This is a genomic window from Peribacillus sp. YIM B13477, from assembly GCF_042787955.1.
Taxonomy (GTDB): domain Bacteria; phylum Bacillota; class Bacilli; order Bacillales; family DSM-1321; genus Peribacillus; species Peribacillus frigoritolerans.
Map to the genome: position 1 here is coordinate 57,672 of NZ_JBHZPD010000005.1, position 115,343 is coordinate 173,014.

Sequence of the window (115,343 nt, forward strand, 5' to 3'; positions counted from 1 at the left end):
TTTGATGGCCCGTCCGGCCCAGCCGACGACGGGGATGAATCCAGCGGCGGCCATGGCGCCGGCGGCGATTCGTTCGGCATCGGACAGCTTGCGGCCCGTTACTGGATCGACTCCGGTCGAGGCCCTGATAGAATCATAATATCCCGTGAATTCCCCTGTAAAGGTTTTTGTCGTATCCCAGGCTTTTTCGTACCATGGGCGGTTTTCGAGTTCTTCCATTTCCTGTTCGATTTTCCGGGCTTCGGCTTGCTGCTTTTTGAAGGTTTGATAGTCTTTCATCTGACCGGCGACTTCATCCTTCACTTGATAGACGTCACTGCTCTTGAATGCCGATTGATCGAACGTCATCGGCGATACATTGCCGTCCTGTTTGGTGGCATCAAGCAAGGCACGGAAGAGCCCAACTGCCACGTTTTCCTGCCCGACGGACACATCATATTCCTCGACCAATTGCCGGTCGATATTCTCGACCTTTGTCACGGTGTCATCCAGCCTGTGCCCGGCCAGTGTGATTTTTTCATTAAAGTCCTTTTGATCGAACATATCAAGTGGCAAAATATCGTCAATGCTGTTCAGGATTTTTTGGAGATCATTCGCTTGTTCATCGACAAGCGATTTCGCTTGGTTGATGCCGTTAGACACTTCGCCATCTAAAAAGGGAACCTCGACCACCGTATTTCCCGAGAGGTCCGCCTCTTCCAGACTGCCCGGTATGCCTTCCAAAAAACTGATTTGGGTCGTGAATAATTCCATCCAGGCGTCCGCCACCTCGATTTGCGCTTCATAGAAGCTTTTGATGGCGGTAGCACCGGCTCCCTGAAACTCGTTATCAAGGCCGACAATGCCCTGAAATTCCTTTTTCAGGGCTGCGACTTCCTTCTTTAGATCTTCATATTGCTTGGCACGCGACTTGGTTGCGGCCGTCAATGTCTCGGCTTCATATATTTTCATCTCACAGGATACCCATGTGAAGACGTATGAGAGATGGCTTCATCCTGTTCTTTTAATAAGTCAATGTTGGCACGGGTATCTTCCACATTTTTCTGGACGATTTTGATATATTGCTCGAAAACCTTCTCCAAGTTCGTTTCCCGGTCGAGCCATTTCGAAGTGAATTCCAATTTATTGTTGCCAAGCTCGCCTGCCGGCAAATTTCCAAGCGTGACTGTACCAAGTGCCGTCTTCACCTGATCGACTTGCTTCGTTACGGCAGGATGATTCAGTTTGATTGTCGTCATTAAAACAACCGCCTTTTTAAATCGGATATTTTACTTTCCAGCTGCTCAAATGCCTCTTCACCTTTGCTCAAAAGGGAGTCGGCTTCTTGGGCTATATTCCCCGCTATGCTAAGAAGCGTATTCTCGGCATTCAGCTTTGTAATCATCGCCTCGATTTTCCATTGGTAATCATCATAATCGTCATGAATGATACTAAACATCACATTATAGGCATCATGACGGGCATCCTGAAAGTGATCCGAACGGTTCCCTGTCCAGCTGCCACCAAGCTCAGGCTCTTTTATTTTCCTAATCTCGTTAAGACACATGCTTTGTTCTTTTATAATATCGTTTTTTGCATTTTCTAATCGTTCAATTTTCACATTTAAATCAGCTTTTTTACTGGAGATAGCAGAGTGTATATTACTCAAAATATCTGCATATACCATGAAACTCACCTCAGAAACAGTATAATCCTACACTAAATGTCATATTTTCCTATTTAATATTATAAGGATTATAGTCCGAGAGTTAAATAGGGAGAAATATGCTATTTTGTCAGTTGAAAGAGAAGATTGGCATAAAAAAGTTCCTACATACCATATTCTTTATACCCGGCATTTTACCAATTTTAAACAAGTTAACAGAATATCATTTTATTAGATTCTCTATAAGTATTTTCGGCACTTCATTCAAATTGTCCTTGACTGTATCTATGCAGCAGGTCATGCCGAACAAATTCCCTGCAAGAGGAAGATAAATGTGACCGCTCGGGATGTATCAAATCGCCAAAAGGCAAATCACCGACAAATTTAACTTCACCTTCAAAATCCTGTCCGGATTCAGCATCAAAACCGATGACCTTCACAAAGCATGTTTTGTGTCCGGTTTTCATAAAATCAATTACCGTTAACACATGATTATGTACATCATTCATTCTTTTTCCTCCAACCATGAAAGCATTAAGTAAAGATAAGATCACACTAATATTTTTTACTAACCTTATAAAAAAAGAAACCGATCAAAACAATCATGGCTAAGATCGCTAAAGGCATTATAATATTGGAAATCAGGTACACCTACTTTCAATGAAATCTCTTATTTTTTATTTTTCTATGTATTTTGTTGATCTATTTCACCATTTATTAACTATAACCTGTTTAACTGACGATGCATGTCTGACTTCTCATTCATTTACTTATGCTTTTTACTATGATTTCACATTACCTCCATCGAAGGTCAGTCTGGCAACCCCGAGGACCTCTCCTCTTTTATATAGATTTATAACCTGCTATAATCTAAGGATTGGAGGTGTAAAAAAATGAAAGAAATCATCCAGATATTAGCTGAAATCGTCAATAATCTTCACGATTTCATCTTATTCTTTGTGAGTGACACATTAAATTCAAATGCAACGGACAAAGATTTGCATTTTTGGATAATGGGAATCATCGGTATCATCATATTTTTGTTCGTGTTATTTTTATCCAATTTAATTTCCCGGATGCGTTTTGGTATAACGATACTATCTTTCCTTTATACCTTTACAGTCATGGTTGTTTTAGTATTTGCCATTGAAATACAGCAAGCCCTTACCAGCAGGGGGAATATGGAGTTTCAAGATGCGGCGGTAGGCCTTTGGGGGTTCATCGTATTTTTCATGGTATTTGCTGTACTATCATCCCTATTCCTATTGGTGAAGAATTTTTTCAAGCAATCAAAATAAAGGAAACGATAGGTCACCTTGCTTAAAACATTCCTAATGCCTTTCAATGACTGGAAATTCGGATTTTGTATTGGCGGAATGATAAATTCTCTGCAGCATCATCTTATTAAATCGAAAGCAAGGTTACAGAGAAGCAAATATGATTCGGGGAATTACTTCGATTCATTTTCATTGAATAAATCAATGCTGAACAGATTAAATGAATCGTCGTCAGTAATACGTTCCTGATCATTTCCTGTTATATCAGGACTATTTTCCCTGCGGCGGCGATTTACTTCCCTTAATTCCGCTTCCAGAAATTCCGCTTGTTCGTGGGAAAGCTTGATCGTGATTTCATTATTTTGATCATCTGCAGCTTTCAAGAGGACATAGCTATCCGCAGCATTACGTAAAGTCACATTGCTTACTGTTAAGTTCATGTTCGCTAGTTCATATCTTGCCTTCATAATGTAAAAAGAACCTCCATCGGAAAATACCGGATAAAATAAAGTATATTAAATATACTCTACTTCAAGATATTTAAATATACAAATTCTTTGTTTGGAAAAGCCTTGAAACCTAAAGAAAGCTACCTCCTTAAAGATTTCCGACAATAAATGAAAAATTGGTGTGCCACATCATCATTAAAGATTCGTTCTTGAATAAGGGTACAGAAGGGGTTCTTCCCTTGAAACTCCAGAAGTTCTGGAACCAATTTAGCAATTGAATGCGAATTCGTCCCTTTCTTAAAAAAATACTTGAATGAATTCATATTGACTATAAACATTGGAACCCTCCATTAGTGGAAAGGTTCCATTTTTTTTATAATTCTTTCTCGATCGCCCTAGTAATATGGTGTGGACCCATACCTTTATTTGAAGTAATGACGGTTCTCAATCGCTTTGCCGGATATACCGCAGAATTGAAACTTACCCCCGGGTCATACCCCATAAGGTGGTATTTGAAAATCGCGTCATTTTTTTTACGGATCCATATACCATAGCCATAGTATTCCCCTTCATCTTCTGTAGCAATATGGGTTTCCAATAAGAGATTGGTATATTCTTGATTCAGTAGCAGATTGGAAAATAACCCCTCCCAAAACCTGAACATATCTGATGTGGTAATATACGCCCCTCCATCCGCACTGCCTTTGATGGGAAGGGAATAAACGTTGGTTCTCCATGCTCCATTTTCTTCGTCTATGTACCCTAATGCAGTATTTTTAGGTAGCTGATCCATGGAAAAATAACCGGAATTTTTCATTTCACAAGGCAGAAAGATGTTCTTGTCGATGTATTCGGTAAATTCAAGTCCGGTTAGTTCCTCAACAATCAATCCTAATAAAATATAGCCTGAATTATTGTAATGAAATCTTTCCCCCGGTTGAAACATCATCACCTCACCTTGAAACATTGGCAGGAAATCTTTTAATCCTTTTACATGGTACATCGGATTATTCTGCCATAGCTCCTCAAAATCATCCATCACTTCTTCATCAAAGTAATCAGGAATACCCGAAGTGTGTGTTAAGAGGTGATGTATGGTCACATTTTGATTGAAATTAGGAAACACGATCCGAACACAGTCTTTAAGCTTAGAATCGAACCTAAGTTTTCCTTTTTGTACTAACTGGCAAATGGCTATCGCGGTAAACAGTTTACAACCGGAAGCAATACCGAACCTTGTTTCAGTCGTATTCATGATTTCATCCGCTCGATTGGAATAGCCATGTGCTGAGCTATGGATCAGATCATCTCCTGCTTTCACACTGATTACACCTGAGAATTCAATTTCCTAGCTCGTTGCTTCAATATTCTTGGATATATCCATATGTAGAGTCCCCCTTGCCGGTAAAATTTTCATTACTGATGTGTTGGCCAAGGAGCTTGTTAGGTTTTGCAAAAAAACCCGCATCTTATGTGATGCGGGATAATGTATCTTAGATTTCACTCGTTATTTCCACCAAGTATCATAAACATTAATGGCTTCATTGCGTTTATGTTCGGTTTTAGTATACCATCCTTCGATGATATCAGCTGCTTCCGTTCTGATTTCCTTGCCTTCTAGGTAATCATCGATTTCATCATAGCTAACGCCTAAAGCCACTTCATCAGGAAGTAACGGTTTGTCATCTTCTAAATCGGCCGTTGGTATTTTCGTATAAAGGCGCTCAGGAGCACCGACGAATTTCAGGATTTCTTTTCCTTGCCTTTTATTTAAGCGGTATAAAGGAATGATATCCGCTGCACCGTCACCATGTTTCGTAAAGAAACCTGTGATCGCTTCAGCTGCATGGTCCGTACCAAGCACAACGCCTTTATACAGCCCGGCTAAATCATATTGCACCTTCATTCGCTCTCGTGCTTTGACATTACCCCTTAAGAAATTCGATAGCTTTTCAGAAACTGCTTCTTCCACAGCTTTGACAGATGCATCCACCGCTTCCTTGATGTTGACTGTAACCGATTGGCTTGGCTTAATGAATTTTAAAGCCAGCTGCCTATCATCTTCATCTGCCTGTACTCCATATGGCAAGCTTACAGCAACAAACTTATAGTCGCTGCCATTCGTTTCTTCATTTAATTCATTGACAGCGGTTTGGGCAATATAGCCCGCCAGTGTTGAATCTTGGCCTCCGGAAATTCCAAGTACAAAGCTTTTCAGAAACGTATTTTTCTTCATATACCCTTTTAATAGATCAACACTTTTCCTGAATTCGATTTCAGGATCGATCGTTGGCTGGACAAGTAATTTTTTTACGATTTCTTTTTGTAATGGACGCATTGGCATTTCCCCGCTTTCTAATAAAATAGATTGGTCATTTCGTTAGCATTCTTTCAACTTTGGCTTTAACTTCATCTATATTCCTCATTTTATTATCCCAACAATCCTGGCTTAGATCTACCGGATATTCTTCAGGATTAAGTGCACGAAGGTACTCCGGCCATAATACTTGGAGATTTTTTTGCGTGAAGGCCTTGATTTCATCTATGGTCGGCAATTCATAAATCAAACTTCCATCCTTGAAAATATCCACATGCAGATCAACCGCATCGAAATCCGTGACGAATTTACTTAGGAATGTATGGACAGGATGAAACATTTTTAATTTTTCCTGTTCCTGCGGCTTCTCATATTCCATCGCCAAATAATCACCTTCAGCATGATGGTTCACTTTATTGATGATTCGATATACTCGTTTTAAGCCAGGTGTCGTAACCTTTTCAGGGTTAGAAGAAATTTTGATGGTATCTCTCATATTCCCATCTTCGCCCTCTATTGAAACCATTTTATAAACAGCACCTAGCGCTGGCTGGTCATAAGCCGTAATCAATTTGGTTCCGATGCCCCAAATGTCAATTCTTGCTCCTTGTTGTTTCAGATTGATGATTGTATATTCATCAAGGTCATTGGAAGCGACAATCTTCGCATCATGGAATCCTGCAGCATCAAGCATACGTCTTGCTTCTTTTGATAAGTAAGCTAAATCACCACTGTCAAGACGGACGCCAATGAAATTGATTTTATCACCCAATTCCTTGGCAACACGGATTGCATTCGGGATGCCAGAACGCAATGTATCATACGTATCAACCAAGAATACACAGTCTTTATGGGAAACGGCATATTTATGAAAAGCCGTATATTCATCTTTATAAGCTTGAATCATGGAATGTGCATGCGTCCCTGAAACCGGAATGCCGAACAACTTTCCAGCACGTACATTACTAGTGGAATCAAAGCCAGCAATATAGGCCGCTCTCGCTCCCCAAATTGCGGCATCCATTTCTTGCGCCCGCCTTGAACCGAATTCCAGGGCAGATTCTTCACCGATGACCTGCTTTATGCGTGATGCCTTTGTTGCCACAAGTGTGTGATAATTCACAATGTTAAGCAACGCAGTTTCTATGAGTTGAGCCTCACCAAGCGGTGCTTCAACACGTAATATCGGTTCATTGCCGAAGACGAGCTCCCCCTCTTTCATGCAGCGGATCTCTCCCGTGAAACGGATGTTCTTCAAATATTTCAAAAATTCTTCATCATAGTGCAGATCATTTTTTAAATAGTCGATATCACTTTCCGAGAAGGAAAAGTTTTGAAGGTAATGGACAATTTTTTCAAGTCCTGCAAAGATCGCATATCCGCTATTAAATGGAAGCTTTCTGAAAAATATCTCGAAAACTGCCTTGCGGTTATGTGTTTTGTCCTGCCAATAAGTTTGGGCCATATTGATTTGGTATAGGTCAGTGTGTAATGCGTAACTGTCATCGTTGTATTTTTTTTCCATGGATAGTTCCTCCCAAAAGAGAAGCATTCGCTTCCCTTCTATTCTGTTGCTTGAATCGATATTATAGAATGGTTGCTCCAAGAGATCCTTTAAAATGTCCAAGCGCCCAATGGTGACCGGCATCATTGAACGAGGCCACTGCATGTTCATATACAAAAATTTTATAGCCTAAATTATAAGCGTCGATTGCCGTATGCAAAATGCAAATATCTGTACAAACTCCGACTAAATATACATCGGTAATGTGACGTTCCCGCAGGCGGATATCAAGGTCCGTTCCTGCAAAGGCCGAATAACGTGTTTTATCTATATAATGAACATTCTTTTGATTTTTATTTGTTTCATATTCCTCTTTTAACGCCCCGTATAGGTCTCTACCCATTGTACCGCTAATATTATGCGGTGGAAACAAATTCGATTCGGGATGTAAGCGGTCTCCTTCTTCATGTAAATCAATAGCGAATACCGTATATTCGCCTTGTTTGATAAATTCCTTGGTTATACTGACAAGTTCCTTCTCGATATCCTGACCTGGCTTCCCGCAGGTCAATGAACCCCCGTCTGCCACGAAGTCATACGTATAATCTATATTGATCAATGCCTTTTTTCCCATTTCACCAATTCCCCCTTAATAGTAAATAGAGTCCATGACAACCTCTGCATTAAACCGGTAAAGCTGTGAAGGCCGATACGAATTACGTTTCGTTTTCTTTTGCATTCCCTTTTCATCCAATACTTTCTCCAAAAACGGAAGCTTCGGGGCCTTTGCATAAAAAAGGGAGTCTGCACTGATTTTTGCATCATCTCTGGCTGTCAGCAAAACCCGTTGCAGTTCAGAAAGTGTAAATTCATCCGGCAGGAATTTTTGGGCTATCGTCGTTTGCACCATTTCTTTTTTCAATACATTCATCGCATCGTTAATAATTGTATAATGATCAAATGCAAGATCTAATTGTAAGGCTTCCTGGATCGTGAACAATTCAACCTCAGCTGCGTCATCATTCGCTTTTCTTTGATGAAGAAACTCTTCCTGGACAATTGCATAAAAAGCATTGGATATGATCCATCCCCTGGGATCGCGCCCTGGGCGGTCATAAACCCCGAAATGCTTGACATGGAATCCAGCTACGCCCGTTTCTTCTTTCAATTCTCGTTTGGCTGCTTCATAGGCAGTCTCGGAAGCATTGACAAAGCCTCCGGGTAAAGCCCATTTATCTCCTTCAACATTGGGGCTTCCTTCCTTATCTTTTGAGGCACGTTTGATCAATAATAGCTTCAAAAACATTTCAGGAGGGGCTTTCTCTGCCGTTTTCTTTGTAGTAATAGTAAAAATTGCAATATCTGCTGTGTATCCATCTGGAGTAATATATTTCTTTTTTTCCTGCTGAGCCATGGCAACTCTCACTTTCTTTCACTAAGTATGGAATTAAGTAATTAGTAAATCTTTAATTACTAATTATAGTACTCTTCCTTGTGTGATTTAGCAACTCTAAATCAGAAAAATTTTCTAATTATTTAAATAACCTTTCATTTTATTCCATGAAAAAAAAACCCGGTCATGATGAACCGGGCTTTTTTATTGAATACTTTATACGGGATAGACCCCATGCTTACGATCGGTAAATGTCAATTGCTTACTGCTATACGCTTCAAAGCGCGCGCTCAATTCATCACGCAGGTCATTCGGCTGGATGATGCCATCAACGATCATTTCAGAGGCTAAGCGGTAAATATCGATATCTTCATTATATTCATTGCGCTTCTGTTCGATGAATTTAGGGCGGTCTTCTGGTTCCATCGCATTGATTTTATTGGCATAGACTGCATTGACCGCAGCTTCAGCTCCCATGACCGCTATCAATGCCGTCGGTAAGGCAAGAACGCAGTCCGGTTCAAAAGCGGGACCGGCCATCGCGTATAGTCCGGCACCATAAGCTTTACGGACGATGACAGAAATCTTGGGAACAGTGGCTTCACTCATGGCCGAGATCATTTTCGCACCATGGCGAATGATTCCTGCCCGTTCGACCTTCGTCCCAATCATGAATCCTGGAATATCCACCAGGAATAACAACGGTATATGGAAAGCATCACATAAGTTGATGAACTTGGCAGCCTTATCAGCTGAATCATGGAACAGGACGCCGCCCTTGACTCGCGGCTGATTGGCTATGATCCCTATCGTTTGTCCATTTAGCCTTGCAAGCCCGGTGATTAATTCAGGGGCAAATAGCTTCTTGATTTCACAAAATGATTGCCTGTCTATGACCCTATCGATCAGGTCGTACATATTGAAGGCTGCATTCTGATTTTTAGGAATCAGTTCTTCCAAAGTTTTTTCGAAATCCGCAGGCAGCTCAGGTTTTACGCTTTTAGGTCTTTCTTGATAATTTCCTGGAAAATAGCTTAAGTACCTGCGCGCAAACGCGATCGATTCTTCTTCCGACTTGACAAGTACATCGCCGCATCCTGAAACGGAACAATGCATTTTCGCCCCGCCCATTTCCTCTTCGCTCACCTTTTCGCCAATGACCATTTCTGCCATTCTCGGTGAACCTAAATACATGGATGCATTGCCATCAACCATTACGACAATATCACAAAAAGCTGGAATATATGCCCCGCCGGCGGCAGACGGACCGAACAATAGACAAATTTGCGGGACTTTTCCTGATAGCTTCACTTGGTTGTAAAAGATGCGGCCAGCTCCGCGGCGGCCCGGAAACATTTCTACTTGATCCGTAATTCGTGCCCCGGCAGAATCGACTAAATAAAGAAGGGGCAGCTGTAACTTTTCGGCTGTTTCCTGAATGCGAATGATTTTCTCGACGGTCCTTGCTCCCCAGGATCCAGCTTTCACAGTCGAATCATTGGCCATGACACAGACCCTTTGACCATTGATTTTTCCGATGCCCGTAACCACACCATCAGCAGGCAGACCAACACTTGCACAATTGGCAAAGAAAGCATCCTCTATTTCTACCCCTTCATCGAAAAGCAGCTCTAGACGTTCACGTACGAAAAGCTTTCCTTTTTCAGCGTTTTTTTGATGATACTTTTCTAAACCGCCTTTTTTAATCGTTTCAACCGTTTCGGTTAGTTTATCCGTCGTTACCATCCCTGTTCCTCCTTCAATAGAAATCATTGGCCCCTATATACCGGTTTGCGTTTTTCCTTGAATGCTGACAGACCCTCCAGTCGGTCAAGGGTTTTTAAAGTTGTCTGATAGCAGTCATTTTCAATTCGCAATCCTGTTTTCAAGTCGGTCTCAGCCCCTTGATTGATCGCCGCTTTTGCAGCCCTGAGTGCTAATGGGGCATTGACCGCAATCTCCTTAGCCAAATTTTTCGCTTCCTCAAGTAAATGTTGGGGTGAATATACATGACTGATGATTTTCAAGGCATGTGCCGTTTTTGCATCCAATCTCCTTGCCGTAAAAATCAGTTCTTTCGCTGTCGGCATTCCGACTATCCGGGGCAGTCGCTGTGTACCGCCTGCACCAGGGATGATGCCTAATGACGTTTCAGTCAGCCCCACCTTTGCAATTTCCGATGCGATGCGTATGTCACAAGCGAGTGCCAATTCCAGCCCACCGCCAAAAGCCGAACCGTTGATCGCAGCGATGACCGGTACTGGAAGGTTTTCTACAGCCGTAATCGTGTCTCCGATCAACTTGACTGTCTCCTTGACTTTATCATCATTCATACCCGCTCTTTCCTTAAGATCCGCACCTGCACAAAACGCCTTTTCACCTGCTCCTGTTATAATGACTGTTCGTAAATTGGAATCTCTCTTCAATTCATCCAGCCCTTCGACTAAGCAATGAAGCAATTCTGTGGATAAAGCATTAGCAGCATCCGGCCGATTCAAGGTCACGAGGGCAATTCCCTTTTCTTCATACCTTATATCAACTAATGAAGTCATACATTCACCTCGATTTCACTTATTGTGCGTTATTTACAGCCATCTGATGGCTGGGCAATGGTTTTTCCAAAAAGCTTTGCACCATGGCCGCAGCCTTCAATAGCTTTTCGGGATTGATTCCTGTGTGAATCCCCATTTTATGTAGCATATGAACCAGGTCATCCGTAGCCACATTTCCGCTCGCTCCTGGTGCATACGGGCATCCCCCTAAACCTCCGAGCGAAGAGTCGAAAGTGTCAATACCATAATTCAGTGATTCAAGGATATTCGCGAGTGCCATTCCCCTTGTATCATGAAAATGGAGGGCAATTTGGCTCATATCATATCTTTTTACAGCCTGTTCAAGGAACAGTGCAACCTGTCTTGGAGACGCGACCCCAATGGTATCACCCAACGAGACTTCATTGATGCCATATTCAAAAAGTTGATCACAAACACGGAAAACCTGATCAGTCGAAACCTCCCCTTCATACGGACAGCCGAAAACGGTTGAAACATAGCCCCTGACCGTTTTCCCGCTATTTGCTGCTGTCCTGATGACATCCTTCAATATTGGAAAGGTATCGGAAATCGACTTATTGATATTTTTAAGATTATGCGTTTCACTGGATGACATGAACACGGAAATATCATCGATATTGGCGTCAAGGGCCGACTCCAGTCCCCTTTGATTCGGTACAAGGGCCCCATAAGTGATACCAGGCTTGCGCTTTATTCCCTTAGCCACCAGGACGGCATCACTCAATTGGGGAATCCACTTTGGGTGTACGAATGAAGTCACTTCTATATAAGATAATCCTGTATCAGAGAGCTGATCGATCCACTCCATTTTGCTTTGTGCAGGTATTATGACCTTTTCATTTTGCAGCCCGTCACGGGGTCCAACTTCCTTAATTGTCACTTTTTCAGGCCAATTCATCATACCCCTCCGTCCCTTTATTCAATGACGGCCAAAACGTCGCCTTCATTTACGAAATCCCCTTCATTCACTTTTAGTTCTTTAATGGTGCCAGCTTCCTCGGCTGCAATGGGGATTTCCATTTTCATCGATTCCAAGATAATGATATCCTGTCCGTCGGTTACACTTTGCCCCTCATTTGCTACGATTTTCCAAACGCTTCCTGCCATGCTTGCCTTTAATTCTGCCATTTTATTTTCCTCCCGAACATTGTGTTTTAAGTTATACAGTCAATTTTTGAATATATTTCGCAATGAAATCCGTAGTCGTATCTCCTTGGGAAAAAGCTTCATGAGAAATTATTTCCATCAGCAAAGGAAGGTTTGTTTTAATTCCTTCTATTTTATAGCTTGCCAGCGCTTCGCTTAATCTCTCAATCGCTTTATCCCTTGAGTCGCCGCTCACCACCAATTTGGCGATCATCGGATCATAGAAGTGGGATACGACCGATGTTCCATGAACGGCCAATTCATGACGGATCCCTTCACCTTCCGGAAGCTTCATGGTGGTGATCCTCCCCGGTGCTGGATAAAAGGTTTTCGGATCTTCAGCATAAATGCGCACTTCAATGGAATGTCCGTCCTGTTTAATCTCACTTTGGGTGAAATCCAATTTGCTGCCCGATGCAATTTTAATTTGCTGTTCGACTAAGTCCAGTCCCGTAATTTCTTCAGTGACAGGATGCTCTACCTGAAGGCGTGTATTCATTTCCAGGAAATAAAAGTTTTTATCTGCATCAACTAAAAATTCGAGGGTGCCCGCATTGCTATAACCGATGGATTTTACCGCTTTCACTGCAGCCATACCCATCCTGTTTCTTGTTTCTTCGTCAAGGAAGGAAGATGGAGCCTCTTCCACGACCTTCTGGTGGCGCCTTTGAACGGAGCATTCCCTTTCCCATAAGTAAACAGCATTCCCAAGGGAATCCGCCAATACCTGAATTTCGATATGGCGAGGCTTCTCAATCAATTTTTCTATGAACATATCTCCATTGCCAAAAAATAATTGGGCACGTTTTTGATTCCCTTCGAAGGCTTTGATTAGTTCATCTTCATTAGCAACGGCCTGCATGCCGATTCCCCCGCCGCCTGCTGCTGCTTTTAACATGACTGGATAGCCAATCTTTTCGGCAACGGCTGCCGCTTCTGCACTATCAATTAACGGACGTGAAAATCCAGGCACCAATGGAAGTCCGGCTTGCTCCATCTTTTTCCTCGCCTCGACTTTATTGCCCATTTGCTGGATGATCTCTGGTTTGGGACCAATGAATATCAAGCCGGCTTCTTCGCAGGAACGTGCGAAATCTGCATTTTCACTAAGAAAACCATATCCAGGATGAATGGCCTCCGCTCCGGTTTCCTTTGCTATTTCCAAAATCTTATTGACGTTTAAATAGCTTTCCTGTACTCTCGGACCACCCAATAAATATGCCTCATCCGCCAATCCCACAAAAGGCGAATCCGAATCTGCTTCCGAATGGACAGCGACAGTAAGTATTCCCAGCCTCTTGCATGTACGAATAATGCGTGATGCTATTTCTCCCCTGTTTGCGATAAGAATTTTTCGAATCATTCGATATCCTCCTTATTTAGTGCGTTCCGTTAGTAGGTCAAGAGTTTGTTGCCGAAGCTTATACTTTTGGATTTTTCCGGATGCAGTCATTGGATAAGCATCGGTAAATTGAATGTAACGCGGAATTTTATGAAACGATATTTTTCCTTTGCAATACTCTATCAATTCTTTCTCCGTAAGGGTTTCTCCTGCTTTCAAAATGATCCATGCAGCTACCTCTTCCCCATACTTCTGATCTGGAACGCCGAGTACCTGGACATCGACAATTGCAGGGTGTTGATAGAGGAATTCTTCAATCTCACGGGGATAAATATTTTCCCCTCCGCGAATGATCATATCTTTCAGCCGGCCAGTAATCTTGCAATAACCCCTCTCATCCATCACCGCCAAATCTCCCGTATGAAGCCAGCCTTCCTTGTCAATCGCCTGCTCAGTGGCTTCCGGGTTATTATAATAACCCTTCATTACATGGTATCCCCTCGAACAGAGTTCCCCCTGCATGCCCCGCGGGACTTCCTCCCCTGTAGCCGGATCGACAATTTTCACTTCCACTTTCGGCAAAGCCCTTCCCACTGAAGAAACACGAAGTTCGATCGGATCGTCCGTTCTTGTCATCGTAATTCCTGGAGAAGATTCCGTTTGACCATAAGTAATCGTGATTTCCGTGATGCCCATCTTATTCACCACGCTTTTCATGACTTCAATCGGACATGTCGAGCCTGCCATGATACCAGTCCGTAACGAGCTTAAATCATACTGGTCAAAGTCATCGAGATTAAGTTCAGCAATGAACATCGTCGGTACACCATGGAGCCCAGTACATTTTTCGGCTTCAACTGTCTGAAGGACAACGCGTGGATTAAATTCCACAATCGGCACCATTGTTGCCCCAACTGAAACAGATGCCATCGTACCAAGGGAACAGCCGAAACAATGAAAAAACGGAACCGGGATGCATAGCCGGTCGGCTTCGGTCAGCTTCATGCACTCTGCGACATTCAATCCGTTATTGACCAAGTTGGAATGCGTCAGCATCACTCCTTTTGGAAATCCTGTCGTCCCTGATGTATATTGCATGTTAATCACATCACCTGGAGCCAATTCCTCCATCCTCAAGTCGAGCGATTCCTCCGAAACGGATTCGCCTCCGCTAATGACTTCATCCCATGAAAACGTTCCGGGATAACGTTTTTCACCTAAAACGATGATATTTTTTAATTTTGGCAGTTTCTCAGATTGTAATTTTCCTGGTTCTGCATTTTTCAATTCAGGTACGATTTCGTACAGCGTATCTATATATGAATGATCCTTATATTGTTCCATCAGGATGATCGTTGTCGAATCGGATTGCTTAAGCAGGTATTCCAGTTCACTTGTGCGGTAATTAGTATTGACCGTCACCAGCACCCCGCCCATTTTCGCGGTGGAAAATTGGGATATAAGCCATTCCGGTTTATTGGATGCCCAAATGGCGATATGTTCCCCTTTTTTAATATCCAGTGACATGAACCCCCTGGCAGCCTTTCGGCAAATCTTTTCAAATTCGCGATAAGAATGGCGCAAGCCTAGTTCATGGTACACAACCGCTTCATTACCACCGTATTGTTCAGCTGTCCTTTCAAGCAATTTCCCGATCGTAACATCTAGCAAATCAGACATCAAACTCCTCCTAATCAAATAAAGGTAAGAATGAACGCTTTTTGCTGTATAGATAACATCTGCTTTTCACCCAAATGAACCCCAAGCATCCAGTTCATTTTACGTTCCGTAAAGATTAACAGCCTAATTGCCTGGCGATAACGAGTCTTTGAATTTCGGATGTGCCTTCACCAATTTCCAATAACTTAGCATCTCTTAAATAGCGTTCCACTTCATATTCACGCATGTAACCAGAGCCGCCGTGTATTTGAATCGCTTGATTGCTGGCGCGGAACGAGGTCTCACTAGCAAAGAGCTTGGCGTATGCCGCTTCCTTTGCAAAAGGTTTTTTATTGTCTTTTAACCATGCAGCCTTATATACCATATTCCTCGCCAATTCGATCTCCATCGCCATGTCTGCAAGCTTGAATTGAATGGCCTGGAAATTTGATATGGTTTTACCGAATTGGATGCGCTCTTTTGAAAAAGCTAAAGCTCTGTCAAAGGCAGCCTGAGCGATACCGACGGCCAAAGCTGCAATGGAAATCCGTCCTCCATCAAGCGTGAATAGGAATTGTTTGAACCCTTTGTCCGGATCTCCCAATAAATTTTCCTTTGGCACCCGAACATTATCCAAAATGATTTCACAAGTATTGGAAGCCCGGACTCCCATTTTTTCATAATTGCTATTGATCGTCAGCCCTTGGGTATCGGTTGGCACGATGAATGCCGAGATGATGTTTTTGCCCTTTGAATCTTTTCCCGATACAGCAGTGACAGTAACCGTTCTTGAATAGCTGGCATTTGTTATCCATGTTTTTTCGCCATTAATCACATATTCATCACCATCCAACACGGCAGTCGTTCTCGTACCGCCAGCATCGGAACCAGCATTAGGCTCTGTCAACCCGAAAGCTGCCAGGGTTTCACCGGTCGTGATTGGAACCAGATATTTTTGCTTCTGTTCTTCGGTTCCAAAATAATAAATTGGACTTGCCCCGAGCGAAACGGCTGCGGCATAACTTAAGCCGGTTCCCCCGCACGCCTTGCCAATCTCTTCAACGGCAATGGCATACGAAATCGTATCTCCGCCCGAACCGCCATATTCTTCAGGAAACGGAATTCCAAGCAACCCGAGTTTCCCCATTTTTTTGAATACATCCTCCGCAAACATGGACTTTGCGTCCAACTCTATCGCAATCGGTTTAATTTCCTTTTCAGCAAATTCCCTTACCATTTCCTTAATCATCTGCTGTTCTTTTGTAAGTGAAAAATCCATATGTTCATTCCCCTTTCTAATGAGACCGACTAGTTGGTCTGTACAAATCAAGTTGATTATTCAATCCACAACGACTTGGTTCTTCAGTAAAAATGGCTGGGTGATTTCCGCTTCTTTTTGTTTATCTATCAATAAGGCATTCAGAATTAAATCCACGTAAATATCACCGATTTCGTCGATCGTTTTTCCGCCGTCCCTTTTGTACCATTTGTAGGACCAGTTCACCATGCCCAGAATTGACATTCCGGTAATTTCCACTGGCAATTCGCTGCGGAATACTCCCTTGTCAATACCTTCTTTGATAACGGAAAAAATGATTTCTTTATACGTTTGACGCTTTTTTTTGATTGCTTCAACATAAGGTGGTTTTAAGTAAATGCTTTCTTGATAGAAAACTGAGATGTGTGGTTTATAGAGGTCAAAAACTTTAACAAATGATTGAATGATCTTTTGCATTTTTTCTGTTGGATGGGTACTTTCTGAAATGGCTTCCTGTGCTTTTATTAAAACATATGAAATAAAGTAATCATGGATGACAAATAAGAGTTCATCTTTGGAAGAGAAATGGTGATAAAAACCACCTTTGCTAGTTCCGCATGCCTTAACGATTTCGTTGACGGAGACACCATGAAAACCATGCTGATCGAAGAGCGTCAACGATGTTTCAATTATTTTTTCTTTTAACTCCGTAAGACTGCACCCCCTTTGTATCCGCTTACATTCCATCCAGAATTAAGAGCTTGATTATGTATAAACTGGATTTATTTAGATTTTACCAAATAATTAAAAATTGTCAATTTTTAATTATCAACAAAAAACAGCCCTCAAAACCAAGAGCTGTCAATCCACTTTATTTAAGAAGCAGTCGATACCATGTCATTTACTACCCTTGACCGGTTTAACTTGGGCTTTTACAAGCTGCCATCCATTATTATATTTCCATACTGATTTGATCTCCAATATCGGATCACGCTCATCGGACCCTTTTACATTTTGGATTCCGATAAGCGCTTTTCCTTTTCCAAAAACAGTCTTGAAATCCAGTGAAGAGTATGGATCAACCAAAAGCTCTGTCGGTTCATTTAGTTTTCCATTTTGATAAATGCCCAATTTATCATAAGCTTGTTTTCTGGAACTGACATCCATCACCACAGGTTTTTGACCTTCAATAATGATTTCCGCTTTGTATCCGTCAAGAAATTGTGCCATTACAGGAACGGATGGCGGTACTTCCAGCTCCTTCACTTTTCCACCCTTGAATGTATAGGCGTAACTGGATATCAATCGCTCTCTACCATCCATCAAAACCGTAACCAATACATCCTGGACCCCATCATCATTCAAGTCGGCAACCTTTAGATCTGGATTATACCCAGCTTCAAGCGGGACGTCGATTGTACGGCGATTGCTTTCCACACTTAACTCAATTTTTTTCAGAAACTTACTACCTTCCTCATAAGGCAGTCCCTGAACCTGGATGATGTCTATTTTCTGGTCACCTGTTACATCTCTTTTAGTTGATATATATGTGCCATCCACCTGAAAATTTTTATCATGCGCTTCAACCGCTTGATAGCTCAAAAATAGTGAGATGACTAAAACCGCATATTTTAGCAGATCTAACTTTTTCATAGTGATAACCTCTCTTTTCAAAGATGAACTAATTTGACATTTGTCGCCGTTTGAACTTTCGACGCTGATCTTTCATGAAGATGGACCAGAAATAATAGAACCCTGGGACTAATATCGCAAAGCCCACGATATACGTGGCAAACACGGCCCGGAATGAGGTTGGATCGGTAAATCCTGATAGAATCGTGACATTTGGATAGATGATATAAGGTAAATGAGCGATACCATAAACATAACTGCCGATTAAATACTGTATGATAATCGCAATGACAGCGAGGCGTGGCATCCCTTTAACCTCCTGCTTAGAAAAATAGGGTAGGTACAGTGCTATCCCGCTAATGATGAAAAAAATGAGCGAGATGAATAACAATGCAGAGTTTTTCATCATTTCTTGGTAAATCCAATTCGCTTCGTTTCTTAACGTGAGCATGACCAACAGAGCCATGACCAACATAAGCGGTCCCGTTATCATCGCATCCCTGCGATATATTTTGTATGCTTTCATTTCGTCGGCCTGTTTTGAGTAATCGGACAGGAGCAAAGAAGATAAAAAAAGCGTGCTCATAATTCCGAATCCCACAAATGCATACTCATTCGGACTCGTGAAAAGTTTAGATAAATTCAATTCTTCATTTCCTCTAACGCCTTCGACAAATCCAAGATGAGTGATTGGCAATACGCTGATTAATAGCCCCGGTATGATCAATCCCGTCAATCCTGAGATATACGTTAACGCTTTTTCATATTTGTCAACGCTATGCGAGAAAACCAAGAAAGCACTCCTAATACATAGCAGAACCAATATCAGGCTCGCGGGAACGATTAAGGCTACCCCAATCGGGAATACCGCACCTGGGAATAAACTGTAAATCGCAATGACAAGACCAACCACAAAAGTATTCGTCACTTCCCAAGTTGGTGATAAATAGCTATTCGCTATCTTGGTAGCATTCGTCTCTTCCTTTTTAATGTAAGTCATTGCCCAGAAGCCCGCGCCAAAATCCATAGAGGCCATGATGGCATAAAGAAAAATAAAGCCCCAGACCAGTGTTATTGCAAGAAGAGCATCACTCATTCGCCTTCCCCCCTTTTATGAATTCGAATCGAAAAGTCTTACACCTTTCTGTTCGGCTTTATATATATCATCCATTACGGAATGACGTTTGAAATAATACAAAAGTGTAAACACGACAGAAACGCATAAAATGATATATACAATAATGAACATCGTGAATAAGAATCCAAGGTTTTCGTACGAAGTGACTGAATCCTCAGTTGTCAGCATCCTGTATATCGTCCATGGCTGTCTGCCGGTACAGGCAAAAATCCAACCGCATTCTATCGAAATCACCGAAAGCGGCCCTGACGCAACAAACAACCAAAGAATCCATTTCGGATATGTCTCCTTTTTCAGCCATTTATTCCATACCAATGCAAACAGTGCCAACGCGATTAAGCCTGAACCAATCATGACCATGGCGTTGAATAAGATATGGACATAAAGCGGTGGCCAATACTCTTCCGGAAAATCGTTCAAACCGGTCACAACCGTATCGAAGCTATTACCAGATAGAAAGCTTAATAACCATGGAAATTCAATCCCATACTTCACTTCCTGAGCTTCCCTATCGGTATAACCGAACAAGGTAAGTCCGGCATGGTCCTGTGTTTCAAACAACCCTTCTGCCGCTGCCAGTTTTTCCGGCTGTTCCCTATATAAATGCTGCGTAGTCGCATGACCGTTCAATGCCGTCAAAAACGAAAAAACCAAGCCTAAGACAATACTGAGCCTCAGTGCTTTTTGGTGAAAATTAAATTCAGCAGTGCCATATTTATTTTTCAGCATCTTATAGGCTGCGACGGACGCCACGACAAAAGCGCCTGTAGTATAAGCAGTCAGAGCCGTATGTCCTGCCGTCACCAAGAAACTTGGGTTAAAAAATGCCGCCCAAGGATCGACATCGACGATTTCCCCATTTTCAAACCGGAACCCAGCAGGTGTCCCTTCAAAAGCATGGACATTCGAAATCAAAACAGCCGAAGCCAATGCTCCGAATGCAACAAAGTATAAACTCACGATTCGGGCCCATGGCTTGATTTTTTCAGCAGCATACACATAGATTGACATGAACAGCGCTTCAACCATGAATGCATAAATCTCGATTTGGAATGGAAGCGCCATGACACGTCCTATCACTTCCATGAACCCAGGCCATAATAGTGACAGCTGCACACCCGCAATCGTACCAGTCGGAATCCCGACCCCAAGTAATACCCCTAATGTTTTGGTCCAGCGTTTAGCCATGACGACATACTGTAAATCCTTAGTCCTTTGATACATCAATTCCGCTGCCAACATCATCATCGGCAACCCGACGCCGATCGTTGCAAATATGATATGTACAGCCATATTCGTCCCGAACATCGCGCGGGCCATTTGTATATGATCCATACTGTCTTCCTTTCTACCCTTTGTCTCTTGGTAGTATCTCCTCTGTAAAGGAAAATATTTATTAATATTCCACAAACTAATTTTTCATAGGTTTTGCAGAAGCTCGGTATTTACTTAATGATGTTTAAAGTTCATTGTTTAATAAATATTCTATCGAGGTTATTTTTGATATATATATTTTTTAAAGTGGATTTTTCCAATGCCCTAATAAAATATCGCTAAGCACTTGGATGACAAATTATTAAAGAATCTTCATAAATGGTGACCCAATCGGAATAAGATAGCTTAAATCCCATATAGAAAGTGTAACAAGAGAGGAGAAAAACATTTTGTCCTTTTCCAAAGATCCGCTATCACCTGAACAAATGCTGGCTGTGATCAGAAATGGCCTGGGGCCGACCCCAATCCCCAAAAAAATCATTATCATTGGTGCCGGCATGTCTGGGTTGGTTGCAGCATCCCTTTTAAAACAAGCGGGGCACGATGTTACGATATTGGAAGCAACCGGGAGGGTCGGAGGGCGTGTTTTGACGATACGGGAGCCGTTTTCTGAGGGTTCCTACCTTGAAGCCGGTGCCATGCGCATTCCGAATTATCATTACTTAGTTGCTGAATACATCAAGAAGTATGGTTTACGAGTCAACACTTTTGTGAATACGACTCCTAATGATCCCATTTATGCCAATGGAATCAAGACGACTGCTGCGATATATCAACGGAACCCGGATATACTGAGGTATCCTGTAGCTCCCCATGAAAGAGGTAAAACAGCTGAAGAATTACTCAACATGGCAATTAAGCCTGTGACTGACTTCATCATTCAAAACCCACGTAGAAATTGGGAAATTGTCATTAAAGAGTTTGATAAATACTCCATGAGCTTCTTTTTGCAGTATAATCCAGTCGGAATCAGTCTATCTACAGGAGCGATTGAAAGTATCAAAGTCCTAATGGGTTTAGAAGGATTCCCGGAACTTTCTTTTCCGGCCATACTTCGGGAGCTTATGCCGCTCTTTAATCCAGACGTGAATTTTTTTGCAATCGAAGGTGGAAACGACCGGCTTCCTTATGCTTTTCTACCGGAATTGAAGGATAATTTAAACTTCAGATATGAAGTGACAAAGATCGTTCAACATGATAATCAGGTCACCATCCATTCCAAACATACTCAAAGTCAAAACCCCTTAACGGTTACCGGTGACCTTGCCATCGTGACGATCCCTCTTCAATTACTGCAATTTATAGATATTGAACCCCGGAATTCCTTTTCCCATAATAAGTGGAAGGCAATAAGGGAACTCCATTATGCCGCTTCCACAAAAATCGGACTTCAGTTCACGCATAGGTTTTGGGAAAAGGAAGGAATCTTCGGCGGTAAATTGACGACCGATTTACCAATTAGATTTTCTTATTACCCCAGCCAAACGGGCAACCAGCGTGAATCGGGTCTCATCTTAGCAAGTTATACATGGGAAGATGACGCCACTTTATGGGATATCCTTCCAGAAAATGATCGTATACAACACGCATTGAAAAATTTGGCAGTGATCCATGGAAAACAAGTATATGATCATTTTTTATCAGGAGCTTCTTATAGCTGGACATTGAATCAGTATTCCTACGGCGCTTTCTCCATGTTTAAGCCTGGTCAGGAAACGGACTTGTTTCCATACATCCCAACTCCTGAAGGAAGGGTCCACTTCGCTGGGGAGCATACATCAACCGTACCAGCATGGATTGAAGGAGCCATTCAATCCGGAATCAGGGTTGCACATGAAGTGACGAATCTGCCTAGAACTTTCGGTGGGCCTTGACTGGTCCTTTTCTTTGACTATTAATAACGATAACTTAAGTGCATTGGACAAAAAAACCTTCCATTCGGAAGGTTCTTCTTATGATCATTCACTTTATCCCTCCTTTTGAACCAAAGTCTACGATCCTTATGTCCACTTCATAATTTATATCAGCTTTACTGAAAACTTCGTCCCATTTCTGCTTATTTTTCTCCCAAAACTTTGGATGCTGATTTTGCACATAACGATACAATCCTGCTACCCCTGTTTTATAATCATGCTGTAATTTGTATACGATTTTCTTGACATCCTTTTTCACTTCATCCTCGGCAATACGCTCAACATCTTTTAAATAGCCTTCCTTAAATGAGTTTTCCTTACCATACCAATCTTCCGAAAGTCTTGCTGTGTACCCGACCTTTATATTGATCGTCAAATGATCACCGTTCAATTCCGTCGTGATTTTCCTCCTTTTCCTATCGATTACTTCAACACTTAAAGGCTCACCGTGTTGGACCGCTTCGATTATTCCGCCCTTTACCTCTCCATTCAGCCAATTTAATGCAGCTATATCCTCATCATTCATGACCCCGACCAACTTTGAATTGTTGATCACCCCTGCCCCCTCCAAAATTAATTTCCCACCCCTAATATCAACGGCCTGAATGGCAAAGCTTCCATCTGACTGCAAATTTGAGGATGCTTTGCCCAGTGTTAAAGGCGGAAGTATTTTATTCGTTCTGTGCTCATTATCTTTCAATTCATAGATTACATTCGAAGGAATCTCCCCTTCTACGGATCGTCCCAAAATTTCTTTCGTCGGTCTCTTCGTTAAATAAACATGGCAGCTTCTCCTTGTATTGTTATCGCGTATCGACTGATTAATGATGGCTTCCATCGGGAATTTCCTTAATACATCTTCATTAATGAGGATGACACGCTGGTGATTGGTTAATACCGTATTGGTTATGAGTAAAGAATCCCTTATTGCTTCATGCAGCGTTTTAGCACTGACCGTAACATTCTTATATTTTAGTTGGGCCTGATTATCCTGAACACTATTTCCTGGAGGAACCAGAATTTGCTGTGTTAACATGATTTCGTCTTTCTTTTTGCTTTTATCGATTCCCATTCCCACCACAAGGGATAATTCTTCAATATTTTGACTGTCCCAACAGCCAGCAAGTAAAGGAATAAGCAAGAACAACCATAATCTTTTCATACGCTTCTTCTACTCCTTTTCACTTGAACGATTGCGTATGTAATAATGGGCAATCCAAATAATACAAAGGGAAATATATATCCCAGCAAATCGCTCATTTTAAACAACTCGATTGTATTTTCAGGAATTTTGGCCAGAAAAAAAACGACAGGAACCAAAACAATGAGGTTCGTTGTATATGAATTGTTAAAAATTTTCGTCAGTCCTTCTGCTGCGAAGTAATAGTAAATCGCATGTGTTAAAAAAAACTGAAGAATCCAGGTGATTAAGAGAAATAGCTCCATACGCTCTAAAAATATCCCTGTTACTTCATAGGACTGAATAAAAGAAATGGTTGGCCAAGTAACTGCTTTGACTTCCGGGACAGTCAGTGTAGCCACTACCAATACATATGTAATCACATATAAAATCAGCGGTATGAAAAAACCGATTAAAACGCCACTTTTTACTTTGTTTTGATTTTTAACGACACCAAATAAAAAGATGAAAAGTTCAATTCCAAAAAAAGACAAAGTTCCGGAGCCCATTCCTTTTATGACGGGGAGAAATCCTTTCGCAAGAACAGGCTGCAGGTTTTTTATCTCGACTACCCTGAGACTGAACAAATAAATGAGCAAGACGATGACTATTGTCAAAGGAAGAAAGAAGACACAAGCCTTTGCTATGGCTTTAATTTTGCCTGTCAAAAGGTGCACACTCGCTAAAATCATGGTAAGTATCACAATCTCAACCGGGGTTTCCTCCAACAAATAAAACCAGACCATTTCACTCATCGCAAGAACTTCAAAGCTGGCCACGCCTATAAAGTATACCACCACGACCAACCCAATAAGTTTGGAGAGCCACTTTCCATATGCCTCCTCCATGTATGTGTAATAGTTAGCGACCTTATGTTTTTTTAACAGAACAACCAATAAGCATATCAAAAGGGCAATAGCGATCCCATTAAAAATCAAGACGATCCATCCATCGGTCGAATTGATTTTTTCCGTTATCGTCCTTGGAAGCGTCAGCATTCCAATTCCTAGCATGCTACATGAAATGATCGCTGCCAATTCGCCACTAAGAATTTTGCCGTCGGATTGGCTCAAAAGAATCCCCCCCCTTTTTCCGCTTCGGTAACCGTAGGAACGCATCCTTCCAGGTCTTTTTACCGATAAAATCCATTGGTTGAAAATAAGGTTCTTTGAAGCTGGTCAATTTTGACAAATGGCTGATAACGATGATAAAGAATAGTGTGGTTCCGTATAAACCTAAAACGGCGGCAAAAATCATCGCCCCGAACCTTAATGCCCTGAACGCCAGTCCAAAGCTATATTGTGGTACCGTAAAAGAGGTAATCGTCGTGATCGAAACGATTATGACCATCAGGGAACTTACAATATTGGCTTGAACTGCTGCTTGGCCAATAATGACTCCGCCAACCAATCCAACCGTTTGACCAATGGGCGATGGGAGCCGAATCCCTGCTTCGCGAAGCAGTTCAATCGTTACTTCCATGATGATAGCTTCAACAAACGGCGGAAATGGCACGTTCTCCCTTGTACCCGCGATCGTCATCGCTAATTCCGATGGCAGCAATCCAGGGTTGAACGAAACCAGGGATATATATATCCCTGATAGAAAAACGGTAACAAATAAAGATAAATAGCGGAGGACACGTAAAAAAGATCCTGCAACCCACCTTTCATAATAATCATCCGGTGACTGAAGCAGCATCGTGATTGTCGTTGGTGCCATCAATGCAAATGGCGAGCCGTCAACCATGATGACCACCCTTCCCTCCTGCAATGCAGCCAATACTTTATCCGGACGCTCCGTATTCTGGATCTGCGGGAAAGGGGTAAACGATGTATCTTCAATTAATTCCTCAAGCATCCCCGAGTCTTGGAGATCGGTAGCTTTCACTTCATTTATCCGTTTATTCACTTCTTTTAGCAAAGAATCGCTAGCTTTTCCTTCATAATAGATTAATGCAACTTCCCGTTTTTCCATTGTCCCCAACTTCTGTTGTTTGACGATAAGGTTGGGATGGTTTGAATATTGCCTTATCAAGCCGATATTTTCCTGAAGACTTTCGATAAAACCAAGCTTCGGTCCCCTGACAACCCTCTCTGTCGAAGGTTCACCCAGTGTACGGATTTTTTCCTTTTCCAGATTCAAGACATAACCATTTACTATTCCATCTATAAATAAAAGCGTTTTCCCGTCAAAAATATACTCCTTGGCTTTTTCATATGTTTCAACATCCTGTTCCCTGACTGAACAGATTTTGGAAATGACCAGCTGTTCGATCGAAACCGGTTTTCTGGTTTCAACCTGGGCAGATGATAAATCCAGGACTATATCATTGAATGCAGGGTAATCCATCGTTCCATTAACAAATACAAATAATCCCAAAACTTCATAACCAGGAATGATTATCTGTTTAAAAACTACATCATCCTGCATATCCAATTCAGATTTCAATGCTTCCTGCTTTTGATCCAATTTAATATGCAAGGGTTTACTTTTCATGGTGAACTCCTTTGAATAAATAGGTTTTTATATTCTCAGTTTCCTCTATTTACATTTTTTTTATGCGAACAGGAAATGAAGGCAGCTTTTACACCAATTTATTTAATGAATTTCCTTTCTGAAGCGAGCGACATTAGCATCCAAAATGGTTAATTTGTAATTAAATTGCAAATGCTAGGATTATAAGCTTTAGTGCAGAGGTGACAACATTGTTTAACCGCAGAACGTTCAAAAAAAAGCCAAATCAACCAAACGAAAAAAATGAAGAATTAAATAACGTTTCGGAAGTAAGGGACCTATTCAATACCCTATCTTCATCCAATGATTTCATTAACCATCAAGGAACATATAATGGCGTAGGCTATTGGGTCTCTTTTTATCGCTCGTTGATCGATGCACAGGTACTTCATGAAAGTGTTCTTTCGGTCATACCGACTCTGGAAACGATAAATTTGGAGCAAATAAAAGAAAACGTTCCTATTGAGAATACACTTATCACCAGTACCAAGGTTGTAATTGAAGACAGGATCATGAGAGGCGAAATTGCACTTCGTTTAGATGGAAATCTTGATGAATGCCTATTAATCAATGTTGCGGCCCAACAGGGGAGACAAGTTGAGAAACCTGAACTTGAATTTGGCATCATAAGTGCTCAAGAAGCATTTGTCGAGGATCTTGATATCAATCTGAATTTAGTCAGAAAAAGGCTTCCTGTCCCTGGATTGCAAGTAAGTGAAAAGACTGTGGGATCTCTGTCTAAAACGAAAGTGGCCGTTTTATCGATAGAAGGGATCGTTGATCAGGAAAATGTTGATAATGTTATACAAAGGATCAATGACGTAGAGTTTGATGAAATATTGGACGGGTCCTATCTCGCGCAAATGCTATATGATAATTCAAATACCTTGTTTCCCCTTTTTCTAAATACGGAAAGGCCTGATCGCATCGCAAGTGCATTGGCTGAAGGCAAGGTAGCCTTGTTAATCGATAGGTCGTCCTCTGCACTTATTACTCCAACCATTTTGTTGGAATACTTCATCACCATGGAAGATTATAATATGCCGTGGATTCCGGCATCTGCTTTCCGTTTATTAAGGATATTCGCGGTCGCTTTTTCGATTTTTGCCACTCCCATTTATGTAGCCGTGCTGACCTATCATTATGAACTGATTCCTAAAGATCTTTTGGAAACGATCGTCACGTCCAGGAACTTAATACCTTTTCAGCCATTGATCGAAGCATTATTCCTGGAGATTTCCATTGAGTTATTACGGGAAGCGGCTGCCAGGCTGCCAACAAAGGTAGGTCAGACATTAGGTATCGTCGGCGGTATCGTTATCGGTCAAGCAGCCGTTGTTGCTGGTTTGACCAGTAATATCTTATTGATCATCGTTGCCCTCTCGGCATTGGCATCATTTGTTACTCCCATTTATAAAATGGGTAATGCCATTCGGCTGCTGCGGTTCCCCTTCTTAATCGGGGCCCAAATTTGGGGGCTACTGGGCATTACCATAGCAGCCGTGTTTTTGATGACCCACCTTATCAAATTAACTTCTATGGGACACCCGTACCTCGAACCGATATACCCATTTCGCATGCAAGATTGGAAAGACAGCTTTGTTCGGCTTCCTTTTAATCTTTTCAAATCGCGGCCTGTAAATTTACGTCCAGATGATATAGCCAGACAGCCACAGCCCAAAAAAGCAAGAATCAAAAAAAATGATTTTAATGAATGATCTAAATGAGGGTCCCATATGAACCAAGCTGGTGTTAATGAAAAATATAAAGTCTCACCGTTCTATGTGTTTTTTTTAGTGCATTCCATGCAAACGGGAGTAGGCGTTTTAAGTTTTCAAAGGCTTCTAGCGAAGTCGGCAGGAACGGATGGCTGGATTTCGATACTCCTAGCGGGCCTGATCGTTCATATATTGATTTGGGTCATATATAAAATCTTCAGTATCGTTCCTGGTGATATCATTTCTGCCAATAATCAAGCATTCGGAAAAAGGATCGGGAATTTCTTCAGTCTATTATTCATTCTTTACTTTTTGATCCTTGGGATGGATATCATGATCAGCTATATTAATGTCATACATGTATGGATGTTTGAAGAGGTAGCTTCGTGGGCTTTTACGGTGATTTTCCTGATTCTGATTTATTACATAAATACGGGAGGATTCCGTACAATTACAGGTGTTGCCTTTTTAAGCGTCATTTTGACATACTGGCTTTTATTTGTCCTATTCTATGCCATGAAATACTCTGATTTCACCAATTTGCTCCCTTTATTTCACCACACTCTATTGGATATATTGAAAGGAACCAGAAGTACTTCATTATCGATGCTTGGTTTTGAAATGATCCTGATGTTTTACCCGTTCATCAAAGACGCTAAAACTTCACAAAAATATGCACATGGAGGGGCCTTGACAACAACCTTACTAACCGTATTCATTTATTTGGTTTCAGTGGTTTTTTATTCACAAAAACAGTTGGAACTGACTATATGGCCGACACTGACCTTGACCAGCATTGTTGAATTGCCCTTTATTCAGCGATTTGAATATATAGATGTTTCTTGGTATGCGATCGTTATCATTCCCAATATGACAATCGCCTTATGGGCAGCGAGCAGGGGTTTCAAGCGTTTATTCAATGTTCAGCAAAAGTATCCACTATGGGGGATGTCCATTATTATTCTGCTCACCAATATATTTGTTTTTGATATCGATTCCCTCTATATATTGAATAAAATAATCGATCCATACGGTGTGCTCTTCATTGCTTTATACTTGCCTCTTCTTTTAGTCATCATCTATATAAAGAAAATGAGGAAACGTAAATGAAAAAATTATTTCTTATTATCTTGACTTTCCCCCTTCTTTGCAGCTGTGCCCAGCCTAGGGTGGTTGACGAAGTCAATATGTCCCAAGCCATTGGCTACGATATACTCAAGAATGATAATGTCGAAGGAACATTCGTCATCCCTATCTTCGAACAGGACAAGATGGGTAAATATCAAATCTTAACTGGAACATCGACGACGACGAGTGATGTCCAGGCTGTCGTTTCCAAAAAAGCGGATAAGCCGGTGTTGCTTGGACAGACCCGCATCTTTTTATTTAGCGAGAAAATTGTACGTGAAATCGGAATGACAGAACTGACCGATTATCTTTACCGTGAGCCTCAACTTGGAAACAGGGTCATTTTGGCCATTGTTGAAGGAAAGGCCAAGGATGTCATAAATACGAAACCACCAAATACGAATGTGAATATTGGAATCTTTTTATCAGATTTAATCACTCATCAAAATGAAACAGGGAACGGACCGGATACAAACCTTCATCTCTTTTTAGGCAACTCTCTGGAAGATGGCGGCGATTCGTATCTTCCTTTACTTAAATTAAACAATAATGAAGTTGCGGTTTCTGGAGTGGCCTTGTTTCATGAAAATAAAATGGTCAGTAAAGTCCCCACGGATGATATGTTCATCTTCAAAACATTAGTTCAACATCATAGGCGGGGAATATACAAATTCAAATTAAAAGACAAGCAAGAAAGCGATATCGTAGTGGAAAGTATCCGAAGCGGTTCAAGTTATGAGGTATCCGGCTCAGAGAGAAATCCCTCGATCACGATCAAGATCAAAATTAAAGGACAAATCAAGGAATCCATGCGCAGTGAAAACCTTACCAATAGAAAGATGATAAAAAAAATTGAAAAGGAAATGGAAGCTGATATAACCAAGCAAGCAAACCGACTTATGAAAGATTTTCAGAAAAAATCCCTTGATCCGATTGGGCTGAAGGAAAAATATCACGCCAAAAATAAAAAATTGACCTATGAACATTGGAAAAAGATTTATCCGACAATGGACATTAATATAGAAACCAAAGTTAACATCATCCAAACCGGAGTCTCAGAATGATGAATTGTCGATAGCCCATTTAGAAATCTTCATCTGATCGGAAAAAAACTACTTTCATATTTAATTGCTGGTGAACAGCCCATTTATTTAACTGCATGGCTGGCAGATGATTTTGAAACAGCAAGACTTGTGGTTAGCCGGAAAAATGAAACTGATTATCTACCTATCGTCGTTATATTAATAACAGGAGCTGAATATATGAATACACCTATGAAATCGCTCATCGCTTTCTCAGTATTAAGTATATATTTAATCGCAGGATACTCATTTGCTTCCGCAGGTAACGAACAAGATGAATTGAAATCGGATAAAGTGACCTTTTTTGGGTCCCCAACTTCTGCGATTTCCAGTTCAGTTGCTGTGCCTCAAAGTTATAACCGGTTATTGTTTAGCGGAACAGTAGCTCCTCTTTTAAACAAGGATGGAAAAACCACTTATGAGAGATATGGCAATACAGAAAAGCAGGCAATCGGAATCTTAGAGAAATTAAAAGCAGATTTGAAAACAAAAGGACTTTCCCTCGCTGATGTAACCTATCTGCGTGTGTATGTCGCGCCAGATCCAAACAAGGGAAATACACCAGACTATCAAGGTTGGTTCGATGCTTACGCTCTTTTCTTTAATACAAAGGAAAATCCAGTGAAAACAGCCCGTTCCACTGTAGGGGTGCAAAGTCTGGTTTCTCCGGATTATCTCATTGAGATTGAAGCAGAAGTAGCCTATAAAAATAACAGCAAGGCAAATAAATAGACGATAGATGAGTATGGTCATGATTCAACATATCGATGTTCCAGCCACTCTGGAAAGCCTTTGAATACCAAAAGAGACAGGAAATTATTCCTGTCTCACAGACTGTACAATTCGAACGTTGATTGGAACGTAGGGCACTCGCTTTCCTCAAGCGGGTCCGCCCTCGGCGCCCTTGCGCCTGCGGGGTTTCCCCTGGACTCGCTTTTCCAGCAGGAGTCCCGTACCTCCCGTTCCATCAACTTTGTTTTAAAATACAGATAGAACCCCTTTTGTCTACAAACTGAGACAGGAAACTTTCCTGTCTCTCATTTGTTTTAATCAATCATGAAAATTCGTTCCATCCGTCACTTCTTTCACAATCCCTGCATTGATGACGAAGTCGCCGAAATGCTCTCCTTGCTGACGTTCTTTTGCATAACGGGAAAGAAGTACACGCAACTCTCTTAATATTTCTTCTTCACCGATGTTTTCACGGTACATTTTACTTAATCGGCTTCCGTCGAATGCAGCACCGAGATACATATTATATTTTCCAGGTGCCTTACCGATAAAACCAATTTCACCGAGTGCATGCCGGGCACAGCCATTCGGGCAACCAGTCATGCGTATCGTGATTTCTTCATTCCTCAAGCCGTTTTCATCAACGATGGCCTCGATTTTATCAATCAGAACCGGCAAATAACGCTCTGCTTCGGCCATTGCCAACCCGCATGTCGGAAGCGCCACGCATGCAATCGAGCTGCGTCTGAGCGCCGAATGATGTGCACCATCCGTCAAACCGTATGTTTCAAGCAATTCTATGATTTTTTCCTTTTCCTGGCTTGACACATCTGCAATGATCAGGTTTTGATTGGCAGTCAATCGGAAATCACCCGTATGGATCTTTGCGATTTCGCGCAAACCGGTCATCAGCTTGTAATCATTGATATCGGCAATTCGGCCACCCTCGACAAATAGTGTAAAATGCCATTTACCCTGCATGCCTTTTACCCATCCATAGCGGTCGCCATTATTATCAAAATGGTAAGTTCTCGCTTCCCCTAGCTTCCATCCTAGACGATTTTCCAGTTCAGCTTTTACCGGTTCGAGCCCAAGCCTGTCGACCGTATACTTGAACCGGGCATTTTTCCGTACGGACCGGTTTCCGTAATCACGCTGAATCGTAATGATTTTTTCAGCCACATCCAGTATTTTGTCTGGCTGGCAAAAACCGATTACCTTGGCTAGTTGAGGGTATGTCGCCTTGTCACCGTGGGTCATTCCCATACCGCCGCCGATCGCCACATTAAAACCAACAAGTTTTTCATTTTCAACAATTGCTATGAAGCCAAGATCCTGGGAGTAGACATCAATGTCATTGGATGGCGGGACCGCAATGCCTATTTTAAACTTCCTAGGCAAATAAAGCTTTCCGTACATTGGTTCGACTTCCTCCAATTCCGGAGTAGCGACAACTTTTTCTTCATCCAGCCAGATTTCATGGTACGCCCTTGTACGCGGCAATAGATAATCACTCAATTTTTTCGACCATTCATATACTTCGGAATGGATTTCGGATTGAAATGGAATCGAATTGCACATTACGTTTCGGTTTACATCTCCGCATGCAGCGATTGTATCCAACATGGAAGCATGGATTTCCTGAATGGTTTTTTTCATATTCCATTTTAAAATACCATGCATTTGAAACGTCTGCCTTGTTGTCAATTTCAAGGTTCCGTTACCGTATTTCTGGGCAAGGTCATCCATAACAAGCCATTGAGAAGGCTGTGCAACCCCGCCGGCCATGCGGACACGCAACATAAATTGATAGGCAGGCTCCAGTTTTTGTTTTTGACGCTCATTACGCAGATCCCGATCGTCCTGCAAATAGCTGCCGTGATGTTTCATCAGTCGATTGTCATCATCCGGAATACCGGCGCTAATCCGATCCTGCATCACTTTTCCAAGTGTACCTCGCAAATAATCGCTTCTTTCTTTAATTTGCTCAACATCACTGGGCGGGCCTGCTGGTGCTTTCAATAGTGGGTTCACCATGTTGTAATCTCCTTTTCTTCCAAATTTCAATACACATCACGTTGATAGCGTTTATTCTGTTGCATATCTTCAAGATAGGCTTGCGCATCAGCATGGCTCATATTGCCTTCTTTTTCAATGATCTCAATAAGCGTATTATGGACATCATGGGCCATGTTTTTCTCGTCACCGCAAATGTATACAGCTGCCCCTTTTTGAAGCCATTCGTATAATTCCCCGCTTTGCTCGCGCATCCGGTCTTGAACATACACTTTTTCATCCGTATCGCGGGAAAAGGCCACATCCATTTTCGTAAGTACACCTGTTTTCAACCACTTTTGCCATTCAGTTTGATAAAGGAAATCCGTCACGAAATGCTGATCTCCGAAAAAGAGCCACGTTTTCCCTTTCGCTTCCGATTCTTCGCGATCCTGGATAAAGGATCTAAACGGGGCAATGCCCGTTCCCGGTCCAACCATGATAATTGGCGTATCTGGGTTCTTTGGCTGCTTAAAGTTTTGGTTATGCTGAATATAAATGGGCAGCAAGTCCCCTGGCTGTAATCTGTCCGCACATAAAATCGAGCAGACCCCTTTTCTTTCCCGGCCATGACTTTCATACCTGACAGCTCCGATTGTCAAATGCACTTCATCCGGATAGGCGGACAAACTACTCGCAATCGAATATAGACGGGCTGGCATTTTCCGAAGTATCGATACAAACTCTTGCGCCGATTCACCCCATGAACCAAAATCACGGATAAAATCAAGCAAATCACGGCCTTCTCGATATTCTTTTAACTTTTCTTCATTACCAGGCTTTAAAAGCTCCTTTAAATCCTCATTACCAGAAAGCTGTGCCGCTTGTTCAATGAGCGATTTGGTCAATACCGTTATTTCAAAGTCGGAGATAAGCGATTCCCTAAGCTGACGACTTTCCCCCTGCTTATTGACCTTCACGGTTTCTTCAGGATCCCAATCCAGTTCCATAAGAAGCATATCCACTAAATCCGAATCGTTTTTCGGATAAATGCCAAGGCTGTCACCAGGTTCGAATGTAAGGCCTGAGCCCTCAAGAGATAACTCAAGATGATGAGTTTCTTTATTGGAGCCACGTCCGTTCAAATTTATGTTTTCCAACACTTCCGCTTTAAACGGATTTGTTCTCGAATAAGAAGTTTGTTCACCTACAGAAGCTTTTGCTTCGGGAACTGCAGCAGCAGAACTGACTTGCCCTTCACTTAAACTGGAAATGACGCCTTCCAGCCATTCGGAAGCAGGCTCATCATAATCAAGGTCACAGTCCATTCGCGGAAATAATCGTGTCCCCCCAAGTTCCTCCAAGCGTTTATCGAATTGTTTTCCCGTTTCACAGAAAAACTCATATGAGCTGTCCCCAAGCGCCAATACCGAATAGCGGAGACCCTCAAGGCTTGGTGCCCTCCTACCATGAAGATACTCATGGAAAGACAATGTATTATCCGGCGGATCACCTTCTCCATGCGTGCTAACGGCAATCAGAAGATTTTCGATTTTCTTCAAATTGTTGACTTTAAAGTCACTCATGGATGAAATTGTAACCTGAAAGCCATTACCCTCAAGCTTACTCGCCGCATTTTCCGCCAGCCCTTGAGCATTGCCCGTCTGTGAACCATACAGGATGGTCACTTCTTTTGATATTGTCTTCCCGCCGCTTTGAGCTTCCAATACCGGGGCGTCGGCTGAACTTGTGTTCGAAACTGACAAAGATGCAGTCAGATAACCGCTCAACCAAATTTTTTGTGTTTCGGTCAAGCTTGGCAGCAGGCTGTTAAGGAGCTCTGCTTGCTCTTGATTAAAGGGACTGTTACTTACCTGAAGTTGCACGATTTCCACCTCACAAAGGGATATTAACTTATCTTAGTTGATTATTATGTATAACGAGTGGGTTTAAATATTTTATTTCGATCCATAAATCAATTAACTCGTTTACTCCTATAGACCAAGTCGGTTTTAACTGCAAAAAAATAAAAAATACAGTTATATAGGTTCATAGCACGCAACAAAGGAAAATAGCTTTCCCAGCCTATACTCTTCCTAAAATAAGTTTCTCATTAAAACTTTACTGGAAGGTACATCATTAGTAAAATATATATAATTTATTATAACTATTAAGAATATTAATAATAAGGAGAAATTTCTATGTACTATGATGCTCTAAAAACATTTGTGACCCTTGTGGAAGTCAAGAACTTTACAAAAACAGCAGAAATTCTTCTTATGTCGCAACCAAGTGTTAGTTTGCATATTAAAAAATTAGAAGAAGAGTTCCAAACCAAATTATTCCTCCGTTCTCCCAAATTTTTAAAAGTCACCTTAACGGGAGAAATTCTTTACGACCGGGCCAAGCAAATGATCACAATCTATGAACAGACCAGACAAGACATACAGGAACACGATAAGTCCATCAAGGGCGAATTAAAAATAGGTGCGAGTTTTACAATAGGAGAGTATATCCTTCCCTCTTTACTCATCGACCTTCAAGAGGAATATCCTGAACTTGAACTTCAAGTGATAATTGGGAACACGGAAGAAATCGTTCAAGCCGTTCGGCTATACAAAGTGGATATTGGTTTAATCGAGGGTCAAACTAATGAAAAAGAACTTTCTGTTCACCCATTCATGCAAGATGAGCTATTCATTGTATCTTCTAACAATCATGAACTTGCTAATAAAGACGTTGTGGAGATTACTGATTTACATGACCAAGCATGGGTAACGAGGGAAGTTGGATCTGGTACACGAGAATACCTGAACCATGTCATACGTTCAAATGGTTTGAAAATTAAATCGATACTCACGATAAGCAGCAATCAAGGAATTAAAGAAACACTTATAAAAAACGGCTCAGGGCTGGCCCTGCTTTCCCGAAGTGTCATCGAAAGAGATGTACAAAATAAAATCATTTCTATCATTCAGGTAAAAGATGAATCCTTTAACAGGACACTTTCTTACGTCTATTCCCCAATTATGAAAGATAAAAAAAATGTTAAGACTTTTATAACTGAATTAAACAAAAAGTGGCCCATGAAAACAAAGCCGATAGGATGATGATTGCAAAGAAAGCTATTCCAAAGATGGAGTTACAGACACATGGTGTTTGAACTTATTTGTAATTTTATTAAACAACATAAGCCTGATGAACGGGAATATCGGCTTTATTATATCTTATGCACATTAACTTATAAACAATTGGGTATACGAATGAATAGAGGATTGTATAGATAAAAAATAATATGGGAGCGGGTTTTATGGATATTGAGATTAAAGAAGCAGCGATTGAACAACTATTAAAAGTGAATTATAAAGAGAATGAAGGGGTTCGTATCGAAGCCATTTATGTTGGGAGCTGTTCAATTTATGTGGAACATGAATTGAAAATTGATAATAAGAACGAAGATGATGAGAGATTCATAATTGCTGGAGTCCCCATATTAATTTCAAGTGAGTCTAAAAAGCATCTTCCGGATAAAGTCTTCCTCAATTACAGTGACGGACTTGGATACAAATTATATTCAGACGATGAAACATTGAGGTATAATCTCCAATTGAAGAGAGTGAATTAAAAAAATGAACATAGTAAAAAGCCCATGTGTTTCAGTTGGGCTTTTTTTCTTGTTATACTCAGAGAATATTTTATCGGCATGATAACTAGAGGGATTTTATTTCCCATAGGATAGCACTGCACTAACTGCTCCATTACCAGGAAAATGCTTTAATAAGTACTTTTATCTATTCTATTAATTGTTTCAATGTTATTTTACAAATTAATAATGACCGAAAGTTTAAAGAATGATTGTTATTATTCTTCCACTCTTCTGGACTCGAGGTGCCGCTCCAGCTTCCTTTTTACCCGCTGAAGTGCATTATCGATCGTCTTTTTTTGAACATTCAGTTCCTTTGATATTTCTAAATAAGTTTTTCCTTCCAGGTACAAGTCCACAACACTGCTTTCCAACTCACTAAGGACTTCGGTTAAAATTAACTCAATATCACAAATTTCTTCTGATTTTATTAAGATCGTGACTGGGTCATTTTGTCTCTGTTCAGGGATTAGATCAATTAGACCCTGTTCCGACTCCCCTTGATGGATAGGCATATACAATGAAACATAATTATTTAAGGGAGAATGCTTTTGACGAATCGCCGCTTTAACGGCCGTTATGATTTGTCTTGTAATGCACAGTTCCGCAAATGATCTGAAAGACGCCTTTTTGCAATTTTTATAGTCTCGAATGGCCTTATATAGCCCAATCATCCCTTCCTGAAAGACGTCTTCCTTATCTCCACCCGTTAAAAAATACTTCAATGCATTTGATTGAACGACACATCTGTATTTATTGATTAAAAAGTCCAGTGCATCCTCATCACCATTATGGATTTTCCCTACCAACATTGCATCTTCCATATGAGTATAGTTTTCCATACGTTTCTTCTCGATGATTACACTCATTTATTTTCCTCCACTCACTTAATTGAGCCCCGATATAAAGAATTCATTATTACTTCAATGTATTAAAGTGCATTCAATATTATAATATCTCAGAAATGACGATAATGATATTCGCAAATAACGACATTTTTCAACAAAATCCAGATATTTATAACTAGAAACTTTCAGTCAGCTTTAATTGATTTGGTAAAGATTTTTTCATTATAGTCGTTTTGTTTAACTCCTGATCATTGACGGATATAGTTGTGCCGGTGGTTGTGGTAATTATGGCGGGGGTTCAGCATATGGCGGCTTACAAATAGCATGCTTATAATAATAATCTTAAAGAACTATTCTGCACTAATGATTTAATAGAGAGGAAAAGACCGAATCTCCCCTACCTTCATTAGCTTTAGATGGAAAAATAAGGGTTGCATTTAAAACATCATCTCTAATAAATTAGCTGATTTCATTTAAACCCTTCTTTCGCAAAATAAAAAAGCACCCTTCAAAGGATGCTAAAACATATTATTAACTCAGTCATAAAATGGAGTAGTGGATTTAATTATTCGCCAATGTCCCCGTATCTAGAAGGTCCTGACTGAAGTATACATAAGTCCTTAAAGCGGTGGATTTTCCACACCTAAATGAATCCAATCTTCTTTTGGCGGTCCATAAACCCCAGAAGGTTTAATTCCTGCTTGACGCATCAGAACCGTAACTTGTCCGCGATGATGAACAATATGCTTGATTAGCCCCATAAGGATGGAAGCATTTGTTTCCTGTCTTCCGAACGCTTCTTGTATTTGTCCCAGGGATTCGTCTGTCCATTGTTGTTCAATAATTTTGGCTGCATGAGAACTTACATTTTTAAAAGTGATGGCAATTTCCCGGGCTGAAGATGGAACGTTTTCCGAACTTTCTATCCGGTCTATCTTTAACCCGAAATGAGCTAGATAATCTGGAATACTCGTGGTGAAATGCCACACAATTCTTCCTAAAGTGCGACCTTCAGGATAAACTTGTTGTTCTAAGGATTCATCAGTCAAACCATCCAAGACATTTTGAGTGAGTATAGCTTCTTTATTCCATTCTTTAATAAAATCTGAAATTGAAATATACATATAATACCTCCCCTATTTCGATTGATAATTACATAAAATACATTATAAAACATATGTTCCCTCATTACAAATTCCTCATTAAACATGCAATAAATAATATCCATTCTAATTAGAAAACCATTGCATTTGCTTTGTACTGGACGCCTGGAAGTTTCGGTTACAAGTTTTCAAGAAAAACTGTTGAACCTCTTCTGCATTTTGATCCTTTAAGTCCAAAAAAGTATACTCATTTCAAGAGCTGAAATGGTTAACCCTGATTAAATCGAATACTGGACGTGTAAGTTTGTGACTGCAATTTTATGAATGCGGTGCTCTACAAATATTCCTGCCACTAGCTATACACAACAGGAATCGCTACTTTATAATAGGGGGAAATCATGTTATTAATATATATAAATTCAGTATTGGTTAGGAGAAAAGCCATGCAAAATAAGCTTAGTATAGGAGAAATGGCGAAGTTGCGAGGTGTAACCGTAGATACGTTGCGCCATTACGATAAAATTGGATTGCTAAAGCCTTTTCATATTGACCCCGAAACTGGCTATCGTTATTACTCCATTTCCCAGTATGAGGTTCTCGGAACGATCAAAGAGTTAAGGAGCATCGGGTTTTCCTTAGAAGAAATCAAGCAGTTTCTTACGGATCGCAATGTCAAAAAGTCGGTTCAATCACTTCAAAAATCAATGGCTAATATACAGGAAGAAATTAAGAAATTGCAAGGTATCCATAATATTTTGATGACACGATTATACAATATTGAACATTTCACAAACAGTTACAGGAATTCGGATATCGTGATAAAGCAATTTGAAGAACGGGAATACATCCAGCTAGACAGATCGGTAGCTTGGACGGATACAGAAAATCTTTATTTTGGATATTTGGAGCTCGAAAACAAGATTGGTGGGATCATCCCTGCTTTGGCCAGCAATAAATTTGGAGATTTCATCAAGAAAGAGTATTTTGATGAAATTCGTCAATCATCTGACTTTTCCGCTAATCTAAGTGACTATCAATCTCAATCATTCATTCTTGTTCAGGGTGAGGAGTCAGAGCAACCTACCAAAAAAATTGAAAAAGGGCTATTTTTATGTTCCTATTATGGAGGACTTACAAGCGAGAAAATGCTAACCCAGCTAAAAAAGCTACTCCATCATTGTGATACTCATGACTATATTATTACCGGTGACGCCTTTCGAATTATGCAGGTTGACGTTTCTCTGACCGATCAATATGATGAAGCTTATTATGAAATACAAATTCCGATTCAAGAAAAAGTAATAAGTGAACAGCCTTCGAAATGAAAGCATTATCATTTCGAAGGCTGTTTTTTTGTATCCCAACTGTTTACTCTCGTGTTAGACGAGACTTTATAATGGATTTATACATAATGAATGGAGTGATGCATTCCTAAATGAAAACAGCAAACCATTATTTTGAAAAATCATTTTGTTCTAAGGAGTGATACCTTTTATTAAAAAGTGTGACTTCAAAAAAGACAAGGCCATTACGATGTTGTTCCTTGCATTATGCTACTCTTCTTAACTAACTCCTCGAATATACGGAATTTTAAATTAAATAACCCGAATAATCCGCTTATTCACGATGTGCACATTAATGAATGTGTACGATCGTTAGTAAAAAAATTCACAAGGAGGATTGATTAATGGAAAATACGAATTCACCAACTCTTAAACGTACTCTTACTTTGAAGTATGTCGTCTTTTTCGGATTGGCTTTCATGGCTCCAAAAACGTTTTTCTCAACTTATGGGGTTGCTGTAGACAGCACCAGCGGGATGATGCCAACGGCTTATGCCATTGCTTTAGTTGTCATGTTATTTACAGCTTATAGCTATGCCCAATTAGTGAAAGCGTTCCCAAAAGCAGGAGCAGCATATACGTTTACGCAAAAATCTATAAGTCCACATATAGGGTTTATCGTGGGTTGGACAATCACCATTGATTATATATTTAGCCCGATGATCAGCGCCCTAATCGTCGGAATTTCATTGAAAGCTTATTTTCCATCCATTCCGATGTATGTTTGGATCATTTTATTTATTGTGATTATTACTGCTGTCAACATCCTTGGCATTAAATTAGCAGCGAAAATTAATACGTATATGCTTTTCTTGCAATTTTTATTGTTTGCACTATTTTTTATTATTTCCATTAAAGGTCTTCTTGAAGGAAAAGGATCAGGGACATTATTTTCCACCGTTCCCTTTTATGATCCTGAAATTAGCGCACCGGCTCTCCTATCTGTTATCCCAATTCTTTGTTTTAGCTTTTTAGGCTTTGATGCAGTAACTACTCTGTCAGAGGAGACGAAGGATCCTACGAGAACGTTGCCAAAAGCGATCTATTTCATAACGATGATTGGCGGATTTTTATTTATCACAAGTTCTTATTTTGCACAACTAATTTTTCCGGAGTTCCATTCTTTCACTAACCCTGAATCCGCCTATTTAGAGATCGCGATGTATATCGGCGGAAACATTTTTGTGAGCTTCTTTGTGGCAGTGGGGCTAACCTCCACCACAGCTTCAGCCGTGGCATCGGGACACTAGCGCCTCTCGTATTTTGTATGCGATGGGAAGGGAAAATGTATTGCCGAAAAAAATCTTCGGCTATCTATCACCGAAATACCGGACACCTGTGTTCAATATTTTACTCATTGGCGGGATTGCATTAAGCGCCCTTTTCTTAAATCTAACAACAGCTGTATCTCTTATTAGTTTTGGTGCGTTATTTGCCTTTTTCTTTGTGAATCTTTCGGTTGTTTCTTACTATTTTTTCCAAAAGAAACAGAGCTCTTTTAAAGGAACGATTCAATATTTGATTATCCCGCTTACTGGTGCAGCACTAATTGGATTGTTTTTCATAAATCTAGATAAACATTCACTAATACTAGGTGGAACTTGGCTTCTTATCGGATTTATTTATCTATTAAACTTAACGAAAATGTTTAGGCAGCCGCCTCCTGAGCTTGCCTTTGAGGAAGCTTGATAATAGAGCTATAAAAGAAGGGAATGATTGATGATGAGTCAACAAGTAGCTGACGTAATTATATCAAGTAATACTGTATTTACAGGTCTTTCCGACCAACCTGAACCTGCCTCCATTGCAATTAAGGACAACAAAATTGTTGCGATTGGTACTGAGGAAGAAATTAAACACTGCGCAGGTGAGCACACGAAAAGCTATCAGTTTAAAGACCAATTAATTATGCCGGGATTCCATGATTTCCACCTTCATATCATGCAAGGTGCCGTTGCCCTCAATAGTGTCAATCTGTTCGCCGCTCGCTCAGAAGATGAAGCGCTGGAAATGATTGGTGAATTCGCCGAATCAATACCGGAAAATCAATGGGTAATCGGATTTACTTGGGATGCAGGTTATTGGGATACACAACAATTACCGACTCGCCATTCATTGGATCATATTCTTCCTGACCGTCCGGCACTCATGTTTCACGCTGAAGGCCATTATGCATGGGTGAATACGAAAGCTTTGGAGATTGCTAATATTACTCGTCATTCGGAAAATCCTTTCTATGGCATTATAGGAAAAGATGAAAATGGCGAACCCAATGGTATTTTATATGAAAAAGCAATGGATGCGGTTATCCGCCATGCCTTTAATTTTTCAAATTCACAAAAAAATGAAATCTTCTCCAATTTCTTGGCACACGCAGCAAGCTTAGGGGTGACTTCTGTCAATGACTTACATGGTTTAAAAACAATAGAATCACTAGATGTTTTCAAAGAATTCGAAGACAACGGTAAATTAACAACGCGGATTCATTTATGGCCTGCATTAAATGGCGATCTTGGGCACTCCAAACAATTGCGAGAGACATATCAATCGGATAAACTCCGTGTGTCGGGACTGAAACAATTTATCGATGGTGTCATTACCGCCCGTACAGCTTATTTACTTGAGCCTTATGCGGATCAACCAGAAACACGCGGTGAGACGTCTTTCCCTCCTGAAACGATCAAAAAATGGGTCGTTGCTGCAGATAAAGAGGGCTTCAGCATTCGTTTTCATGCGATTGGAGATGGAGCAATCCGTCTTGCCTTAGATGCCTATGAGGAAGCGCAAAAGACAAATGGTAAACGAGATTCACGACATTCCGTCGAACACATTGAAGTTATTCATCCAGATGATATTCATCGTTTTAGTGAGCTGGGTGTTACGGCCTCAATGCAGCCAGATCACTTAGCGATGTCTGAAAGAGGTGTTTACACCGAACAAGTTGGTGCTGAACGAGAAAAGTATGTCTTCTCGATTAATACTTTGCTAAAAACCGGTGCGAAACTGGCTTTTGGAACGGACTTCCCAATTGATATTTTGAATCCGCTCCTCCAAATTTATCGTGCGGTAACGAGAATCGACAGCAGCGGAAAAACGGTATGGCATCCACATGAGTGCATCACACTTGCCGAAGCATTGAAAGCCTATACCAGTGGCCCAGCCTACGGTACATTTAGAGAGCAGGAATTAGGGACATTGGAAGCAGGTAAACTTGCTGATATTATCGTCTTGGAACGAAATCTCTTTGAAGTGCTTGTGGAAGAAATACCAGATATAAAGGTACTGTTAACAATGGTTGACGGTCAAGTAGTTTATGATTATGCCGGTTCTTTAGTAAGATAAGTAAACGATTCGGAAAAAGATGATCAAACAGCGGATGTACATCTTTGTCATCAAACGTTTACTTAATATGCAACTTATTATTTTTAGAAATTCAATACGAAAATAGACCATTCTATGGAAAATAAAAACTATAGAAAAGTTGGGCATGGAGATCGGTCTGCTTTGCAGAATCAGTATGGTATTGGAATAAAGAATGACTATGATGCAGCCATTTAAATAGGGGGACTGATATATGAATAATTCAAACTCACCAACTCTTAAACGTTCACTTCCATTAAAATATGTTGTGTTTTTTGGTTTGGCTTTTATGGCCCCAACTACTTTGTTTTAAACATATGGAGTTGCTGTTCATAGCACGAACGGGATGATCACTACTGCTTATATCGTTGCCTTTATCGTTATGCTATTTACAGCCTACAGCTATGCGCAAATGGTCAAAGCCTTTCCAAATGCGGGTGCAGCCTATACGTTTACGCAAAAATCCCTAAGTCCTCACATTGGTTTTCTCGTAGGTTGGACCATTATTCTGGATTATATGTTCAGTCCAATGATCAGTGCTCTATTGTTAGGAATTGCAATGAAAGCCTATTTCCCTATAATTCCTATGTACGTCTGGATTATTCTTTTTATCGTCACGGTTACGATTATAAATATTCTCGGTATTAAGGTAGCGGCTAAGCTTAATATGGGGCTTCTATTCTTGCAATTCGGAACACTTGCGTTGTTCATCATTTTTTCAATAAAGGGGCTTTTAAATGGTCAAGGTGCAGGAACGCTCTTTTCGATCCTCCCGTTTATTGATTCAAATATAAATATGCCGGGCTTCATGTCCATAATCCCTATTTTATGCTTTTCCTTTTTAGGGTTTGATGCAGTAACAACTCTTTCTGAAGAAACGAAAAACCCGCGAAAATCCATACCTAGGGCCATTTATCTTGTAACAATCATTGGTGGATTATATTATTTTATCGGTTCGTACTTTTTACAGCTTGTCTGGCCTGACTACCAATCATTTAAAGCCCCGGAAGCAGCCTATATGGAAATTGCAATGTATATCGGGGGTAACTTTTTGATAAGTTATATGCTTGCTGAAGGAATCATGTCAAGTTTTTCATCAGCTATTGCGTCAGGGACAAGTGCTTCACGTATTTTATTTGCAATGGGACGTGAACGTGTACTTCCTGCCAAAATATTTGGATATCTTTCTCCTAAATATCGTACACCTGTCTTCAACATATTAATTATAGGAGGCGTTGCTCTAAGCGCACTTTTCTTAAGCCTTACAACTGCCGTATCTCTTATAAATTTTGGTGCATTATTCGCTTTTACTTTCGTTAATCTTTCGGTTATCGCTCACTATTATTTCCGAAAAAAGCAGCGTTCCTTAATGGGGACCATTCGGTACCTTATCATTCCGTTAATTGGTGCTTCTCTTACAGGTTTCTTTTGGATAAAGTTAGACATCTATTCGTTAATACTGGGAGGAACTTGGTTTGCGATCGGATTTGTGTACCTTCTTAACCTTACAAAAATGTTTAGACAGCCGCCTCCTGAGCTTGCCATTGAACAAGCTTAATAATAGAAGCTATTCTATAGAATTGAAAGGAATGATAGATAATGAATCAACAACTAGCTGATGTAATTATTTCAAGTAATGCTGTATTTACAGGACTTTCTGATCAACCGGAGCCCGCCTCAATTGCGATTAAGGACAATAAAATCATTGCGGTTGGTTCTGAAGAGGAGGTTAAACCTTATTCAGGCGAGAATACCAAAATCCATCAATTTGATGACCAATTAATTCTACCGGGTTTTCATGATTTCCATCTTCACATGATGGATGGGGCTGTTTCGATGAATAGTGCCAATTTATTCCCAGCCCGTTCAGAAGAAGAAGCGTTGGAAATGATTCGTGAATTTGCCGAATCGCACCCGCAAGATCCTTGGATAATCGGCGCTTCATGGGATGCAGGATATTGGGATACGCAGCAATTACCGAATCGGTCTTCATTGGACCGCATTCTCCCCGACCGTCCGGTGCTTATGTTTCACGCCGAAGGTCATTACGCATGGGTAAATTCAAAGGCACTTGAAATCGCTAATATTACCCGTCATACGGAAAACCCTTCGTATGGAATGATTGGAAAAGACGAAAATGGGGAACCTAATGGTCTTTTATACGAAAAAGCAATGGACGCGGTTATCCTCCATGCCTATGATTTTACAAAAGAACAAAAGAGAGAACTTTTCACGAATTTCCTCACTCATGCGGCTGGTTTAGGAGTAACATCCGTCCACGACTTATTCGCAATAGAAGCATTGGAAATGCTTAATGATTATGATGTTTTCAAAGAATTTGAAGACAATGGAGATTTAACTGCCCGTATTCATTTATGGCCAGCTTTAAATGGCAATCTTGAACGTGTCAAAAAATTACGAGATACGTATCAATCGGACAAACTTCGTGTGTCAGGACTTAAACAATTTATCGATGGCGTCATTACAGCCCGTACCGCTTATTTACTTGAACCTTATGCTGATCAACCGAATACACGAGGTGAATCATCGTTCCCTCCTGAAACAATCAAAAGATGGGTCGTTGATGCTGATAAAGAAGGCTTCAGCATTCGTTTTCATGCAATTGGCGACGGAGCGATTCGCCTTGCTTTAGATGCCTATGAGGAAGCGCAAAAGACAAACGGTAAACGAGATTCGCGTCATTCTGTTGAACACATTGAAGTGATCCACCCTGATGATATTCATCGTTTCAAAGAGCTAGGAGTGACCGCTTCAATGCAGCCGGATCACTTTGCGATGTCTGAAAGAGGTGTTTATACCAAGCGGATTGGTACAGAACGAGAAAAGTATGTTTTCTCGATTAATACACTGCAAGAAGCCGGAGCGAAATTGGCATTCGGAACGGACTTCCCAATCGATACCCTTGATCCACTTCTTCAAATCTATCGGGCAGTAACGAGAATCGACAGCAGCGGAAAAACGGTATGGCATCCACATGAGCGCATCACACTTGCCGAAGCATTGAAAGCTTATACAGCCGGATCAGCTTATGGTTCCTTTAGGGAGAAGGAATTGGGAACATTAGAAGTAGGAAAACTTGCTGATATCGTAGTATTAGAACGAAATCTCTTTGAAATACCAGAAGAAGAAATTCCCAATACAAAGGTAATTCTAACGATCGTGGATGGTAAAGTTGTTTTTGAACATACGAAGTCTTTAATCGAAAAGTAACATTAAAGGAGGATTCTACAACTGTAGAATCCTCTCAGACTGTAGACAAACTCAAAATCGAGTTTGTCCTTTTTTATGGCTTGTGTACAATTTGGACGTTGATTGGAACGTTGGGCACTCGCTTTCCGCGGGCGGTCCGCCCTCGGCTTTCGCCTGTGGGGCGCACTTTTCCCCCAGGAGTCTCGTACACCCGCTCCAATCAACTTTGACTTACCTTTTAGATAGAACACTTTTCCCTAGAGTCATTTTTTGTTTTAGGCTGTTTTCACATACTTTGTTGCTATTTTACCAGGTAGTGAGTTGTGGTTGATTTCCCCTCCAGATGCTCGCTTTCCGCGGGGCGGGCGGTGAGCCTCCTCGGCATAAACGCCTGTGAGATCTCACCTGTCCCGCTGCTCCCGCAGGAGTCTCGCACTTCCGCTCCAATCAACCTTAAATAGTTTCATTTTAAAAACATCAATCTTTACGAAAAGAGCCTTATTTTAAAATAGATCTATTAAAAACTTGGGGTGATGAGGATGCTTCCGAAACATCATTCTATTCAACGAGATCAACTTGAAATGATTACTTTAGACCAACCAACTGGTGCAGGCGAACCAGTTGGTTCGTAAAATCTCAATTAAAGAGAGACGTATTTGCGTATAGCGATGAAGCACCGCCAGAGTGAACAAATAGAATGTTATCCTCCGGCTTAAAGGTGCCTTTTTGTATTAAATCGATGAGTCCCGCTGCCGCTTTCCCCGTATATACCGGATCCAGCAGTATCCCTTCCGTTCTTGCCATTAGCTTGACTGCTTCCACCATTTCAGGTGTAGGCAAAGCATAACCCGGGCCGACATACTCATCAAAACACGTAACAGCCTCACGAGGAAGTGAATTCGGAATGCCGATATGTGTTAAAGTTTCCTTAACAAGCTGAAAAACTTTCTCTTCTTGTTCAGCTTTCCCTTTGCTTACGTTTATTCCAATTACCGATACTCCACTGTGATTTCCATGAAATCCTGCCACCAAACCAGCATGCATTCCTCCACTGCCGCTTACACAAATAACTGCTTTCAAATCAATTCCTTGCTCAAAGGACTGGGCCAAGATCTCCTGAGCACATGCAACGTATCCCGTCGCACCAATGACATTGGATCCCCCAACCGGGATGATGTAAGGTTGATGTCCTTTCTCTGTCACCTCTTTAGCCACTTTTTGCATTTCTTGCATTAAGTCAGCTCCATTAGGCACTACTTTGATTTGTTCAGCGCCTAATAAATGGTAGAGAAAATAGTTACCGTTAAAATCCGGTTCAGAATTTGAAAGGCCCTCTTCCAACACAAGTATGCATTTCATTTTCTCTTTAACCGCAGCAGCTAGTGTCAAGCGGCAATGATTTGATTGAATGCCTCCACATGTAATCAATGTATCCGCGCCTTTGTCCAATGCATCGGCAACAAGGAATTCCAGTTTCCTTGTTTTATTTCCGCCTGCCGTCAGACCAAGCATATCGTCTCGTTTAACGTAAATGGATGGGCCCCCAAGAACTTCAGACAAATGATCCAGCCTCTCAACTGGTGTATATGTCGGTGTATATCGTTTCCTGGGAAATTGTGCTAAGTTCATTAATAACTCCTCCTGCTTCCTCTATGTATATTAAAAGCAAAGAAAATATCAATCTGATATTCTCTTTCGTTTAAAATAAGCTTCGAATTCAATCATAGCATCTTTATGTAATCGAGCAACATGAATCTCCCTTCTAGCATGGTTATCGTAAAAAAGAATTTTCATATACATCATTCGTCAGGGCAAAATGATATCAAAACCTACTATTAGTGCTTCCGCTTATTCTATGACCACCTTTTTTCCCAAAAAGTAACAGGCAGTTTCCCAGTTACAGCATATATAAGGGCTACCTGGAATTTTTCATCTTGCCAATAAGGTCCGATTGCCTTGTGAGCGTCTTTAGTAGTAATAGTGTCATCCATCCCATTGAATTGTATTAATAAAAAGTATGAAGCATTGAAATGGACTTCACTCATTTTTAAAATAAATATACTTGTATATAATTGGATTTTAGAAAGGTGCACCATGGAAACCAATCATTATCTATATATATTCAGATTAAATAGAACATTATTATTCTAAGCCCTTAAGGGAAGCTATATTTTTGTTATTAAAAATGCAATCATCGAAGCGTATTATTGCCCGGAGACCGTTTAACGGAAGATGATATCGCCCAGCAATTCAATTGTAGCCGTACACCGGTTTGTAAAGCTTTTGGGAAATTGGAATAGGAAAATTTGCTACAGGTTAAACCTGTCCATAGGGATGGTCATATCCAATGTGGATATTGAACTTTAGCAGCAAGAATTGGAAATCAGTAATGCTCGAAAACCATTCTATACAAAAAGCTTGTGAAGGAATTACGGAAGAGGAGTTAAAAAACTGGTATGGGCAACAGATAAACTGCAACAAGAAATAAATAAAAATGACCGAATAGCGGCAAGTCGTACAAACATCGAATTTCACCACTTATTATATTCCAACTCGAGAAATAACTTTCTCCAAAAAACTACAGATTCATCATGGTTTCTTTTCGAATCCTTTTTATCGGCCTGTAATGAGGAATTACATTGGTGGATAAATCTTGGTATGAGGAACGAAACAACGAGCACTTACAGTTAATCCAGGCATTCGTGACAAAATTGTAGAAAAAGCAATAAAGGTCAATACGATCCATATTGATGTTAAATTTTTCACTTTTATTCGAACCGTACAAGGCCATGGTTGAAGTCCCCTTCCCGACCATTGCCTTGTATGCTTTTTACGGTTACGCTTCTAGGTAGTTATTCAGCTGATTAGGTGGGAAAATGGCTAGGTTTTCGATTGAATGACCCCTGGGGTTCTTATTCCTAATTATGTAAGCTCCAATTGCCCGGACAATCATCCATACACCTTTTGATGATCAATGGTTACTTGTTTACTCATCGTAACGTTCCAGCAATTCAATAATCACTTTAAAGGTCGCTTTTGTATCCATATAGGCATACCGGCCTTTTCCGTTAAAAAAGTTTCCTGTCTGTATGACCGGATAGCCCATTTCTTCCAGCATCTTCATTTTAGCCTCCATGTCTTTAACGACAAAAGAGATATGGTGAACACCCTCACCATATGTTTCTAGATGATCTTTCCACGTACTGGGTGATTCGCCCGGCTCGATCAATTCAATTTGAATTAACGGAGTATTGATGAACATATATTTTGATTTGCCTTCAGTGGGCTTCCCTTTGTAAATCACGTTTGTAATATCGGATGAACCAGAATGGATGATGGGAGGTTTTTCAACACCCAACAACTTACTATATGCATCTGCAGCCGCATCAAGGTCTTTGACAACAAACGCAAGCTGTTCCACTTTGTTAGTCCCTAGTAGCGGCTGAATGCTGTCATCTTCCGGTCTTTCCCATGCCGTTACTCTTGGCTCCGCACTTTCAAGCAGTTCAACTAACGTTTTGTGATCATCTAGTGTATCCACATATACATATCGGCCGTCACTTGAAGTGAAATCACCCGTTTGCAAAGCTGGGTAACCATTTTTCTCCATGATTGGCAGCCTCTTTTGGATAGAGTCCACATCAAAAGCTATATGGTGGATCCCTTCACCTACTTCATCCAGGAACTCACGCATCGTTCCTGGATTTTTATCGGGTTCTATTAGTTCAAATTGGACGGTCGGTGTATTCAGGAAAGCCAGTTTGGATTGCGATTCCGTTGGTACACCTCTAAAAGTGACTTTCGAAACAGAACTGTCACCAGTTAGAAATGGTTCTGCCTTCTTAATGCCCAGCAGTCTTGTGAAAGCTAGATTAGCAGCTTCAATATCTTTTACAACAAATGCGAGTTGATTAATATTCCTATTGCCCAATAGTGATTCAGCCATACTAATAAACCTACTTCCCATAGTTTATTTTAATATGAACTCAACCCAGTCCGCGAACGGACAATCCGCCATCACTGGAGATGACTTCACCTGTAATAGCACGCGCTGCGTCTGATGCCAATAGGACATATGCAGCTACATGATCTTCGGGCAGCTGTGCAAGCTGAAGAGGGTTTCTTTTTTTTATGCTATTTGCCTTCGTTTCATTATCCACCATTTTAACGAATGGACGTAGGGGAGGAATGACCGATAATGCGGTCAGAGTGCCACCAGGCGCTACAGCATTCACCCTGATGTTAGGAGCGAGTTCAAAGGCAAGTTGGCGCATCAGCCCTATTTGGGCATGCTTGCTTGCTGTGTACCAAACCCCGCCGCCATCCGGATAAAAACTGGCACCGGATACGGTGAAAATAATATTTCCATTCGATTTTTGCAGTTCTTCAAGAGCGGCTTTAGCACCGAAGAATGATCCTTTAACGTTAATATCAATCAGAAAATCATATGCATCGGAAAGTGCATCGGGAGTTACGTCGGCAAATTTAGCAAATCCATCAAAGACTCCTGCATTGGCAACGAAAACATCCAGCTTTCCAAATTGCTCGACAGTGGCCTGAACAGCCCTTTCATTGTCTTCATATTTGCTTACATCGCCTTGGTTAATGAGAATCTCTTCACCAAATTCCGCTTTCATTTTCTTTAGCGTTGCTATCGAGCGGCCGATGATGCTGACTTTTGCCCCTTCTTGTATGAAACGTCTAGTGACAGCCTCCCCGATACCTGAATTGCCACCGGTAATCAGCACTACTTTATCCTTTAACGCCATTGCCATTGTAACCAGCCTCCTCTTTTTAACCAAGTCAATATTATACGAAGATAGCAAGATTTCTGGTATTTATCGTTGATTGATCAACAATGAATATTCGTTTGGAAAGTTTCCATTTACCTTCTTCGAAAATAAATTCATCATTTCGTTCCCCCGAAATCAGATCATGCTGAATATCCGTGCTGCGGCTGCGATAGATGAGCAGGTAGCTCTTGACGACTGCCTTTTCACCTTCAACATAGTCTTTAACGCGTACATTTGAGACAAAACGCCGTGTTCTTGATGGCGGTATTTCCGCCCATGCATAATCCGTTTTCAAACGATCCACTCGCAGTTTCAGCAACTCAATATCATCATTAAATGTAAACATTTCCGTTGAATAATCCGGGCGTTCCACCCCTTCTTTATTAACACGTACAGGCATTTGATAGCGTAAGCTCGAGTGCATTAAATCGAACCAATCATCAAATTCAATATCATCCAGTAATTGAGCTTCATCATACAGCCATTGTTCAAATTGACATTTGAGCAACATTTTCTCCACATTCATTTCCGTTCCTCCTCCCGTTTATCATTTCGTCATCAATTCAAGCCAGTACTTGTAAAAATTCCTTTGGCTCGCTTCAGTGAATTTATCATCGTAAGCAACACCAGGACCTATAAAATCAACTGGTTCACGATGAAGACCCATTGTATAATTGTAGGTTAGGTTCTTTAGGAAAGGCATTGGTCCTTGGGCTGCTTCAGTGATATCAGTAAAAACTTCCGTATCATCCTGTTCGAAAATACCGGATGGGCTAAAGGTCAAGATAAATGAATCTCTTGATCTATCTTTCCAATCTTGGGAGGCGTTCTTTTCCACGAGCATCCAAGCAATCACTTCCATTTTATTGTGACCGATTGGCCGCCACATCCTTATTGAAGTGTTGGAGATGAATTGGTCTTTGATTTTTGTATGGGATATTAAAAATGATAAGTTAGGGAAGACATTCCCAATCATATTCTTTAAGTTTGATAACACTCCATATTGTTCTTCAGACAAATTAGTTTTAAATTCATCTTTCAATTCTTCCGGGAAAGCGAAGTCAGGATTAGGAGTCCCTAAGTTTAGTCCATGCCCGTTATCCGTATGGATTTGAAAACCGCGCTTTGAATAGGTAGCATTGGGCACCATGCCCAGTTTGGCAATGGATCCGTGTGTGACCATCGTGTGATAGGAATCACCAACAAAGTTATCGGAACCAACTTTCCAGTTTGAATTAACAACGAATCTTTGCGGAACTCCGATTACTTCCATTTCTGCTCGTCCTACAAGGATATCCAAATACCATTTAATGTCTCCAAGAAACTCTTCAAGCGGCTCTGCATCTTCATTCCAGGTTCCAAATAAAAGACCTTTATAGGATTCAAGCTTTACTTTGTGAAGGCCCATTTCCGAACGGTCAAGGTTACCCCCATATATATCCTTTTGTAATGGCACTCCTACGAGTTCACCAGTGTTTTTAAAATTAAACCCATGGTAGGGGCAAGTAAATAATGACTTGTTCCCTTTATCTGCACGGCATAATTTCATTCCGCGATGGGTGCACATATTATAAAACGCCCTGATTTCCCCTTCAGCATCACGAGTAATGATGAGCGAGTAGCCAGCAAGTTCACGGGTCATGAAGTCTCCTTTGTTCGGTACTTCAGAATCATGGCCGATAAAAACCCATGTTTTCAAAAACACTTTTTCATGTTCTATATCATAAACCTTTGGGTCTCCAAGGAGGTATGCAGGTATAACGCCTTCCTCTGGTTTAACCGTTTCGTTCAAATAGTCAACAACTTGCTGTTTCGACATTTCTTCTAAGGATTTTTCAGTTTTAAGCATACTTTTTCTCTCCCTTCCAAGCTTTACATCATTATGCATTACCCGATCTGAACGCTTTTTTCCTTGTTTTGCAGAGTCGCCAAAACGCTTAATGCCGCTAGATAACTCGTTTTCGGATTATTTGGCATCGGATCATTTTCCACTTCCAGTTTCAGTTTCCCGAACGAACCTGACGCTTCTATCAGGTGATTGTTTTTTAACACATTTGGATCGGCAATGATTTTCACTTTCGTCTTTTCTGATCCAAGACCAGCCATAGACAGCACAATCGCAACATTGATGTTTCTCGGAAACTGCTTGATCGCTTCTGCAGCAGTTCCTTCAAATAATACCGTTTCTTCTGTAACTGAAGACCCTGCCGGCAATGCGTTTGGCGGTTTTCTTGTGGTGATGCAAACAGATTCAAGGCCATTCACCGCTTTTGCCGATTTAAGTACATCTAGACCTCCAATAGCACCAGACGGAAGGAGAATATTCACGTTATTCAATTTACAAATCTGGTTTGATTGTTCTTCAAAGGCGGAATTCGCCATCACGCCAATGCTGCTTAGCAAGAGATCCTTCCCGCTTTTAAGCACTTTCAATGCATACTCTTCAGCTGCTTCTATCGTTGCAGCCTCTATGACTAAATCTATATCGGATTTAAGAAGTTCGTCGACATCACGATATGGCTGTGTCTTGAATTCTTCAGCTAATTGTGCCGAAACTTCTTCACGGCGGGCATAAATCGCAACGATTCTTCCACCTGGAAGAAGCCCGTCGTTATTAATGGCCTGTAGCAGAAATTTTCCGATATTACCGCACCCGATTAAACCTAACTTCATGTAGTTTCATCCTTCCTCAATCAGCAAACCCGTATGAGTCCGCAAAGAATTCCAACCCGCAATGTCTTGTTTCCCGCGAAACACCGCTTTCTTTTAAGCCAGGGAAGTCCAGGGCCAAGTCACTGAAAACGGTATGATTATTATGGAATACCGCACCAGCTTCAAGGCGATCTGCCATTTCGACAGCGATATCTTCATTCTCGGTCCAAACAGATGCACGCAGCGCAAACTCACTATCATTCGCTAATTTTACAGCTTCATCGATATCATTGAAAGGTAAAATTGGAATGATCGGTCCGAATTGTTCCACTCGAACCAATTCGCTCTGCTGATCGACGCCAGTAATAATGGAAGGAAGCATATAATAACCTTTATCCCAAGTTTCCGGATTCAGCTGGATGCCGGTTGTGATTATATTTCCCCCTGACTTAGCGGTGCGTTCGATCAAGCCATTCACAAAGTCATATTGTGCTTTATTATTCAATGGACCCATGGTTACATCAGGCTGAATTCCATCACCGATCACCATCCGGCTGAACTCTTTGGTCAGCTTCTCCACAACTTCATCATATCGTGATTCTTGGACGTACACTCTTTTTACAGCAGAACAAACCTGACCCGCCGCTCGTAAAATCCCCATCCTCAAACGTTTGATAGCCGCTTCATCCATATTGGCATCTTCCAAAATGATGGCAGGATCATTGCCGCCAAGTTCCATATATACTTTTTGCAGATTTCCAGCTGATTTCTGCATGATATCTTTCCCGGTTTCCGTACTTCCGACAAAAGCCAATGTCCTTACGCGTGAATCGGAACATAATGTGTCGCCGATTGCTTTTCCTGATCCTGAGACTATATTGATGACTCCTGGAGGAAAATGTTCAGCAACTACTTTTAAACAGGTCATGATCGTTAAAGGACAATTCGTTGCAGGTTTTACGACAACGGCATTGCCTGCCAAAACAGCAGGTATGACCCTTTTAAATGTTAATATCATCGGAGAATTCCACGGTGTGATTATTGCCGTGACACCTCTTGCCCTTCTTCGGATTTGGACTTTTTGTTTTCCTGGAAGCACTTCAGGCTTCCACCAATCAAGTAACTCTGCTGCACAGCCCTTCATTACTTCAACACAGCGCAGTAAATCCTTTTTAGCTTCAACAAGTGTTTTGCCATTCTCACGTACAAACACGGTAACATTTTCCTCGATAACTTTTGATAGTTCTTCTGCCGCAGTGTTCATCCTGTTTGCCCGTTCCCCGATATCAGAGCGAGACCACGTTTCAAAAGCATTTTCTGCCGCTTCAATAGCACCATTCACGATTTCTTCAGAGCATTTTGCCACCTGGCCAACTACTTCCGATGTATTTGCCGGATTTACAACATCGACTTTTTCCGGTAATTCTATCCATTCTCCATTAACTAGATATTTTCCTGAAACAAATGGGTATGTCGAAATCATTCTCAATCCTCCTTATAGTTTTTTGGGCTTGAATGCTTCCGCAGCTCCCGGTGGTCCGCCAAATGGTTTGGCCATTGGCCCCACAGCTTCCATATCAACGACGATCATTGAAGGTTTACGTCTTTCCTTAGCCTTTTTCAGTTCGGATATGAACTCATCTCCAGAACCAATACGCACTGCATCAAAATGCATGGACTCAGCCAGTTTCACAAAATCAGGGCTCAATAAGTCCACAGCTACCTGCCGACCATATGCCGCTGTTTGAATATTGCGAAGAACTCCATAGCCTGAGTCATCGAACAATACGATGATAACTGGTAAGTTTTCTTCGGCTGCCGTAACCATTTCCCCGACGTTCACCATAAACCCACCATCTCCAGCCATAAGAACGACGGTTTTATCTTGACATCCCATTTGGACACCGATTGCCGTTGGAAGACCTTGACCGATTCCGCCGCCTGATGCATGAATCGATGTTCTCGGTTCATAGATTTCAAATAAACGGCTACCCCAAACATTTGCCTGTACGGTCACATCACGAACTAGAATGGTATCATCTGGTAATATCTCCCTCATGCCATCTACAAATTGCTCATACGGTCCAAGCGTTTCCCTGAGTTGAGCGCGCACTTCATTTCTAAGTGAAAGAACTTCTTGTAAATAAGATGGCTCTGCATGAACTGAATGTTCTTCAAGCTTTTGAATGATGGCGGCAAGCATATCTTTTGCATCGCCAACCAAACCTAACGTGGCTTTATAGTTCCGGTTAATGGCCTGCCAATCCGCATCGATCGCTATATGTTCTTGTGGCACCGGCACTTTCCAGTTGGATGTTTCATTCCCCCTAAACCTTACACCTACGCTGATCAATAAATCTGCATTTCTTAAAAACTCTTTTGTAGTTTCATATGCCGCAAAATGTCCGATGCATTGTTCATGGTTTTCTGGAATCGATCCTTTTCCTGACTGACTGGTTATAACCGCTGCACCAAGGATTTCCGCCAATTTTTGCAGCTCTTGCGAAGCATTGGCACTGATTACCCCACCACCGGCCCATATGACAGGACGGCTTGCGCTTACCATTTTTTGAACGGCTAGTTCAGGAATAATTGGCATTGAATTTGTTTCTGAGGGCGAAGTTCGTAGCCCTTCGAGTGAAAGATCTTCTATGATCACCGATTGATAGTCAATTGGAATTTCCAATGTAACCGGACCCGTTGGTGCAGTTAAAGCTTCTTGGATTGCCTTCCTTACTACTGCTGCGGTTTGGTCAGGGTTTCTAAGCCTCACTGCATTTTTACATGCTCCGCTCATCATTGAAAGCTGGTCTTTACACTCATGTATGTATCCTTTGCCTGTACCAAGATAAGAAGAAGCCACCTCACCTGTTAGATGAAGAAGGGGGACACCAGCTGCCCAAGCTTCCACTAGAGAACCAGCTGCATTTCCTGCCCCTGTTCCAGTACTGGTAATCACTACACCCAATTTCCCGGTGGCGCGTGCATATCCATCAGCCATATTTACAGCACCGCTCTCACCGCGTGAACAAATGAGTTTGATGCTCCCTTCCCTAAGAATTGCATCATAGATGGGCATATTGTGAATGCTGACAATCCCGAAAGCAGCTTCCACACCTGCTTGAACAAGCTCCTTTACGATGGAATCGGCGGTCGTAAACTCTATTTCTTCTTGTATTTTCATCGCATTATCCTACCTTTTTCAGTAATATATTTATAGTGCCTTTCCGATCGCTCCTGCCGTCTCAATCGTCGAACCCGCTACATAACTTGCTTTGTCTGAAGCAAGGAAAACAATGACACTGGCCACTTCTTCCGCTTCCCCTACGCGGCCGAGAGGGATATTCCGTTTTTTCGCTAGGTCCCCGTAATACTCTTCAGGGTCCATATCAGGCGCATTTTTCAACCTTCTTCGCTCCCATTGATCGGTCCGGATCAATCCAAGACTTACTGAATTCACCAATATATTGTCAAAGGCCAATTCCTGGGACAAGGTTTTGCTTAAATTAAGGAGGCCAGCCCTTGCTGCTGCTGTCGCTACCATATGACGTTCAGGTTCTTTGGCAAGCGTTGCATTAATATTAATGATCCGTCCTCCTCCCCTTTTCACTAAATGAGGATGCGAAGCACGAACGGCATATATGATGGCAAAGAACTTTAACTGAATCTGTTCTTCCCACTGCTCATCCGTTATGTCAAAAAAGTGACCCATCACGCTTTGACCGGCTGCATTCACCAAAATATCGATTCCGCCAAACCTCTCAGCGGTACCATTAATGAAAGAATCCACATCCGATTTTGAGGTGACATCACACGTTGATGCAAAAATATCTTCCTTTTCACCAAATGAGAGCAATTGACTTTGTGCACTTTCCATACGCTCAGCACTTCTGCCGCAAATAGCCACTTTCGCTCCTTCAGCTAAAAACATTTCTGCTGTTTTTAATCCCACGCCCGACGTGCCGCCCATAATGACAGCCACTTTTCCTTGCAATCCTAAATCCACTCTCTTCACTCCTTTTCAAAGCCATTTTCCTCAAATGCTGTCCTTTAATCAACAAGATGCTAACTAGCGCAAGAATCATGGGAGGAAATCAAACTCCTCCTCATTTTTTCGCCATGAATGAACCACTTATATGAGAATCAACCCAGCCTGGATCGGGATCTCCTCCCATTGCTTTGCGCGCTTCAGGTTTCGGCGGTCCTGCAATCCCCCACTGATCCATTAAATGCGGAACCCGTTTCCATACACGTGCTCTCCACTCAGATTCATCTTCGATCGTTTCCAGATAACATGTATACTCCATTACAAAACCGCCTGGGTCTTGAAAATAACAGAAAATATTGTCCCCCGGCCCATGACGTCCAGGTCCCCAAAGTTCTGACAAGCCCGCTTTTCGGACATTGCTTATTCCTCGCATCAATTCATCCACGGAATCGACTTCGTATGCGATATGATTGACTGACGCATGCTCATCTTGATTGAAGGCGATGGAGTGATGCTTTCTGTTGCACCGGAGGAATGACATTTGATGCTCACTCCAATCAGTGACTTTAAAACCAAGTACATCCGTATAAAACTCAACGATCATATCTAAGTTCTTCGTGTTCATTACAACATGATTCAATTTCACTGGATCAACATTTTTCTTGCTCCAAATAGACGTTTGCACTTCCACCCAAGCCGAAAGCTCGATCACGCGGTTTTCTGGATCAATAAACCGCAGGCCATAACCGGCACCTGCTTCATCCAAATATCCAGGCGGTTCAATAATTCGAACGCCCTTCGATTGTAATATCCCTGCTGCACGGTCCACCGCATTTTTATCGACCATGCCAAAAGCTATATGGTGCAATCCTCGTTTTTCTCCCTTGTGAAGGCTAAGAATATGATGTTCCGGTCCAGCCCCCCGGAAATAAACCGTATTCTCCTCTTCCGGAACATCCACCCTATCCAGACCCCAAACCTTTTCATAAAACTCTGCTTGATCGTCGAAATTCGGAGTAATCATGCTTATATGCCGTAAATGAGTAATCCCAAGCATTTTTTATACCTCCCATAATTTAGATTGCCCTTTTGATCATTCGCATTGGCCATATTTAACAATCTAATCGAAAAGGGCGCCTCATTAATTTTCATAATGCAGGTGCCCTTTCGGCTAAATGATCAATCTTTAATGATGGCTTCTCTTTCTTTAGAGCGTTGTTTACGTAGTTCTTCCAGTTCACTGCCTTCAGGGTATGTCGGTAAGTTAGGCTTCACTGCCCCAAGCATCACTAGCATGCGCGCCTCTACATCCCCGTCATTCCTAATTCCCCGATAAACCCCCGGCGGGCTGCTTATGCAGTCTCTCGCACTTAATTTAATTTCATGCACTTCACTGTAGCTGTCCTCTTGAATTAATGCCGTGACTTCACCCTCAAGAATGAAAAACACTTCTTCAACATCGTCATGAAGATGCAAAGGACCGATACATCCCGGAGGAAGCACCATCGTACTTAAAGTGAAATGTTCACCTGCAATTACATTCGTATCGTTATTGGCAGTGGCACCACGTCCGATATATCTCATCTGTGCGCGTCTATAAGCGGGATCAATTTCTTCTTGGAACTTCAAGACATTCCAATCAAGAGTACGGTCTTTCAATCGGGCAACATATTTTTTTTCAAAATCCTTCACTGAGAAAGTTTCTTTTGTCATTTTAAAATTCCTCCCTTTTTTGTTGTTTCTAAACCGAATTATGTTTCATAAGCAAAACATTGTTTTGTCTATGAATTAAGTCTAAAATGAAAACGCTTCATTGTCAATGAGTTTTTAGAATATTTAAAACTATTTTTATAATCCGAACGTTCATCACTATGGGATAAACTTGTAACGATTTGCTTTTCTTAACACAAAAAAGTGTGGATTTCCCTAATGGGAGATCCACACTTTCGAAAGAGACTATTCACTTATTAATCGATTTTAAATCGTTCAGACATCTTCGTGTTGATAAGGCTTAACCCCGCTGTATCCCATATAAACGGATAACTGACGAGAAACTTCCAACAGTTTCGGCAAGGCAATTTTATCGATGAAATCCTCTTGATAAGCAGACTCTGTTGCTACGACATTCAAGGCAGCCAATACTTTCCCAGTCCTATCAAAAATCGGGGCGGCAACCGAACGGATGCCAGGGTGGAATTCCCCGCTTGTCATCGAATAACCATTTTGCCGAATCGAATCCAGCTGTTTTTGAAATTCACCAGGCGCGGTGAGAGTTTTGTCTGTATAAGGAGTAAGGTTCGATATTTTGAACATTTGCATGAGCAATTCTTTCGGTTGATATGCCAAAAGTAATTTTCCATTGGCCAAAGCATGTGCCGGCAGCCGCAAGCCTATGTTCACATTGACAGCGGATACACCTCTGATCGGGGCACTTCCAACATAAACAACTTCCTGTCCATCCAAAATGGACAGATGGCAGGAGGCTCCGATTTCATCACGCAAGGTCTCCATATAAGGTTGGACAATTTCCTGGAATTTCAAGCTATTCAAATAGCTGAACCCCAATTCAAGAACTTTAGGAGTTAAACTATAACGTTTGGTATGTTCATCCTGAGACAAGTAACCAATATTTTGTAATGTGAATAATAAACGATATGGTACTGTTCTGCTTACTCCCAGTTGTTTTGCTATTTCTGAAAGAGACAAGCTCGGCTGCACTTCATTAAAGAGATTAATGATTTCCAAGCCCCTAACCAATGAATTAGCACTATATTTCTCTTTCTCTTTTTCTTCGCTTGCCATTCAAGTATTCCCCCCGTTGTGAATAAATCTCATTTTCCCTGACTATAACCCGTTCAGTAAAGCTTTCTTCATACCTAGAAAGAAGAACTTGCAACATATATATCCATTTTTTTCTGATTGTTCTTTTGGTGAATGTTTATGATGCATACTTCAATGGTTGCCTATTTTCTTTTGCTTCCTTAACTAGAAAGGTACTTTGGCGCAAGTAGCGCGCACCGGCCTTTACTTTGCAAGTTCTTCCAATCATATTTCGATGGATTGTAATCAATTCAGAAGTTTCCGTTTACTTTCTTTCATGCTAACAACAGCTGGTCTATGAGTCATATCAGATATACTCAATGCTTTCAGCGCTTCCGGAAAACGGCTAGTAAAAGCCGGGAACTTTTAACCTAGCTGGTGTCTTCGAGCGCTATTCATTATCCCTATTCCTGTTAAAGAATCAGTACCGCAAATTGGCAACCATTACTACCTTACAATCCTTAACTCTTCATGTATAAATAGAATAGTGTTTATGTGTCAATTAAAGCATATTTACATATATAAAACTATTTGGAAGGCCTAGCATAATTGACGTTTCAATAGAAAAGCTCGTTGTTATATGACCAAATATAACCAATTACAGCAGTAAAAACAAATAAAGAATTTTCATACATCGATATTCTCTGTCAAATCGCGAAATTTTCCGTATTAAGCATTTCATATACAAAACAATATAAATGAATTATAGATTTTCCTGATTTTAAATTCAATATCAACAAGTCAGAATCTTTAATAATTTGTAAATAATTTGTTTTTTGGACACAAAGAATCAGTATTACTTCCATTTAAAGTCCTGGTTGATAGAGCTCCCATCTACTCAATAGGATGAAACAAAGTTCGATTTATAACCGAAAGCGCTTATAATCTAAAAATATAAAATAGTCAAAATATTAAATTGACAATCAAATTATTTTAATTTATCGTTAAGAAAGTAAAACTTTGTTTTCCTTACAAAACACTTCTGTTTCTTTTTTCTATCAAAATTTTAAAGAAAGGCGGGAAAAATCAAAACGAACCAGTACCTTTCTAAAGGGATAACTTTAAAACACTTATTCTCAAATGTAAGCGTTTTAAGGAATGTTAAAAAGCGATAGGGAGATGGTATTATGTTAAATGGGCAAAAAAGATGGTTGTATATTGCCGTACCAATTTTTTTCTTTTGGTTTTTCGGACAAATTGATAAGGTTGGCATTTCCATCATTCAAACAGATCCAGAATTCTTGCATGCACTCGGTATGACAGGTGCTGACAAAAATGCAAAGATCGGTCTTCTATCTTTTGTATTCACCATTGCTTATGGAGTTTCAAATCTTTTTTGGGGCTTCATCATTGATAAATTAGGTGCCCGAAAAACAGCCATCGCCGGTTTATTCGTTTGGACAATCACGATGATTATGTCAGGACTGGCAAATTCATATGAAATATTTTTAATTAGCAGGATCATTCTTGGTTTTGGTGAAGGGATGATGATTCCGGTTTCCGGAAAGCTCATTTCTAACTGGTTTAATAAACGCGAACTGGGGAGGGCCCAGGCATCTTGGCTTACCGGAAACTATTTAGGACCGGCAATGGGAGCCGTTGTTTTGGTGCTTGTGATATCTTTACTTCACTGGCAAGCAGCTTTCTTTATGCTTGCAGCTTTCAACTTATTTATAAATATCCCGATGTTCATCTTAATGACGAGGAATACACCAGAAGAACACCCCCGTATAAGTAAAGATGAATTGGCATTCATTCGCCAAACGGATGATGAAATAAAAGAAACCGCCCATTCAGAGAATAAGAAAAGTTTCGCCCAAGATTATCGTTTCTGGATCGTTTGGTTCGGCATGCTCGTATGCTCCTTCTTATTTTTCGGAATCAGCATTTGGCTTCCTACATATCTCATTGAAGCAAAAGGATTCGAAAAGGAAGGAATGTCGAGCATTACTTCACTTTCCTGGCTATTCGCTTTAGGATTTGTCTTGGCATGCGGTTTTCTGGCTGACAAAACCAGACGTCCAAGTTTGATGGCCACGATTCTATTTTCATTGACGGCTGTCTTTTTGACTGTAGCAGTCTTCATCCCCAACCCTATTTTGGCCGGACTATGTATGGGATTGGCAATGGGATGTCAAGGCGGTGTGTTCCACCTAAGCAATATGCTCATGGTAAAATACTCAACACCTGAAACGGCAGGACGAGCCGCAGGTCTAATTGGATTCACGAATATCATGGGCGGCTTTTCGAGCTATATCATGGGATGGCTTCGTGACTTGTCTGGCGGGGACTTCAGTTCATCGATCGCCATGCTGATTTTTACAGCCCTCTTAGGCTTGGCAGCTTATTTATTCTCCATTAAGAGAGAATCCGCTGAACTGCGCTTATCACCTATACATGTACAAAAGATACAAGCATGAAGTCCTTGTAAAATCAGTTTTATACCTCCAACCCTTGAATTATCAGGGGTTTTTCTTGTGCCGACTTAAAAGTAAGTCGAAATAACATCGCTAATTTTTTGGATTTTCCGATAAAATTTCCCACCGGTTACCCCGAATCACTCCTTTATTTGTATTAATATGTCGATAGTTAAAATATTCAAAAAATGATATTTTTTTGAATGCCCATGTTATATTATTTATGGAAAAAAATACTTGTCAAGTAAGGTGAGTGTGTGAATATAGAAGTTTTAATTCTCCATTATATTCAGGAAAAACGTCAAAAGCCTAACCATGCCAATGATTTATTGGACTATATTCAGAATGAATATGTAAACGGGAAGCTGTCAATCTTGCAATATAGAAGTCTCTGTCAGGACTTATATCTTCGAGGAGCCAAACAAACGTCTCCTGGATGAAGCTACACCCTTGTCACTAGACTAACTACTACCGATTGTGGATGAATTTTGTTTCTGTTTTATTCCGCAACGACCAATCCATAAAAAATACAGCCGGTCATTCCCCCCAGTTTGTTCATAAATAAATAAAAACCTCCGTGATCTGTCACCCCAAGACAGTTCACGGAGGTAAATGTTACAAATCAGACATTGCAGAATTTCATTTTAATTAAATGAATATATCGAAAATTAAAACCAAACCGAATGCAACGAAGGAAAGTAATGTTTCCATCACTGTCCAAGTTTTGAAAGTTTCTTTAACGGTTAGTCCCATGTATTCTTTTACTAACCAGAAACCGGCGTCATTAACATGGGAGAACATGAGTGAGCCTGCTCCCGTGGCAATTACGAGCAATTCTAGATTAACACCCGTCATATTGGCAACGACCGGTGAAACGATCCCTGCTGCCGTGGTCAAAGCGACGGTTGCAGAACCTGTGGCAATCCGAATCAATCCGGCCACAAGGAATGCAAGAACGATCGGTGATAAAGAAATTTCTTCAGACATGGAAGCGATTGCAGTTCCTACGCCACTATCAATTAAAATTTGCTTGAACCCTCCGCCAGCACCGATAATTAGAATTATGGATGCTAATGGCAATAAGCATTCTTCCGTCAACTTTTTAATTAGTGATTTGTCCATTCCCTGTCTGTAGCCCAAGAAATAGTAAGCTGCAAAACAGGAGATTAATAGGGCGATCACTGGACTTCCGATAAACAATAAGAATTTTTCAATCGAACCCGCTAGCGGCAGATAAGGCGCCACTACAGTTAAAACCATCAACAATACTGGCAAAAGGATGATGAAGAACGATACTCCAGTGCCGGGTAATCCACTTGACTTTGTTTCGACACGGATCAATTCCGGTTCTCCAACAGGAATAACCCGCTTATGAATCCATTTTGCGAATAGCGGTCCCGCAATTACAGCCGTTGGGAATGCGATGATCAATGAGTACAGAAGTACCTGACCCATGTTAGCATTATAAATTCCAATAGCTGTCATGGCTCCAGGATGCGGAGGCACCAGCCCATGTACGATCGATAAACCAGCAAGTACTGGAATGCCAATTAACAAGATGTTCACTTTGGTTGATTTACGAATGGAAATGACCAAAGGAAGCAATATTACTAAACCAACCTCGAAAAATACCGGAATGCCGATGATGAAACCAGATAAAAGCATGGCCCATGGCAGGTTTTTCACACCGAATTTATTAATGAAAAAGTCAGCAACCTGCATTCCAGCTCCAGAGTCGGACATCATCTTTCCCAGGATGGTCCCTAAGGCCAATATTCCAATAAGGTGCCCAAGGACCGCTCCGACACCCGTTTCATAAGCTCCAACGATCTTGTCCATTGGCAATCCGGAAAAAATCGCTAAAAATAAACTGGCAACAGTCAGGCTGATGAACGCATGCCATTTCCACAATGATACCCCCAAAATGACGATTACGATTGCTATCAGCGTGATTCCTAATAAATATAGTTCCATATATTCTCCCCATTCCCAAGAAATCGCTTACATTCAAACCAATACAATAAATGGGATTATTGTACCGGCTCGTTATATGTCACAATGTAGTTCTGTTTAGCCGTGTTGTAATATCCTTCACTGTATTCCGTAACATTTCCGTCCCCATCACTGGAAATCCTAATCCTCTTTAGTACTGGACTATTCTTTTCGATTTTCAGTGTTTCGCAAATGTGATCCGGAGCGATAGCAACGGCAAACTCATCTCTGAATGTTTCAAGTTTGACGTTTTGCTCTTCCAAAAAGCGGTACAAAGAATTGATTTGGACCGCTTTTATCTCTTCTAGGTTTAAATCAAGTGAAATATAATGTGTAAAGTAAATATAAGGTTCATTGTCCAATAAATATATCCGTTCGATACTTATGCAACGGGCACCAAATAAAGAATGCAGCTTAGAGTCTGAAGAAAGGTCAATCTGACTTATGTTTAACACCTTTTTTAAAATGGAGTGCCCTTCCTCCACCAACAGCTCTGTGAAACGTTTCCCTTTGGAAAGTTTGACAATCGAACCATTAGCTATGACTCTAGTGCCTTTGCCGCTTTTCTTTTCAACATACCCCTCTTGCACGAGTTCTTTGATTGCATTACGGACAGTAACCTTACTTACGTTAAATTCTTCTTCCAAAAGAGGCTCGGAGGGAATGTTTGTGTCGATGGCATAAACCCCATGTAAAATACGATCCTTTAATATTTCTTTTATCTGTAAATACATCGGTCCATTTTTCCTGTTCACATTCATTCCTAATCTCCTGCCTTATCTTTTAATATCTTCCATTTTACCTTCCATTGCCGAGAGTATCTCCTTTTCTGTTGCCAAAGGAGTATCTCCAACGACAGTACATGCCAGCATTCCTGATACAGCAGCAAATCGCACTGTCTTTTCAGGGGAATATCCTAGCAATTCGCCATGTAAGATTCCGCTGGTGTAAGCATCGCCTGAACCTATTCTATCATATACGGAAAATGATAGGATATCGGAAAAGTAAAATGTTTCTTCTTTGTATATATACCCCCTCAACGTATGGCTATTATCACTGTTGATCGAACGATGTGTCCCCGCTATCGATTGAATTTTGAATCGCTTGGCCACTTCAGGTATCAACTCAACAAGCTGTTCTTCCCTTGTGGAGCCTTCTGACTTCATTCCTAAAATATAAAGGGCGTCTTTTTCATTCATCATGACGATATCAGCCAAAGAAAGCATTTCTTCATAATGAGGCTTTGCGTCAGCGTAACCACCCTCCCATAAGGAAGGTCGGTAATTGCAGTCGAAACAGACTGTACCGCCCTTTTCTTTGACTTTTCTTGCCAGCACCTTCATGCTTTCCCGTACATTTTCCGCCATTGCAAGCGTGATTCCGCAAAAATGGATGATATCCGTCTTTTCCGAAATCATATCCATATCATAATCGGATAAGGTGGCTGTATTAAAACTGCTTTCCAGTCGATTGGAATATGTGACACGGCTCGCCCGCTGTCCAAATCCATTTTCCAAAAAGTACATCCCCATGTATTTGCCGCCTCTAAAGATGTAGTTCCTGCCGATTCCTAAGCCCTGCAAAGCTGAAATTGCTGAATCACCAAGGGGGTTATCCGGTAACATTGTCACCAGATACCCATCATGTCCAAGTTTTGTCATCGCAGAAGCCACATTTACTCCCGTGCCTGAAAAGGAGTATTGCAGCGTGTTAGCCTGTGATAGCAATTCATGCCCTGGTACCTGCAAACGCATCATTACTTCCCCGAATGCCACAATTCTTTTAGGCATATTTTTCAACCAATTTTTTCGTCATGGCCAATAATTTCCGTACATCCTCCCCATTCGTTTTACCAGTCGCTTCATCAATGATGGAAGAATATACGTGGGGAATGACTTTAGGCACTTTTGCTTCTAATGCAATTTCTAATATAGTCTCGAAATTATTTAAGTCGATTCCACCTGTTGGTTCCAAAGCAAATCCCTCTTCACCACAAGCTTTTGCTACAGCACGATATTCATCTTCATGCTTCAGCCCTTTCATAGGGAAATATTTCAAAGCATTTCCTCCCATATCGCGAACGAGCGCAATGGCAGCTTTGATTGGCACAATGGCAGTTTCACTTGCGCCTGCACTTACTGGACCAGTGGAGATATTCACATAACCGACTTTCCCAGTTGGAGAAACAAGTGAATTTATCCAGCTATCCTTCTCGCCTAAATTGGCCCTCGTAGCACCAACAGCCGGAAAAACCTGGTTAATATGACTGCCTGGATAGTATTTTGCTATTTCTGCGACAACTGCAGCCTGTCTATTATCGCCTGCGCCCAATCCAATTGAAACAGCCTCATCAATGGCTTTCCCGTATTCTTTCATTGCTGTAACACCAGCTTCGACAGTTGGATAATCCTTTGAGAGTACACCAACCAAAACATGTCCTTCAGCTGCTTCAAAGACTTCCACTGCATTTTCCACACTATTTGCAAGTACATTTAAGGCTACACGATCATTCAATAACCGTTTGTTTATGTTTGTCATCCTTGTTTTCCTCCTAATATGGTTCTTAATCGTGATTCAATGACATTTATATCATCACCTTGCAATGGACGCGGATCTATATCGAAAAAGCCTTGCCGTATCCCATAATCCCGTGTATAAATGGCGATATCCCCATTTTTGAGCTGCTCGTTCACTTCTTTCGCAGTCGTTTCCGTTATCAAAGGATTTATGGAAATACGTGCTCTATATATGGCACGTCCGGCTTCATCCTGAACTATCGTTACTTTTACGCCCTCAATCGAGTCAAGTGATGTGAGAACTTGTAAACTAGCTTTTTCTTTTTCGCTATTATCCGTCTTGACAAAATACTCATCCAATGCCTGAAGCAAACCAAAGGTCGTTTCCTTTCCAACCTTCATGCTCCTTCCTATACAGTGCAATTGAACCTTTACCCATTCGATATATTTTTTTCTGCCAGCAACGATACCGGATGTGGGTCCTTCAATGGCTTTTGAACCACTATAAATCGCCAGGTCGGAGAATTGTATATATTTTTCCAAATCTTCTTCCGCTGCTGCATCGACAATCAGAGGGATATTATTCGTTTTGGCCACTTCCCATGCCTCTTCGACCGATATCATATTTTTCTGGACAGCATGATGCGATTTCACATATAAAATAGCGGAAGTATTTTCATTTATGGCCTCCGCAATATGTTCTGCTTTCCCTTCATTTGCATATCCAACTTCAACCAATTTTCCGCCGCCAAGATAAATCATGGTTTCAACCGGTGCACCATATTGAACGTTATGGCCTTTCAGCATGATGATTTCATTCTTTTGAATACGATCTTGATGAAGCCTTTCGCTTTTCCTTCTGTTTCCTTCAGTAACGATTGCCGCTACTGAAAGCGCAATTCCGCTTGATGCTGAGTTTACGACCACAGCTGCTTCAGAATGAAGCAAATTCGCTATATGCTGGCCTGACTTATCGACTAAATCAGAAATTTCAACATAATTTTGCCCACCTTTTTTCATCGCGTCCATCACTGTGTCAGTTGGGGCAGAGACTCCCAATATGCTCATTCTTCCGCTTGCATTGATGACTCTTTTCAAACCGTATTTAGCATTCAATGAATTCTCCATTTATAACCACTCCTTTTACAACAACTCTTTTTTCTGCCATCCTTTTTTCGCCTTCGGAATCCAATAAAAGGGCCGGCTCATTCTCGATCGAGAATAAAGTCAGGTTCGCAATATCCCCAGCTGAAATCCTTCCAAGCTCTGGTTTATTCAACCAAGCTGCTGCATTGACCGTAACCGCATCTATTACTTCTTTTAATGGATAACCGAGGTACAAAAATTTTGTAAGCACATTTGCCATATTAAAAACTGGCCCATTCTCTCTGTTTTTCCGATATATATCCGTACTGATCGTATTGAAGCCGATTCCCTGCTTTTTAGCCATTTCTGCAGTTTTAAAAGAAAAGCTTGCCGTTCCATGACCTACATCCAAATGTACACCACGTTCAATCGCCTTAATCAACTCAGGCAGCGGCTCTTCTCTTTCATCAAATAAATTATTCGCTTTACCATTTAGAAAATGAGTAATAATGTCCTTTTCCTCAAGTAATTGAAGGACTTCCTTAATATCAGGCGGCCCTGAACCGATATGAACCATTAATGGTAAACCCGTTTCAGCCGAGAACTTCCTAGCGATTTTTAATGGCTCGACACCATTTGGACCAACTACACTTTTACTTATTCTCGCTTTAAGTCCAACGACAAAATCCCCGTACTTGGAAATTGCCTTCATTAATTCTCCTTCGTCCAGCCATGAAATATCCGATAACTCATCAACCCTTTCCAATCCAATCCGCGAAATATTCAGAAAGGCGAAAACATTCGTTTTGGAATTTTCACAACTTCTAACCAGATCGGTTATCCTATCTGCCCCCGTGCTTCCCGCATCTATGACCGTTGTTACACCAGTTTTATATCCAATCTCATCAACCTCATCACCATAAGGATCAAATTCCGGGAAAGCATGTACATGCATATCAATCCAACCGCTCGAAACAAAAACTTTTTGATCATAATCTATTATCTTATCTCCTGTTGCAGTTCCGGGTCGTGCAATTTCCTTAATCATCCCATTTTCCAGGATGATATCCGCTGCTTTTCCCTCTACCATTTTTACATTCTTCAGAACTAACGTATCTGTCATTTCCCTCATCCTTTTCGGTACATCCTATCGATTGAAAGTACTTTGTATACGGTTACACTGAATTGTATAAGAATTCATTAATTTCTCTTTACAAAAATAGATTATCATATTTTGTCGAACTAATCAATATAACGTTATAATGTTTGATTTAAATTTACAGAATTTTTATAAGATCAAGGCTATTTTTTCTTTGTGCTTCTTAGTTTCTTCATATAATATAATCTCATTAGGTTTTTTAAAATTTTTCATGCTACCCATGAAAAAAAAAAGGCGGGAAGAAAAACAATCTGTTTTTCTCCCCGCCTTTTTTTTTACGAATTCACAAAATCCATTGATGAAAGTTTCTACTCTAATTATCCCGGAAATAATGCTTTTATTAAAAAACTTACTCTAAATCAGAATAAAGACTAATGGGTTTAAAGGGTTTGAACGGTTCCTCCAAGACACTCGCTATAGAACCCCTTTTGTCTCCAAACTGAATAATTAGATCCTTTTTTTCTTTTTATTCAACCATATAATTAATCCAATTATCGCTATAAATAAAATTAATAGGTCTATATTGTACATAGAAAATAAACTTCGATCAGCTATTATTATTGAGGACATCCTGATTATAAAACCTAGACATATAGAAATAAGTACAATTATTATTGTTGTAAAACTTTTTTCCTTAGTTTCCATATTTATCTTGACCTCCTACATATAGTTATATAGTATGAAATTATACCAAATTTTCAAAAAATATAAGGTAGTGTATTAAAAATGAAGAAAAAGTCCTTATTTTCAATACTAATAATCAGTTTATTAGTATTCTCACATGTCCCCAATACATTGGCCGAAGAGAAAAATGAAACAATACTTTCATCAACAGTCAACCCCATTGTGGAAGTCAAATTAATTAGTGATGATGTTATACAAATACAACCAACAGCAAGCATCATTGAAATGAGCAAACCTATTGCTCATCCGGCTAAACTAACAAATACCCAATTAGCAAAGATGGTAAAGGCTCATCAAAAGGGAACAACATGGTTAAGCATCGTAAGTACTCTTGTGTTTGCGGGTGGCCCAACCGCACCAGCAGGAGTAGCTACTGCACTGGCATCAGCACTTGCTGGCAGTCCTAATAGTTTAATAGCAGCATATTATTCCGGAAAACACGCTTATCATGTATCTGTCTATGCTAGTGGTAAAAAACCAAGTTTATCTAAAATAACGTATATATATTACACTAAGTCAAATCTTTCATTTACAAGCCCTCGTTAATTAATCCTTCCTGCTCCTAATATTACAGTGGAAATGTTGCTTTCCATAATATAAAAACCAAGAATGCTTATTTAAAAGCATTCTTGGTCTTGTTAATTGCCATACTTCATTTGATTTTCCTTTTTACGACATTCACTTAATATATATCCCGTTCCTATGAAAGCAGTTAATTTACCTTTTTCGACCCTTTCCAATGGATTTCCCTCAATCGGTATTTTTGTAGTTTACCTGTTGCCGTTTTCGGTAAAGACTCTACGAATTCAACTTTTGTCGGTGCTTTAAAGTGAGCCATTTTTGAGCGGCAAAAGGTAATGATTTCATTTTCTGTCACTTTTGCATCGGGCTGCAGCACAATGATTGCCTTAGGCGTTTCTCCCCATTTATCGTCTGGAATGGCAATGACCGCAGCCTCCAAAACATCTGGATGTTTATACAATACCCCTTCTACCTCTGTTGAAGAAATATTTTCCCCGCCGGAAATGATTAAATCCTTAGCCCTGTCCTGTATCTCAATATATCCATCAGGATGGGTAACTGCCAGATCCCCGGTATGAAACCAGCCACCCCTAATTGCTTCGGCCGTCTTTTCCGGATCCTTATAATATCCTTCCATTACAACATTGCCGCGAGTAATGATTTCCCCCAGTTCCTTTCCATCCCAAGCGACTTCTTTCCCTTCTTTATTGACTACCATCGTTTCCCCATTAAAAACCAATTCAATACCTTGTCTTGCCTTTATTATTGCTTGTTCGTCCGCAGATTTGGCTTCAAACTCATCCTTCCACTCGTTATATAGGATGAATGGGGAAGTTTCTGTTAATCCATATACGTGGATCATATTCAAACCAAGGATTTCTTGTGCCTTTTGTATAAGCGCTGCTGCTGGAGGAGCACCTGCTGTTGCCATCCTTGGACGCACTATGATATTTGTTTCTTTTGCTTTAGGGTCATTTACCAGCATATTGACGACAGTAGGCGCTCCACATAACAATGTAATATTATGCCGGGCGAATAATTTGAGGATAATAGGGGGATCGACTTTCCTTAAACATACATGGGTCCCGCCAGTAGCCGTTACCGACCATACCCCTCCCCAGCCATTAGCATGAAACATTGGCAATGTATGTAAGTATACATCGTCATGCTTCACCCCTAGGTGATAAATGAAATTAGCGGCGTTCATGTAATTCCCGCGATGAGTTAGCATGACCCCTTTTGGTTTTGAAGTCGTTCCACTCGTGTAATTTATAGTCAAAAGTTGATTTTCATCGATTTTAACCTCCGGCAGTCCATCATCATTTGAATGCAAAATGAAATTCTCATAATCTATTCCAGGTAAAGTGGTTTCATATCCTTCAACAGGCACGATGATGATCTTTTCCAAGGAAAGTTTAGTAATGATCTTTTCGATCGGAGCGGTGAATTCTTCATCGACTATCAACATTTTTGAATCGCTATGCTTGATGATATATTCCAAATCCTCTGCAGCAAGCCTATAATTCAAAGGAACCATTATCGCTCCCATTTGACAAATGCCATAAAAACATTCCAGCATATAATGCGTATTTGGCAACATAACTGCAATATGGTCACCTTTTTCAATTCCCGAAGAATACAAAGCTTTGGAAAGTTGATCTGTTCGCTGCCCGAATTCCTTATATGTAAACTTTTTCTCTTCATCGATGACTGCCACTTTATGAGGATAATATTTTACGGCCCTGCGCTTCCAATCAATTGGAGTTAATGGGGAAAACATTTTTACCATCTCCTTCTTTCCAGATTCACTCTATACAGCACCCTGCTTGGTTCGTCATGATGGATTCTGAGAAAAAACTTCGTATCCTTTTAATACATATTCATTTTCCAGCCGTCATATCTTCTTTAATGGATTTCCATTTAAAGATCTTTGAATGGCCTATCCGCTTTGAAATGAAAAATCCAAATATTTTTAATTATTCTGATAATTAATCTCCTAAAAACAGTGAAATTCACTGCTTTAATAATATAGTTCTTCTTTCTATTATAATGGAAACTATACACGTCAGGAAGATTATATTTTATTATCTATGCATGCCGACAGATGTTCGGTAAGTTTCCCAACGATTTGTTTGAGTCGTTCCGTTTCCTCTTCATTTAGTACACCATAAAAGTCACGAAAGGTTTTGGTAAAACACTTATTGATGGAATGATAGGTACTCCATCCACTTTCGGTGGATTGGATAAAAACGACCCGCCGATCATCCTCACTGTGTACCCTCTCAATCAACTTCTTCCGTTCAAGCCGATCAATTAGTGCAGTTCCTGCTGCAGGTTTAATCTTCAAATGATTCGAAACATCTTTAACCGCTATGGATTCATTCAAGACTATTAATTGCAATGCGCGATACTGTACAGAAGTTAAATCATATTTAACCAGTAACGGTTCCACCAATTCCTGTGATAGGCTGCTTAGTTCCCTGATCTCTAGATGTAAATTATACAATTCACTTGAATGCATGTATGACAATCCTTTCTTATTGACACTATCTATCTAAAACTATAACATAATTAACGTATCAAAAAATTAACCATGCGAATTAAATTGGTTATTGATTTTTAAAGAGAGAGAGAGGCTGTCCATGTCAGCAGAACAACGCAAAAAGATCATTATCCTCATGATCAATATGTTTATCGCAATAGGGAGTTTCGGGATCATCATTCCCATTTTACCAGCATACCTGGCCTCCATTAATCAAGGCGGAACCGCCGCTGGCCTAATGATTGCCATTTTCGCAGGTGCACAACTTATCTTTTCGCCAATTGCCGGAAAATGGACTGACCAATTCGGGCGCAGAAAAATGATTATTTATGGATTGGCCGGTTTGACATTATCCATGTTCATTTTTTATGCAGTCAATTCCATTTGGTTATTATATGCTTCACGTATCATTGGCGGAATCGGGGCAGCTTTGCTTATACCCGCAATTTTTGCTTATGTTGCCGATATCACCACATTTGATCAACGCGCTAAAGGCAATAGTTTAGTATCTGCCGCCATGTCCCTGGGAATTGTAGTCGGTCCAGGAATTGGAGGTTTTTTAGCTGACTTTGGCTTGAAGTTTCCCTTTTTGATTTCTGCGCTGGTATCCCTATCAGCAGTCGTATTTTCGATTTTTGTTTTAAAAGAAAGCGAAACGGCACAGGTTACTCAATCCATGGATGCAAAAACTGAAACGATGCTTCGGAAGATTGCTTTATCCGTGAAAAAGCCCTATTTCATCCCACTCATCATAACTCTTGTAATGAGCTTTGGCTTAATGGCCTATGAATCTGTAATTGGTCTTTATCTTGATAATCAATTCAATTCGACTCCTAAGGACATCGCCGTCATGGTTACAGCCACCGGTATCGTCAGTGTAATAGTTCAATTGTTTGTCGTCGATCGGATCGTACAGCGTTTCGGGGAAGTGAATGTGCTGAATATCTTTATCAGTGTTGCAGCCATCGGTTTCCTCCTATCACTTTTTGCATCAAATTACCTGATTTTCTTTTTGATTTCACTTATCATCTTCCTTTCCACTTCCATCTTACGTCCAGTTCTTAACACACTGATTTCCAAGATGGCAGGGAATGAGCAAGGTTTTGCAATGGGTATGAATAATGCGTATATGAGCATCGGAAATGTCCTTGGACCAACACTTGCGGGAATGATGTATGATGTCCACATTACCTATCCGTTCATGTTGGGTCTTATCCTCTTATTCATTACATTAATGATTACTATGGCTTGGCAAAAGCGATCACTTCATGCAAAAGCATTATCTTAGAGCTTAAATGGCATTTCAAAATTTATTCCTTACCGAACCCCCCGAGTAGCATCCGCTATCCGGGGGTTTTCATTATGATTTTTTTATTTTTTTCTTCTTTTAATTGAAATCCTCCAAAACAGTTTAATAACGAGTAACACTTCAATCTCTTGAGAACTAGCCCCAATTTCATACGGAAACTTCTCATATTTTTGCGTAACACTCGAATTCACGAGTATTTGCTTCAAACTCACGAGTAAATGCGTCAATTTCACGAGTATTTGCTCCAAATTCACGAGTAAATGGCTCTAATTCACGAGTAACGCTTCCAACTCATGCGCATCCTCTACAATTTACAAGTATTTGCTCCATTCTTTCCTAAAGTTGAAGCTTTTATTTCACCAAAATAAAAAGCGACCTTATTTTTAGAATAAGGCCGCTTATCATTCAGTTTTCTCATTTCATATTGTTATAAAGGGAAATTAATTTCATTTAATATAAATGGCTTTCTTTCCTTTACTGCTTTCAAAAGCCGCATCAATGATTTTAATGACCGCTAACCCCTCTTGGGCAGTGACTGGAGCTTTTTTCCCGCTCAATATACTATCGGCAACTGCCTGGTAATACGTTAAATAAGAACCATGCAGTGTTTCAATGGTTTCATGTATCTCATTTGCTCCTTCAACCGTAACCAGCTTACCATAGAATTCGGGATCATCTGCACCCCAAGAGTCATCCACTGGTTTTTTCCCCTCACTTAAATCAGCCTCTTGGCGATCAAGACCGTATTTGATAAATGATCCTTTACTTCCATGCACCTGATACCGCGGTCCATTATACGGAACGATTGAGCCCGAATGCAAGATAACCCTCAGCTTTTCATATCCTAATATCACATGGAAATAATCATCCGTTTCTGCATTTTCTTTTTGGGAAAATACATCTGCTGAAACGAATTGCGGCAATCCAAACAAATGAAGTGCTTGATCGATGAGATGTGATCCTAGATCATAAAGCATGCCTGATCCCGGGCCCGGTTTTTCCCTCCATCTATCCCTGACCACAGGCCGGTATCGATCATAATGGACTTGGTATGTATTGATTTCCCCAAGCACTCCATCATCCATAAGTTTTTTCACGGTCAAAAAGTCATTATCCCATCTCCGGTTATGATAGACGCTTAATAGCAGATTCTTTTCCTCGGCAATCTTGATGAGCTCCTTCGCCTCCCAAGCTTCCACAACCATCGGCTTTTCGAGGATGACATGCTTCCCGGCTAACAAGCTTTGCTTGGCCATTTCATAATGCAAACCACTCGGTGTCGTAATAACAGCCAAATCAATGGACGGGTCTTCAAGAATTTCCTCTAAGCTGCCTACCACTTCCACATCTTTCAAATCTTTTTGGACTTTTTCCTTATTGGAGCTCACAACTTTCACTATTTGAAACTGCTCTAAAACACTTAGTAATGGCGCGTGGAAAGTAGCTCCTGACAATCCGTACCCAACTATGCCCACTTTAATTTTTCTCATTTTCAATCCCACTCGCTTTCTTGTTCCTCTTAAACAAACATTTTATTATATTTCATTGTCCGGGTATGTATCTCTCAAAAACTTGACAGATTGATCAATCAATTCTTTCAATACATTAATATTGATATCTGCCACTTTATTGATGTAAACACACGCTTTTCCGGAAGTGTGTTTTCCAAATACCTGTAACAATTCTTCTCTTTTTTTGTCCCCTGGAGCAAAGTATAAACTGATTTTTGCTTTTCGAGGTGAAAAACCTACCAGTGGGGCATCGCCTTCGTGACCTGATTCATATTTATAATGATAGGTTCCGAACCCAATTATGCTAGGCCCCCACATCTTTGCCTCATAACCTGTCGTTTCGGTAAAAACATTCAACAATTCGTAGGCATCTTCACGTTTTTTCGAATTATCGACGTTTTCGATGAACTCAATGACACTACTGTCCGTCTCTTTGGTTTTTTGTTTATACATGACCGGAACCTCCCTTATATTAAAAGGCAGAAAAAATTCATAAGATATCGCTTGCTCAGTATCTTAATACCCTATACAATCGTGTTTTTAGGTTGTTGTATGTATACAGCCCTCATCACCGATGTATCAATGATTGGCGGACGAGCTCCTTTACTATTTCTCTAAGCTTCATGGCAAATCCTTCATTCAATACCCTTATATATTATAGAACATTGATTCGTTTTATTCTATTTTAAGAGCAGAGTTTATTAAGTAAATCTTTCGCGCTTAAAAAATCAGTACTTTACCATAATAATCTCTACGATCAGAAATTATTATTCTGATCGTAGATTTTTTCATTAAAAGGCAAACTGCGTTTAACCAGATCTATTGCCGCCTGATCTTTTCTATTTCATCAGCTATGAATTGTACCTGTGTCCCTACGATGACTTGAATGCTTTGGGGACCCACAATATTGATTCCGGCAACCCCTGCTGATTTGATTTTATTCTGATCGACAGCTCCCATATTTTCCACTTCAACCCTTAAACGGGTAACACAGTTATCTACAGATGTTACGTTAGCGTCTCCGCCTAATCCCTCATAAATAGCGGAAGCCATACCAAAGAATTTACTCTCATTATTCCCGCCTTGACCGCTGTCTGCTTCCGCAATCGCTCCTCCGCCATCAAGCTCATCTTCTGTATCATCTTCTCTGCCGGGAGTCATTAAATTGAACCTAGTTATCAAGAATCGGAATAAGAAATAGTAGATGACTGCAAAAGCCAGTCCTTGAAGAAGCAGCATATAAGGTTCATTTGCCATTGGCAATCTTGAGCTTAAAACAAAGTCAATGAATCCTGCACTAAAACCGAACCCTGCTGTCCATTGGAAAGTTGCAGCAATAGCCAACGATATTCCTGTCAATAAGGCATGCACAACGAATAGGGCTGGTGCAACAAACATGAAAGCAAATTCCAAAGGTTCAGTAACGCCTGTGAAAAATGAAGCGAAGCCGGCTGCGAGCATTAATGAGGCCACTTGTTTTTTCTTCCGTGATTTTGCCGAATGGTACATGGCAAGAGCCGCTGCCGGCAAACCGAACATCATGACGGGAAAGAAGCCGGCTTGATACATGCCTGTGGTTCCTTTTATTCCCGTTCCAGACCAGAATTTACCGATATCGTTAAGACCTATTACATCGAACCAGAATACGGAGTTTAACGCATGATGTAAACCTGTTGGTATCAAAAGCCGATTGAAGAACCCATAGAGTCCTGCTCCAGCGGCACCTAATTCACTTATTCCTTCCCCAAATACAACTAACCAGGAGTAGATGAGTGGCCATACGAAGAATAATATTAGGGAAACCAGTAACATGGCAACCGCAGTAAGGATCGGGACAAGGCGTTTACCGCTAAAGAAAGCGAATGCATCCGGGAGTTCTACCTTACTGAACCGATTAAACATAGCTGCCGCTATAAGACCCGAGAGGATTCCGACAAATGCATTTTCTATTTTCTCAAATGCTGGATTTACATCTTTTGCATCAATTCCTTGCAGCATCGCCACCGTGTCCGTGGAAAGCAATGTCGTTACGACTAGATAGGCTACCAGCCCGCTCAAAGCGGCAGCTCCATCTTTTCCTTTCGACATCCCCAACGCCACTCCAACGGCAAACAAGATTGCCATATTGTCAATGATCGAAGAACCTGCTTTGATTAAAAAAGCTGCTAACGGACTTCCTGCTCCCCATCCTGCTGGATCTATCCAGTAACCGATCCCCATTAAAATGGCGGCTGCCGGCAATACGGCTACTGGCAGCATCAAGGAACGCCCTATTTTTTGAAGATATTTTTTCATTCCGCTTTCCTCCTGACAATTACTGATTTAGGGCAAACCCCATATTCTATTAGACAACGGTTCCTTCCATTTTAGAACTTCATTTCATTTATAAATTTGACTATATTCAGGAATAAAGTCTTAGCGATTTACTCCGCCTTCGAAAACCCATAAAAAAAGAAAAGTCCAACGCGGACTTTTCTCAGACTGTAGACAAACTCGATGAAAATCGAGTTTGTCTATTTTTATGTCTTGTACAATTTGGACGTTGATTGGAACGTAGGGCACTCGCTCCAATCAACTTTGTCTTACCTTTTAGATAGAACACTCTTGCCTTGAGTCATTTTTGTTTTAAAATAGAAGTATTAGAACCTGAGGTGATGAGGATGCTTTCTAAACATGATTCTATTCAGCGAGATCAACTTGAAATGATTACTTTAGATCAACTGGTGCCACCGAACCATTTGGTTCGTAAAATGGAGGCTGCCATTAATTTAAAGAAGATACCAATTGGACATGGCTAGGTCCAAAAATGGCTAACATAGTGGGCTCGTAGAGCCAAATCTCTTAACTTTAGGCGAAATTCAGAGGGAATTTCAAAAGGGGTTCAGAATTTTTTAATTCCGAACCCCTTTTGTCTACAAACTGAGAAAAGTCCAACCCGGACTTTTCTTTTTTCACTTATTTATAGAGCAAGTAATTTTTGCGAACCTTTTTAAAAGCATCCTGCTTTACTTGATATTCTTTCAAGATTTCATTTACTGTTGTCCCTTCTTTAATTCTAGACATTATCCAGCCATTGCCAATCAATAAATTGAAATTGTTGGCTGCAAGGAATTCGAAATCACCGGGATATAAATCCTGAATGGTCTTGATGATGTGAAGTCCTGTAGGTACAGCCTTGAACTCTTCTCTATCCGTTATATAAATTTCCACTCCGTGGCTAAGTTTACCTGCATGTTTTGAAAATGTAGGTGTAAAGGACGCTGCCCTGAATTTTACACCGGGTAACCTTATTGCATTTAACTTCCCGGCAAGCTCATCACCGTTTATATAAGGAGCACCTATCAACTCGAATGGTTTGGTCGTTCCTCTGCCTTCCGAGACATTCGTTCCCTCGATCAAGCCTGTAGCCGGATATGCGAAAGTAGTGGAAACTGTCGGCATATTCGGTGACGGCAAGACAAAAGGGAGACCAGTATCGTCATAATCCATATCTCGCTTCCAGCCTTTCATCTTGATGACCTTGAGATCTGCTCCAATTTTAAATTCCTTATTGAACAAAGTCGCGAGTTCCCCAACCGTCATCCCATGCTTAAGCGGGATTGGATACAAACCAACAAACGATGAGAATTCAGGTTCAAGGACCGGCCCATCTACCGTCTCCCCGCCTTGTGGGTTCGGCCGGTCCAGCACGATAAAGGGAATATCATTTTCTTTGGCTGCTTCCATTGCATAAGCCATCGTATAGATATAAGTGTAAAAGCGTGTTCCGACATCCTGGATATCAAAAACAAGGACCTCAACATCCTTTAACATTTCAGGCGTCGGTTTTTTCGTTTTGCCATATAAACTATAAACGGGCAATCCTGTTTTTTCATCAATATAATATTCAACGCTTGCACCAGCTTGCGCATCTCCACGCACTCCATGTTCAGGACCAAATAAAGCCGTTAAATTAATATCCGGATCATCATGAAGGAGATCGACGATGCTGGTTAATTTAGAGTCGATGCCAGTTGGATTCGTAATCAAGCCGACTTTCTTTCCGCTTAAAACGTTCTTTTCTTCTTTTAAAAGAACTTCAATACCGGGACTGACCTTTTGTTTTTTCTTCTCTTTAATAGCTGTTACACTTTTTGAGGAAACGATGCCGAAAGATAGCATGCAAATGGCAAATAGGATTATCATTTTTTTCAAATTGCTTCTCTCCTTATTTTTTAATGGGTCTTCCAGATTTAATATCTAATCCATATCCATATTCATAAAGGCTTTCAGAGGGCTTTGTTACTGAAGGTATATCGACCGGCAACGTGCCTTTAGGTCTTGATTCTCCAAAAATGGTCGAGATGCCTGCCGGGATATTCGGCTGTCTATAACGCCCATTCGAATACCCTTTAAACCCGTAAACAGCAAGAACCGCCTTCGCTTCTTCAAAGTTTGCAACATCATAAGGGTTTCTTAAACTCATTAAAACAAATTCTTTGTCTTTTTTCTTTGCATGATTCATGACCGCTCTAGGGAAGGCTGTTGCCCACTTCGACGAATCTTGAATGCTGTCATCTATCACTCCATCATTGACAGCCGGATCGTTTTTGACAATATAGGAACCAGTTATGACAAAATCCGATTCATCAATGAGTCTGGCCACTTGATCTGTAAATGACTTTCCTGAAAAACTCATACCCGTTATTTGGACTTTCTTTATTTTCTTTTTATCAGCTAATTCGCTGATGCTCCTGGACATGGATTCAACTTGGTCATCGAAAGGAGCAAGAATTAAAACTTTATCATTTTTCTTAGGTTTGAAAGGCAATGTTTTGTGTTCATTTTTCAATAGAGTGATGGCATCTTCCGCCATTTTCCTTTCATTTTTTAAATGATCTTCATTCCCGACCACTTGAAGCGCGGTTTCGATTTTTTTTTCTATCGGAGTATCTTCCGGGTTTAATATCCCTCTTTTCACTTTTAGATCAAGTATCCTCGTTACAGATTGATTGACTTGATTTAGAGGAATTTCCCCGCTTGCCACTGCCGCCTTCACTGCATTGAATACAGAGGTTATATTCTTTTCCATTTGAAGCGAATTTACCTGTGCCGGCATCAAAGCAATATCAACACCAGATTTCAGGGCAAGGACCACAGCTTCTTCCTGTCCGAAGTTGTCCGCGATGGCTTTCATATTCAAAGCATCTGTAACCACAACACCGTCAAATCCCATTTCTTCACGTAATAGACCCGTGATGACCTTTTGTGACAGTGTTGCAGGAACCATAATTTCTTGACCGTCTTTTTTACTGATATAGGTAGTGTCATCGAATGCAGGAAATTGAACATGTGCAGTCATCATCATATCAACTCCAGCATCGATGGCTCTTTGGAAAGGAAGCAGCTCGATGGAGCGCAATCGCTCTTTATCATGAGAAACAAGGGGAAGACCATAATGACTGTCGACTGCTGTATCTCCATGGCCTGGGAAATGCTTGGCCGTCGCTATCATGTTCTGATTTTGCAATCCTTTTATCATCTGAATGCCAAGCTTTGATACAAGGTCCGGATCGGAACTGAAGGAACGAACGCCAATAACAGGATTTCCGGGATTATTATTGACATCGACAGACGGGCCGAAATTGACATTTATGCCAAGTGCCGACAGTTCATTGCCAATAATTTCTCCGGATTGATAAGCGTAACTCTCTTTTCTGGCTGCACCAAGTGCCATATTACCAGGAAGGTTCGTTCCAGTTTGAAGACGAGTTACGATTCCTCCTTCCTGATCAATCGTTATGAACAGCGGAAGGTCCGGGCTTGCCATCTGCAAACCATCGGTGAGCCGAACCGTTTGTTCGGTATCGACTACATTCTCAGCAAACAGAATCACACCGCCCAGATTATATGTTTTGATGATGCTTGCAACTTCCGAGTTCATTTCAATAAACCCGGTTGCCTTTGTTTCTCCTTGTTTTTGCCAATTACGAAAATCCGGCATGAGCATTTGACCGACTTTTTCATCGATTGTCATGTTTTCTACGATTTCCTGAATATCTGAAACCGTTTTCTCATTCTCGTATCCCTTTGCTGTCGCATTCCCTCCCATAATGGATAAAACCAAACATAATGCGATTCCAGCTGGGGCACATATCCTTTTTATCATTCAGGCTTCCTCCCTTGTATTCTTTTTAGTTCTGTTAGCAACAATTCCAAACCACTGCCGTGAAGGGGTAAAAATGAATGGAAATGAACTATATAGATCCTATAAAGAAATCAAGGCAGCATCGGGAATCCCAGCAGCTGCCTCTTTAAAAAGCCTTCATGAAACGTATCCATTTATCCCTGGATCCTTTGAGTCCAATAGTTTACTCAATTATAAGTTTTATCGTTTGACCAGGCTTTAGAAGGGACAGCAAGGGAATATCTTCTTCCATAACCCTTCCTATAACGTTAACTCGGTGGTCTGCCCCTAGGTCTCTTTTGCAAATTTGAACCTCTCCCCGATACCTTCCATAAGCATCATTGTCCATCGTTATGGATCCAAGGCTTCGTGCAGCTGTATTACTCGGCTCAACATTTGCGGTGACCCGGGTATTCTGCAGCCGGAAAACATCTTGAGAAACATCTGGCCTCAATTTATACTGTCCGCTTTGCAAAAGTCGGGATTCCACTCTAATAGTTAGAATGTTCAGATCCTTATATGCAGTTAGATTCTCAAGCAGATTTTCCTCCGTTCCTTGATCTCCAACGTAAACTCCTTCCACATGCTGGATCAGCTCAATTCCAGCGGCGTAAGGATTCATCAACCTGTGTTTTTCAAGCGTTGGAAGACCCTCATGAAGAGGACCGCGTTTACTTCCTGCACCCGGGATGAAAGCAAAGATCGGTATGCCGTATTTCTTGAACATTCTATTCTGTTCATGAAAGAACTCTTCTTCAAGGCCCGATTCAGGCCTAGGATAAAAGTTGTGCCAAGCTATCAGACTTTCCGGTTCCACACCGCCCCCAAGCACGGCTAAAAGTTCATCTTCATTCAACGTACTTGCATTAAGTGAGAGTGAAAACACCTTAGATAAAGAAATGACCGTTTCTTTATCGAACCCATCATCAAGGCGAATACCTTTAATACCTAATGACCATAAATCCGTAAATTTGTTAATCCCCAAATGATCAAGCGTATTTAGTGAGACATCTGCATGGATTTCCATTCCATAGTCCTCTGCAAGCTTTAAAAGCCTGATCATCCTCTTCACGAGGTCCCCCTTTTCTTCAGGAATATGGAGCGATGTAAATGCTCTCTTCACTCCCAGGTTAGCAGCATGTATAATTTGTGTTTCTGCATGCGGGTCCTGTAGATAAAAAGAAACTCCGATCACTTAAATTCAACCGCCATTTCATCTTTAAATCCGAATAGATACGTAAAAATAAACCCTGCTATATAGGAAATGAACAACCCAGCAAGGAACAGGGCGATTTGGTTTGGATGAACTAGAAAGGTAAGCGGCAGTCCGGACACACCGATGGAAGACGTGGCGATTCCGAATTGAGCTTGGAATGCTCCGCCTACTCCTGCACCTAAACATGCAGTTAAGAAGGGCCGGCCCAATGGCAGGGTCACTCCAAATATAAGGGGTTCACCAATACCTAGCATTCCTGAAGGAAGCCCTCCTCCGATAGCCCTCTTCAAACTTGCTTTCTTCGTTTTCATATAGATGGCAAAGGCCGCTCCCACTTGGCCAGCGCCACCCATCGCCAAAATGGGAAGCAGTGGATCATCACCAATCGAATTTATCAATTCTAGATGGACAGGCGTTAAACCTTGATGTAAACCAGTAATGACGAGAGGGAGAAAGGCCGCCCCAAGCACGAATCCAGCTACAACACCGCCAAAATCCAATACATTCAATAACCCATTCGTAATGGCATCCGATAAAAACCCTCCTACCGGCATAAATACAATGTAAGTGACAATCCCGGTAATGAGTAAAGCGATGGTTGGCGTCAAAATGATATCCAGTGATTGAGGAATGAATTTCCTGACCTGTTTTTCCACCAAGGCTATGAAAATAGCTGCAAAGAGTACTCCTATCAACCCACCGCGGCCAGGGAGCAAATTTTCACCGAACAATGAAATGTCGCCGACGGCCGGGTTTATGACCAAGATACCAGCAAGGGCACCAAGTGCAGGTGATCCGCCGTATTCTTTTGCAGCATTGGTCCCAACCAATATCCCCAAGTAGGCAAACAGACCGGATCCGATAACGGTTAAAATAATGGCTAATTGTGATTCTGCTGCAAGCCAGCCCGCTTGAACGATTGCCTTTGTAATACCGGTAATCAAACCTGATGCCACTAAGGCGGGAATTAAAGGGATGAAAATACTTGCAATCCTGCGTAAAAAAAGTTTAAACGGTTTTGCGTTTTTCCTATCAATCTCTGACTTATTCTTCGAGGCCACTTCTTTTAAGTCCAAATCACCAGAAGCTTCACCCAGAAGCTTTTCAAACTCTGTATGAACCTTGTTCACCACGCCTGGCCCGAGGACTATTTGTATCGTTTCCTCTTCAATGACGCCGAAAACGCCTTCCGTATTTTTTATATCTTCCATTTTTACTTTCGATCGATCGATTGGCAATACCCTCAGTCTGGTCATACAATGTGCAGCATCGGCAACATTAGATGCCCCACCTAATTTCTCCAATAACTCTTCTGCTAAACTGGCGTACTTATCCCCCTTACCCATTCATAAGCCCCCTTTGTCAAATCTCGCAATAATCATTTATATCGATCTGTCATCGATTTAATCGCAGACCTGGTATTATCAATATATTGGACAGTTTCTTCATATTGCTCTGAAGCCATTCCCAAAAACAAAATGTCAATCATATATAATTGCGCCAATCGTGAGGATGTTGCTGCACTTCGAAATAGTGCTTCTTTCGAATAGGATGTAAACAAAGTGGCATCACACAAAGAAGATACCGTTGTTTGGCCATAATGAGTCAGCCCGATTGTCTTGACCCCACGTTCCTTTGCCAGCTTCAATATATTGACAACTTCAGGTGTTTCCCCAGAGAATGAAATGGCAAAAACGATGTCATTCTCATTAGCATTTGCAATCAGGGTTGCAACTAAATGCATATCTGTAAAAGCCGTTGCTCCTTTATTGATGCGAAGTAATTTTTGCTGAGCATCCGCAGCAACTATATTCGAAGCACCGACACCGCAAAAATGGACGGTTTTTGCATTCAGCATCAGCGTTATGGCATGTTTGAGATTATCATGATCGATTATTTCAGATGTGTCCCGGATGGTCTGAATCGAATTACTCGTTGTTTTCTCCACAATCCGGTACAGTGATTCGGAAGGCTCGATATCCCGGTAGCCCTGTTCAACCGTCTTCATCAAATCTCCAGCAATCCTTATTTTCAGATCTTGATATCCTTTTATTCCAAGCGATTTACACAACCTAATAACAGCAGCCCCACTTGTTTGGGCAGACGTACTTAATTCCTGTACAGTGCTGTTCACAACTTCATGAGGATTCTGTAGAATATATTCCGCTAGTTTTTGTTCTGATTGCGGCAGTTTGCTCAACATCGTCTGTATGATGGATAATCCTCCTGTAGCCATTGCTTCCCTCCTAATCTTCATAGATCGAGATGGCTTTTCTGACATCTCCATCCGCTTTTTCCAGTAACTCCAGTGCTTTTTCATAATCTGTTGCCGTTTTTATCATGACAATCGCTGGCTTAACTTGATTATTTGCCTTTTCAAGCGTATTCAAAGCTTGATCATAGTCAGCATTCGTTACTGTTTCTATGATGTTTACTGCACGGTCCTTCAGTTTTTGATTACTGACATTTACATCGACCATCAGATTTTCATAGACTTTGCCCAATCGGATCATGGTTGCCGTTGAAATCATATTGAGTACCATTTTATGTGCGGTTGCCGCTTTCATTCTCGTGGATCCTGTTAACACTTCCGGCCCGACCACCACTTCAATCCCTATATCAGCTTCTTTCGTGATGCTCGCGTTATTATTGCATGATAAAGCGACCGCTTTAGCCCCGACCTTTCTTGCATAACGTAAAGCGCCCTTCACATAAGGAGTGCGCCCGCTTGCAGCAATGCCAATAACCGTATCATTTTCTGTAAGCGCCACGTCAATCAGGTCACTTTCCCCAAAATCTTCTTTATCCTCTGCACCTTCAACAGCCCGAACAAATGCCTTTTCCCCTCCTGCGATTATTCCCAGCACCCTATCAGGCGGAGTGCTGAAAGTCGGGGGACATTCCACGGCATCCAGCACTCCGAGCCTTCCGCTCGTTCCTGCTCCGATGTATATGAGTCTCCCTCCTTTTTTTAACGATTCGCAAGCCCATTCAACTGCCTTTTCAATCTCTGGCAATACCTCCTGAACTGCTGCTGCCACTTTAAAATCTTCTTTATTGATTGCAGAAATGATGTCCATTGTATTAACACTGTCGATATTCATCGTCTTTTCGTTCCGTAATTCAGTCGTTAATGAGCGCAAATGTTCTTCCATAGACTATTAAATCCTCCTATAAACAATCACTTAAATATAATTTCATTTTTTAATAGAAAATGATGAAATTATATTTCATATTATATTCAATGATAGCGTTTTCATTACTCGGAGACAAGATATTTTTGTAAAATTTGTTAACCGGCAATCTCCGTTCTTCAAAACCCCGATACTGGCGGACTTGCATCTATCCCTTTCAGAGTGGCTTAATTTACCCACAGGAGCCTACAATTTTTAGTGTGGATTTTTTCAACAAAAAAAACGTGTACCGTCACCTTATTAGGAACGATACACGCAATCTTGCAAAATGTTAAACTAGTATACTACGCCAGACCCGGTACACCTGCCCTCCTTTACCCAGTTAACGGATAGGGACCACTTTCCCGTTTTCTACTGCACCAACGACAATAGTTGATGCAAATCCTCCATTTTCATCTATCGAGGGAATATCGTATATTTTTTGATCTGGCCCTATATTTGAAAGTCCGTCTTGCATATGTTTACGGATGGCCTTGGCATCATCAACGCTGCCTGCAGATTTCATCGCTTCCACAAACGCATACATCGCGATATAATTCAATCCTACTTCGGAGCTTGGATCTTCCTTATAATTCTTTTGATATTTCTCGACGAATGCAGGCACTGCTTCTTCATCTGAGTCCATCAATGGCAGAACGCCAATCGAGCCTTCCAATGTTTCATATGAACCTGCAATCGGCTTCATCTGATCCAGCTTTGCTTGATCCATGATGATGAAACCGCCTTTAAATCCTAGCTCCCGAGCTTGCTTCGCCACTTTTGCCGTAGGTTCCGAAGCACCACCGATGAATAGCACATCAGGATCTTTTTTCAAGGCATTTGTGACAATCGTAAAGAAATCGGTTTCTTTGGCGAAATCAATCGAAGAATTATAAACGACTTTTCCGCCTTGCTTTTCCCAATGTGGGAGCACGGCTTCCGTCCAGTCTTTACCATATTGCGAAGATGTTGGCAAAGCGGCAATTTTCTTGCCGAAATGTTCCATCGCATATGTTGTAAAAGGCTCGATATACCCCTCGTAATTCGGTGGAATTCGAACAGTTAATGAATTTCCGCTCTTGGTCACTGCCGGTTCACTCGTATATGCACCAATGATGAATTCCTCTTGTTCATTAAAAACCTGAAGTGCCAGCACGCCTCCGCTGTGAGGCGTGAAAATGATCGGCGTATCATATTCCTGAATTAAACGTTTAGCATTCGACCCTGTTTCATTAGGTAAGTATTTATCGTCCAACGATACTAAGTTCAACGTGTATTTCTTACCAGCTACTTCAAAACCACCAGCATCATTAATTTCATTGACGGCCATTTCGACACCATTCAATGTCCGTTTCCCATATAACGCTGCTGCCCCGCTTAAAGGACCGCTAAAACCGATGTTTACGACATTGTCATTTTTTCCTTTACTGCCACTGCTGGACACAGGGCTATCCCCTTTATTGCACCCGGTCAAAACAGTGATGGTTAGCAGGAGAAAGACAAATAATACTTTCAGTTTTTTCATAAAAATCCCCCATTCAATTTATTCAGGCCCCAATATACGCTTTCCTTACTTCATCATTGGCTAATAACTCACTTGCTGTCCCTTGAACGACAATTTCCCCATTTTCAAAAACATATCCTTTATCTGCAATGCTTAGGGCAGCATTCGCGTTTTGTTCAGCAAGCAGGATTGTGATTCCTTCGCGGTTTATTTCTTCAATGACTTGAAACATTTGTTCGACTATGAGTGGAGCGAGTCCCACCGAAGGCTCATCAAGCATCAACAATTTCGGTTTCGACATCAAAGCCCTACCAATTGCGAGCATTTGCTGTTGGCCGCCGCTCAGGCTTCCAGCTTCATCATGATGCTTTTCTTTTAAAATCGGGAATAAGTGATAGACGTATTCCAAGGAATCCTTGATCTCCGCTTTTTTCTTTCGATGCACATAGGCACCCATCCGCAGATTTTCCTGAACGGTCATCTGTGGAAACAGTTTACGTCCTTCGGCACACTGAACGATCCCTTCCCGAACATTCTTATCCGGGGCACGGCCCCCTATCGGCATGCCATGAAAATGGATTTCCCCCTTGGAAAGCTTGCTGATTCCGCTTATGGAACGAAAAGTCGTGCTTTTTCCTGCCCCATTAGCTCCTAGCAAAACAACGATCTCTCCCTCGGCAACTTCGATATTCACATGGTTTATCGCAGTGAAACTTCCATAATTCACGGCGACATCTGTTAAGTTAAGCACTGGCACTCCCTCCCAAATACGCTTTAATGACCGCTTCATTTCCGCGGATTTCCTTAGGTGTGCCCTCGGCAATTTTTTCTCCGTAATTAAGGACCATGATGTGGTCTGCCAAGTTCATGATCATATGCATTTTGTGCTCGATTAAACAAACGGTCAGTCCCGATTGATTCAATTTTTTAATCAGTTCTGTCAAGCCTTCCGTTTCATCCGGGTTGATTCCCGCAGCAGGTTCATCAAGAAAGATGATTTCCGGTTCTGTCGCTAGGGCTAGGGCAATGGCTGTCCGTTTCTTTTCCTCCTGTGAGATGTTCGAGACCATTCTGTCAGCCGATTCCGTTAATCCGACAATATCAAGCACCTCCATAGCCTTATCCCTGCAAGCCGCTTCCTCCCGTTTTAAACGTTTTGTTCTTAGAATGGCATCCACCAAATTGGATTTTGTTCGCAGTCTATGACCGACAATGACATTATCCAACACGGACGATTGATCGAAAAGGCTTGTCGTTTGAAAGGTTCTTGAAATTCCGAGCCCCGCTATTTCATTGGCAGGAAGTTTGGTGATATCAATCCCTTTAAAAAGGACCGTCCCGGAAGTCGGTCGATGAAAGCCACTGATCAAGTTAAAAAAAGTGGATTTCCCTGCACCATTTGGCCCGATTATTGCATTGATTCTACCTTTTTCAATTGAAAAATCCACATTATTGACGGCCGCCAAGCCTCCGAAACGCTTTGTCAAATCCTTAGTTTCGATTAGCAAATTCATCCCTCCTCAGCTTTTATGTGCAATTCGCCCCTAACCCCGGACAGCTCATTATCTTTTCGCTTTCTTTGCCAATCAAAGAAGGCCCCTGCGATTCCGCGCGGATAAAAAATAATGATCACCGTAAGTAATGGTCCGAATATCAACATTCGATATTCTTGAAGGAATTGCAGATTCTGCGACAGGATTACTAATAATAATGTTCCTACCAATGGTCCTGAAAGTGTGCCGATTCCACCAACCAATAAATACATCAATAAATCGAACATGATGGCAGTTGATCCGATATCAGGTCCAATGAAACGAATGAATGAAGCATACAAGGCACCTGCCAAACCTGCGAAGAATGTGGATAGGACAAATGCGGTTAACTTATTCTTCATTGTGGATATACCAATCGTTTGTGCTAGGTCCTCGCTGTTCCTGATGGCCATATACGTTCTGCCGGTCAACGAGCGTATAATTCGATACATGATTAAAATCACTGCAAGCAGGAAAATGAGAACGAGATAATATTGGGATGCTGCAGTATCGAATGTGATCGGCCCTATATTCCCGGGAGCAGGGATCCCGATCAATCCCCTAACCCCCTCTGTAAGTCCCTCCCATTTATCGATCACCAGATATATGATGTAACCCACACATAGGGTATAAATCGCGAAAAAGTGTTCCTTTGTCCTCAGCGCAATCAAACCAATTAAAAACCCAATGGCACATGTGATTAAACATGCACATATAAGTGCCAGCCAAAAGTTCATTCCCGCTTTTACTGTGAGCAACCCAAGAGAATATGCTCCAATCGCAAAAAATCCAGCATGTGCAAGCGAGAGATACCCAGTATAGCCTGATAATAAATTGATTCCATAAACAGCTATCGCCCAGATGAACGAAAGTGTCAGCATATGGAGATAATAATCGTTTTGCGCGATATAGGGGAATGAAAAAGCAAAGATGATAAGAGCGATAATCCCATTTCTTTTCGTTAATATCCTCACACTACCTCTCCCCCTTTGCAAAAAGACCTGTTGGTTTCACCGTTAATATGATGACTAAAAGTATGAATGCAATGATGTCTTTATAATCATTTGAAATATAAGTTGCACCAAGGCTCTCACTGAACCCTAGGATATATCCACCTACGATCGCCCCCGGGATGCTGCCCATCCCACCCAATATGATAATGACGAAGGCTTTTAGGATGACTAAATGCCCCATGCCGGGAAAAACAAGATTAATCGGTGATGCAAGGGATGAAGCGATGGCTGCTAATCCCCCCGATATCATGAAGGTAAGCATCGCGACTTTATTAATGTTGATTCCAACTAATGACGCCCCTTCACGGCTTTGGGACATTGCAATTATCGTCGAACCGGCATAAGTTTTCTTTAGGAAAAGGTAAAGTAAAACCATCACTGCGATAGCTGACACGATGATCAATAATCGCTGAAGTGTGAACGTCAGTCCCAGGATATTGACGACTTGACCATATGGAGAAGTCATAGTATGGAAGTCGGCACCCCAGACAAATTGGGCAAAAGCTTCAAGAAAAAGGAGAATGCCGATGGCTGCAATCTTATCGTGCAACGGAGGTGCCTCCCTTAACAGGCGGAACACGAAACGTTCCAAAAGGACTCCCAACAAACCAACAACGATAATGGATACGAACATGGCCATCCAGTAATTGACCCCATATAATGTCATCATTGACAACGTGATATATCCTCCCAACATATATAGGGCACCGTGTGCAAAGTTCGGAATATGCAAAATTCCATATACTAGCGTCAATCCCAGTGCAACAAGACTATATACGCTGCCAATCGTCAAACCATTAAAAAGCTGCTGGATCAAAATTTCCATTTACTTCCTCCTTGAAAATTAATGAATTTCACTTTGCTGTTCATTCCCTGGCTCACAATCCTGTCCATATTTTAAAAGCACACATCTGTATTAAAAACAATTTCACTTACTCTCCCATAGCATCAACATCTCGGGAAGGGCCAATAAGCTTTAATTCCCTTTATTCTCCGCCTATAGAAATAGCTTAGGTATCTGTTGTTAGCGCTTTCATTTTTTGGGCGTAACGATCGTGCAGACAAGCTGTATTTAGGGAAAGCCCTTGATTCCATTTTCTGTTTAATGACGGTTTATACACGGTAGCCGTCTGGTTTTTTCACCCCTTTCACCTCGCACCTTCCATAGGAGAATCATTTCCGCAGGATAATTTCCAGATTAATAATGCAAGTGCCGTGCCAAACATTAAATCACCTTCAATAAGGCTATTAACCAGTCTGTAAATTCATTATTGAATTGTAAAATCTCAAAAGTATCGGTTCCATACGGGATGTCCTTCATTCACTATTGACTGAAAAAATCATTTCTGAATCAATAAAAAAAATTCAAAAGGAAAGGAACCAAAAAATCCCGTTTATAACTTCCATCATTCATACATTAGCAGGTATAAGAACCAATAATTTTTCTAAGGTAATAAAGCCCTCATCCCCCAAAAAAGCGTAAATATAATTAGGAATTCAGTCATAAAGACAGCACCTCCAATTTGGATAATATCCAAAATTGGAGGTGCTGTTCATACATACCTATTATTTCCATGACCTTTAATCGATATTTTTTAAGTTTCCTCACAATTGTTGCCTGAGGAATCAAGCGCTTCTCCGATTTCATGGTAATTTGGTAGGTTTAAGCCGTCGTCAAGATTTCCTTATCAGCTTTTACCACAGAGATCAGCTATTAAATTATTGTTAATCCTCTAATCTCTTACCGATCGAATGGAATACGCATTCATAAGTCTAAGAACCGTTACCTTGCAGTTGTACTTAACACACGATTTAATGTTACCTCACTTTTTAGAAGTTAGATCATCCTTAGGAATTTTTCTACACTTCTCTGTTTTTTTCATTTTCACGCTTACAATTCATGGTTTTTAACGCTTTTCTATATTCTTCATCCTTCATAGTCAATCCCTTGATGTTTAAATCTTCCTGCGTCGTATCCTGGAAACATTGAAGGGCTTGGCGGTAGGCCTGATCGTTCATGTGCTTAACCTGCCCAGCGGAAGCAGTTAGAGTCTCCTCTTGAACCAATTCAGATTTGTCAGGTGAATGGATGGCTTCCTTACCAATTTCGTTTATAACCGTTTCACGTGCCACCTCTTCTTTTGAAGTTGACCAGAAATTAATCTTGAACAATCCCCCAATAACAGCCATAGCCAATCCTATACAAGCAATAATGGTCACCATCTGACCAACCCCTTACTGTACATGTGTTAGAGTTTGTGTGACTTCCGCTACACGTTTTCCTAAAGCTCTTCCTAACTCTTGGGCTTGCTTAGGGAGCAAATCTGTACTATCAACAGGACAGGACACCCCTACCCCGTAATAAGATCCATATAAAGCATTTTCTGGAACATTACCAGGTAAGCCCACGATAATCATCCCTTGGTGAAGCATTGGTGTAATGAGGTTAAGCATCGTTGCTTCTAATCCTCCATGGACGGTAGCAGTCGTACAAAATACAGCACCAATTTTATTTATCAGCTTACCTTCTGCCCATAAGAACCCTAATTTATCAATCCAAGCTTTTAATCCAGAGCTAATCGTCCCGAAATGTCCAGGACATCCCCATACAATCGCATCCATTTCTGATAGCTTATATACATCTGCCTGATCCACATGATCTATATGCACTTCTGCACCATACACTTCTTGAGCCCCTTCCGCTATTGAATATGCCAGTGCCTTTGTATGTTCACCCTCACTATCATAGACTACATAGATTTTCATAAAATTCCCCACTCCTCTTGGTTGCATTGATGCGAACTTTCATCTACAACGAGATTTTAACTTTAGCATTCATACCAGGAAGTACTTTGGCAGATGGATTCATAATTGAGATTTTAACAGAAACTTTTTGAGTGACCTTTGTGAAATTGCCCGTATTCGACTCTGGTAAAGACGAAAATACAGATTTAGTAGCATAACCGATTTCTTCAACTTTTCCTTCGAAAGTTACATCGGTATCGCCATCTACGTTTATATCCACTGAATCGCCTTTTTCAATATCCTTTAAATCTGTTTCCTTGATGTTAGCTGTAATGTATAAATGGTTGAGGTCTGCAGCTTGGGCTAGCACTTGGCCACCTTGTACTAGCTGGTCATTTCCGGCTCCATTTTTAATAATCGTTCCCTCCATGGTAGACTTTATGGAAACGTCTTGACCTTCTTCTTCAATTATTCCTACTGCCTTTCCTTTTGTAACAGCTTTACCTTCTTTAATATCCCAATCTTTGAGCATACCAGAAGCTGGTGCTACAATTTGAACCATGTCTGCAGATACCTTCGCATCATCAGTTTTAACAAAGTTCTCATTTTGATAATAAAAGTATGCACCGCCTGCTAGCAAAGCAATTACAACAAGAACACCCAAAATATTGGCTATTATTAAACGACCTTTACTCATACGTATTTCCCCTTTTTATTCGTTTTTTCCAATGGTGCTGGAAGTAAAATGTGCTGCTCTTTCTGCACTAGCGACCTTCCTTTGCCCGTTACAGCCTTTCCGATGGAAGCTAACAACATGATTATGCCTAATACTAGGAGAATGGTAAATAAATCATGGTAAGCTCCTAGAAGCGCACCTTTTTGACTATTCGCAACCATTGAATAATAAGCCATGCTTTTTGCCTCTGTCAGTGTATGTCCATTATTGATATAATTGCGGACCAATCCGGCCATCTCTGAGTTAGTTTCGGGGTTCAATAGTGATATTTCCCCTCGAACATCTTCATAGTGAATCGCATGCATTCGATAAGCAAACCATCCTATTACTGGTCCAGCAATTGAACCAAATAAATTTCTCATAGAATGCAGGGATGACGACCTTAGTACTGCCTTGTGAATGTCACCTGCCAGTGCTGTTCCCAATGCCCCTGATAATAGCACCATGCTTACGCCTACGCCAATACAAGCCATTTGAACATTTATTGCCGTTAAAGAAACCTCGGTTCCCATTGATCTCCATTGAATGCTGATCATTATTATGATGATGGAACCTACCATTCCCAGCCTGCCTGCACCCCATTTGTCATATAGCAGAGTACAGACGATACCCGACGCCAAGAATCCAACAAAAAACCACAAATAAAAATAAGTAAGGTATATGAATGGGGGATCAAGAATGTTACGCAAAAAACCATTTGCTCCTGCAATCGCGACGATAAGAGCAATATGAGCAGTTAAAGCCATAATTGTTCCCGAAACTGTTTTTGCTGACCACAATGATCGGATTGGAATAAAGGAATCCACAGCATTAAAATCAACCGCTATGAACAATAGCGCCAATAGAAGAGCAATCACAAAAAATGGCCAAACTTGATTTGATGTAAAGCCGTGTTCTTGTAAGTTATACAGCGGGAAAATCAAGTCCATTATTAATAAAGTGAATAAGAAAATTCCTTTCATGTTATGTTTCGTCGTTCCTGAGTTTAACTCTGGCTTCGTTTTGGATAAGATTCTGAATCCGATTACAAGGCATATGAGGGATGAAAGAATATTTAACAAGAATATCCATCTCCACTCTGAAATACTTAAAGATAAGGATCCAACAAATGCACCTACCGCGCTGCAACCAAATAAACCACCTATCGCAAACAATATAAACAGATTCCGCACCTTGTTTGGGTAAGACCTTAAACTATGCGGTAGGATTGTCAGAAACAATACACCTGCCCCTAAACCTTGGAGTGATCTGCCAATGGTGAGCGGAATGATTCCCCAGCATAGAATATTGATGATCGTTCCACCAAGGAATATGAAAATGAAAGTAAGATAAATTTTTCTTGTTCCATATTTCATGGGAAGGATACGTCCAAATGGGAGACCTAGCGAAAAAGCCAAATTTGAGCAAATGGATGGAAGTAACATAACGTGTGTACTTAAGTTAAGTCCATTTTGAATAACCATTTGATTCAAGATGTAGGAAAGACTTGTAAAGTATTGAGGCCCAAATGAAAATAACGTTAATATAGACATGAGCACATATTCCGGCAAGAGGGGTTTCTTTATCTCGCCACTCACTACATTATTTTGTGAATTCATATAATTCCCCCTTTCTTTCTAAGCTAATTTTGAATGTCAAATTCCATTCCTTAATATTTTCAAAAGAAAAAAGTCTTCACCATCCATTCATATTAAGCAGATAAACATGCAACATACCCAAACTTGCTATTTGCAATTTGTATTATACAACATATATAAAATATAGCAATAAAAATATTACCCAAACAAACCCATAACACGGAAAAATGAAAAAGCCTAATTCAAATAAGAACATTTGAATTAGGCTTTTTCATGAAAAGGTACATTAAAATATGTATAAGCAATACTGTTTCTGCTTATCAAAATTCGGATTATCTTTGTTTCCAGTTCTTAATATCCTGATTCAAACGTGTTAAATTCCTCTGAAGAACGTTTAAATCTTCCTCTGACCAGTCTTTAAGAATATCGGATAATCTTTCTTGACGAGACTTCTGAGCATTATGTAATATTTCTTGCCCTTCTTTCGTCATGACAATTAAGCTGATTCGTCCGTTTTTCGGATCTGGATAACGGCGAATGAATTCCTTTGACTCCATAGCGGCAACCTGGCGACTTGCGGTAGACACATTCAGTCTCAATTGGTCTGACAATTCATTAATGCCTAGTGGCCCATGCTTATCCAATTCACTTAGCAATAAAAACTCGGATCGATCTAGGTTGCCTATTTGTCTACTAGGGGATGTTGTTAGACGTACAAGCAGGGCTATGTCATATTCAATTAACTTGAGTGAGTCCAAATTCTATATCTCCCTTCTAGTGATTTACTTGAAAAATAATTAGGCTGAACTGTGTAGCTGGTTCTTTATATATATTTTCCAATTAAAATGATCCACTACCCTTGTATGTGTATAAAAACAATATACATGATTTTCAATGGCTTACCAAGTTTTAAAGCTTTAATAAACCCATTTAAATCAATATATTGAATAGGATTTAATCAGATATCTTATTGATAAATTCCCCTGTTTGCCTCTGACATTCTGAAGGTTCGAGCGAAAATCAGCGTTGATAAATTAATTCTGTAACTTCTCATATTCTTCCTCCCCTGTATAAATCGGCTTTTCCTCTTATTCATCGGAACTTTAAATGAATTTGTTGATCGAGCAGACTGGTTTCCCAGTAAGACCGTCCTCTAGCCAAAGATGTTTACATCTGGTGAATCTAGGTTGGACACCGCTGCTCCATTCTATTTTATCTTATCGTCTTTGGTTCACATTCAATTTTTCGCCACTCGTATAATCAGTCAAAAAAACTGTACCTCCCATTTTTCTAACATTGGGAGGTACAGTTCAAACTCATCTATTCTTTTCCACTGACCTTTAATCGATATTTTTTAAGTTTCCTCACGATTGTTGCCTGACTGGATTCCAGGGCTTCTGCTATTTCATATGTAGTTTGGTAGGTTTGAGCCGCTTTCGTCAAAATTTCCTTTTCGGCTCTTTCCACCGCTTCTTTTAAAGTTAAGGTAGCATTGAGGTTCGGTTGATTCCGATTTTCCGGCTGATATTCTTCCGGAAGGTCGTTAATCGATAATATTCGATTATCCGTCAGCACGACGAGCCTTTCCACAATATTAATCAATTCACGGACATTTCCTGGCCAATCATGTTGATAAAAATATTCCTTCAACCGCGAATCTATTTCTTTTGAGAATTTATATTGTTCGTTTGCTTTTGTTAAAAACAAGTCAGTCAATGCCAAGATATCCTCTCTTCTTTCCCTTAGAGGAGGAATCGTAATCGGAATGACATTCAACCTATAAAAGAGGTCTTCACGAAAATCACCCGTTTTGACCATTTCCGAAAGATTTCGGTTCGTGGCTGCTATTATGCGAACATCGATTTTCTTTGGTTTTGTACCTCCGATTCTTTGAATCTCCCTTTCCTGAAGGGCCCGGAGCAGCTTCACCTGAAGTTGCAGGGGAAGCTCACCGACTTCATCAAGGAATAGGATACCACTCTCTGCAAGCTCAAACATCCCTGGTTTTCCTTTTTGATTGGCTCCGGTAAATGCCCCTCCTTCATATCCAAAGAGCTCGGATTCCAATAAATCAGCGGGAATTGCCCCGCAATTTATTTTGATGAAATCTCCTTTTTTAGACCGGATGCTCCGATTATAGATATTGCGGGCAAGGACATCCTTTCCAACACCCGTTTCTCCCAGTATGAGTACTGTCGCATCAATATCCGATATTCTTTCTGCTATCTCATAAATCATTTTCATTTTATCACTGACGAATACGACTCCATCTTTGCTCGTTATCTTCCGCAGTTTCTCAATTTCCTGCTTATATTGATTATTCAGTTCATTAGCTTTCGTCAACTCATGCATCAGTTCATTTAAATCAGATAAATCCCTTATATTCGTAACGACTTGCTCTATTTCCCCTTCTGCATTAAAAACGGGACTCCCTGTTATCAATGTTTCCTTTCCCGCAAAATTATCCTGTACGACTGATACCGTTCGTCTCAGCTTCACTACCTTATGAGTCACCGACGCATTCAGTATGCCGCGTTTAATCAATTGGTCCACAGATTTGCCGATATAGTACTCTTTTGGTATGCCTGTGATCCGTTCAATTGCCGAATTGGTATAAAGCGTGATTCCATCTTGATCGGTGATGTATATTCCATCATAGGAATTTTCGATTATTGCATCGAGTGCGCGATTTAATTTATCCGTCTCATGAGCATCAATCAATAAATCATCCAAAAATTCCGTTTCCCTGCCTATATAAAGAATATTGTCAGCATCCATTTGTTTCATTAATAAAAATAAATACCGTTTATCATGCAGCCTTGCAGCTGCAAGCCTTTTATTATCGAGAAATTGCCACTCATCGAAGTGTTCGGTTAATGTATTATTACCATCATGGCTTAACAATTGATTAAAATAGTTTCCCCAATCCTTAATCCGATTTGCAGAATCCACGACTAGTGCAGGAAAGGTCCACTCTTTGAGCAAATTAAGCTGAGAATCCTGTTTCACTTGATTCATTACTATTCACCGCCGCAAAAAGAATTCTTTTTAAGTACAATTCTGGATAATTTTCGAAACTCCTTTAAAATTGTCGAATTTCGCTCCTAAAAAAAGTAGTGATGAAATAATTTTCATCACTACTTTACCTCAGTAAGTCTTAAAAATAACCTCTCCACTGATCGCTTCCTTACCTGACTGGTTAGTGGCCGCTACGTTGAAAAAATATCTATTCCCATTTTTTTCTTTTAGATCCGCTTGAAGAGTTATGACATCATTCAAGAAAACCATGCCCTTGAAACGAATCCTGTATTCTTCGATAAATCCAATTTCATAAAGATTACTGAATAGCTTTGCGAGGTTTCCCATCGTCCACATCCCATGAGCGATGATACCTGGAAGACCAGCATTTTTTGCTTCCTCATCAATGGTATGAATGGGATTGAAATCACCTGATGCGCCGGCATATTTAATGAGGTCCAGTCGCGTTACAGGTGCAAGCTCGATGGAATGTAACGAGTCACCAATATGAAGTTCGGTTAATGTCGTCACTTACTCATCACCATCCTTCTGATCGTTTCATTTAAAATGACAAGCTGTTCAGCAGTGAAGACAATTTCCCCATTTGCATCCTTCCCATAATTTATAAAGGCTAGAAATCCCATTTCCCCTTGTTTCCCTTTTTTTTCATAATAGTCTTTCACTTCCGTATAACAGGTGATTTCTTCCCCTACCTTAAGCGGCCTGTTATAGCGATAAACCTGCTCACCATGAATCAAGCCTTTATTCGGGAGATTTAAGCTTTCAATCATCCCAAAATCAAAGACCCTTGGGAAAGTTGGTGGAGCGATATTCGTACCGTACCTTGATTGCCTGCCTGTTTCTTCATCAATGAAAATCGGGTGGGGATCACCAATCGATAATGCGAATTTTTTAACGGCTCCCCGTTCAACTATATTTTTAACGGGGTTGGATCGTTTTCCAATACTTTCGTTGAACATAACATCCCGCCTTTTCCCTTAATTTTTCGGACCGCCCGCAACATATAAAACCTGCCCGCTAATGAATGAGGATGCCTCATCGGCAAAGAATGCAACAGCATGAGCAATATCACTTGGCAAACCGCTTCTGGCAACTGGAATACTGTTTGCCCTATCCTGGATGAATTGTTCAAAACTCACTCCCACCCGCCTAGCTGTTTCTTTCGTCATTTCGGTTTCGATAAAGCCTGGTGCGACCGAATTAGCCGTTATCCCATATTTGCCAAGTTCAATCGCCAGTGTTTTTGTTAACCCCTGAAGCCCAGCTTTTGCGGCTGAATAATTAGCCTGCCCGCGGTTCCCAAGGGCCGAAGTGGATGATATATTGATGATTCTTCCGTACTTATTTGCAACCATATGCTTCTGGGCGGCACGTACTGCATTGAAAGTACCTTTTAAATGCACATCCATTACCGTCTGCCAATCAGAATCGGTCATTTTAAAAAGTAAATTATCCCGGATGACCCCAGCATTATTCACGAGAATATCAAGGGATCCGAATGTGTCGGCTATTTCTTTTATCGATGCTTCCACCTCTTCTGGATTGACCACGTTGGCCACTTTGGAAAAAATGGTATAACCCTTGTCCCTTAATTCATTTCCTGTTGCTGTCAAAACCTCTTCGTTGATATCGATAATCGCCACGTTTGCGCCTTCACTGGCAAATAGTTCGACGATCGCCCGGCCAATCCCCCTGCTTCCACCTGTAACTAAAGCCGTTTTCCCTGAAAATCTCCCTGACATAATCGTTTCCTCCTAATCTATTATAAGAATTGTCCTAATTTAACATGACCCTTAATCAAATTTCGGGAAATGATCATACGCTGTATTTCATCCGTACCATCATAAATCCTCCAAAGCCTTGCCTCGCGGTACCAGCGTTCGATGGGAAGCTCCTTCGTATATCCCATGCCACCATGTATCTGCAATACACGATCCACGACACGATTCCCCATATTGGCTCCATAGAGTTTAGCCATTGAAGCTAAATGGCGGTTGTCTTCTCCATTATCAAGTGTAAAAGCCGCATTCAATACAAGCCATCTAGCAGCTTCAATTTCTACGGCCGAATCAGCTATCTGCCATTGAATGGCCTGGCGCTCAGCGATCGGTTTACCGAAAGTTACTCGTTCTTTAGCGTATTCTATTGCCATTTGCAGCAATCTTTCTGCAGAACCGACAGCACGTGCGCCCACGATCCATCTTGCAAACCCAATCCATTCCAAGCCTAGTTTATAACCGCCATGCACTTCCCCCAAGATGTTTTCTTCGGGTACCCTGACATTATCAAAAACTAAACCGGCCGGTCCCCATTCTCCCATCGTATTGATATATTCTGATCTCCAGCCCATATCACGGTCTACAATGAAACAGGTTACCCCTTCCGTCCCGGTTGCTTGATGACGTTCTTTGTCAGTTACGGCAATGACCATGACGAAATCGGCATCATTTCCTCCAGTAATGAATGTTTTTTCTCCGTTAAGCACCCATTCATTTCCTTCTTTTACTGCCGTCATTTTAATATTTCGCGTATCGGACCCTGCCCCCGGCTCCGTCATGGCAAAACAGGACTTTTTCTCACCATTAATAGTAGGGATCAGATATTTCTGTTTCTGTTCTTCATTTGCATAATAAAGGATGTTATCAGCCGAACCTCCAAAGCTGAATGGTACAAACGTTTTTGACACTTCCATCAAGACAATTGCCATCATGAGCTGACCTAGGTCTGCCCCGCCATATTCCTCCGGGGTATTGATGCCCCAAAACCCGGCTTTTTTTGCTTTTTCCTGTAAATCTTTCAATGTCCCCTCTGGTAAACTAGGTTTCCCTGCCATTTCATTGCGAAGCACTTCATTTTCCAATGGAATCAATTCATTTTCCACGAACTTGCGTATTGTTTTTTGCACCATTTTTTGTTCATCAGATAGTCGTAAATCCATATTAACCCCTCCGCTTTCCAAGACTAGTTTTGATATTTTCTCTTTAATTGCCCGGTAATGATATTTTTTTGGATTTCGGACGTGCCTTCATATATTCTGGTGATTCGGGCATCCCGATAGAAACGTTCAACTGGATAATCCTTCATGTATCCCATCCCGCCATGAATCTGTACGGCCTTATCAGCGACACGATTATATACTTCCGAACCATACAACTTAAGCATGGCCGCTTCTTTAATGATTTTTTCTTTCTGATCGACCATCCATGCGACCCTGTATGTGAATGAGCGAAGTGCTTCTATTTCCATTGCCATCTCGGCAATCATATGGGACACGGCTTGATGATCAATGATCGGGACATTGAATTGTTCACGTTCTGTGGCATATTTGGTAGAAAGATCGAGCAGGTATTGACAGGACCCCAAATTACGGGCAGCAAGGCCTGCCCGGCCATTTGCAAGGATTTTCAAGGCATTTACATACCTTGTCCGACGTCCCCCAGTACATTTTCAGCAGGAACCTCGCAATCTTCAAAAAACAATTCGGCCGAATGTGAGCCTCGAAGACCCATCTTCCTTTCCAGGCTACCAACTCTAAAACCCGGAAAATCCTTTTCTACTATGAATGAGGTGATCCCTTTGGCCCCTTTATCTTTGTCCGTAACGGCCATAACTGTAAAAATATCTGCTACATCTGCATTCGTTATATAATGCTTGGTACCATTTAAAATATATTTATCGCCATTTTTGACTGCCGTCATTTTGAGATTCGTAGCATGGGACCCCGCTGCAGGCTCAGTTAAAGCAAAAGCGCCAATTCTATTACCGCTTGCCATATCTGGTAGGTATTTTTCCTTTTGCATTTCATTGCCCATTTCGACTATCCCTACCGTCCCTATACCGGTGTGGGCACCAATCAGAGTGGTATATCCATTATGTGTTTTGCCGATTTCCTCATATAAAGCACATTTTCCCACCATCCCGATTCCGAGTCCGCCATACCTTTCCGGGATACTAAGTCCGAATAGCCCGATTTCCTTCGATAAATTTATGATGGATTCCGGGATATGATCTTCATCCTCTATCTGCATGGAAAATGGATCAATTTGTTCTTCGATAAACTGGCGTATATTTTCTTTAAGTAGCAGGATGTCTTCATCTAAGCGAAAGTCCATTTGCATTCCCCTTTATCTGCGAATTGATTGTTAACGCTTTCATATCTAGTTAGAATGAGCGATATGTTTTTCTTGAAGCTTGCGTTTTAAAATTTTACCTACCGCCGTCTTCGGAAGTTCACTTTCAAATGTGATTGCTTTTGGGACCTTGAAGGCAGCGAGCTGCTTTCGGCAATAATCCTTCAATTCGTTTTCAGTTATTCTTTCACTTGGTTTTAGAACTACCGCTGCATGTACCGTTTCACCGCGATATTGATCGGGAACGCCAAAGACGGCAGCTTCCAGAACCTTAGGGTGGCTGTATAGTATATCTTCAATTTCAATTGGATAAATATTGAATCCGCCTGCGATGATCATCTCTTTCTTCCGTCCCACAATGTAAAAGAAGCCATCTTCATCCATCTTGGCCATATCACCGGTATGCAGCCATCCGTTTTGAATCGTCTTCTTCGTCTCTTCAGGCATGCCCCAATAACCTTTCATTACCTGTGGACCCTTTATGACCAATTCACCTGGTGTATCAACCAAGAGGGCTGGCTCTCCTGTAATGCTGTCAATTATGGCGGCATCCGTATTTTGTATCGGAATCCCGATACTTCCTGGTTTTTGCAGGCCGCTGACTGGATTCCGGTGCGTGACTGGTGACGCCTCGGACAGTCCATAGCCCTCAGCAATCTTTGTTCCACTAAGTTCGCTGAACCTTGACAATACATGCAATGGCAATGGTGACGAACCCGAAACGCAAGATGTCAATGTATCCAAATCAAATGGATGGGACTGGTAATATTGTAATAAAGCAATATACATCGTCGGTACCCCTGGAAAAATAGTCGGTTTAAGATTAGTGATAATATCGACGATCTCCGTTACCTCAAATCGGGATACAAGAATTAATTCCCCGCCATTATAAAACGTCAGGTTCATCCCTGAAGTCATGCCGTAAACATGAAATAATGGGGAAACGCCCAGCACCCTTTCCTTCCCCTTTTGAGTATTGATTCTTGAAGTTGCTGCACTTTGCAGCGTATTGGCTACGATATTACGATGGGTTAGCATCGCGCCTTTAGAACGCCCTGTCGTTCCTCCAGTATATTGGAGGACGGCGACATCTCTAGCAGGTTCGATCTCCACAGTGAAATCCGCCTCTGTTACAGATAGCAGTTTTATTGTCATTTCACATTTGCCCTTTTCCAGAGACACGCTCAACACCTTTTCAACATCGGTTTCAGCTATGACGGCTTCAACTATGGGCAATAAATCGTCGAGTACAATGATGTGCCTTGCACCTGAATCTTTCAGGACATGCATTAATTCGTTCGCCTTATACATTGGATTGATTTGGACAACAATGGCTCCATTCAAAAGAGTTCCAAAAAAACCAATTGGATATTGGGGACAATTAGGAAGCATGATAGCCACACGATCTCCCTTTCCAATCCCTTCATCAGCAAGCAAGCGGGCACATTTTTTCACTAACTTCCCCAACTCTGAATATGTATACCTTTTCTCCATGAACGTTATCGCTGTATTATCCGAATACTGTTCGACTGATTGAAAAAATAGTTCTGTCAATGAAATTTCAGGAATATCAATCTCTATTGGATTTCCGGACGGGATATGCTTTATCCAAGGTCTATCCATTGGTCCTCCCCTTTCTTCATTCAAAAATAAAGAAGTCATACTAACAATATGCAAGGAGTGTGCCAAAAATAAATCGTTTTGATACGTTGATTCAGTTAATGCTAAAATTCAAAATTGAATTATTTGCTGCGTTCTTAATAATTTTAGGTTCATAATACTAGGATTTAAATTTGACTCAATAAGTCATTTTTGAATTAAGAAATTGCTTTCGTATAAAGACCCAACTGTAGTGCTGGCCTGTGGATATACTGATCATTTTCAGGAAAATAAAACGGGATGCTGATCAAGGTCAGCATCCCGTTCAAAAAAAATGATTCACTGCTCCATGGCGGTGTCATCTTCCAATGATATTTTCCATAATTCTTTCGCTTTTCCACTAACCGTTTCATCAAAAACAAATGATCCATTCGTATATCGATCATGATTTTTTAATGAAGCGGCATGAATCGTTTCAATGGTTCCCTTTTCGGAAAGAATGAATAGACTGTCGGTTTTGTTAATGATATCGAAACCAATGACCCTATGAGGATTCGATTTCAATTCCCTCAAGACCACGACACCGCGTTTTGCCCGGCTCGTTTTTTCAAACTCGGTTAATTTCATTTTCTTTATGGCCCCGCGCTGTGTAACGATAAAGATCGATTCTTTACTATCCTTGGCCAAAACCTTTCCGCCAATGACATAGTCATTTTCTTTCAAGTTAATCCCTTTGACTCCTGCTGCCCGGACACCGACAACACTTACTTCTTCTTCATCAAACCATAAACCATAGCCATTATGAGTGACTAGGAAAAGGTCAGCCTGTCCATTCGTATGATGGACATCGACCAGTTCATCATCACCTTTTAAATTGACACCAACCAGCGGTTTTGAATGACGCTGAGCTTTATAGGAAGCTAATTCTGTCTTTTTCACCATACCATTTTTCGTGATGAAAACTAAGAATTCCGGCATGGTAAAATCTTTGATTGGAATCGCTTTTATGATTTGCTCTTCCCTGTCGATTGGAATGATGTTCGCGATATGCTGACCGGTTTCCTTCCAGCGAATATCAGGCAGCTGATGAACTGGACAATAGAGGTAGTTCCCTTTGGATGTGAACAGCAACAGGACATCTGTTGTATTCATCTCCAGCCTCTGGAGCAGGCGATCGGAATCCTTCATGCCAAAATCAAGCCCTCCTGACGCTGCATAAGATCGTAACGATGTCCGTTTGACATAGCCTTCTTTCGTCACGGTAACCATTACGTCTTCACTCGCAATCAAGACTTCAAGATTTATTTTGATTTCTTCAATTTCTTTTTCGATTTTGGAACGCCGTCCGTCATCAAAGCCCTTTTTAATGAATCGAAGCTCTTTTTTAATTACTTGAAGAAGAACCTTTTCACTGCCAAGAATCTTTGTCAATTCTTCAATTTTGTCCTTCAATTCCGCTGCCTCTGCTTCAAGCGCTGTAATATCCGTATTTGTCAGCCTATATAACTGCAAGGAGACAATGGCTTCAGCTTGCGCTTCTGTAAAAGCAAATTTAGCTATGAGGTTATCTTTAGCGTTCCGTTTGTCTTTAGATGCCCGGATGACAGCGATGACTTCATCTAATATGGATAAAGCTTTCACTAATCCATCGACGATATGTGCCCTGTCATGTGCCTTTTGCAGCTCATAACGTGAACGGTTCACGATTACCTCTTTACGGTGTTCTATATAAGCATCGAGCATTTTAGGCAGGCTCATCAATGTTGGCCGCTTTTTATAAATAGCAACCATATTGAAATTGTAGGCAATTTGGAGATCGGAATTTTTATATAAATAATGCAGGACTCCATTTGCATCTGCTTCTTTTTTCAGTTCGATGACAATGCGCAGTCCTGTACGATCGGTCTCATCCCTTACTTCGGCGATACCTTCCACTTTCCGGTCTAGACGGAATTCATCCATTTTCTTGACAAGGTTTGCTTTATTGACTTCATATGGGATTTCAGTGATGACGATTTGCTGTTTGCCGCCCCGAATCGTTTCCACTTCCGCCAACCCGCGAATGATTATTTTCCCTTTACCTGTTTCATAGGCCTTACGAATGCCCTCAATTCCTTGAATGATACCGCCAGTAGGAAAATCCGGCCCCTTAATGACAGTCATTAAATCAGCGACTGTCGCTTCCGGCTTATCGATTCGCATAATGGCAGCATCAATGACTTCACCTAGTTGATGTGGCGGGATTTCAGTGGCATAGCCGGCTGAAATTCCCGTAGAGCCGTTTACAAGCAGGTTAGGGAACATTGCCGGCAATACAATGGGCTCTTCTGAAGTATCATCAAAGTTCGGTACAAAATCGACCGTCCTTTTTTCAATATCCCTAAGCATTTCGGAGGCAATCGATGAAAGCCTCGCTTCCGTATACCGCATCGCAGCAGGCGGATCACCATCAATGCTACCGTTGTTTCCGTGCATTTGGACCATGACCTTCCGCAGCTTCCAGTCTTGGCTCATCCGAACCATTGCCTCATAAACGGATGAATCTCCGTGAGGGTGATAGTTACCGATTACATTACCGACCGTTTTTGCGGATTTCCTGAATCCTTTTTCCTGAGTATTTCCTTCGACATGCATCGCATACAATATCCTGCGCTGCACCGGTTTTAAGCCGTCCCTTGCATCAGGAAGTGCCCGATCTTGGATAATATATTTACTATAACGGCCGAAGCGGTCACCAATTACCTCTTCAAGCGGCAAATCTCGAAACGTTTCTTCAAATACCATCGTTAATGACCTCCTCTTCAATCGACATATTTTCATTATCTAAAATATTCGATTCCTCTTCGAGACCAAAAGCGACATTGGCTTCAATCCACTTACGACGCGGTTCAACCTTATCTCCCATCAAAGTTGTCACACGTCTTTCTGCACGTGCTCCATCATCGATCTTCACACGTATCAATGTCCTTGTTTCCGGGTTCATGGTGGTATCCCATAATTGATCGGCATTCATCTCACCCAGCCCTTTATAGCGCTGAATCATATAGCCTTTCCCCACCTTGTCTATCGCTCCCTGGAGCTCCTCATCGCTCCAAGCATATTCAATGACTTCTTTCTTCCCTGTCCCTTTGCTCACTTTATATAAAGGGGGTAAGGCAATGTACACCTTTCCTGACTCTATTAACGGTTTCATATATCGGTAAAAGAAAGTCAGCAGCAGCACTTGGATATGGGCCCCATCCGTATCGGCATCAGTCATGATGATCACTTTATCATAGTTAGTGTCCGGCGTATTGAACTCAGCCCCGACACCTCCGCCGATGGCATGGATGATCGTATTTATTTCCTCGTTTTTAAAAATATCCGCCAGTTTTGCCTTTTCCGTATTGATAACTTTACCCCGCAAAGGTAGAACTGCTTGGAAACGGCGATCCCGCCCTTGTTTAGCGGATCCCCCAGCAGAGTCACCTTCTACAAGATACAATTCATTTCGTTCGGGATTTTTCGATTGGGCCGGTGTTAATTTCCCGGAAAGGATGGCATCGGATTTTTTCCGTTTCTTCCCGCTTCTTGCGTCTTCACGGGCTTTGCGTGCCGCTTCCCTTGCCTGGAACGCTTTAATCGCTTTTTTAACCAATAGGGTACTTGTGGTCGGATCTTCTTCAAAAAAGTAGGCTAGATGCTCTGATACGATGGAATCGACTGCAGAACGGGCTTCGCTGGTTCCAAGTTTGCTTTTGGTTTGTCCTTCGAATTGAAGAAGTTCTTCAGGGATGCGCACTGAAATGATTGAAGACAAGCCTTCACGTATATCGGTACCTTCGAGGTTTTTATCTTTTTCCTTTAATAGCCCCATTTTCCTGGCATAATCATTGAATGCCCGTGTCATGGCCGTTTTTGCACCAATCTCATGGGTGCCTCCGTCTTTTGTACGAACGTTATTCACGAAGCTTAGAATATTTTCTGAATAACCATCGTTGAATTGAAAGGCAAGTTCGACTTCGATCCCATTTTGTTCCCCTTCTAAGCTGACTACACTATGGAGTGTCTCTTTCTCTTCATTTAAATAATCGACAAACGCTTCAATTCCATTTTCATAGTGAAAAATTTCATTATGGTCGTTACGCTCATCCGTCAATTCTATCTTCATGCCTTTTAAAAGAAAAGCTGATTCGCGAAGGCGCTCACAAAGGATCTCATAATTAAAAGTCGTCACCGAAAATATTTTAGGATCGGGCTTGAAGTGGATTTTGGTCCCAGCTTGATTTGTTTTGCCGATTTTCTCCAGTGTGGTTTCTGGCTTTCCGCCATTGAAAAAACGTTGTTCGTATATGAACCCGTCCCTCTTGATTGTCACGACAAGCCATTCAGACAACGCGTTAACGACCGAAGCACCGACTCCATGAAGGCCTCCACTCGTTTTATATCCGCCTTGTCCAAATTTACCTCCAGCATGAAGAATCGTTAAAATGACCTCAGGCGTCGGTTTACCTAATTTATGCATGCCAATAGGCATTCCACGCCCTTTATCGGACACACTTACACTGTTATCTTTATGTATTTTCACACTAATTTGGTCTCCATATCCAGCTAAAGCCTCATCTACGGAGTTATCTACAATCTCGTACACTAAATGATGAAGTCCGCGTGCATCAGTACTGCCGATATACATACCGGGACGTTTTCTGACCGCTTCGAGTCCTTCCAGTACCTGAATTGCATCATCATTGTACTCGATTGTTTTTACTTTCTTTGCCACAGAAATTCCCCTTTCCTTACTAAACACAATTTCCGGGCCAAATCATACTGCAATGAAATGACTCACTAGCTTAACAAATCCATTAATACGTTATTATCATTATAACAAGTATAATACTTTCACGAACAAAGAACAAGTGTTCTATTTTTTTGTCCTTTTTATTAGCGTTAGCACATTTGTATGGAACAAAACGTATCATAGCTACCATTCTAATTGTAGCGGTAAATTTTCATTTGGCAAATATACTTTTATTATTTTAATCAAATTAAGCTTTAATGGCTTAATTTTGCCCGACCGCTCAATGCCCGCTATGGCTGCCTTTTAGTTTTTCTCCAGAAATAAAGCGATACCTAAAAAAAGAGCGGAAGTTCCGCTCTTCATTTTACTTAGTAAGGGCGTGTTCGACTTTTATACATCGATTCATGATGACAGTATGTCCTTTTTCTTTCAAAAAATTATAGGCTTCTTCATTTTCCACTCCTAGCTGCGCCCAAAAGATATCTGCATCGATTTCTGCAAATTCCTTGGCTATCTCCGGAAGGAACTCTGAACGGCGGAAAACATTGACGATTTCGATGTGCCCTTCAATATCTTTCAGTGCCTTAACTGCCTTTACACCCAGCACTTCGGATACAGAAGGGTTTACAGGAATGATTTCATATCCGCTATCCTGCATGGCCTTCGATACCATATAAGAAGTGCGCTCAGGGTTATCAGATAAACCAACGACAGCGATGCGCTTCGATTTTTTCAACATCTTTCCCATTTCTTCCCTGCTTGGATTTTCTATCATTCTTTTCAATCCCCTTTATAATAAAATGTAATATTTGATTAAAGAGTATTCCTAACAAAGGTATTTTACAGAGAAAAGCTGTTTATTACCATTATTAAGAAAAATCATTATACAAGAAAGAATAAGTTTCGAAAAGGCATGACTCACTTAACTTTCTTATGTTCATACAGACTACCACGTATTGTAACAATTTATACAAGGAGGCATCGTTCATTTTATATTTACGAAAATAAGGAAGTCTAAACCTTTTACCGTTCATGAACTTAACGTATATCAAAAGATGTAGGTCCATCAAGGAAAATTCATTTTTTTAGTGGATTTTTTTTGGACAGCCGTACCATTTTGTCACGAAAATGTTACAATAAGAGAAGCTTAACAGGTATTTCAGGCTGTTTTTAGCTATTTCTACACGTTTATTTTTGAAAAAGGGAACAATCTTCCTTAAACGTGATAAAAAAAGAAGATTTTTCTTAAAGAAAGGGTAATAGAATGCTTACATTTATCACTATACTGGCTGCCTACCTGATCGGTTCGATTCCGTCCGGTTTAATAATCGGTAAAACATTTTACAAAATCGACATCCGGGAGCATGGCAGTAAAAATCTAGGCGGGACAAATACCTTCAGGACACTTGGTTTCAAGGCAGGACTAACCGTTACTACCATGGATATTCTTAAGGGTACCCTAGCAACTCTTCTGCCGGTTCTGCTTGGCCTGGGAATGAATCCATTGCTAGCCGGAGTATTTGCGGTCATCGGTCATATGTTTCCCATTTTCGCAAACTTTCGGGGCGGTAAAGCTGTTGCAACTTCTGCTGGAGTCATTCTTGCATATGAACCATTGTTTTTCGTTTTTGCCGTTTTCATATTCTTCATATCCTTATATATATCCAAATATGTCTCGCTTTCTTCCATGATTGCTTGTCTACTTGCTCTCATCTACAGTTTAGTGTTTCATACTGGTGATTTGCCGCTCATTATTGTAATCGGTATAATAACGATCTTCATTTTTTACCGGCATCGTGCAAACATCAAGCGGATTATCGATAAAACTGAACCTAAAGTAAAATGGTTATAAGAACATGTGCATTACCATGTGAAGATAGGCCCGTACATGGGCCTATTTTACTTTCTACAATTCATTTGCCGTGTTATTCAGGATACTGGCATGCCTCGAAACCTTTTCAGTAGCGCTACCGATTTCCTGGATGATTGACACTAATCCCTGAATTGTCATTTCCTATTCTGCAATCCATTATATTCCCTTTGATGACTCCGATAATTTCTTTGAAGGAATTTTCCGTTAATCCAGATTCCTTCTCACCTGCTTGAATCACTTCTTTGACACTTAGGGCAGAACCAACAACATCTTTCATGTATTCATTTGATGATTGTACGATTGCATCTATTTCAGCTATCGACTTTTAGTCTGTTCAGCAAGTTTCCTGACCTCATTCGAAACAACCGCAAATCCATTACCATGTTCAGCTGCCCGCCTCGATTGCTGAGTTCAATAATAGTAAATTTGTCTGGTCGGCCATTCCCTGTACAAGCTTAACAAACTCGGTGATGCTTAAGAAATATTGGTTTAATAAAACGATCTTTTCACAACATTTTTCATGAAATTAACAAGGTTTTGTATCTTTTCCGTTAAGATCTTCTGCCCCCTCTTCAGCCATTGTTTTTGAATGAAGTTCAGTGCGCGTTGCGATCTGCATTTTGACAAATTGCCCGTTTTCTATCAATTGCTTAACAAAAGCATCCGTTTCTTCACTTAAATACAAGACTTCTTCACTAACTAACGTTTTTCTCAATCTTCCCACTGTGCTGTGCACCGTTATAATCCCTTTCAATTCAGGAACCTGCAGAATTTTGATAAAAGGCATCAACAACTTCCTCGACCTGGGGTTCGATTGCCTCTCTAAAATATTGATCAGCTTTAAATCGTATTCCGTTATATCGATGATATTAACCTGAAGTTTCACCTGTTCACTGCTTACATCCAATATGCCATCTGTTTCATTTGCTTTTTGAAACCAGTTTGCTTTTATTGGCTTCACTTTTATGAAAATCCCCATATCCCACTCCCCCTGATTTTGTAAATCACGACAAAGCTAATCCATTATATCCAACAAAAAAATGTGATTCTTTATACCTGTTTAATTGAAGGTAAGTCAGATCACCCTCAAAAAAATGATTCATTAAGACTATCTATATTTCACTCCGGACTCCACACGATTCTTTTGTAAAGGCCAAAGGACCTAGGTAATTTCTACATTAACTTCAAGTCGATAAAATCGTTTGGAATTCGTTTAGTGGAGAAAGAGTCAAGTAAGGATTGAATAATTGTTGAACAGGGGCTACACTGGAACTAGTTATTACATATCGATAGGAGAAAGTGCCATGAAACCATTGCAAATATCACCGGAAACTGCATTAAAGTTATCCAAGTCACTAAACTTGCCTTTAGAGCAAATCATGCATATGCCTACACCAGTCTTGCTGAGAAAGCTTGCCGAGGCTGAAGAAAAAGAAAAAGGCAATACAAAATAGCTGCAGGAATCTGCAGCTATTTTTGTGTGTGCTCATATGGGTACGAAACGATCTTACGGGCAATACCATTTCCGGATTTCCTTTTACAAGCCCCGACTTTATGAGGAAATAATTAGATGGATTTCGTTTTATCCTAACAATATATAATTTCAGAGTCTTGCTTAACTCATAAATATATCAGTATTCCGAATATTCCCCCGCCACTTTGTTAGATGGCTAAGGAATCAAAAAGGCGGTTTTCAATTGAAAGTCAATTCTTTTGCCATATCATTCAGAGGCTTCTTTTTGACTGATATTAATTGTTCATTTTCATAGGTGCATGCAAATTCTTGTGGTGGTTCATCCTGTAATATATCTTTCAGGTAATACTTTATGTTGGACACAACTTCACTTGCCTCCATAACCCATTGAAATGGCTTCCAGGCAAGTTCCCCTTCATCACAGGCAGATAGCCCTCCCCCTGCATCTTCAGCTCTGTAAACATACATTCCACCTGTTTCATTCCATGTCACGATTCCTCTAAAGCTCATCCCCCTAACTTTCAATCCAGTTTCTTCAAGAATTTCGCGTTCCATCGATTCATCGATGGTTTCACCTTTTTCTATTTTCCCGCCTATGCCATTCCATTTATGCCGATTGGGATCCTTTTGGCGAAATAGCATCAACACTTCGACTTCGTTGGATCTTTTTCGAGTTATGAAACAAATATTATATATAATATCCATTGTTATTTCCTTTCTTAAACGCACATTATTCGCATCTACCGCATAATTACTTTATACTTAAATAACGAACCTCTAGGAAGGAGAATGAGTATGAAACTGACCATTTCCGATCAAGCAGCTAAGTGGTATATTGATGAACTGGGGCTTCAAGAAGGCTCTCATTTGCGCTTTTATGTAAGATATGACGGGCATAGTACCGTCCAAAGCGGCTTTTCATTAGGTATCATGCAAGAAGAACCGGAAAATGCAGCGGCCGCAACGACTATGAACGAGATTAATTTTTATGTAGAAGAAAAAGATTTATGGTACTTTGATGGCCACGATTTACTTATTACTTTTAATGAAAAACTGACTGAACCAGAATTTCAATATGAAAAGAGTGCCTGACAATAAAGCAGCGGTGTAAACTGCTGTTTTTTCTTGTTCAATCGAGCAGGCGCTCTTCAATATCTTCCGCCCTAAGAATTTCCGCTTGTTTATCCCCTAAAAGATCAAAATGAGAATAGCCATCCTTCCTGTGATGAATCCACTCTTTTTTTAGCCCGTATTGCTTACCCCACTCCGCTAAACTCCTTAAATCCTTGCATCCGACTTTTGTTACCGTCTTGCAACCGGGAAATCGGTCATCCAGCCAATAATGAGTTAAAAAAGCTATTTGGCCTTGATCGATTTTCTGCTTCCAGGCTACGATGTCTACCCGTTTAATCCCAAAAGCCATTTTTGATCACCTCAATAATTGTAATTAAACCAATTCATCCTGCTTTTTATTTTTCTCATAGGCCTCATGCCATTCAGGGTACATGCGTTTAATGGATATTGGGCGGAAGCTCTCCTTTTTAACGCAAACGTGGGAAGAATGACCTGTAGCCGCCACTTCATTTTTCCCATTAACGATCTCATACCCATAAACGACGCGTAAACCGTCATATTTTTCAATCCAGGTTTTAATTTTCACCTTATCACCATATCTAACAGGGGTTTTATACGAAGCTTGAATATCCATAACAGGTGAGAGGATGCCATCCGCTTCCATATCAGCATAATAAAACCCTAAATCATTTATCAATTTTGTCCTGCCTAGTTCCATCCAAATTAAATAATTCGCATGGTAAACAACACCCATTTGATCGGTCTCTGCATACCGCACTTCAATTTCGTTTTCTGCTATGAACATTTTGTTTCCCCACTTTCATTTCTCTGGCAATAAACATTTTACCATAACAATTGTGCAAATTTCATTTAAGCTGTCTTTATAGACTGTGTTCCTTCATTGAACCTAAAATGAAAGGGGAGAAAGATTTCTCATCTCTTTCTCCCCTTTACCTAGTTGTTTACATATTATCGTTACTATAACCGCTTTCCCGTGCTTCCTGCTCATCTTGCATTTCTTCCTTCATTCCATCAATGCTCTTTCTTCTTCGTTCATTTTTATCCTGAATTGCCTGCTTTTCTTCCCCTGAAGAAAATGATAACGTTTCATTTGCAGCGATTATGTTTTCTTCCGTATTTTCTATTGCATCTTGAATTTTTTCAACATTATCCAAACGATTATCCGGATTGTGCTTATTTGTGCCCATTATTTTCACCTCATGTTATTTATTTACATAATATTATTACGATTACTTTATAACCTTGTCCCTTGATTACTCGCCTTTAGTTTGAATGACCTGAGCATGTTTGCCTGATTTGTCCTGCATTTTCTTACCGTTATTC

General features: G+C 40.9%; 104 protein-coding genes and 3 pseudogenes (2 of these 107 cut by a window edge). 22 read left to right on the forward strand and 85 right to left on the reverse strand.

Annotated features, from left to right (window positions below; all coding sequences use genetic code 11):
* The 4 genes from ACFX4H_RS16160 to ACFX4H_RS16175 form a co-directional block, all read right to left on the reverse strand.
* Positions 1-951 carry the 5' end (the start) of a polymorphic toxin type 15 domain-containing protein gene (locus tag ACFX4H_RS16160; protein ID WP_377435847.1) on the reverse strand. 1,008 nt of this gene lie to the left of the window's left edge, so the window shows 951 of its 1,959 coding nt (coding positions 1-951); the start codon lies at positions 949-951; its stop codon lies off the left edge, out of view.
* Positions 948-1,238 (reverse strand): YwqI/YxiC family protein, encoded by a 291-nt coding sequence (locus ACFX4H_RS16165; protein ID WP_377435848.1) that lies wholly within the window; start codon positions 1,236-1,238, stop codon positions 948-950. Before ACFX4H_RS16165 ends, ACFX4H_RS16160 begins: the two co-directional genes overlap by 4 nt.
* Entirely contained in the window at positions 1,238-1,666 is a 429-nt protein-coding gene (locus ACFX4H_RS16170) for a YwqH-like family protein (protein WP_053534915.1), read from the reverse strand. Before ACFX4H_RS16170 ends, ACFX4H_RS16165 begins: the two co-directional genes overlap by 1 nt.
* Before the next feature lie 239 nt (positions 1,667-1,905).
* Positions 1,906-2,154, reverse strand: coding sequence for a hypothetical protein (locus ACFX4H_RS16175; protein ID WP_249597984.1), 249 nt, complete (start codon positions 2,152-2,154; stop codon positions 1,906-1,908).
* A gap of 384 nt (positions 2,155-2,538) precedes the next feature.
* Here ACFX4H_RS16175 and ACFX4H_RS16180 point away from each other — a divergent pair, with 384 nt between their 5' ends.
* Complete coding sequence (locus tag ACFX4H_RS16180; protein ID WP_053534914.1) at positions 2,539-2,943, forward strand: hypothetical protein; 405 nt, start codon at positions 2,539-2,541, stop codon at positions 2,941-2,943.
* 152 nt (positions 2,944-3,095) lie between these two features.
* Here ACFX4H_RS16180 and ACFX4H_RS16185 read toward each other — a convergent pair whose 3' ends face one another.
* From ACFX4H_RS16185 to ACFX4H_RS16265, 17 genes are all read right to left on the reverse strand, one after another.
* Positions 3,096-3,389, reverse strand: a complete 294-nt coding sequence (locus ACFX4H_RS16185) for a hypothetical protein (protein ID WP_034312196.1) — start codon at positions 3,387-3,389, stop codon at positions 3,096-3,098.
* 355 nt (positions 3,390-3,744) lie between these two features.
* Positions 3,745-4,692, reverse strand: coding sequence for a serine hydrolase domain-containing protein (locus ACFX4H_RS16190; RefSeq protein ID WP_377435849.1), 948 nt, complete (start codon positions 4,690-4,692; stop codon positions 3,745-3,747).
* Positions 4,693-4,878: 186 nt separating this feature from the next.
* On the reverse strand, positions 4,879-5,709 hold the full coding sequence (gene nadE / locus ACFX4H_RS16195) for an ammonia-dependent NAD(+) synthetase (protein WP_249597986.1): 831 nt from the start codon (positions 5,707-5,709) through the stop codon (positions 4,879-4,881).
* A gap of 34 nt (positions 5,710-5,743) precedes the next feature.
* Positions 5,744-7,213 (reverse strand): nicotinate phosphoribosyltransferase, encoded by a 1,470-nt coding sequence (locus ACFX4H_RS16200; protein WP_034312208.1) that lies wholly within the window; start codon positions 7,211-7,213, stop codon positions 5,744-5,746.
* Positions 7,214-7,274: 61 nt separating this feature from the next.
* Complete coding sequence (locus ACFX4H_RS16205; protein ID WP_034312211.1) at positions 7,275-7,826, reverse strand: cysteine hydrolase family protein; 552 nt, start codon at positions 7,824-7,826, stop codon at positions 7,275-7,277.
* Between the two features lie 15 nt (positions 7,827-7,841).
* A complete protein-coding gene (locus ACFX4H_RS16210) occupies positions 7,842-8,606 on the reverse strand; it encodes an NUDIX domain-containing protein (protein WP_034312214.1) in 765 nt (254 codons plus the stop codon).
* Positions 8,607-8,801: 195 nt separating this feature from the next.
* Positions 8,802-10,331, reverse strand: coding sequence for an acyl-CoA carboxylase subunit beta (locus ACFX4H_RS16215; protein WP_241635927.1), 1,530 nt, complete (start codon positions 10,329-10,331; stop codon positions 8,802-8,804).
* A 23-nt stretch (positions 10,332-10,354) separates the two neighbouring features.
* Complete coding sequence (locus ACFX4H_RS16220) at positions 10,355-11,137, reverse strand: enoyl-CoA hydratase (protein ID WP_377435850.1); 783 nt, start codon at positions 11,135-11,137, stop codon at positions 10,355-10,357.
* A 19-nt stretch (positions 11,138-11,156) separates the two neighbouring features.
* The gene (locus ACFX4H_RS16225; protein WP_377435851.1) at positions 11,157-12,059 is read right to left on the reverse strand and encodes a hydroxymethylglutaryl-CoA lyase; all 903 of its coding nucleotides are present in this window, start codon (positions 12,057-12,059) and stop codon (positions 11,157-11,159) included.
* A 14-nt stretch (positions 12,060-12,073) separates the two neighbouring features.
* On the reverse strand, positions 12,074-12,286 hold the full coding sequence (locus ACFX4H_RS16230; RefSeq protein ID WP_034312225.1) for an acetyl-CoA carboxylase biotin carboxyl carrier protein subunit: 213 nt from the start codon (positions 12,284-12,286) through the stop codon (positions 12,074-12,076).
* Positions 12,287-12,317: 31 nt separating this feature from the next.
* Positions 12,318-13,667, reverse strand: a complete 1,350-nt coding sequence (locus tag ACFX4H_RS16235; RefSeq protein WP_377435852.1) for an acetyl-CoA carboxylase biotin carboxylase subunit — start codon at positions 13,665-13,667, stop codon at positions 12,318-12,320.
* Between the two features lie 12 nt (positions 13,668-13,679).
* Entirely contained in the window at positions 13,680-15,317 is a 1,638-nt protein-coding gene (locus tag ACFX4H_RS16240; RefSeq protein WP_377435944.1) for an AMP-binding protein, read from the reverse strand.
* Between the two features lie 124 nt (positions 15,318-15,441).
* Positions 15,442-16,584 carry an acyl-CoA dehydrogenase gene (locus ACFX4H_RS16245; RefSeq protein ID WP_034312230.1) on the reverse strand — a complete coding sequence of 381 codons (1,143 nt, stop codon included), beginning with the start codon at positions 16,582-16,584 and terminating at the stop codon, positions 15,442-15,444.
* A gap of 60 nt (positions 16,585-16,644) precedes the next feature.
* Positions 16,645-17,310 (reverse strand): TetR/AcrR family transcriptional regulator, encoded by a 666-nt coding sequence (locus ACFX4H_RS16250; RefSeq protein WP_057277749.1) that lies wholly within the window; start codon positions 17,308-17,310, stop codon positions 16,645-16,647.
* Positions 17,311-17,460: 150 nt separating this feature from the next.
* The gene (locus ACFX4H_RS16255; protein ID WP_328137522.1) at positions 17,461-18,216 is read right to left on the reverse strand and encodes a hypothetical protein; all 756 of its coding nucleotides are present in this window, start codon (positions 18,214-18,216) and stop codon (positions 17,461-17,463) included.
* A 28-nt stretch (positions 18,217-18,244) separates the two neighbouring features.
* Positions 18,245-19,291, reverse strand: coding sequence for a cytochrome d ubiquinol oxidase subunit II (locus tag ACFX4H_RS16260; protein ID WP_063576332.1), 1,047 nt, complete (start codon positions 19,289-19,291; stop codon positions 18,245-18,247).
* 15 nt (positions 19,292-19,306) lie between these two features.
* The gene (locus ACFX4H_RS16265) at positions 19,307-20,668 is read right to left on the reverse strand and encodes a cytochrome ubiquinol oxidase subunit I (protein ID WP_377435853.1); all 1,362 of its coding nucleotides are present in this window, start codon (positions 20,666-20,668) and stop codon (positions 19,307-19,309) included.
* Between the two features lie 365 nt (positions 20,669-21,033).
* Between ACFX4H_RS16265 and ACFX4H_RS16270 the strand changes: the two genes are divergently transcribed.
* Positions 21,034-22,482: a flavin monoamine oxidase family protein gene (locus ACFX4H_RS16270; protein WP_241636431.1), complete on the forward strand. Its 1,449-nt coding sequence runs from the start codon at positions 21,034-21,036 to the stop codon at positions 22,480-22,482.
* Between the two features lie 88 nt (positions 22,483-22,570).
* On the opposite strand, the gene ACFX4H_RS16275 is transcribed toward ACFX4H_RS16270, so the two are convergent.
* The 3 genes from ACFX4H_RS16275 to ACFX4H_RS16285 are packed head-to-tail and all read right to left on the reverse strand — an operon-like array spanning position 22,571 to position 26,200.
* Complete coding sequence (locus tag ACFX4H_RS16275; RefSeq protein ID WP_377435854.1) at positions 22,571-23,683, reverse strand: Ger(x)C family spore germination protein; 1,113 nt, start codon at positions 23,681-23,683, stop codon at positions 22,571-22,573.
* Positions 23,680-24,774, reverse strand: coding sequence for a GerAB/ArcD/ProY family transporter (locus ACFX4H_RS16280; RefSeq protein WP_241635913.1), 1,095 nt, complete (start codon positions 24,772-24,774; stop codon positions 23,680-23,682). Before ACFX4H_RS16280 ends, ACFX4H_RS16275 begins: the two co-directional genes overlap by 4 nt.
* Entirely contained in the window at positions 24,746-26,200 is a 1,455-nt protein-coding gene (locus tag ACFX4H_RS16285) for a spore germination protein (protein WP_377435855.1), read from the reverse strand. Before ACFX4H_RS16285 ends, ACFX4H_RS16280 begins: the two co-directional genes overlap by 29 nt.
* Positions 26,201-26,409: 209 nt before the next feature.
* Between ACFX4H_RS16285 and ACFX4H_RS16290 the strand changes: the two genes are divergently transcribed.
* The 4 genes from ACFX4H_RS16290 (at position 26,410) to ACFX4H_RS16305 (ending at position 30,878) form a co-directional block, all read left to right on the forward strand.
* Entirely contained in the window at positions 26,410-27,936 is a 1,527-nt protein-coding gene (locus ACFX4H_RS16290) for a spore germination protein (RefSeq protein WP_241635909.1), read from the forward strand.
* Positions 27,937-27,954: 18 nt separating this feature from the next.
* A complete protein-coding gene (locus ACFX4H_RS16295) occupies positions 27,955-29,046 on the forward strand; it encodes a GerAB/ArcD/ProY family transporter (RefSeq protein ID WP_241635908.1) in 1,092 nt (363 codons plus the stop codon).
* Entirely contained in the window at positions 29,043-30,128 is a 1,086-nt protein-coding gene (locus tag ACFX4H_RS16300; protein ID WP_377435856.1) for a Ger(x)C family spore germination protein, read from the forward strand. Before ACFX4H_RS16295 ends, ACFX4H_RS16300 begins: the two co-directional genes overlap by 4 nt.
* 198 nt (positions 30,129-30,326) lie before the next feature.
* Positions 30,327-30,878, forward strand: a complete 552-nt coding sequence (locus ACFX4H_RS16305; protein WP_249597997.1) for a RidA family protein — start codon at positions 30,327-30,329, stop codon at positions 30,876-30,878.
* 318 nt (positions 30,879-31,196) lie between these two features.
* On the opposite strand, the gene cysI is transcribed toward ACFX4H_RS16305, so the two are convergent.
* Both cysI and ACFX4H_RS16315 read right to left on the reverse strand, forming a co-directional pair.
* Positions 31,197-32,915 carry an assimilatory sulfite reductase (NADPH) hemoprotein subunit gene (cysI, locus tag ACFX4H_RS16310; protein ID WP_249597998.1) on the reverse strand — a complete coding sequence of 573 codons (1,719 nt, stop codon included), beginning with the start codon at positions 32,913-32,915 and terminating at the stop codon, positions 31,197-31,199.
* A 26-nt stretch (positions 32,916-32,941) separates the two neighbouring features.
* Entirely contained in the window at positions 32,942-34,759 is a 1,818-nt protein-coding gene (locus ACFX4H_RS16315; RefSeq protein WP_241635899.1) for an assimilatory sulfite reductase (NADPH) flavoprotein subunit, read from the reverse strand.
* A gap of 315 nt (positions 34,760-35,074) precedes the next feature.
* Between ACFX4H_RS16315 and ACFX4H_RS16320 the strand changes: the two genes are divergently transcribed.
* Entirely contained in the window at positions 35,075-35,983 is a 909-nt protein-coding gene (locus ACFX4H_RS16320; protein WP_377435857.1) for a LysR family transcriptional regulator, read from the forward strand.
* A gap of 200 nt (positions 35,984-36,183) precedes the next feature.
* The gene (locus ACFX4H_RS16325; RefSeq protein ID WP_034312269.1) at positions 36,184-36,498 is read left to right on the forward strand and encodes an iron-sulfur cluster biosynthesis family protein; all 315 of its coding nucleotides are present in this window, start codon (positions 36,184-36,186) and stop codon (positions 36,496-36,498) included.
* Positions 36,499-36,734: 236 nt separating this feature from the next.
* On the opposite strand, the gene sigH is transcribed toward ACFX4H_RS16325, so the two are convergent.
* Both sigH and ACFX4H_RS16335 read right to left on the reverse strand, forming a co-directional pair.
* Complete coding sequence (gene sigH, locus ACFX4H_RS16330) at positions 36,735-37,385, reverse strand: RNA polymerase sporulation sigma factor SigH (RefSeq protein ID WP_063591239.1); 651 nt, start codon at positions 37,383-37,385, stop codon at positions 36,735-36,737.
* A gap of 599 nt (positions 37,386-37,984) precedes the next feature.
* Positions 37,985-38,488 carry a DinB family protein gene (locus ACFX4H_RS16335; protein ID WP_249598001.1) on the reverse strand — a complete coding sequence of 168 codons (504 nt, stop codon included), beginning with the start codon at positions 38,486-38,488 and terminating at the stop codon, positions 37,985-37,987.
* Positions 38,489-38,910: 422 nt separating this feature from the next.
* Here ACFX4H_RS16335 and ACFX4H_RS16340 point away from each other — a divergent pair, with 422 nt between their 5' ends.
* The 5 genes and pseudogenes from ACFX4H_RS16340 (at position 38,911) to ACFX4H_RS16360 (ending at position 46,401) form a co-directional block, all read left to right on the forward strand.
* The gene (locus ACFX4H_RS16340; RefSeq protein WP_249598002.1) at positions 38,911-39,792 is read left to right on the forward strand and encodes a MerR family transcriptional regulator; all 882 of its coding nucleotides are present in this window, start codon (positions 38,911-38,913) and stop codon (positions 39,790-39,792) included.
* A gap of 362 nt (positions 39,793-40,154) precedes the next feature.
* Positions 40,155-41,499, forward strand: a pseudogene (locus tag ACFX4H_RS16345) (APC family permease).
* A gap of 33 nt (positions 41,500-41,532) precedes the next feature.
* Positions 41,533-43,152: an amidohydrolase gene (locus ACFX4H_RS16350; RefSeq protein ID WP_377435945.1), complete on the forward strand. Its 1,620-nt coding sequence runs from the start codon at positions 41,533-41,535 to the stop codon at positions 43,150-43,152.
* Between the two features lie 364 nt (positions 43,153-43,516).
* Complete coding sequence (locus tag ACFX4H_RS16355) at positions 43,517-44,728, forward strand: APC family permease (RefSeq protein WP_377435858.1); 1,212 nt, start codon at positions 43,517-43,519, stop codon at positions 44,726-44,728.
* 41 nt (positions 44,729-44,769) lie between these two features.
* Positions 44,770-46,401, forward strand: a complete 1,632-nt coding sequence (locus ACFX4H_RS16360; RefSeq protein WP_249598005.1) for an amidohydrolase — start codon at positions 44,770-44,772, stop codon at positions 46,399-46,401.
* 615 nt (positions 46,402-47,016) lie between these two features.
* Here ACFX4H_RS16360 and cuyA read toward each other — a convergent pair.
* The gene (gene cuyA / locus ACFX4H_RS16365) at positions 47,017-48,009 is read right to left on the reverse strand and encodes a D-cysteate sulfo-lyase (protein WP_377435859.1); all 993 of its coding nucleotides are present in this window, start codon (positions 48,007-48,009) and stop codon (positions 47,017-47,019) included.
* Positions 48,010-48,587: 578 nt separating this feature from the next.
* Between cuyA and ACFX4H_RS16370 the strand changes: the two genes are divergently transcribed.
* A complete protein-coding gene (locus ACFX4H_RS16370) occupies positions 48,588-48,680 on the forward strand; it encodes a GntR family transcriptional regulator (protein WP_376708712.1) in 93 nt (30 codons plus the stop codon).
* Positions 48,681-49,366: 686 nt separating this feature from the next.
* Here ACFX4H_RS16370 and ACFX4H_RS16375 read toward each other — a convergent pair.
* The 11 genes from ACFX4H_RS16375 to ACFX4H_RS16425 all read right to left on the reverse strand — a co-directional run bounded on the left by ACFX4H_RS16375 (position 49,367) and on the right by ACFX4H_RS16425 (position 60,615).
* Positions 49,367-50,326 carry a VOC family protein gene (locus ACFX4H_RS16375; RefSeq protein ID WP_377435860.1) on the reverse strand — a complete coding sequence of 320 codons (960 nt, stop codon included), beginning with the start codon at positions 50,324-50,326 and terminating at the stop codon, positions 49,367-49,369.
* Positions 50,327-50,366: 40 nt separating this feature from the next.
* Positions 50,367-51,155 carry an SDR family NAD(P)-dependent oxidoreductase gene (locus ACFX4H_RS16380; protein WP_244645432.1) on the reverse strand — a complete coding sequence of 263 codons (789 nt, stop codon included), beginning with the start codon at positions 51,153-51,155 and terminating at the stop codon, positions 50,367-50,369.
* Positions 51,156-51,189: 34 nt separating this feature from the next.
* On the reverse strand, positions 51,190-51,699 hold the full coding sequence (locus tag ACFX4H_RS16385; protein ID WP_048678819.1) for an aromatic-ring-hydroxylating dioxygenase subunit beta: 510 nt from the start codon (positions 51,697-51,699) through the stop codon (positions 51,190-51,192).
* 21 nt (positions 51,700-51,720) lie between these two features.
* Positions 51,721-53,022 (reverse strand): aromatic ring-hydroxylating oxygenase subunit alpha, encoded by a 1,302-nt coding sequence (locus tag ACFX4H_RS16390; protein WP_034312297.1) that lies wholly within the window; start codon positions 53,020-53,022, stop codon positions 51,721-51,723.
* A gap of 38 nt (positions 53,023-53,060) precedes the next feature.
* A complete protein-coding gene (nadX, locus tag ACFX4H_RS16395; RefSeq protein WP_377435861.1) occupies positions 53,061-53,846 on the reverse strand; it encodes an aspartate dehydrogenase in 786 nt (261 codons plus the stop codon).
* A gap of 16 nt (positions 53,847-53,862) precedes the next feature.
* Positions 53,863-55,308: an aldehyde dehydrogenase family protein gene (locus ACFX4H_RS16400; RefSeq protein ID WP_034312301.1), complete on the reverse strand. Its 1,446-nt coding sequence runs from the start codon at positions 55,306-55,308 to the stop codon at positions 53,863-53,865.
* 12 nt (positions 55,309-55,320) lie between these two features.
* Positions 55,321-57,009 (reverse strand): thiamine pyrophosphate-binding protein, encoded by a 1,689-nt coding sequence (locus tag ACFX4H_RS16405; protein ID WP_377435862.1) that lies wholly within the window; start codon positions 57,007-57,009, stop codon positions 55,321-55,323.
* Between the two features lie 30 nt (positions 57,010-57,039).
* Positions 57,040-57,831 (reverse strand): SDR family oxidoreductase, encoded by a 792-nt coding sequence (locus ACFX4H_RS16410; protein WP_034312305.1) that lies wholly within the window; start codon positions 57,829-57,831, stop codon positions 57,040-57,042.
* A gap of 100 nt (positions 57,832-57,931) precedes the next feature.
* Positions 57,932-58,870: a VOC family protein gene (locus ACFX4H_RS16415; protein ID WP_377435863.1), complete on the reverse strand. Its 939-nt coding sequence runs from the start codon at positions 58,868-58,870 to the stop codon at positions 57,932-57,934.
* Positions 58,871-58,992: 122 nt separating this feature from the next.
* The gene (locus ACFX4H_RS16420; protein WP_034312308.1) at positions 58,993-59,526 is read right to left on the reverse strand and encodes a cupin domain-containing protein; all 534 of its coding nucleotides are present in this window, start codon (positions 59,524-59,526) and stop codon (positions 58,993-58,995) included.
* A gap of 273 nt (positions 59,527-59,799) precedes the next feature.
* A complete protein-coding gene (locus ACFX4H_RS16425; protein ID WP_377435864.1) occupies positions 59,800-60,615 on the reverse strand; it encodes an IclR family transcriptional regulator in 816 nt (271 codons plus the stop codon).
* A gap of 1,145 nt (positions 60,616-61,760) precedes the next feature.
* Between ACFX4H_RS16425 and ACFX4H_RS16430 the strand changes: the two genes are divergently transcribed.
* Both ACFX4H_RS16430 and yppF read left to right on the forward strand, forming a co-directional pair.
* Positions 61,761-63,053: an MFS transporter gene (locus ACFX4H_RS16430; RefSeq protein ID WP_063591262.1), complete on the forward strand. Its 1,293-nt coding sequence runs from the start codon at positions 61,761-61,763 to the stop codon at positions 63,051-63,053.
* 254 nt (positions 63,054-63,307) lie between these two features.
* Positions 63,308-63,490: a YppF family protein gene (gene yppF / locus ACFX4H_RS16435; RefSeq protein WP_055348417.1), complete on the forward strand. Its 183-nt coding sequence runs from the start codon at positions 63,308-63,310 to the stop codon at positions 63,488-63,490.
* Between the two features lie 208 nt (positions 63,491-63,698).
* Here the strand turns inward: yppF and ACFX4H_RS16440 are convergent, their stop codons facing one another.
* Genes ACFX4H_RS16440 through ACFX4H_RS16465 form a run of 6 tightly spaced genes read right to left on the reverse strand, consistent with a single transcriptional unit; the run spans position 63,699 to position 69,767 of the window.
* Positions 63,699-65,024: a GntT/GntP/DsdX family permease gene (locus tag ACFX4H_RS16440; protein WP_377435865.1), complete on the reverse strand. Its 1,326-nt coding sequence runs from the start codon at positions 65,022-65,024 to the stop codon at positions 63,699-63,701.
* Between the two features lie 56 nt (positions 65,025-65,080).
* Complete coding sequence (locus ACFX4H_RS16445; RefSeq protein ID WP_377435866.1) at positions 65,081-65,803, reverse strand: GntR family transcriptional regulator; 723 nt, start codon at positions 65,801-65,803, stop codon at positions 65,081-65,083.
* A gap of 15 nt (positions 65,804-65,818) precedes the next feature.
* Positions 65,819-66,832 carry a sugar kinase gene (locus tag ACFX4H_RS16450; RefSeq protein ID WP_241635865.1) on the reverse strand — a complete coding sequence of 338 codons (1,014 nt, stop codon included), beginning with the start codon at positions 66,830-66,832 and terminating at the stop codon, positions 65,819-65,821.
* Positions 66,825-67,580 carry a 2-dehydro-3-deoxy-phosphogluconate aldolase gene (gene dagF / locus ACFX4H_RS16455; protein ID WP_063591264.1) on the reverse strand — a complete coding sequence of 252 codons (756 nt, stop codon included), beginning with the start codon at positions 67,578-67,580 and terminating at the stop codon, positions 66,825-66,827. The genes ACFX4H_RS16450 and dagF overlap by 8 nt, the downstream gene beginning before the upstream one ends.
* Positions 67,577-68,686 carry a DgaE family pyridoxal phosphate-dependent ammonia lyase gene (locus ACFX4H_RS16460; protein WP_377435867.1) on the reverse strand — a complete coding sequence of 370 codons (1,110 nt, stop codon included), beginning with the start codon at positions 68,684-68,686 and terminating at the stop codon, positions 67,577-67,579. Before ACFX4H_RS16460 ends, dagF begins: the two co-directional genes overlap by 4 nt.
* Entirely contained in the window at positions 68,664-69,767 is a 1,104-nt protein-coding gene (locus ACFX4H_RS16465; protein ID WP_249599247.1) for an amidohydrolase/deacetylase family metallohydrolase, read from the reverse strand. Before ACFX4H_RS16465 ends, ACFX4H_RS16460 begins: the two co-directional genes overlap by 23 nt.
* 762 nt (positions 69,768-70,529) lie before the next feature.
* Here ACFX4H_RS16465 and ACFX4H_RS16470 point away from each other — a divergent pair.
* Positions 70,530-71,033: a hypothetical protein gene (locus tag ACFX4H_RS16470; RefSeq protein WP_377435868.1), complete on the forward strand. Its 504-nt coding sequence runs from the start codon at positions 70,530-70,532 to the stop codon at positions 71,031-71,033.
* A gap of 166 nt (positions 71,034-71,199) precedes the next feature.
* Here the strand turns inward: ACFX4H_RS16470 and ACFX4H_RS16475 are convergent, their stop codons facing one another.
* Positions 71,200-72,789 carry a long-chain-fatty-acid--CoA ligase gene (locus tag ACFX4H_RS16475; protein ID WP_377435869.1) on the reverse strand — a complete coding sequence of 530 codons (1,590 nt, stop codon included), beginning with the start codon at positions 72,787-72,789 and terminating at the stop codon, positions 71,200-71,202.
* A gap of 294 nt (positions 72,790-73,083) precedes the next feature.
* Positions 73,084-73,530 (reverse strand): MarR family winged helix-turn-helix transcriptional regulator, encoded by a 447-nt coding sequence (locus ACFX4H_RS16480; RefSeq protein WP_063591267.1) that lies wholly within the window; start codon positions 73,528-73,530, stop codon positions 73,084-73,086.
* A 121-nt stretch (positions 73,531-73,651) separates the two neighbouring features.
* On the opposite strand from ACFX4H_RS16480, the gene ACFX4H_RS16485 reads away from it, so the two are divergent.
* Positions 73,652-74,839 carry an MFS transporter gene (locus ACFX4H_RS16485; protein WP_377435870.1) on the forward strand — a complete coding sequence of 396 codons (1,188 nt, stop codon included), beginning with the start codon at positions 73,652-73,654 and terminating at the stop codon, positions 74,837-74,839.
* Positions 74,840-75,306: 467 nt separating this feature from the next.
* Here the strand turns inward: ACFX4H_RS16485 and ACFX4H_RS16490 are convergent, their stop codons facing one another.
* The 3 genes from ACFX4H_RS16490 to nagE all read right to left on the reverse strand — a co-directional run bounded on the left by ACFX4H_RS16490 (position 75,307) and on the right by nagE (position 78,666).
* On the reverse strand, positions 75,307-76,350 hold the full coding sequence (locus ACFX4H_RS16490; protein WP_377435871.1) for an oxidoreductase: 1,044 nt from the start codon (positions 76,348-76,350) through the stop codon (positions 75,307-75,309).
* A 45-nt stretch (positions 76,351-76,395) separates the two neighbouring features.
* Positions 76,396-76,824 (reverse strand): DUF1801 domain-containing protein, encoded by a 429-nt coding sequence (locus tag ACFX4H_RS16495; RefSeq protein ID WP_241635851.1) that lies wholly within the window; start codon positions 76,822-76,824, stop codon positions 76,396-76,398.
* A 366-nt stretch (positions 76,825-77,190) separates the two neighbouring features.
* Positions 77,191-78,666 (reverse strand): N-acetylglucosamine-specific PTS transporter subunit IIBC, encoded by a 1,476-nt coding sequence (nagE, locus tag ACFX4H_RS16500; RefSeq protein ID WP_328137490.1) that lies wholly within the window; start codon positions 78,664-78,666, stop codon positions 77,191-77,193.
* A 365-nt stretch (positions 78,667-79,031) separates the two neighbouring features.
* On the opposite strand from nagE, the gene ACFX4H_RS16505 reads away from it, so the two are divergent.
* On the forward strand, positions 79,032-79,169 hold the full coding sequence (locus tag ACFX4H_RS16505) for a hypothetical protein (RefSeq protein ID WP_174878726.1): 138 nt from the start codon (positions 79,032-79,034) through the stop codon (positions 79,167-79,169).
* Between the two features lie 157 nt (positions 79,170-79,326).
* On the opposite strand, the gene ACFX4H_RS16510 is transcribed toward ACFX4H_RS16505, so the two are convergent.
* From ACFX4H_RS16510 to ACFX4H_RS16635, 26 genes and pseudogenes are all read right to left on the reverse strand, one after another.
* On the reverse strand, positions 79,327-80,565 hold the full coding sequence (locus ACFX4H_RS16510) for an exo-beta-N-acetylmuramidase NamZ family protein (protein ID WP_377435872.1): 1,239 nt from the start codon (positions 80,563-80,565) through the stop codon (positions 79,327-79,329).
* Between the two features lie 13 nt (positions 80,566-80,578).
* A complete protein-coding gene (locus ACFX4H_RS16515; RefSeq protein WP_377435873.1) occupies positions 80,579-82,519 on the reverse strand; it encodes a glycoside hydrolase family 3 protein in 1,941 nt (646 codons plus the stop codon).
* A gap of 202 nt (positions 82,520-82,721) precedes the next feature.
* Entirely contained in the window at positions 82,722-83,732 is a 1,011-nt protein-coding gene (locus ACFX4H_RS16520; protein ID WP_377435874.1) for a MupG family TIM beta-alpha barrel fold protein, read from the reverse strand.
* Positions 83,729-85,099, reverse strand: coding sequence for a PTS transporter subunit EIIC (locus ACFX4H_RS16525; protein ID WP_377435875.1), 1,371 nt, complete (start codon positions 85,097-85,099; stop codon positions 83,729-83,731). The genes ACFX4H_RS16520 and ACFX4H_RS16525 overlap by 4 nt, the downstream gene beginning before the upstream one ends.
* A 32-nt stretch (positions 85,100-85,131) precedes the next feature.
* Complete coding sequence (locus tag ACFX4H_RS16530; protein WP_377435876.1) at positions 85,132-85,989, reverse strand: MurR/RpiR family transcriptional regulator; 858 nt, start codon at positions 85,987-85,989, stop codon at positions 85,132-85,134.
* A gap of 10 nt (positions 85,990-85,999) precedes the next feature.
* Entirely contained in the window at positions 86,000-86,908 is a 909-nt protein-coding gene (gene murQ, locus ACFX4H_RS16535) for an N-acetylmuramic acid 6-phosphate etherase (RefSeq protein ID WP_377435877.1), read from the reverse strand.
* A 361-nt stretch (positions 86,909-87,269) separates the two neighbouring features.
* Entirely contained in the window at positions 87,270-88,451 is a 1,182-nt protein-coding gene (locus ACFX4H_RS16540; RefSeq protein WP_377435878.1) for an ABC transporter substrate-binding protein, read from the reverse strand.
* A 22-nt stretch (positions 88,452-88,473) separates the two neighbouring features.
* The gene (locus ACFX4H_RS16545; protein ID WP_377435879.1) at positions 88,474-89,181 is read right to left on the reverse strand and encodes an ABC transporter ATP-binding protein; all 708 of its coding nucleotides are present in this window, start codon (positions 89,179-89,181) and stop codon (positions 88,474-88,476) included.
* Positions 89,174-89,938: an ABC transporter ATP-binding protein gene (locus tag ACFX4H_RS16550; protein ID WP_377435880.1), complete on the reverse strand. Its 765-nt coding sequence runs from the start codon at positions 89,936-89,938 to the stop codon at positions 89,174-89,176. The genes ACFX4H_RS16545 and ACFX4H_RS16550 overlap by 8 nt, the downstream gene beginning before the upstream one ends.
* A gap of 2 nt (positions 89,939-89,940) precedes the next feature.
* Positions 89,941-90,936, reverse strand: a complete 996-nt coding sequence (locus tag ACFX4H_RS16555; protein ID WP_377435881.1) for a branched-chain amino acid ABC transporter permease — start codon at positions 90,934-90,936, stop codon at positions 89,941-89,943.
* A gap of 1 nt (position 90,937) precedes the next feature.
* A complete protein-coding gene (locus ACFX4H_RS16560) occupies positions 90,938-91,801 on the reverse strand; it encodes a branched-chain amino acid ABC transporter permease (RefSeq protein ID WP_034312368.1) in 864 nt (287 codons plus the stop codon).
* A gap of 1,034 nt (positions 91,802-92,835) precedes the next feature.
* A complete protein-coding gene (locus ACFX4H_RS16565; protein ID WP_377435882.1) occupies positions 92,836-93,198 on the reverse strand; it encodes a hypothetical protein in 363 nt (120 codons plus the stop codon).
* Positions 93,199-93,210: 12 nt separating this feature from the next.
* The gene (locus ACFX4H_RS16570) at positions 93,211-93,741 is read right to left on the reverse strand and encodes an NAD(P)H-dependent oxidoreductase (protein WP_057277798.1); all 531 of its coding nucleotides are present in this window, start codon (positions 93,739-93,741) and stop codon (positions 93,211-93,213) included.
* Between the two features lie 43 nt (positions 93,742-93,784).
* The gene (locus ACFX4H_RS16575; RefSeq protein ID WP_283867719.1) at positions 93,785-94,417 is read right to left on the reverse strand and encodes an HlyD family secretion protein; all 633 of its coding nucleotides are present in this window, start codon (positions 94,415-94,417) and stop codon (positions 93,785-93,787) included.
* Positions 94,414-96,054 carry an MFS transporter gene (locus tag ACFX4H_RS16580; protein ID WP_328137480.1) on the reverse strand — a complete coding sequence of 547 codons (1,641 nt, stop codon included), beginning with the start codon at positions 96,052-96,054 and terminating at the stop codon, positions 94,414-94,416. The genes ACFX4H_RS16575 and ACFX4H_RS16580 overlap by 4 nt, the downstream gene beginning before the upstream one ends.
* Before the next feature lie 311 nt (positions 96,055-96,365).
* The gene (locus tag ACFX4H_RS16585) at positions 96,366-96,791 is read right to left on the reverse strand and encodes a MarR family winged helix-turn-helix transcriptional regulator (protein WP_063591284.1); all 426 of its coding nucleotides are present in this window, start codon (positions 96,789-96,791) and stop codon (positions 96,366-96,368) included.
* Between the two features lie 562 nt (positions 96,792-97,353).
* Positions 97,354-99,051: a sigma-54 interaction domain-containing protein gene (locus tag ACFX4H_RS16590; protein ID WP_328137478.1), complete on the reverse strand. Its 1,698-nt coding sequence runs from the start codon at positions 99,049-99,051 to the stop codon at positions 97,354-97,356.
* A 129-nt stretch (positions 99,052-99,180) separates the two neighbouring features.
* Positions 99,181-99,582, reverse strand: coding sequence for a MaoC/PaaZ C-terminal domain-containing protein (locus ACFX4H_RS16595; protein WP_063591285.1), 402 nt, complete (start codon positions 99,580-99,582; stop codon positions 99,181-99,183).
* Complete coding sequence (locus ACFX4H_RS16600) at positions 99,579-100,031, reverse strand: MaoC family dehydratase N-terminal domain-containing protein (RefSeq protein WP_241635830.1); 453 nt, start codon at positions 100,029-100,031, stop codon at positions 99,579-99,581. Before ACFX4H_RS16600 ends, ACFX4H_RS16595 begins: the two co-directional genes overlap by 4 nt.
* An 18-nt stretch (positions 100,032-100,049) precedes the next feature.
* Positions 100,050-100,814 (reverse strand): SDR family oxidoreductase, encoded by a 765-nt coding sequence (locus tag ACFX4H_RS16605; RefSeq protein WP_241635828.1) that lies wholly within the window; start codon positions 100,812-100,814, stop codon positions 100,050-100,052.
* Positions 100,815-100,834: 20 nt separating this feature from the next.
* Complete coding sequence (locus tag ACFX4H_RS16610; RefSeq protein WP_034312384.1) at positions 100,835-102,010, reverse strand: acyl-CoA dehydrogenase family protein; 1,176 nt, start codon at positions 102,008-102,010, stop codon at positions 100,835-100,837.
* Between the two features lie 23 nt (positions 102,011-102,033).
* A pseudogene (locus tag ACFX4H_RS16615) lies at positions 102,034-103,184 on the reverse strand (acyl-CoA dehydrogenase family protein).
* Between the two features lie 45 nt (positions 103,185-103,229).
* A complete protein-coding gene (locus ACFX4H_RS16620; protein ID WP_377435883.1) occupies positions 103,230-104,825 on the reverse strand; it encodes a long-chain-fatty-acid--CoA ligase in 1,596 nt (531 codons plus the stop codon).
* Between the two features lie 315 nt (positions 104,826-105,140).
* Positions 105,141-107,585, reverse strand: coding sequence for a DNA topoisomerase IV subunit A (gene parC, locus ACFX4H_RS16625; RefSeq protein ID WP_057277809.1), 2,445 nt, complete (start codon positions 107,583-107,585; stop codon positions 105,141-105,143).
* A complete protein-coding gene (gene parE / locus ACFX4H_RS16630; protein ID WP_048678600.1) occupies positions 107,575-109,560 on the reverse strand; it encodes a DNA topoisomerase IV subunit B in 1,986 nt (661 codons plus the stop codon). The genes parC and parE overlap by 11 nt, the downstream gene beginning before the upstream one ends.
* Before the next feature lie 382 nt (positions 109,561-109,942).
* On the reverse strand, positions 109,943-110,353 hold the full coding sequence (locus ACFX4H_RS16635) for a CoA-binding protein (protein ID WP_377435884.1): 411 nt from the start codon (positions 110,351-110,353) through the stop codon (positions 109,943-109,945).
* Between the two features lie 489 nt (positions 110,354-110,842).
* Between ACFX4H_RS16635 and plsY the strand changes: the two genes are divergently transcribed.
* Positions 110,843-111,430: a glycerol-3-phosphate 1-O-acyltransferase PlsY gene (gene plsY / locus ACFX4H_RS16640; RefSeq protein WP_048678604.1), complete on the forward strand. Its 588-nt coding sequence runs from the start codon at positions 110,843-110,845 to the stop codon at positions 111,428-111,430.
* A gap of 115 nt (positions 111,431-111,545) precedes the next feature.
* Here the strand turns inward: plsY and ACFX4H_RS16645 are convergent, their stop codons facing one another.
* The 3 genes and pseudogenes from ACFX4H_RS16645 to ACFX4H_RS16655 form a co-directional block, all read right to left on the reverse strand.
* Positions 111,546-111,728, reverse strand: coding sequence for a hypothetical protein (locus tag ACFX4H_RS16645; protein WP_377435885.1), 183 nt, complete (start codon positions 111,726-111,728; stop codon positions 111,546-111,548).
* A gap of 47 nt (positions 111,729-111,775) precedes the next feature.
* Positions 111,776-111,887 (reverse strand): annotated as a pseudogene (locus ACFX4H_RS16650) (methyl-accepting chemotaxis protein); the annotation flags it as partial.
* Between the two features lie 90 nt (positions 111,888-111,977).
* The gene (locus tag ACFX4H_RS16655; RefSeq protein ID WP_241635822.1) at positions 111,978-112,430 is read right to left on the reverse strand and encodes a hypothetical protein; all 453 of its coding nucleotides are present in this window, start codon (positions 112,428-112,430) and stop codon (positions 111,978-111,980) included.
* 325 nt (positions 112,431-112,755) lie between these two features.
* Here ACFX4H_RS16655 and ACFX4H_RS16660 point away from each other — a divergent pair, with 325 nt between their 5' ends.
* Entirely contained in the window at positions 112,756-112,905 is a 150-nt protein-coding gene (locus ACFX4H_RS16660; protein WP_241635820.1) for a YycC family protein, read from the forward strand.
* Between the two features lie 239 nt (positions 112,906-113,144).
* On the opposite strand, the gene ACFX4H_RS16665 is transcribed toward ACFX4H_RS16660, so the two are convergent.
* Complete coding sequence (locus ACFX4H_RS16665; protein WP_063591295.1) at positions 113,145-113,630, reverse strand: NUDIX hydrolase; 486 nt, start codon at positions 113,628-113,630, stop codon at positions 113,145-113,147.
* A gap of 90 nt (positions 113,631-113,720) precedes the next feature.
* Between ACFX4H_RS16665 and ACFX4H_RS16670 the strand changes: the two genes are divergently transcribed.
* Positions 113,721-114,017, forward strand: coding sequence for a HesB/YadR/YfhF family protein (locus tag ACFX4H_RS16670; protein ID WP_377435886.1), 297 nt, complete (start codon positions 113,721-113,723; stop codon positions 114,015-114,017).
* 37 nt (positions 114,018-114,054) lie between these two features.
* Here the strand turns inward: ACFX4H_RS16670 and ACFX4H_RS16675 are convergent, their stop codons facing one another.
* From ACFX4H_RS16675 to ACFX4H_RS16690, 4 genes are all read right to left on the reverse strand, one after another.
* Positions 114,055-114,348: a hypothetical protein gene (locus ACFX4H_RS16675; RefSeq protein ID WP_063591296.1), complete on the reverse strand. Its 294-nt coding sequence runs from the start codon at positions 114,346-114,348 to the stop codon at positions 114,055-114,057.
* A 24-nt stretch (positions 114,349-114,372) separates the two neighbouring features.
* Positions 114,373-114,804 (reverse strand): acyl-CoA thioesterase, encoded by a 432-nt coding sequence (locus ACFX4H_RS16680; protein ID WP_034312417.1) that lies wholly within the window; start codon positions 114,802-114,804, stop codon positions 114,373-114,375.
* A gap of 157 nt (positions 114,805-114,961) precedes the next feature.
* Positions 114,962-115,207 (reverse strand): small acid-soluble spore protein Tlp, encoded by a 246-nt coding sequence (tlp, locus tag ACFX4H_RS16685; protein ID WP_106026503.1) that lies wholly within the window; start codon positions 115,205-115,207, stop codon positions 114,962-114,964.
* Between the two features lie 66 nt (positions 115,208-115,273).
* Positions 115,274-115,343: the 3' end of an acid-soluble spore protein N gene (locus tag ACFX4H_RS16690; RefSeq protein ID WP_048678620.1), read on the reverse strand. The gene runs 74 nt beyond the window's last position; the window shows 70 of its 144 coding nt (coding positions 75-144); the start codon falls outside the window, past its right edge; the stop codon is at positions 115,274-115,276.

Excerpts from the sequence above, each read along its gene's own strand:
- ACFX4H_RS16215 (WP_241635927.1), bottom strand. The coding sequence starts at position 10,331 with ATGGTAACGACGGATAAACTAACCGAAACGGTTGAAACGATTAAAAAA.
- dagF (WP_063591264.1), bottom strand. The coding sequence starts at position 67,580 with ATGACAAACATAAACAAACGGTTATTGAATGATCGTGTAGCCTTAAAT.
- ACFX4H_RS16265 (WP_377435853.1), bottom strand. The coding sequence starts at position 20,668 with ATGGATCATATACAAATGGCCCGCGCGATGTTCGGGACGAATATGGCT.
- ACFX4H_RS16335 (WP_249598001.1), bottom strand. The coding sequence starts at position 38,488 with ATGTATATTTCAATTTCAGATTTTATTAAAGAATGGAATAAAGAAGCT.
- ACFX4H_RS16675 (WP_063591296.1), bottom strand. The coding sequence starts at position 114,348 with ATGGCTTTTGGGATTAAACGGGTAGACATCGTAGCCTGGAAGCAGAAA.
- nadX (WP_377435861.1), bottom strand. The coding sequence starts at position 53,846 with ATGAAGTTAGGTTTAATCGGGTGCGGTAATATCGGAAAATTTCTGCTA.
- ACFX4H_RS16560 (WP_034312368.1), bottom strand. The coding sequence starts at position 91,801 with ATGGAAATTTTGATCCAGCAGCTTTTTAATGGTTTGACGATTGGCAGC.
- ACFX4H_RS16340 (WP_249598002.1), top strand. The coding sequence starts at position 38,911 with ATGCAAAATAAGCTTAGTATAGGAGAAATGGCGAAGTTGCGAGGTGTA.
- ACFX4H_RS16225 (WP_377435851.1), bottom strand. The coding sequence starts at position 12,059 with ATGATGAATTGGCCTGAAAAAGTGACAATTAAGGAAGTTGGACCCCGT.
- ACFX4H_RS16605 (WP_241635828.1), bottom strand. The coding sequence starts at position 100,814 with ATGTCAGGGAGATTTTCAGGGAAAACGGCTTTAGTTACAGGTGGAAGC.
- ACFX4H_RS16525 (WP_377435875.1), bottom strand. The coding sequence starts at position 85,099 with ATGGGTAAGGGGGATAAGTACGCCAGTTTAGCAGAAGAGTTATTGGAG.
- ACFX4H_RS16665 (WP_063591295.1), bottom strand. The coding sequence starts at position 113,630 with ATGGATATTATATATAATATTTGTTTCATAACTCGAAAAAGATCCAAC.
- ACFX4H_RS16255 (WP_328137522.1), bottom strand. The coding sequence starts at position 18,216 with ATGAAAAAGTTAGATCTGCTAAAATATGCGGTTTTAGTCATCTCACTA.
- ACFX4H_RS16375 (WP_377435860.1), bottom strand. The coding sequence starts at position 50,326 with ATGGCTGAATCACTATTGGGCAATAGGAATATTAATCAACTCGCATTT.
- ACFX4H_RS16205 (WP_034312211.1), bottom strand. The coding sequence starts at position 7,826 with ATGGGAAAAAAGGCATTGATCAATATAGATTATACGTATGACTTCGTG.
- ACFX4H_RS16460 (WP_377435867.1), bottom strand. The coding sequence starts at position 68,686 with ATGGAGAATTCATTGAATGCTAAATACGGTTTGAAAAGAGTCATCAAT.
- ACFX4H_RS16295 (WP_241635908.1), top strand. The coding sequence starts at position 27,955 with ATGAACCAAGCTGGTGTTAATGAAAAATATAAAGTCTCACCGTTCTAT.
- ACFX4H_RS16390 (WP_034312297.1), bottom strand. The coding sequence starts at position 53,022 with ATGCTTAAAACTGAAAAATCCTTAGAAGAAATGTCGAAACAGCAAGTT.
- ACFX4H_RS16170 (WP_053534915.1), bottom strand. The coding sequence starts at position 1,666 with ATGGTATATGCAGATATTTTGAGTAATATACACTCTGCTATCTCCAGT.
- plsY (WP_048678604.1), top strand. The coding sequence starts at position 110,843 with ATGCTTACATTTATCACTATACTGGCTGCCTACCTGATCGGTTCGATT.
- ACFX4H_RS16575 (WP_283867719.1), bottom strand. The coding sequence starts at position 94,417 with ATGAGTAAAGGTCGTTTAATAATAGCCAATATTTTGGGTGTTCTTGTT.
- ACFX4H_RS16355 (WP_377435858.1), top strand. The coding sequence starts at position 43,517 with ATGATCACTACTGCTTATATCGTTGCCTTTATCGTTATGCTATTTACA.
- ACFX4H_RS16260 (WP_063576332.1), bottom strand. The coding sequence starts at position 19,291 with ATGAGTGATGCTCTTCTTGCAATAACACTGGTCTGGGGCTTTATTTTT.
- cuyA (WP_377435859.1), bottom strand. The coding sequence starts at position 48,009 with ATGAACTTAGCACAATTTCCCAGGAAACGATATACACCGACATATACA.
- cysI (WP_249597998.1), bottom strand. The coding sequence starts at position 32,915 with ATGGTGAACCCACTATTGAAAGCACCAGCAGGCCCGCCCAGTGATGTT.
- murQ (WP_377435877.1), bottom strand. The coding sequence starts at position 86,908 with ATGGAAGAACATTTGCGCTCATTAACGACTGAATTACGGAACGAAAAG.
- tlp (WP_106026503.1), bottom strand. The coding sequence starts at position 115,207 with ATGGGCACAAATAAGCACAATCCGGATAATCGTTTGGATAATGTTGAA.
- ACFX4H_RS16440 (WP_377435865.1), bottom strand. The coding sequence starts at position 65,024 with ATGGAACTATATTTATTAGGAATCACGCTGATAGCAATCGTAATCGTC.
- ACFX4H_RS16380 (WP_244645432.1), bottom strand. The coding sequence starts at position 51,155 with ATGGCAATGGCGTTAAAGGATAAAGTAGTGCTGATTACCGGTGGCAAT.
- ACFX4H_RS16180 (WP_053534914.1), top strand. The coding sequence starts at position 2,539 with ATGAAAGAAATCATCCAGATATTAGCTGAAATCGTCAATAATCTTCAC.
- ACFX4H_RS16485 (WP_377435870.1), top strand. The coding sequence starts at position 73,652 with ATGTCAGCAGAACAACGCAAAAAGATCATTATCCTCATGATCAATATG.
- ACFX4H_RS16610 (WP_034312384.1), bottom strand. The coding sequence starts at position 102,010 with ATGGATTTACGACTATCTGATGAACAAAAAATGGTGCAAAAAACAATA.
- ACFX4H_RS16360 (WP_249598005.1), top strand. The coding sequence starts at position 44,770 with ATGAATCAACAACTAGCTGATGTAATTATTTCAAGTAATGCTGTATTT.
- ACFX4H_RS16645 (WP_377435885.1), bottom strand. The coding sequence starts at position 111,728 with ATGAAAGATGTTGTTGGTTCTGCCCTAAGTGTCAAAGAAGTGATTCAA.
- ACFX4H_RS16320 (WP_377435857.1), top strand. The coding sequence starts at position 35,075 with ATGTACTATGATGCTCTAAAAACATTTGTGACCCTTGTGGAAGTCAAG.
- sigH (WP_063591239.1), bottom strand. The coding sequence starts at position 37,385 with ATGAGTGTAATCATCGAGAAGAAACGTATGGAAAACTATACTCATATG.
- ACFX4H_RS16300 (WP_377435856.1), top strand. The coding sequence starts at position 29,043 with ATGAAAAAATTATTTCTTATTATCTTGACTTTCCCCCTTCTTTGCAGC.
- ACFX4H_RS16600 (WP_241635830.1), bottom strand. The coding sequence starts at position 100,031 with ATGTTCAACGAAAGTATTGGAAAACGATCCAACCCCGTTAAAAATATA.
- ACFX4H_RS16200 (WP_034312208.1), bottom strand. The coding sequence starts at position 7,213 with ATGGAAAAAAAATACAACGATGACAGTTACGCATTACACACTGACCTA.
- ACFX4H_RS16420 (WP_034312308.1), bottom strand. The coding sequence starts at position 59,526 with ATGACAAAAGAAACTTTCTCAGTGAAGGATTTTGAAAAAAAATATGTT.
- ACFX4H_RS16590 (WP_328137478.1), bottom strand. The coding sequence starts at position 99,051 with ATGAATCAAGTGAAACAGGATTCTCAGCTTAATTTGCTCAAAGAGTGG.
- ACFX4H_RS16305 (WP_249597997.1), top strand. The coding sequence starts at position 30,327 with ATGAATACACCTATGAAATCGCTCATCGCTTTCTCAGTATTAAGTATA.
- ACFX4H_RS16400 (WP_034312301.1), bottom strand. The coding sequence starts at position 55,308 with ATGATTTCGACATACCCATTTGTTTCAGGAAAATATCTAGTTAATGGA.
- ACFX4H_RS16570 (WP_057277798.1), bottom strand. The coding sequence starts at position 93,741 with ATGAAAATCTATGTAGTCTATGATAGTGAGGGTGAACATACAAAGGCA.
- ACFX4H_RS16385 (WP_048678819.1), bottom strand. The coding sequence starts at position 51,699 with ATGAATGTGGAGAAAATGTTGCTCAAATGTCAATTTGAACAATGGCTG.
- ACFX4H_RS16425 (WP_377435864.1), bottom strand. The coding sequence starts at position 60,615 with ATGGCAAGCGAAGAAAAAGAGAAAGAGAAATATAGTGCTAATTCATTG.
- nadE (WP_249597986.1), bottom strand. The coding sequence starts at position 5,709 with ATGCGTCCATTACAAAAAGAAATCGTAAAAAAATTACTTGTCCAGCCA.
- ACFX4H_RS16235 (WP_377435852.1), bottom strand. The coding sequence starts at position 13,667 with ATGATTCGAAAAATTCTTATCGCAAACAGGGGAGAAATAGCATCACGC.
- ACFX4H_RS16670 (WP_377435886.1), top strand. The coding sequence starts at position 113,721 with ATGAAACTGACCATTTCCGATCAAGCAGCTAAGTGGTATATTGATGAA.
- ACFX4H_RS16480 (WP_063591267.1), bottom strand. The coding sequence starts at position 73,530 with ATGCATTCAAGTGAATTGTATAATTTACATCTAGAGATCAGGGAACTA.
- ACFX4H_RS16565 (WP_377435882.1), bottom strand. The coding sequence starts at position 93,198 with ATGGTGACCATTATTGCTTGTATAGGATTGGCTATGGCTGTTATTGGG.
- ACFX4H_RS16445 (WP_377435866.1), bottom strand. The coding sequence starts at position 65,803 with ATGAATGTGAACAGGAAAAATGGACCGATGTATTTACAGATAAAAGAA.
- ACFX4H_RS16470 (WP_377435868.1), top strand. The coding sequence starts at position 70,530 with ATGAAGAAAAAGTCCTTATTTTCAATACTAATAATCAGTTTATTAGTA.
- ACFX4H_RS16250 (WP_057277749.1), bottom strand. The coding sequence starts at position 17,310 with ATGGAATGTAAGCGGATACAAAGGGGGTGCAGTCTTACGGAGTTAAAA.
- ACFX4H_RS16210 (WP_034312214.1), bottom strand. The coding sequence starts at position 8,606 with ATGGCTCAGCAGGAAAAAAAGAAATATATTACTCCAGATGGATACACA.
- ACFX4H_RS16220 (WP_377435850.1), bottom strand. The coding sequence starts at position 11,137 with ATGACTTCATTAGTTGATATAAGGTATGAAGAAAAGGGAATTGCCCTC.
- ACFX4H_RS16620 (WP_377435883.1), bottom strand. The coding sequence starts at position 104,825 with ATGGATAGACCTTGGATAAAGCATATCCCGTCCGGAAATCCAATAGAG.
- ACFX4H_RS16285 (WP_377435855.1), bottom strand. The coding sequence starts at position 26,200 with ATGAAAAGTAAACCCTTGCATATTAAATTGGATCAAAAGCAGGAAGCA.
- ACFX4H_RS16635 (WP_377435884.1), bottom strand. The coding sequence starts at position 110,353 with ATGATAGAAAATCCAAGCAGGGAAGAAATGGGAAAGATGTTGAAAAAA.
- ACFX4H_RS16490 (WP_377435871.1), bottom strand. The coding sequence starts at position 76,350 with ATGAGAAAAATTAAAGTGGGCATAGTTGGGTACGGATTGTCAGGAGCT.
- ACFX4H_RS16655 (WP_241635822.1), bottom strand. The coding sequence starts at position 112,430 with ATGGGGATTTTCATAAAAGTGAAGCCAATAAAAGCAAACTGGTTTCAA.
- ACFX4H_RS16450 (WP_241635865.1), bottom strand. The coding sequence starts at position 66,832 with ATGCCTAAAAGAATTGTGGCATTCGGGGAAGTAATGATGCGTTTGCAG.
- ACFX4H_RS16350 (WP_377435945.1), top strand. The coding sequence starts at position 41,533 with ATGAGTCAACAAGTAGCTGACGTAATTATATCAAGTAATACTGTATTT.
- ACFX4H_RS16415 (WP_377435863.1), bottom strand. The coding sequence starts at position 58,870 with ATGCTTGGGATTACTCATTTACGGCATATAAGCATGATTACTCCGAAT.
- ACFX4H_RS16430 (WP_063591262.1), top strand. The coding sequence starts at position 61,761 with ATGTTAAATGGGCAAAAAAGATGGTTGTATATTGCCGTACCAATTTTT.
- ACFX4H_RS16680 (WP_034312417.1), bottom strand. The coding sequence starts at position 114,804 with ATGTTCATAGCAGAAAACGAAATTGAAGTGCGGTATGCAGAGACCGAT.
- ACFX4H_RS16475 (WP_377435869.1), bottom strand. The coding sequence starts at position 72,789 with ATGTTTTCCCCATTAACTCCAATTGATTGGAAGCGCAGGGCCGTAAAA.
- ACFX4H_RS16580 (WP_328137480.1), bottom strand. The coding sequence starts at position 96,054 with ATGAATTCACAAAATAATGTAGTGAGTGGCGAGATAAAGAAACCCCTC.
- ACFX4H_RS16540 (WP_377435878.1), bottom strand. The coding sequence starts at position 88,451 with ATGAAAAAACTGAAAGTATTATTTGTCTTTCTCCTGCTAACCATCACT.
- nagE (WP_328137490.1), bottom strand. The coding sequence starts at position 78,666 with ATGAAAAAATATCTTCAAAAAATAGGGCGTTCCTTGATGCTGCCAGTA.
- ACFX4H_RS16230 (WP_034312225.1), bottom strand. The coding sequence starts at position 12,286 with ATGGCAGAATTAAAGGCAAGCATGGCAGGAAGCGTTTGGAAAATCGTA.
- ACFX4H_RS16325 (WP_034312269.1), top strand. The coding sequence starts at position 36,184 with ATGGATATTGAGATTAAAGAAGCAGCGATTGAACAACTATTAAAAGTG.
- ACFX4H_RS16530 (WP_377435876.1), bottom strand. The coding sequence starts at position 85,989 with ATGGCTACAGGAGGATTATCCATCATACAGACGATGTTGAGCAAACTG.
- ACFX4H_RS16495 (WP_241635851.1), bottom strand. The coding sequence starts at position 76,824 with ATGTATAAACAAAAAACCAAAGAGACGGACAGTAGTGTCATTGAGTTC.
- ACFX4H_RS16185 (WP_034312196.1), bottom strand. The coding sequence starts at position 3,389 with ATGAAGGCAAGATATGAACTAGCGAACATGAACTTAACAGTAAGCAAT.
- ACFX4H_RS16465 (WP_249599247.1), bottom strand. The coding sequence starts at position 69,767 with ATGACAGATACGTTAGTTCTGAAGAATGTAAAAATGGTAGAGGGAAAA.
- ACFX4H_RS16505 (WP_174878726.1), top strand. The coding sequence starts at position 79,032 with ATGCTTTCTAAACATGATTCTATTCAGCGAGATCAACTTGAAATGATT.
- ACFX4H_RS16275 (WP_377435854.1), bottom strand. The coding sequence starts at position 23,683 with ATGAAAAGATTATGGTTGTTCTTGCTTATTCCTTTACTTGCTGGCTGT.
- ACFX4H_RS16515 (WP_377435873.1), bottom strand. The coding sequence starts at position 82,519 with ATGATAAAAAGGATATGTGCCCCAGCTGGAATCGCATTATGTTTGGTT.
- ACFX4H_RS16245 (WP_034312230.1), bottom strand. The coding sequence starts at position 16,584 with ATGGATTTTTCACTTACAAAAGAACAGCAGATGATTAAGGAAATGGTA.
- ACFX4H_RS16270 (WP_241636431.1), top strand. The coding sequence starts at position 21,034 with ATGCTGGCTGTGATCAGAAATGGCCTGGGGCCGACCCCAATCCCCAAA.
- ACFX4H_RS16405 (WP_377435862.1), bottom strand. The coding sequence starts at position 57,009 with ATGAAAATACAAGAAGAAATAGAGTTTACGACCGCCGATTCCATCGTA.
- ACFX4H_RS16165 (WP_377435848.1), bottom strand. The coding sequence starts at position 1,238 with ATGACGACAATCAAACTGAATCATCCTGCCGTAACGAAGCAAGTCGAT.
- ACFX4H_RS16660 (WP_241635820.1), top strand. The coding sequence starts at position 112,756 with ATGAAACCATTGCAAATATCACCGGAAACTGCATTAAAGTTATCCAAG.
- parC (WP_057277809.1), bottom strand. The coding sequence starts at position 107,585 with ATGGTATTTGAAGAAACGTTTCGAGATTTGCCGCTTGAAGAGGTAATT.
- ACFX4H_RS16175 (WP_249597984.1), bottom strand. The coding sequence starts at position 2,154 with ATGAATGATGTACATAATCATGTGTTAACGGTAATTGATTTTATGAAA.